92 protein-coding genes, 2 tRNA genes, 1 pseudogene and 1 riboswitch (2 of these 96 cut by a window edge) are annotated in these 115,343 nt (G+C 58.0%); of the genes and pseudogenes, 70 read left to right on the plus strand and 25 right to left on the minus strand.

Translation table 11 applies throughout. The features are described from left to right. The 6 genes from QWJ34_RS03665 to rhaD all read left to right on the plus strand — a co-directional run. Window positions 1–101, plus strand: the end of a protein-coding gene (locus QWJ34_RS03665) for a hypothetical protein (RefSeq protein ID WP_302725683.1). It extends 328 nt beyond the left edge of the window; 101 of the gene's 429 nt are visible here — the last part of the coding sequence; the start codon falls outside the window, past its left edge; the stop codon is at window positions 99–101. 157 nt (window positions 102–258) lie between these two features. Further along, on the plus strand, window positions 259–1,140 hold the full coding sequence (locus tag QWJ34_RS03670) for an SDR family oxidoreductase (protein WP_302725684.1): 882 nt from the start codon (window positions 259–261) through the stop codon (window positions 1,138–1,140). Between the two features lie 272 nt (window positions 1,141–1,412). Further along, window positions 1,413–2,564, plus strand: a complete 1,152-nt coding sequence (locus QWJ34_RS03675; RefSeq protein WP_302725685.1) for an iron-containing alcohol dehydrogenase — start codon at window positions 1,413–1,415, stop codon at window positions 2,562–2,564. Window positions 2,565–2,575: 11 nt separating this feature from the next. Then, on the plus strand, window positions 2,576–4,069 hold the full coding sequence (gene rhaB, locus QWJ34_RS03680; RefSeq protein ID WP_302725686.1) for a rhamnulokinase: 1,494 nt from the start codon (window positions 2,576–2,578) through the stop codon (window positions 4,067–4,069). Between the two features lie 13 nt (window positions 4,070–4,082). After that, window positions 4,083–5,369 (plus strand): L-rhamnose isomerase, encoded by a 1,287-nt coding sequence (gene rhaA / locus QWJ34_RS03685; RefSeq protein ID WP_302725687.1) that lies wholly within the window; start codon window positions 4,083–4,085, stop codon window positions 5,367–5,369. Between the two features lie 36 nt (window positions 5,370–5,405). After that, window positions 5,406–6,251 (plus strand): rhamnulose-1-phosphate aldolase, encoded by an 846-nt coding sequence (gene rhaD, locus QWJ34_RS03690; protein WP_302725688.1) that lies wholly within the window; start codon window positions 5,406–5,408, stop codon window positions 6,249–6,251. Window positions 6,252–6,621: 370 nt separating this feature from the next. Here rhaD and yfbR read toward each other — a convergent pair whose 3' ends face one another. After that, window positions 6,622–7,254, minus strand: a complete 633-nt coding sequence (gene yfbR / locus QWJ34_RS03695; RefSeq protein WP_302725689.1) for a 5'-deoxynucleotidase — start codon at window positions 7,252–7,254, stop codon at window positions 6,622–6,624. A 189-nt stretch (window positions 7,255–7,443) separates the two neighbouring features. Here yfbR and QWJ34_RS03700 point away from each other — a divergent pair, with 189 nt between their 5' ends. The 19 genes from QWJ34_RS03700 to QWJ34_RS03790 all read left to right on the plus strand — a co-directional run bounded on the left by QWJ34_RS03700 (window position 7,444) and on the right by QWJ34_RS03790 (window position 27,407). After that, window positions 7,444–8,418, plus strand: coding sequence for a bile acid:sodium symporter family protein (locus QWJ34_RS03700; protein WP_302725690.1), 975 nt, complete (start codon window positions 7,444–7,446; stop codon window positions 8,416–8,418). Then, the gene (pnpS, locus tag QWJ34_RS03705; protein ID WP_302725691.1) at window positions 8,415–10,214 is read left to right on the plus strand and encodes a two-component system histidine kinase PnpS; all 1,800 of its coding nucleotides are present in this window, start codon (window positions 8,415–8,417) and stop codon (window positions 10,212–10,214) included. The genes QWJ34_RS03700 and pnpS overlap by 4 nt, the downstream gene beginning before the upstream one ends. Window positions 10,215–10,293: 79 nt before the next feature. Next, entirely contained in the window at window positions 10,294–11,028 is a 735-nt protein-coding gene (locus QWJ34_RS03710) for a response regulator transcription factor (protein ID WP_302725692.1), read from the plus strand. Window positions 11,029–11,137: 109 nt separating this feature from the next. Next, entirely contained in the window at window positions 11,138–12,568 is a 1,431-nt protein-coding gene (locus tag QWJ34_RS03715) for a methyl-accepting chemotaxis protein (RefSeq protein WP_302725693.1), read from the plus strand. Window positions 12,569–12,962: 394 nt separating this feature from the next. Continuing rightward, window positions 12,963–13,718 (plus strand): phosphate ABC transporter ATP-binding protein PstB, encoded by a 756-nt coding sequence (gene pstB / locus QWJ34_RS03720; RefSeq protein WP_302725694.1) that lies wholly within the window; start codon window positions 12,963–12,965, stop codon window positions 13,716–13,718. A gap of 29 nt (window positions 13,719–13,747) precedes the next feature. Next, the gene (gene phoU / locus QWJ34_RS03725) at window positions 13,748–14,407 is read left to right on the plus strand and encodes a phosphate signaling complex protein PhoU (protein WP_302725695.1); all 660 of its coding nucleotides are present in this window, start codon (window positions 13,748–13,750) and stop codon (window positions 14,405–14,407) included. 234 nt (window positions 14,408–14,641) lie between these two features. Beyond that, complete coding sequence (locus QWJ34_RS03730) at window positions 14,642–15,691, plus strand: magnesium transporter CorA family protein (RefSeq protein ID WP_302725696.1); 1,050 nt, start codon at window positions 14,642–14,644, stop codon at window positions 15,689–15,691. A 195-nt stretch (window positions 15,692–15,886) separates the two neighbouring features. Then, a complete protein-coding gene (gene polA, locus QWJ34_RS03735) occupies window positions 15,887–18,583 on the plus strand; it encodes a DNA polymerase I (RefSeq protein WP_302725697.1) in 2,697 nt (898 codons plus the stop codon). Between the two features lie 22 nt (window positions 18,584–18,605). Next, window positions 18,606–19,454: a DNA-formamidopyrimidine glycosylase gene (mutM, locus tag QWJ34_RS03740; RefSeq protein WP_302725698.1), complete on the plus strand. Its 849-nt coding sequence runs from the start codon at window positions 18,606–18,608 to the stop codon at window positions 19,452–19,454. Beyond that, window positions 19,451–20,044 carry a dephospho-CoA kinase gene (gene coaE, locus QWJ34_RS03745; RefSeq protein WP_302725699.1) on the plus strand — a complete coding sequence of 198 codons (594 nt, stop codon included), beginning with the start codon at window positions 19,451–19,453 and terminating at the stop codon, window positions 20,042–20,044. Before mutM ends, coaE begins: the two co-directional genes overlap by 4 nt. Then, window positions 20,041–20,610 (plus strand): lytic transglycosylase domain-containing protein, encoded by a 570-nt coding sequence (locus QWJ34_RS03750; protein ID WP_302725700.1) that lies wholly within the window; start codon window positions 20,041–20,043, stop codon window positions 20,608–20,610. Before coaE ends, QWJ34_RS03750 begins: the two co-directional genes overlap by 4 nt. A 52-nt stretch (window positions 20,611–20,662) precedes the next feature. After that, window positions 20,663–21,133: a transcriptional regulator NrdR gene (gene nrdR, locus QWJ34_RS03755; RefSeq protein WP_302725701.1), complete on the plus strand. Its 471-nt coding sequence runs from the start codon at window positions 20,663–20,665 to the stop codon at window positions 21,131–21,133. A 193-nt stretch (window positions 21,134–21,326) separates the two neighbouring features. After that, entirely contained in the window at window positions 21,327–22,274 is a 948-nt protein-coding gene (locus QWJ34_RS03760) for an ABC transporter ATP-binding protein (RefSeq protein WP_302725702.1), read from the plus strand. A 1-nt stretch (window position 22,275) separates the two neighbouring features. Continuing rightward, complete coding sequence (locus QWJ34_RS03765; protein ID WP_302725843.1) at window positions 22,276–23,025, plus strand: ABC transporter permease; 750 nt, start codon at window positions 22,276–22,278, stop codon at window positions 23,023–23,025. 52 nt (window positions 23,026–23,077) lie between these two features. Next, entirely contained in the window at window positions 23,078–23,482 is a 405-nt protein-coding gene (locus QWJ34_RS03770) for a GntR family transcriptional regulator (protein WP_302725703.1), read from the plus strand. Beyond that, the gene (locus QWJ34_RS03775) at window positions 23,466–24,167 is read left to right on the plus strand and encodes an ABC transporter ATP-binding protein (protein WP_302725704.1); all 702 of its coding nucleotides are present in this window, start codon (window positions 23,466–23,468) and stop codon (window positions 24,165–24,167) included. The genes QWJ34_RS03770 and QWJ34_RS03775 overlap by 17 nt, the downstream gene beginning before the upstream one ends. Next, entirely contained in the window at window positions 24,161–24,892 is a 732-nt protein-coding gene (locus QWJ34_RS03780; RefSeq protein WP_302725705.1) for a hypothetical protein, read from the plus strand. The genes QWJ34_RS03775 and QWJ34_RS03780 overlap by 7 nt, the downstream gene beginning before the upstream one ends. Window positions 24,893–25,208: 316 nt before the next feature. Then, a complete protein-coding gene (gene rpoD, locus QWJ34_RS03785; protein WP_302725706.1) occupies window positions 25,209–26,099 on the plus strand; it encodes an RNA polymerase sigma factor RpoD in 891 nt (296 codons plus the stop codon). Between the two features lie 549 nt (window positions 26,100–26,648). Further along, a complete protein-coding gene (locus QWJ34_RS03790) occupies window positions 26,649–27,407 on the plus strand; it encodes a YqjF family protein (RefSeq protein WP_302725707.1) in 759 nt (252 codons plus the stop codon). Window positions 27,408–27,419: 12 nt separating this feature from the next. Here QWJ34_RS03790 and QWJ34_RS03795 read toward each other — a convergent pair whose 3' ends face one another. The 6 genes from QWJ34_RS03795 to ybaK form a co-directional block, all read right to left on the minus strand. Next, the gene (locus QWJ34_RS03795; RefSeq protein ID WP_302725708.1) at window positions 27,420–29,882 is read right to left on the minus strand and encodes an ABC transporter permease; all 2,463 of its coding nucleotides are present in this window, start codon (window positions 29,880–29,882) and stop codon (window positions 27,420–27,422) included. 5 nt (window positions 29,883–29,887) lie between these two features. Continuing rightward, window positions 29,888–30,646, minus strand: a complete 759-nt coding sequence (locus tag QWJ34_RS03800; RefSeq protein ID WP_302725709.1) for an ABC transporter ATP-binding protein — start codon at window positions 30,644–30,646, stop codon at window positions 29,888–29,890. Window positions 30,647–30,839: 193 nt separating this feature from the next. After that, entirely contained in the window at window positions 30,840–32,309 is a 1,470-nt protein-coding gene (locus tag QWJ34_RS03805) for a HAMP domain-containing sensor histidine kinase (RefSeq protein WP_302725710.1), read from the minus strand. Next, window positions 32,306–33,034 (minus strand): response regulator transcription factor, encoded by a 729-nt coding sequence (locus QWJ34_RS03810; protein WP_302725711.1) that lies wholly within the window; start codon window positions 33,032–33,034, stop codon window positions 32,306–32,308. Before QWJ34_RS03810 ends, QWJ34_RS03805 begins: the two co-directional genes overlap by 4 nt. Window positions 33,035–33,151: 117 nt before the next feature. Further along, window positions 33,152–34,990: a sensor domain-containing diguanylate cyclase gene (locus QWJ34_RS03815; RefSeq protein ID WP_302725712.1), complete on the minus strand. Its 1,839-nt coding sequence runs from the start codon at window positions 34,988–34,990 to the stop codon at window positions 33,152–33,154. Window positions 34,991–35,068: 78 nt separating this feature from the next. Next, window positions 35,069–35,557 carry a Cys-tRNA(Pro) deacylase gene (gene ybaK, locus QWJ34_RS03820; protein ID WP_302725713.1) on the minus strand — a complete coding sequence of 163 codons (489 nt, stop codon included), beginning with the start codon at window positions 35,555–35,557 and terminating at the stop codon, window positions 35,069–35,071. A gap of 186 nt (window positions 35,558–35,743) precedes the next feature. On the opposite strand from ybaK, the gene htpG reads away from it, so the two are divergent. From htpG to QWJ34_RS03865, 9 genes are all read left to right on the plus strand, one after another. Further along, the gene (gene htpG / locus QWJ34_RS03825; RefSeq protein ID WP_302725714.1) at window positions 35,744–37,618 is read left to right on the plus strand and encodes a molecular chaperone HtpG; all 1,875 of its coding nucleotides are present in this window, start codon (window positions 35,744–35,746) and stop codon (window positions 37,616–37,618) included. A 287-nt stretch (window positions 37,619–37,905) separates the two neighbouring features. Continuing rightward, complete coding sequence (locus tag QWJ34_RS03830) at window positions 37,906–39,288, plus strand: aminotransferase-like domain-containing protein (protein ID WP_302725715.1); 1,383 nt, start codon at window positions 37,906–37,908, stop codon at window positions 39,286–39,288. Between the two features lie 12 nt (window positions 39,289–39,300). After that, on the plus strand, window positions 39,301–40,095 hold the full coding sequence (locus tag QWJ34_RS03835) for an AzlC family ABC transporter permease (RefSeq protein WP_302725716.1): 795 nt from the start codon (window positions 39,301–39,303) through the stop codon (window positions 40,093–40,095). Then, a complete protein-coding gene (locus tag QWJ34_RS03840; RefSeq protein WP_302725717.1) occupies window positions 40,086–40,421 on the plus strand; it encodes a branched-chain amino acid transporter permease in 336 nt (111 codons plus the stop codon). Before QWJ34_RS03835 ends, QWJ34_RS03840 begins: the two co-directional genes overlap by 10 nt. A 240-nt stretch (window positions 40,422–40,661) precedes the next feature. After that, window positions 40,662–41,228, plus strand: coding sequence for a DUF6097 family protein (locus QWJ34_RS03845; RefSeq protein WP_368046220.1), 567 nt, complete (start codon window positions 40,662–40,664; stop codon window positions 41,226–41,228). Between the two features lie 248 nt (window positions 41,229–41,476). Then, on the plus strand, window positions 41,477–42,319 hold the full coding sequence (licT, locus tag QWJ34_RS03850) for a BglG family transcription antiterminator LicT (protein ID WP_302725719.1): 843 nt from the start codon (window positions 41,477–41,479) through the stop codon (window positions 42,317–42,319). 163 nt (window positions 42,320–42,482) lie between these two features. After that, the gene (locus QWJ34_RS03855; RefSeq protein WP_302725720.1) at window positions 42,483–44,447 is read left to right on the plus strand and encodes a beta-glucoside-specific PTS transporter subunit IIABC; all 1,965 of its coding nucleotides are present in this window, start codon (window positions 42,483–42,485) and stop codon (window positions 44,445–44,447) included. Between the two features lie 131 nt (window positions 44,448–44,578). After that, entirely contained in the window at window positions 44,579–46,030 is a 1,452-nt protein-coding gene (locus tag QWJ34_RS03860; RefSeq protein ID WP_302725844.1) for a glycoside hydrolase family 1 protein, read from the plus strand. A gap of 61 nt (window positions 46,031–46,091) precedes the next feature. Further along, window positions 46,092–47,036, plus strand: coding sequence for a DMT family transporter (locus tag QWJ34_RS03865; RefSeq protein ID WP_302725721.1), 945 nt, complete (start codon window positions 46,092–46,094; stop codon window positions 47,034–47,036). An 84-nt stretch (window positions 47,037–47,120) separates the two neighbouring features. Here QWJ34_RS03865 and QWJ34_RS03870 read toward each other — a convergent pair whose 3' ends face one another. Beyond that, window positions 47,121–48,191, minus strand: coding sequence for a LacI family DNA-binding transcriptional regulator (locus tag QWJ34_RS03870; RefSeq protein WP_302725722.1), 1,071 nt, complete (start codon window positions 48,189–48,191; stop codon window positions 47,121–47,123). 123 nt (window positions 48,192–48,314) lie between these two features. On the opposite strand from QWJ34_RS03870, the gene QWJ34_RS03875 reads away from it, so the two are divergent. Together QWJ34_RS03875 and QWJ34_RS03880 are read left to right on the plus strand one after the other, a co-directional pair. Continuing rightward, window positions 48,315–49,823, plus strand: coding sequence for a glycoside hydrolase family 1 protein (locus QWJ34_RS03875; RefSeq protein WP_302725723.1), 1,509 nt, complete (start codon window positions 48,315–48,317; stop codon window positions 49,821–49,823). Window positions 49,824–49,901: 78 nt separating this feature from the next. Beyond that, on the plus strand, window positions 49,902–53,516 hold the full coding sequence (locus QWJ34_RS03880; protein ID WP_302725724.1) for a DEAD/DEAH box helicase: 3,615 nt from the start codon (window positions 49,902–49,904) through the stop codon (window positions 53,514–53,516). Between the two features lie 395 nt (window positions 53,517–53,911). On the opposite strand, the gene QWJ34_RS03885 is transcribed toward QWJ34_RS03880, so the two are convergent. Next, entirely contained in the window at window positions 53,912–54,922 is a 1,011-nt protein-coding gene (locus tag QWJ34_RS03885) for a Gfo/Idh/MocA family protein (protein ID WP_302725725.1), read from the minus strand. A 138-nt stretch (window positions 54,923–55,060) separates the two neighbouring features. Here QWJ34_RS03885 and QWJ34_RS03890 point away from each other — a divergent pair, with 138 nt between their 5' ends. The 4 genes from QWJ34_RS03890 (at window position 55,061) to QWJ34_RS03905 (ending at window position 59,256) form a co-directional block, all read left to right on the plus strand. Next, entirely contained in the window at window positions 55,061–55,687 is a 627-nt protein-coding gene (locus QWJ34_RS03890; RefSeq protein ID WP_302725726.1) for a hypothetical protein, read from the plus strand. A gap of 278 nt (window positions 55,688–55,965) precedes the next feature. After that, window positions 55,966–56,817, plus strand: coding sequence for a MurR/RpiR family transcriptional regulator (locus tag QWJ34_RS03895; RefSeq protein ID WP_302725727.1), 852 nt, complete (start codon window positions 55,966–55,968; stop codon window positions 56,815–56,817). A gap of 26 nt (window positions 56,818–56,843) precedes the next feature. After that, entirely contained in the window at window positions 56,844–58,088 is a 1,245-nt protein-coding gene (locus QWJ34_RS03900; protein ID WP_302725728.1) for a tetratricopeptide repeat protein, read from the plus strand. Window position 58,089: 1 nt separating this feature from the next. Continuing rightward, window positions 58,090–59,256, plus strand: coding sequence for a DUF4339 domain-containing protein (locus QWJ34_RS03905; protein WP_302725729.1), 1,167 nt, complete (start codon window positions 58,090–58,092; stop codon window positions 59,254–59,256). A 55-nt stretch (window positions 59,257–59,311) separates the two neighbouring features. Here the strand turns inward: QWJ34_RS03905 and QWJ34_RS03910 are convergent, their stop codons facing one another. From QWJ34_RS03910 to QWJ34_RS03925, 4 genes are all read right to left on the minus strand, one after another. Beyond that, entirely contained in the window at window positions 59,312–59,869 is a 558-nt protein-coding gene (locus QWJ34_RS03910; RefSeq protein WP_302725730.1) for a PIN domain-containing protein, read from the minus strand. Continuing rightward, a complete protein-coding gene (locus QWJ34_RS03915) occupies window positions 59,850–60,017 on the minus strand; it encodes a hypothetical protein (RefSeq protein WP_302725731.1) in 168 nt (55 codons plus the stop codon). The genes QWJ34_RS03910 and QWJ34_RS03915 overlap by 20 nt, the downstream gene beginning before the upstream one ends. 168 nt (window positions 60,018–60,185) lie before the next feature. Further along, window positions 60,186–62,363 (minus strand): ATP-dependent Clp protease ATP-binding subunit, encoded by a 2,178-nt coding sequence (locus tag QWJ34_RS03920; RefSeq protein WP_302725732.1) that lies wholly within the window; start codon window positions 62,361–62,363, stop codon window positions 60,186–60,188. Between the two features lie 291 nt (window positions 62,364–62,654). Beyond that, the gene (locus tag QWJ34_RS03925) at window positions 62,655–63,506 is read right to left on the minus strand and encodes a helix-turn-helix transcriptional regulator (RefSeq protein WP_302725733.1); all 852 of its coding nucleotides are present in this window, start codon (window positions 63,504–63,506) and stop codon (window positions 62,655–62,657) included. A 252-nt stretch (window positions 63,507–63,758) separates the two neighbouring features. On the opposite strand from QWJ34_RS03925, the gene fabF reads away from it, so the two are divergent. From fabF to QWJ34_RS03940, 3 genes are all read left to right on the plus strand, one after another. Then, on the plus strand, window positions 63,759–65,000 hold the full coding sequence (fabF, locus tag QWJ34_RS03930; RefSeq protein ID WP_302725734.1) for a beta-ketoacyl-ACP synthase II: 1,242 nt from the start codon (window positions 63,759–63,761) through the stop codon (window positions 64,998–65,000). A 263-nt stretch (window positions 65,001–65,263) separates the two neighbouring features. Beyond that, a complete protein-coding gene (locus tag QWJ34_RS03935) occupies window positions 65,264–65,881 on the plus strand; it encodes a TetR/AcrR family transcriptional regulator (RefSeq protein ID WP_302725735.1) in 618 nt (205 codons plus the stop codon). Between the two features lie 9 nt (window positions 65,882–65,890). Beyond that, window positions 65,891–66,331 carry a DoxX family protein gene (locus QWJ34_RS03940; protein ID WP_302725736.1) on the plus strand — a complete coding sequence of 147 codons (441 nt, stop codon included), beginning with the start codon at window positions 65,891–65,893 and terminating at the stop codon, window positions 66,329–66,331. 80 nt (window positions 66,332–66,411) lie between these two features. On the opposite strand, the gene QWJ34_RS03945 is transcribed toward QWJ34_RS03940, so the two are convergent. After that, entirely contained in the window at window positions 66,412–68,157 is a 1,746-nt protein-coding gene (locus QWJ34_RS03945) for a methyl-accepting chemotaxis protein (protein ID WP_302725737.1), read from the minus strand. Window positions 68,158–68,160: 3 nt separating this feature from the next. After that, window positions 68,161–69,831 (minus strand): pyridoxal phosphate-dependent decarboxylase family protein, encoded by a 1,671-nt coding sequence (locus QWJ34_RS03950; RefSeq protein WP_302725738.1) that lies wholly within the window; start codon window positions 69,829–69,831, stop codon window positions 68,161–68,163. A gap of 74 nt (window positions 69,832–69,905) precedes the next feature. Continuing rightward, a riboswitch (cyclic di-GMP riboswitch) is annotated at window positions 69,906–69,990 on the minus strand. 345 nt (window positions 69,991–70,335) lie between these two features. Between QWJ34_RS03950 and QWJ34_RS03955 the strand changes: the two genes are divergently transcribed. Further along, window positions 70,336–70,408 (plus strand) — tRNA-Ala (locus tag QWJ34_RS03955). Window positions 70,409–70,486: 78 nt separating this feature from the next. Here the strand turns inward: QWJ34_RS03955 and QWJ34_RS03960 are convergent. Beyond that, window positions 70,487–71,179 (minus strand): phospholipase D-like domain-containing protein, encoded by a 693-nt coding sequence (locus tag QWJ34_RS03960; RefSeq protein WP_302725739.1) that lies wholly within the window; start codon window positions 71,177–71,179, stop codon window positions 70,487–70,489. Between the two features lie 172 nt (window positions 71,180–71,351). Between QWJ34_RS03960 and QWJ34_RS03965 the strand changes: the two genes are divergently transcribed. Then, entirely contained in the window at window positions 71,352–72,518 is a 1,167-nt protein-coding gene (locus QWJ34_RS03965; RefSeq protein WP_302725740.1) for a serine hydrolase domain-containing protein, read from the plus strand. A 349-nt stretch (window positions 72,519–72,867) separates the two neighbouring features. Here the strand turns inward: QWJ34_RS03965 and QWJ34_RS03970 are convergent, their stop codons facing one another. After that, the gene (locus tag QWJ34_RS03970) at window positions 72,868–73,956 is read right to left on the minus strand and encodes an AI-2E family transporter (protein ID WP_302725741.1); all 1,089 of its coding nucleotides are present in this window, start codon (window positions 73,954–73,956) and stop codon (window positions 72,868–72,870) included. Window positions 73,957–74,193: 237 nt separating this feature from the next. On the opposite strand from QWJ34_RS03970, the gene QWJ34_RS03975 reads away from it, so the two are divergent. After that, entirely contained in the window at window positions 74,194–74,463 is a 270-nt protein-coding gene (locus QWJ34_RS03975) for a DUF6171 family protein (RefSeq protein WP_302725742.1), read from the plus strand. An 80-nt stretch (window positions 74,464–74,543) separates the two neighbouring features. On the opposite strand, the gene QWJ34_RS03980 is transcribed toward QWJ34_RS03975, so the two are convergent. The 3 genes from QWJ34_RS03980 to nirB all read right to left on the minus strand — a co-directional run bounded on the left by QWJ34_RS03980 (window position 74,544) and on the right by nirB (window position 78,342). Further along, complete coding sequence (locus tag QWJ34_RS03980; RefSeq protein ID WP_302725743.1) at window positions 74,544–75,371, minus strand: formate/nitrite transporter family protein; 828 nt, start codon at window positions 75,369–75,371, stop codon at window positions 74,544–74,546. Window positions 75,372–75,432: 61 nt separating this feature from the next. Beyond that, window positions 75,433–75,777 (minus strand): nitrite reductase small subunit NirD, encoded by a 345-nt coding sequence (nirD, locus tag QWJ34_RS03985; RefSeq protein ID WP_302725744.1) that lies wholly within the window; start codon window positions 75,775–75,777, stop codon window positions 75,433–75,435. Between the two features lie 117 nt (window positions 75,778–75,894). Continuing rightward, window positions 75,895–78,342, minus strand: a complete 2,448-nt coding sequence (gene nirB, locus QWJ34_RS03990) for a nitrite reductase large subunit NirB (RefSeq protein WP_302725745.1) — start codon at window positions 78,340–78,342, stop codon at window positions 75,895–75,897. Window positions 78,343–78,849: 507 nt separating this feature from the next. Here nirB and QWJ34_RS03995 point away from each other — a divergent pair. The 3 genes from QWJ34_RS03995 (at window position 78,850) to QWJ34_RS04005 (ending at window position 80,681) form a co-directional block, all read left to right on the plus strand. Beyond that, window positions 78,850–79,950: a GntR family transcriptional regulator gene (locus tag QWJ34_RS03995; protein WP_302725746.1), complete on the plus strand. Its 1,101-nt coding sequence runs from the start codon at window positions 78,850–78,852 to the stop codon at window positions 79,948–79,950. A 134-nt stretch (window positions 79,951–80,084) separates the two neighbouring features. Beyond that, window positions 80,085–80,168 (plus strand) — tRNA-Leu (locus QWJ34_RS04000). 186 nt (window positions 80,169–80,354) lie between these two features. After that, on the plus strand, window positions 80,355–80,681 hold the full coding sequence (locus tag QWJ34_RS04005; protein WP_302725845.1) for a winged helix-turn-helix transcriptional regulator: 327 nt from the start codon (window positions 80,355–80,357) through the stop codon (window positions 80,679–80,681). A 23-nt stretch (window positions 80,682–80,704) separates the two neighbouring features. On the opposite strand, the gene QWJ34_RS04010 is transcribed toward QWJ34_RS04005, so the two are convergent. Next, the gene (locus tag QWJ34_RS04010; RefSeq protein ID WP_302725747.1) at window positions 80,705–81,703 is read right to left on the minus strand and encodes an aldo/keto reductase; all 999 of its coding nucleotides are present in this window, start codon (window positions 81,701–81,703) and stop codon (window positions 80,705–80,707) included. A gap of 352 nt (window positions 81,704–82,055) precedes the next feature. On the opposite strand from QWJ34_RS04010, the gene QWJ34_RS04015 reads away from it, so the two are divergent. The 9 genes from QWJ34_RS04015 (at window position 82,056) to QWJ34_RS04055 (ending at window position 94,330) form a co-directional block, all read left to right on the plus strand. Beyond that, the gene (locus QWJ34_RS04015; protein ID WP_368046219.1) at window positions 82,056–82,931 is read left to right on the plus strand and encodes a helix-turn-helix domain-containing protein; all 876 of its coding nucleotides are present in this window, start codon (window positions 82,056–82,058) and stop codon (window positions 82,929–82,931) included. Window positions 82,932–83,000: 69 nt separating this feature from the next. Continuing rightward, window positions 83,001–84,809, plus strand: coding sequence for a sensor histidine kinase (locus tag QWJ34_RS04020; protein ID WP_302725748.1), 1,809 nt, complete (start codon window positions 83,001–83,003; stop codon window positions 84,807–84,809). A gap of 2 nt (window positions 84,810–84,811) precedes the next feature. After that, window positions 84,812–86,428, plus strand: coding sequence for a response regulator (locus tag QWJ34_RS04025; protein WP_302725749.1), 1,617 nt, complete (start codon window positions 84,812–84,814; stop codon window positions 86,426–86,428). Between the two features lie 120 nt (window positions 86,429–86,548). Then, window positions 86,549–88,120: an extracellular solute-binding protein gene (locus QWJ34_RS04030; protein ID WP_302725750.1), complete on the plus strand. Its 1,572-nt coding sequence runs from the start codon at window positions 86,549–86,551 to the stop codon at window positions 88,118–88,120. 39 nt (window positions 88,121–88,159) lie between these two features. Beyond that, window positions 88,160–89,119, plus strand: a complete 960-nt coding sequence (locus QWJ34_RS04035; protein WP_302725751.1) for an ABC transporter permease — start codon at window positions 88,160–88,162, stop codon at window positions 89,117–89,119. A 13-nt stretch (window positions 89,120–89,132) separates the two neighbouring features. Next, on the plus strand, window positions 89,133–90,029 hold the full coding sequence (locus tag QWJ34_RS04040; protein ID WP_302725752.1) for a carbohydrate ABC transporter permease: 897 nt from the start codon (window positions 89,133–89,135) through the stop codon (window positions 90,027–90,029). Window positions 90,030–90,076: 47 nt separating this feature from the next. After that, entirely contained in the window at window positions 90,077–92,110 is a 2,034-nt protein-coding gene (locus QWJ34_RS04045; protein WP_302725753.1) for an alpha-L-arabinofuranosidase C-terminal domain-containing protein, read from the plus strand. Then, window positions 92,107–93,873, plus strand: a complete 1,767-nt coding sequence (locus QWJ34_RS04050; protein ID WP_302725754.1) for a glycoside hydrolase family 2 protein — start codon at window positions 92,107–92,109, stop codon at window positions 93,871–93,873. The genes QWJ34_RS04045 and QWJ34_RS04050 overlap by 4 nt, the downstream gene beginning before the upstream one ends. A gap of 175 nt (window positions 93,874–94,048) precedes the next feature. Beyond that, window positions 94,049–94,330 (plus strand): hypothetical protein, encoded by a 282-nt coding sequence (locus QWJ34_RS04055; RefSeq protein ID WP_302725755.1) that lies wholly within the window; start codon window positions 94,049–94,051, stop codon window positions 94,328–94,330. 131 nt (window positions 94,331–94,461) lie between these two features. Here the strand turns inward: QWJ34_RS04055 and QWJ34_RS04060 are convergent, their stop codons facing one another. Next, window positions 94,462–95,679 (minus strand): cytochrome P450, encoded by a 1,218-nt coding sequence (locus tag QWJ34_RS04060; protein WP_302725756.1) that lies wholly within the window; start codon window positions 95,677–95,679, stop codon window positions 94,462–94,464. Between the two features lie 244 nt (window positions 95,680–95,923). Between QWJ34_RS04060 and QWJ34_RS04065 the strand changes: the two genes are divergently transcribed. From QWJ34_RS04065 to QWJ34_RS04075, 3 genes are all read left to right on the plus strand, one after another. Further along, window positions 95,924–96,466 (plus strand): PadR family transcriptional regulator, encoded by a 543-nt coding sequence (locus QWJ34_RS04065; protein ID WP_302725757.1) that lies wholly within the window; start codon window positions 95,924–95,926, stop codon window positions 96,464–96,466. A 332-nt stretch (window positions 96,467–96,798) separates the two neighbouring features. After that, window positions 96,799–98,610: a cache domain-containing sensor histidine kinase gene (locus tag QWJ34_RS04070; RefSeq protein ID WP_302725758.1), complete on the plus strand. Its 1,812-nt coding sequence runs from the start codon at window positions 96,799–96,801 to the stop codon at window positions 98,608–98,610. Next, window positions 98,607–100,190, plus strand: coding sequence for a response regulator (locus tag QWJ34_RS04075; protein ID WP_302725759.1), 1,584 nt, complete (start codon window positions 98,607–98,609; stop codon window positions 100,188–100,190). The genes QWJ34_RS04070 and QWJ34_RS04075 overlap by 4 nt, the downstream gene beginning before the upstream one ends. A 14-nt stretch (window positions 100,191–100,204) precedes the next feature. On the opposite strand, the gene QWJ34_RS04080 is transcribed toward QWJ34_RS04075, so the two are convergent. Both QWJ34_RS04080 and QWJ34_RS04085 read right to left on the minus strand, forming a co-directional pair. Further along, the gene (locus QWJ34_RS04080) at window positions 100,205–100,744 is read right to left on the minus strand and encodes a TetR/AcrR family transcriptional regulator (RefSeq protein WP_302725760.1); all 540 of its coding nucleotides are present in this window, start codon (window positions 100,742–100,744) and stop codon (window positions 100,205–100,207) included. Between the two features lie 112 nt (window positions 100,745–100,856). Continuing rightward, window positions 100,857–101,666 (minus strand): SDR family NAD(P)-dependent oxidoreductase, encoded by an 810-nt coding sequence (locus QWJ34_RS04085; protein ID WP_302725761.1) that lies wholly within the window; start codon window positions 101,664–101,666, stop codon window positions 100,857–100,859. 247 nt (window positions 101,667–101,913) lie between these two features. Here QWJ34_RS04085 and QWJ34_RS04090 point away from each other — a divergent pair, with 247 nt between their 5' ends. From QWJ34_RS04090 to QWJ34_RS04115, 6 genes are all read left to right on the plus strand, one after another. Then, window positions 101,914–102,795 carry an ABC transporter permease gene (locus QWJ34_RS04090; RefSeq protein WP_483314242.1) on the plus strand — a complete coding sequence of 294 codons (882 nt, stop codon included), beginning with the start codon at window positions 101,914–101,916 and terminating at the stop codon, window positions 102,793–102,795. Then, window positions 102,795–103,667, plus strand: coding sequence for a carbohydrate ABC transporter permease (locus QWJ34_RS04095; protein WP_302725763.1), 873 nt, complete (start codon window positions 102,795–102,797; stop codon window positions 103,665–103,667). Before QWJ34_RS04090 ends, QWJ34_RS04095 begins: the two co-directional genes overlap by 1 nt. Before the next feature lie 55 nt (window positions 103,668–103,722). Beyond that, window positions 103,723–105,300 carry a type 2 periplasmic-binding domain-containing protein gene (locus tag QWJ34_RS04100; protein ID WP_302725764.1) on the plus strand — a complete coding sequence of 526 codons (1,578 nt, stop codon included), beginning with the start codon at window positions 103,723–103,725 and terminating at the stop codon, window positions 105,298–105,300. 24 nt (window positions 105,301–105,324) lie between these two features. Continuing rightward, complete coding sequence (locus tag QWJ34_RS04105; RefSeq protein WP_302725765.1) at window positions 105,325–108,030, plus strand: glycosylhydrolase-like jelly roll fold domain-containing protein; 2,706 nt, start codon at window positions 105,325–105,327, stop codon at window positions 108,028–108,030. A 106-nt stretch (window positions 108,031–108,136) separates the two neighbouring features. Next, on the plus strand, window positions 108,137–109,717 hold the full coding sequence (locus QWJ34_RS04110; protein WP_302725766.1) for a type 2 periplasmic-binding domain-containing protein: 1,581 nt from the start codon (window positions 108,137–108,139) through the stop codon (window positions 109,715–109,717). A 57-nt stretch (window positions 109,718–109,774) separates the two neighbouring features. Then, entirely contained in the window at window positions 109,775–111,451 is a 1,677-nt protein-coding gene (locus QWJ34_RS04115; protein WP_302725767.1) for a glycoside hydrolase family 43 protein, read from the plus strand. Window positions 111,452–111,608: 157 nt separating this feature from the next. Here QWJ34_RS04115 and QWJ34_RS04120 read toward each other — a convergent pair whose 3' ends face one another. Further along, entirely contained in the window at window positions 111,609–113,078 is a 1,470-nt protein-coding gene (locus QWJ34_RS04120) for a DHA2 family efflux MFS transporter permease subunit (protein WP_302725768.1), read from the minus strand. A 158-nt stretch (window positions 113,079–113,236) separates the two neighbouring features. Between QWJ34_RS04120 and QWJ34_RS04125 the strand changes: the two genes are divergently transcribed. From QWJ34_RS04125 to QWJ34_RS04135, 3 genes and pseudogenes are all read left to right on the plus strand, one after another. Beyond that, a complete protein-coding gene (locus QWJ34_RS04125) occupies window positions 113,237–114,121 on the plus strand; it encodes a TetR/AcrR family transcriptional regulator (RefSeq protein ID WP_302725769.1) in 885 nt (294 codons plus the stop codon). A gap of 231 nt (window positions 114,122–114,352) precedes the next feature. Next, window positions 114,353–114,610, plus strand: a pseudogene (locus tag QWJ34_RS27080) (LysR family transcriptional regulator); the annotation flags it as partial. Between the two features lie 157 nt (window positions 114,611–114,767). After that, window positions 114,768–115,343, plus strand: the 5' portion of a protein-coding gene (locus QWJ34_RS04135) for a serine hydrolase (protein WP_302725771.1). 858 nt of this gene lie beyond the right edge of the window; the window shows 576 of its 1,434 coding nt (coding positions 1–576); it begins with the start codon at window positions 114,768–114,770; its stop codon lies beyond the right edge, outside the window.

Consider the following 115,343-nt stretch of genomic DNA (forward strand, 5'->3'; position numbering starts at 1 on the left):
TCGCGGCGGAGCTGAGAAAGCTGCGGGTGTTCGGCTCGCTCGTATGCGCTTCGTTCGTCGGGATTTTGTTCGTGATGATGTTCCACCGGCTGCTTGCCTGAACGGGAGCGGATTGACGGAACGACTTGGAGCGACGGCGGGCTGCGCGGATAAAACCCTCTTTTTGGAAAAGGGTGTTTGGCGTTCGTTCGGGGGTGGTAAGTATGCTTCGAAAGCTTGAGCGACAGCCTGAGACCATACTCGAAGGGAGTTTTCACCATGCCGACCAACGAACAAAAAGCCAATGAACAACGACCGAAAAGTCCGGCGGCCCAGCAGCTCGAAGGACATGGCACGGAATCGGAAATGACGCCGAGACCGGAATACATTTCGCCGACTTATAAAGCCGCGGGCAAGCTCGAAGGCATGAGCGCGATCATCACCGGCGGCGACAGCGGGATCGGCCGCGCCGTCGCGGTGCATTACGCCAGAGAAGGCGCCGATGTGGCAATCGTTTATTTCAGCGAGCACGGCGACGCCGAAGAAACGAAGCGCCTGGTCGAAGCCGAAGGCAAGCAGTGTCTGCTGATTGTAGGCGATCTGGGCGAAGAAACGTTCGCGCAGGAAGCGGTGAAGCGTACCGTCGATAAGTTCGGCAAGCTCGATATCGTCGTCAACAATGCGGCCGAGCAGCATCCGCAGGAATCGCTGACCGATATTACGGCGGAGCAGCTGGAGCGGACGTTCCGGACGAATATCTTCGGCATGTTCTTCCTGTCCAAAGCGGCGCTGCCGCATCTCAAGGAAGGCAGTTCGATCATCAATACCACTTCGATCACCGCGTATCGGGGCAGCCCGGAACTGCTCGACTACTCGTCGACCAAAGGCGCCATCGTCAGCTTCACCCGCTCGCTGTCGATGAGCCTTGCGGAACAGAAGATCCGCGTCAACGGCGTAGCGCCGGGACCGATCTGGACCCCGCTGATCCCGTCGACGTTCCCGGAAGAGAAAGTCGAATCGTTCGGCGAGTCGCAGCCGCTCGGCCGTATGGGCCAGCCGTCCGAACTCGGACCGGCTTACGTCTATCTCGCTTCGCCCGACGCTTCGTATGTCAGCGGACAAATCATTCACGTCAACGGCGGCGAAGTGATCAACGGATAAACCCGACTTCGAACACCGACTTGTTAGTTTTCAAAGCCTTTTCTCTGGAATTTTGGGGAGAAGGCTTTTTGCTTTTTCACGCTTTCTTGGATTCAAACACGCAAATGCAAAGATGAAACAACAAAAATAATGCTTTATTTGTTGACAATAAAGATTTATAAGACTAGGATTAGGGGGTAAACGCAATCCGCGCTCTGTGAAACGCAGCTTGGATACGGGCAGGGAGGGCGGATACCCAAGATTCGTCAACTTGATCAGGAGGCTTGCCAATCATGAGCACGCATGTGTATTATGTTCCGCCGGTAAACGTAATGGGCAAAGGCTGTTTGCAGGAAATCGGTCCGTATGTACGGGAATTGAATTTGAAAAAAGCGTTGGTCGTGACCGATAAATTTCTGGTGCAAAGCGGCATCGCCGGCAAAGTTACCACGGTGCTCGACGAGATCGGGCTGGAGTATGCGCTGTACGACGAAGTGAAGCCTAATCCGACCTGCAAAAATGTCCACGACGGTTACGATTTTCTCCAGGCAAACGGCTGCGACGGCCTGATCTCGATCGGCGGAGGTTCTCCGCAGGATACAGCCAAAGCCATCGGCATTATCGCAACCAACGGCGGACATATCTCTCAATATGAAGGCGTTCACAAATCTAAAAATAAAGCGTTACCAATAGTCGCGGTCAACACCACGGCGGGCACTTCGGCCGAAGTGACGATCAATTACGTCATTACCGACGAAGAACGCAAAGTCAAAATGGTGATGGTCGATAAAAACAGCCTGGCTTCCGTGTCCGTCAACGATCCCGAGCTGATGGTCGGCAAGCCCGCGCCTCTGACCGCCGCGACGGGCATGGACGCCCTGACGCACGCGATCGAAGCGCTGGTGACGCCGGGCGCCTATCCGGTGACGGACGCCACGGCGCTGGCCGCGGTCGAGCTGATCTTCGGCAATCTGGCCCGCACGGTGACGGACGGCCGCGATATCGAAGCGAGAGAGCAGATGGTCTACGCGATTTTTCTGGGCGGACTCGCGTTCAACAACGCCGGGCTCGGCTATGTGCATGCGATGGCGCACCAGCTCGGCGGCGTGTACGATCTGCCGCACGGCGTATGCAACGCCATGCTGCTGCCGATCGTGGAGGAAGAGAACGCCAAAGTCGTGCCGGAGAAATTCCGCAGGATCGCCAGAGTCATCGGATTCGACGACGCGGATAAAAGCGACAAAGAATGCGCGGACTACGTGATTCGCCGCATCAAAGAACTGGCGGTGGAAGTCGGCATCCCGACGAAGCTGTCGGAGCTCGGCGTCAGCGATCCGGATCTGGACCTGCTGGCGGAGAATTCGATGAAGGACGCCTGCGCGCCCGGCAATCCGTTTATCCCGACCAAAGAAGAAGTGATCGTGATGTTCGAAAAAATCGTTTAGGGGTTCTGCTTATGAGCAATCATATTGCCGTGGATATCGGCGCTTCCAGCGGACGCCTGGTGCTGGGCTCGTTGAAGAACGGAAAGCTGGAATTAAGCGAAATTCACCGGTTTTCCAACGGATTCGCCGAGCGGGAAGACGGCAGTTTCTGGGATATCGAGTATTTGTTCGGCGAGATCGTCGCCGGTTTGCACAAAGCGAAAGCGCAGGGGATTCACGGCTGCACGCTCGGCATCGACACCTGGGCGGTGGATTACGTCCTGCTGGACGAAGCTGGCGAGCGGATTCGGGACGTGTATGCGTACCGCGACCGCCGCACGGATCGCGCGATCGAGCGCGTTGCCGAGATAGTTCCGCCCGAGACCGTGTACCGCAAAACGGGCATCCAGCAGCTGAGTTTCAATACGCTGTATCAGCTGTTTGTGCACGACCGCGAAGAGCTGTCCCGCGCGCGAAACATCCTGATGGTGCCGGATTATTTGTATTACCGCCTGACCGGACGCAAAGTCAACGAAACGACCAACGCTTCGACCATGCAGCTGCTCAATCTGGACAGCCGGGATTTCGATCCCGAGCTGCTGGAACTGCTCGGCCTGCGCGGCGATCAGTTCCCTGGACTGACCGAACCGGGCGCGGAACTGGGCGGTCTGCGCGCCGAGCTGGCGGAAGAATTCGATCTGCCGGACTGCCGCGTGATCCTTGCCGCCACGCACGATACCGCGTCCGCGGTGCTTGGCGTGCCGGCGGCGGAAGGACGCAGCGCGGCTTACCTCAGCAGCGGCACCTGGTCGCTGCTCGGAGTCGAGCTGGACGAGCCGCTGAATACCGAGCAGGCGATGAGAGCGAATTATACGAACGAATGGGGCGCGTACGGCACCTTCCGTTTTCTCAAAAATATCATGGGACTCTGGCTGATCCAGGAAGTGCGCCGGCTGGACGGGGAGCGCTGCGGCTTCGCGGAACTTGCGGATCTGGCCGCCGAAGCGGAACCTTTTCGCAGCCTGATTCCGTGCAACGACGATCGTTTCCTCAATCCGGAAGATATGATCGGCGAGATTCGTCGGGCCTGCCTGGAACAGGACGAACCGGTTCCGGAGAGCATCGGGCAGATCGCGCGCTGCGTGTTCGACAGTCTGGCCCTGTCTTATCGCACTTATATGGAAGAATTGGAGCGGCTGACCGGCCGCGAACTCGATAGGCTGCAAATTGTGGGCGGCGGGGCGAACAACGATCTGCTGTGCCGCCTGACGGCAAATGTGCTGGGACGCGAAGTATCGGCGGGCCCGGGCGAATCGACGGCGCTGGGCAACCTGGCCGTGCAGATGATCGCGAGCGGCGTTCTGCCCGACATCGCCCGGGCGCGCCGCGTCATCGCGGATTCGTTCGATATCAAGCTCTACGGGCCGGAACCCGTGCCGGAGCTGGAGGCCGTGCTGGAGAGGTGGAACCGGATCAACGGAATCGGCGCGGCACGCGAACCCAAAGCCGAAACGGACATTCGATAAGGAGAGTGCGATTATGGATCAAAGCGTAATCACAAGCTATAACGAAGCGAAAAAGCTGTATGCGGCCCACGGCATCGACGTGGACGCGGTGCTCGACAAACTGGCGGAAGTCAAAGTCTCGCTGCACTGCTGGCAGGGCGACGATGTGCGCGGCTTTCTTTTCCGAGACAAAGAACTGAGCGGCGGCATCGCCGTGACGGGCAGCTATCCGGGCCGGGCCCGCACGCCCCGGGAGCTGAGAGACGATCTGGAAAAAGCGCTGTCGCTGATTCCAGGCAAGCACCGGGTCAACCTACACGCGATCTACGCCGATACCGACGAGAAAGTCGATCTGGACGAGCTGGAGCCGCGCCATTTTCAGAAATGGGTGGACTGGGCGAAAGAGCAGGGATTGGCCCTCGATTTCAACCCGACGTATTTCTCGCATCCCAAAGCGGAAGACGGCTTTACCCTGAGCCATCCGGACGAAGAGATCCGCAGGTTCTGGATTCGCCACGGAAAAGCGTCGCGCAGGATCGCCGAGCACTTCGGGCGCGAACTGGGGCAGACCTGCTATACGAACTTCTGGATGCCGGACGGCTATAAGGACGCGCCGGTGGACCGGCTTGCGCCTAGGCAGCGCCTGGCGGATTCGCTGGACGAAATCTTCGAAGAACAGATCGACGAACGCTACAATATCGACGGCGTGGAAAGCAAACTGTTCGGCATCGGATCGGAAAGTTATGTCGTCGGCTCGCACGAATTCTATCTCGGCTACGGGCTGACGCGCGGCAAAGCGATTACGCTCGACGCGGGACATTTTCATCCGACGGAAGTCATCAGCAACAAGTTGTCTTCGGTTCTGCTGTTCGGCAAGCAGCTCATCCTGCACGTCAGCCGTCCGGTCCGCTGGGACAGCGACCACGTCGTCACGATGGACGACGAGCTGCTGGAGATCGCGCGCGAGCTGGTGCGCGGCGATCTGCTGCCGAGAACGAGCCTGGGCCTCGATTTCTTCGACGGCAGCATCAACCATCTGGCCGCCTGGATCATCGGCACGCGCAACACGATCAAAGCGCTGCTGCGCGCCATGCTGGAGCCGGTGGACAAGCTGCGGCAGATCGAACGGGACGGCGATTTCACTTCCCGTCTGGCGCTGACGGAAGAGTTCAAATCGTATCCGTTCGGCGCGGTCTGGGATTATTACTGCGCCAAGCAGAACGTGCCGGTGCGCGAAGAATGGCTGAGCGAAGTCAAGAATCACGAGCGGGACGTGCTGCTCAAGCGCGAAGGCGGAGCGAAAGAAACCGTCAACAGCTGAGCGCCGCTTGGCGAAACCAAAGGAGAGAACAACCCTATGAGCACATCCGTTATTCGGACGACGGGCTACACCGCAAGCACCGAAGCCCCTTTTATTCAGGAAATGGCCGAGATCACCCATCATATGTGGACGCTCGGCTGGGACGAGCTGAACGGCGGGAACGTCAGCTATCTGCTGGACGAAGAAGAAGTATCGAAGTATATCAATGTCGGGCAAACGCTGCGCTCGCTGGATCTGGCTTTTCCGGTGAAAGAGCTGGCCGGCAAATATTTTATCGTGACGGGCTCGGGCAAATATTTCCGCAACGTGATCAAAGACCCGGAAGGTAATCTGGGCGTCGTTCGCGTCAGCGCAAGCGGGGAACAGGTCGATATCCTGTGGGGACTTCGGGAAGGAGCGCGGCCGACGAGCGAGCTTGCTTCGCATTTCATGAGCCATATCGAGCGCCTCAAAGTCGATCCTACGCACCGGATCGTGCTGCATACGCATGCGACGAATGTGATCGCCATGACGTTTACGCACGACCTGGACGAATTGAAATTCACCAAAACGCTGTGGCAGATGTGCACGGAATGTCTCGTCGTGTTCCCGGACGGCGTCGGCATCCTGCCCTGGATCGTACCGGGAAGCAATGAGATCGGCCGCGAAACGGCGAAGAAGATGCAGGAGCAGCGCGTGGTGATCTGGCCGCATCACGGCATCTTCGGCACCGGTTCCACGATGGACAGCACCTTCGGCTTGATCGAAACGGTGGAAAAAGCGGCGAATGTCTACAACCTGATCGGCGGCAGGGAGATCAAGCAGGTCATTACCGATCACCAGCTGGACGATCTGGCCCGCGCGTTCGGGGTGACGCCGAAAGCGGGTATTCTCGAGCTGTAATCGATTCCGCTGTTTGCGCGGCTTCCTCCCGGGCGGAATGCAGAAATCCATCTTATTCCCGGATAAAAAACTACATTCGAACAATAAAGAACAAAAATCCACTTTATTTCCGCAAAAGCGCCCGAAAAAGCGCGGAATGCGAAAATGAAGTGGATTTTTGCAGTCTATGGAGCCTATAGTGTTCATTTCGGGAAACGAAGTGGATTCTGGCACTTCATTGATTGCTTGATTGACGAACGCTGTGCGGATGGGCGCCGATTCAAGCCGGAACACGGACGAAAGAAACGATGGACGGTTCGTCCAGCGCCGGTTCGCCCAGCCCCGGTTCGCCCGGCCGCGCGGCACGCCTGCTTCCGAGCCGCCCGATCGTTTAACGCACTTCCGGCCGGTGGGCGGAATCTCCGGCTTCCGCCGTCAGCTCGTCGAGCGTCATCTCGAACGCCGGAGCCATATGCTTGAGGAAATATTCCACTTCCGGCATAGCGGATTCGGCCAGTTTCTCTTCGGTCTGCTGCTTGGCGACGGCGAATTCGCGGTTGCCGGCGGCGACTTCCCAGGCGCATTTGAGATAAGCGTCGATCCGGTCGGCCGCTTTGACGTACAGATGCAGTTCGCGGTCTTCGTCGCTGAGCACGCTTGTGCCGATCAGCGGCGCGTAGACCGATTGCAGCGGTTCGGGCGCCATCGCCGTCAAACGCTGCGCGCCCATCTGCTCGATCTGGCGGAAGTTGGCGAGCAGGTCTTCGTTGTGATGCTTGACCGGGGTCGGGATATCGCCCGTGAACACTTCGGGCGCGTCGTGGAACAGGGCGAGCGAAGCGGCGCGTTCGGCGTTCAGCTTTTTGCCGTACAATTCGTTGCCGATGCTGCACAGCAGATGGGACAGCAGCGCGACGTGATACGAATGCTCGGCGACGTTTTCGGTCATCGTGCTGCGCATCAGGCTCCAGCGCTTGATATGTTTAAGACGGTAAAGGTAAGCGGAAAACGGATAAGTGGTCAATGGGCGCACCCTTTCTTTTTGCGGCGTTCGCGATCTTTCGGTCTTCGGACTTTATGGTAAGATGAAGAAGACACGTTACCCATTATAACAGGATGGAAAGGTTGGGACGCAAGTGAAACTTACCGAATATCAAGCTTCCGGACTCGAATTTGCGAAGCTCAAGACACACAAATCCCGCCCGTTCGGGCGATGAGGGAACGCGCGCTGGCATTCAGCCGCTGGGTGGACGGCGGCATGTTCTGGATCACGCCGACGCTGCTGGTGCTCGGCCTGCTAATCTCGAAGCCGCTGCTCCCGTTCGTGCCGGCGATTCCGTATTTGTTCGCCTATATCACCTTCGTTATGGGCGTGGGCTGCGGCCGCGGCCATCTGAAGCAGGTATTCTCCCGTCCGCTGCCGATCGTGCTGACGCTGGTTCTGTGCCACGTCATCGCGCCGCTTGCGGCGTTCGGTCTCGGCAGCGCGGCGTTCGGCGCTTCGTCGCCGTATACGATCGGGCTGGTGCTGTTCACCGTGATTCCGCTCGGCGTCTCATCGGTGCTGTGGATCGAGCTGGCCGGCGGCAGCATGGCGCTGGGACTGGCGATGGTGCTGCTGGATTCGGCGCTCAGCCCGATCGTCGTGCCGGGATTGATCCAGCTGTTCTTCGGCGCGGAGCTGACGTTCGATACCGTGCACATGATGCGCGATCTTCTGCTGATGGTCGTCGCGCCGACGGCGATCGGGGTGATCGTGTACGAGCGCTCGGGCGGCCGGTTCAAAGAAAAAGCCGCGCCGGTGCTGCTGCCGGTCTCGAAGATTTTCTTCATGCTGGTGATCCTGCTCAACGCGGCGGGCATCGCTCCGTACGCCTACGAGCTGCGCGGCGATCTGGGGGCGGTGATTCCGGCCGTGCTGCTGCTTGTGGCGATCGGCTACCTGCTGGGCTACTACAGTCCGTATTTGTTGAAAAAGCGTACGCCGGACCTGCCGATCACGGTCTCGTTCGCGGCCGGCATGCGTAATAACTCGCTGGGGCTCGTGCTCGCGCTGGGTTACTTTTCGCCGCAGACGGCCGTTCCGGTCGTGCTCGCCATTTTGATTCAACAGCCGCTGGCTACGCTGCACCAGTTTATTTTGCAGCGCGTGGGCCCGTATCGGATGAAAGAGAGGTTGCCTCGATGAAGCCGTTTCGTACCCGCCTGACCCTGATTCTGATGCTGCTGATCGGCGTGTCCGTTCTGGCGGCAGGACTGACGATGGCCAAAGTGTTCAAAGACTCGCATATCCGCTCGCTGGAAGAATACATGGGCCGCGAGATCAGCCTGCTCGAAGACCTGCTGGAACTTCCCGCGGCGCCGGCGGCGGGCGAAGCTTTCCCGGCGGTATTCGCGCAGGAAGCGAAGCGGCTGGGGACGCTGACCGATTCCCGCGTGACGTTTATCGCCCGGGACGGGCGCGTCGTCGGCGATTCGCTGAGCGACCCCGCTTTGATGGACAACCACCTGGACCGCCAGGAAATCCGCACTTCTTCTCCCGGCAGTCCGGGCCATGCGGTGCGCTACAGCGACACGCTGGGCCGGGATATGCTGTACGTGGCCGCGCCGATTCAATCGTCCGGCGGCTTCGACGGATATATCCGGCTGTCCATGAGCCTTGCGATCGTCGAAGAAGGGCTGCGGCGCGGCTGGATCATTATGGCGAGCGCGCTGGCCGTGCTGTTCCTGATCGCGGCCGCGGTCAGCTATCGCATCGCGCGCGGGCTGACCAGGCCGATCGAGCACATCATGGATACGGCCAACCGGATCTCGAAGCTCGATTACGATGCGCGGGTCGGCCCGATGCGGCGCGACGAAGTCGGGCAGCTCGGCGCTTCGATCGACAATATGGCCGACAGTTTGCAGGCGCAGATGCATACGATTCGCGACAACGAAAGCCTGCTGCAAAGCGTGCTCGACAATATGACGGGCGGCATTCTGATGATCGACGAAGAAGAGCGGATCGGGCTGGTCAACCGCCAGGCGGAGCGGATGCTCGGCATCCGGTCGGACCGGTTCGTCGGGAAGCCTTACGGCGAGCTGAAACGGTTCTACGAGCTGAGCCGGTTCGTCCAGGAAGGGCTGCGCGGAAAAAGCCGGATGCACGACGAGCTGACGCTGTTCGTACCGGAAGAACGACTGATCTCGCTGGACGGCGTGCCGATGACGGCGGGCGACGAAGCGTATCACGGCATGCTGTTCCTGTTCCAGGACGTCACGGATATCCGCCGGCTGGAGAAAATGCGCAGCGAGTTCGTCGCCAACGTCTCGCACGAGCTCAAGACGCCGGTCGCCGCGGTCCAGGGGTTCGCGGAAACGCTGCTGGCCGGCGGCGTGCAGGACGAAGAAACCGCAAAGTCGTTTCTGAAGATCATCTACGACGAAGGCGACCGGCTGAACCGGCTGATCGGCGATATTCTCGATCTGTCCAAGATCGAGTCGCGCCGCATCCCGCTCGATTACTCCCCGGTGCATGTGCTGAGCTTTTTCCGCTCGGTCTGCGACATGATTCAGGGAACGGCGGATCAAAGACGCATCGAGCTGAGGCTCGACGTGCCGGAAGAACTGTTTATCGAAGCGGACGAGGACCGTCTGCGCCAGATCTTCATCAACCTGGTCGCCAACGCGGTCAATTACACGCTCGAAGGCGGACGCGTGCTGCTGCGGGCGGAAGAGTTTGCCGATGAAGAAGGAGAAGAGCGCATCCGCTTCGCGATCGCCGACAACGGCATCGGAATTCCGAAGAAAGACCTGCCGCGCATCTTCGAACGCTTCTATCGGGTGGACAAAGCGCGTTCGCGCAGTTCCGGCGGCACGGGGCTCGGCCTGTCCATCGTCAAGCATCTGGTCGAGCTGCACCGGGGCGTGATCTTTGTCGAAAGCCGTCCGGGCGAAGGAAGCACGTTTACGATCGAACTTCCCATCCTCCAGGAAAATCCGTAGAAAGTTTTACACAGCGTTAACAATGCCGTGATATGCTGATGAAGGTTAAAGCGAGTTGAAGAAATGGAGGATCGATCCAATGGCTAGGAAACTGCTCGTCATCGAAGACGAGCCGACGCTGTCCCGCCTGATTTCGTACAATCTGTCGCAGGACGGCTACGAAGTGGTGCTGGAAGAACACGGAACGAGCGGATACGAGCGGGCGCGCAGGGAAGCTTTCGATCTGATCCTGCTGGACTTGATGCTGCCCGGCATGAGCGGAATCGAAATTCTGGAGAAGCTGCGGAATTCCGGCGTCAAGACGCCGATTGTGATTCTGACCGCCAAGAACGCGGAAGAAGATATCGTGCAGGGGCTGAAACTCGGCGCGGACGATTATATTACCAAGCCGTTCGGCGTGTCGGAAATGCTGGCGCGCGTCGGAGCGGTGATCCGGCGGACATCGGGCGAAGAAGCGGAATACGCCGTTCCGGCTTCGTCGGAGTCGAAGATCGCGCTCGGCGAACTGACGATCTTCCCGGACAAATACGAAGTGATGCTCGGCCAGCAGCCGATCAATCTGCGGCCCAAAGAATTCGAAGTGCTGCTGTATCTGGCGCGCAAGCCCGGCGTCGTCATGACGCGGGACGATCTGATGAACGCGGTATGGGGCTTCGACTATATCGGCGGACAGCGCACGGTGGACGTGCACGTCAGCTCGCTGCGCAAAAAGCTGGAACTCGATCCCGGCTCGGTGCATATCGATTCCATTCGCGGCGTCGGTTATAAATTGGTAGTGGCTCAGGCCAAAGCGGACTCCAGACCTTCCCTTTGAGGAAGCTGGAGTCTTTTTGCGTCTTTTTACCCGGGCTTTACGTCCCGCTAATCTCCGTCGTACAGGGAAGGATTACAGTATAGAAAAAAGGGGACGAAGGAGAATGGGGATGCCGGGAACGGTTACGATCGAAAAAGAACGGACGGAAAGCGAAGCGCCGGAATCGGACAAGGAAGTCGGCCGACGGGAAATCGAACGGGCGGAGGAGGCGGAACGTATGCGCAGGCCGGAGCCAGCGGCACAAACGGACGGGCAAATCGCACCGCGGGCGGACCGGCGGGCCGGGGAAAAGGGAGTCCCCGGCCTGCCGGAAAGCTCCGCCGGCAAGAAAGCCGCCGCTATAAAAGCGGCCGACGGCGATTCGTCCGCCGCGCTCGAGCGGGCATTGAAGCCGCTGCTGGAACTGACGGAGAGCCGCGAAAGCGGCGAAAGTCCGCAGGCTCCCGAAGCCGCGGCGGCCGGCGTCGAACGGCCGGAGCCGTCGCTCGCCGATTACAGGCGCGAAGCTCCGGTTATCGGGCCGGAGCTGACCTGCTTCGAAGCGCTGCAGGTGTTCAAGCATGCGCCGCAGGCTCCGTGCGTCGTCGTATGCGCGGAAGACGGCCTTCCGCTGCTTCTGCTGATGCGCGACGCGTTCTACCGCAAGCTGACCGGCCGCTTCGCGCCGGAGCTGTTCTACGATCGCCCGGTCGCCGAAGCGGCCGGCGCTTCTTTGCTGACGACCGAAACGGACACCGAACCCGGCGAACTGCTCGATACCGCTCTTGCGCGCGGCGAAGAATCGTTCGGGGACTGCGTGGTCCTCACCGACGCCGGCCGTTTCTCCGGCGTGCTGACCGTGCGCGACCTCATCCGTTTGTCGCGCGATCTCCAGGAGCGGGCGGCCGGGCATCGCCGCGAGCTGATCGCCGGCAGCCGCGGCATGCTCGGCTCCATCGCCGGATCGCTGGCGCAGATCCACGACGCCGCCGGGTCCGGCGCGGAAGAATCGGCGCGCATGAGCGGGCGCACCGAAGAAGGGCGCCTGGCGCTGGCCGACGCCGGCCGGGCGTTCGCCGAAGTCTCCGGCGCGATCGCGCATCAGCACGGCGCGATCCGGGACATGCTGGCCTGCGCCAAAGACATCGCGCAGGCCATCGGCGAAGTGCGCGGCATCGCCGGCACCAGCTCGCTGCTTGCGCTGAACGCCTCGATCGAAGCCGCCCGGGCCGGCGAAGCGGGCCGCGGCTTCGCCGTGGTCGCCGGCGAAGTCCGCGCGCTGGCCGAATCCACCCGCACCCTCTCCGGCGAGATCGAGAGCCTGCTGTCGCGCATGAACGCCCTGAGCCTCGGCGCCGCCCGCGGCATGGAAGAAGCCGAGACGCGCATCCGCAGCGCGTCCGAACGCATGGAAGCCGCCGACGAAGGCTTCCTCGAAGTTTCTTCTTCCGCCCGCCGCTCCGAAGAAAGCGGCCGCCGCACCTTCGGCTTGACCGAAGAAGCCGTCCGCGAAGTCCAAACCGTCCGCGGCGCTTTGGAAGATTCCCTCCGCCCCTTCTAACTAGAATGGGCCGGCTTTTCCCGCCGGCCCATAGCGGCGGGAATTTGATCCTGTAAAAAAGCCGACAAGCGGAGAGGAAAATTCAGTGCAGGTACAAACTTTCGAAGAAAGTTACCTCGGAAGCATATGCTGATAGTGTTCGCCTTTGAAATCGGGAAGATTCCACCTATAATCTAATCCTTCTTCCCGATTTCAACACGCGACCGGAACGAATTTCTCCCGCAGCCCCCGGCTTTTACGAATAGGATTTTCCCGCCGCTAAACGGCCGGCCCGACAAGCCGGCCTGTTCGCCGTCCGCACACATTTTACCCAGCGTTTACATTTCTTCTTATCCGGCTTAACATTCCGAAGCTATACTGCCTGGAGGAGAACCGCGAAGGAGACTCAAAAATAATGGAACCCATTATCCGTACCGAAAACCTGGATCTGTACTACGAGCAGTTTCACGCCCTCAAAAGCGTCAATCTCGATATTCCCGAGAAAGCGGCGACCGCTTTTATCGGACCGTCCGGCTGCGGCAAATCGACGCTGCTCCGCACGCTCAACCGCATGAACGACCAGATCGCGGGCACTCGCATCGAAGGGTTGGTCGCGCTCGGCGGAACCGATATTTACGATAAAAACACTGAAGTGGAGTCGCTGCGCAAACGCGTCGGCATGGTGTTTCAGCAGCCGAATCCTTTTCCGAAGTCCATTTACGAGAACGTGGCTTACGGGCCGCGACTCAAAGGCATCGGCAAAAAAGAAGAACTCGACGCCATCGTCGAAGAAAGCTTGAAGCAGGCGGCGCTGTGGGAAGAAGTCAAAGACCTGCTGAAGCGCTCCGCGCTCGGGCTGTCCGGCGGCCAGCAGCAGCGTTTGTGCATCGCGCGGGCGCTGGCGGTCAAGCCGGACGTGCTGCTGATGGACGAATCCACGTCGGCGCTCGACCCGATCTCGACGGCGAAGATCGAAGAGCTGGTTCGCGAAATCAAACACCGCTACACGATCGTCATGGTGACGCACAATATGCACCAGGCGGCGCGGGTATCGGACAAAACCGTGTTTTTCCTCAATGGAGAAGTCATCGAAGCGGCGGAGACGAAAACTTTATTTTCCACGCCGGAAGATTCGCGCACCGAAGATTACATTTCCGGCCGGTTCGGCTAATAACGGAAAATAAAGGAGAGTCGTTTCGCATGGTTCGCAGACACGATTTCGATCAAGGATTAAACCAGCTCCGCGAGCTGCTGATCAAGATGGGGACCCGCATGGACGAGGCGCTCAGAGAAGCGGTCGAGTCGCTCAAGACGGCCGATATGATCAAAGCCGAAGAAGTCATCCGCCGCGACGGCGAGCTGAACGTGCTGGAAGAGCAGATTCTCGAACTGGGCTCGCAGCTCATTATCACGCAGCAGCCGGTTGCCAAAGACCTGCGCCGCATTATCGTCGCGTTCAAGATCTCCAGCGATCTGGAGCGGATGGGCGACCTGGCCCGCGATATCGCCAAAGTCACCGTGCGCCTGGACGGACAGAATCCGGTCAAGCCGCTGGTCGATATTCCGCAGATGGCCGAACTGGCTTCCACCATGATCTCGGAATCGATTCGTTCGTACATGGACGAGAATACCGATCTGGCTTACAAAATGGCCAAAGACGACGACGAGATCGACGGCCTGTACGGTTCCATGCTGCGCGAGCTGTATTCGCTGCTGCTGGAGAACCCGGAAGACGCGCCGCAGATGATGCTGCTGCAAATGGTCGGCCGCTATATCGAACGGATCGGCGACCACGCGACCAACATCGGCGAGAACGTCGTCTTCCTCGTAACCGGCCGCCGTCCCGATCTGAATTCCTGAGCCCGGCAAACAGCCGATACGCGCCGGAGCCGCTTCGCCGTCCGCTCCGATTGTAAGCTTTACCGGCTCGACCCGCTTCGCTTTCGGCCTTTTCCGGCCGGACGGCAGCGGGTTTTCGTCGTTTAAAGAAGCGGAGCCCGGCGAGCGTTTGCGCACGCCTCCTAAATGGGTAAATAGAAAACATGACCGACAGGGGCGCGAAGTCCCTATTCCCGTAAGGAAGGAACGGATCGCATGACCAAGCAGCCGATGATTCATGCCAGGCAGGACCGGGAGGGAGAAGAAACCGAGGATCGCCGGTGGGCGTGGTACGACTTTGCGAATTACGCCGAAGCGAAAGAACAGCCGGACTTCGACGGGGACGGCGATATCGCCAAATGGCTGGGAGACATTACGGCCCGCACCCGCAACCGGACGCTGGCGATTGCCCGGCATAACGCCGAAAGCGTGCTGAACGGCACGCTGGCGCTCGATATGGCTCCGGACAAGCGCGACAACACGCTGCTGCTGCATTATTTCGTTTCGCGGGACAAGCTGATCCTGATCGGCGGAACCGATATCGTGCTGACGCGCACCGACCGGGGCGGGCTGCAGGGCGCGATGCTGGACTGCCGCTCGCCGATCGACGCCCTGCTGGTGCTGCTGAGCGAGATTCTTGAATTTTTCTTCGTCCAGTCCGATTCGTTCGAGCAGAATCTGCACGCGCTGGAAGAAGAGATGCGCACGCGCAACGACCGTTTCGTATTGAAGAAAACGATCGACCTGCGCAACGACCTGACGTACTGGAACGCGCAGATCATTCCGATCAAAGAAATGCACTTCTCCGCCGAAGAAACGTTCCGCGAGGACGTGGAAGACTCGGAGTGCATGCATATTCTCGAACTTCGGCTCAAACGGATCGACATGCTGCAAAAAGAATACGACGACGAGATCGATTCGCTGCTGCGGGTGGACGAGAATATTACGAATTACCGCTCGAACGATATCATGAAGGCGCTGACCGTGTATACCGTGCTGCTGACGCCGACGACCGCGCTCGGCGCGATCTGGGGCATGAACTTCAAGTATATGCCCGAACTCGACTGGCCGCTCGGTTACGTGTTTTCGCTGGCCCTGATTCTGGCTACGACGGGCGCGACCTACTGGTGGCTGAAGCGGCGGGGGCTGACCAGCGATATCCTCAACATGAATATGCGGTCCGGCGGCCGGCCTGAGCCGAACAAGCAGCAGGGGCGCGATAAAGCGGAAAGCACCGGCGCGGCGCAGGACAATTTTAAAGGGTAGAGGCGGCGGCCGCCGAAGCGGCAAAGCCGTTTGAACGGGCATGACGGTCCCGGTACGGACCGGGGGCTTTTCGGGCCGGATTCCGCTCAAGCGGGGTTCGGCTTTTTCGGCGTTTGATGGTATCATAGAGAAACGAAGAAGTTCGAAGAGCGAGCTGTTTGGAGAAGCAAGATTTCACCCACGCGGAGGTTGTTTATGGATAAATTGATGATGCTCGACGGCAATAACCTGATTTACCGGGCTTTTTACGGGATTACAAGTCCCCTGCAAACGACGGACGGACGGCCGACCAACGCGGTATACGGATTTATGCTGATGCTGCTGCGCCTGCTGCAGGACGAGAAGCCGACGCATGTGCTGGTCGCGTTCGACGCGGGCAAGGTCACGTTCCGCCACGAAACGTACGGCGAATACAAAGCGGGCCGGCAGAAGACGCCGCCGGAGCTGACGACGCAGTTTCCGCTGCTCAAAGAACTGATCGAAGCGCTCGGCATCAAGCAGTTCGAACTGGCGAATTACGAAGCGGACGATATTCTCGGCACGCTGGCGAAGCAGGCGGACGAGGCGAAGAGAAACGCCGTGATCGTCAGCGGCGACCAGGACGTGCTCCAGCTTGCTTCCGAGCATGTGACGATCAATCTGATCAAAGGCAAAGGCGTGGGCGATGTGCTGCCGCACGGGCCGGAGCAGATTATGGAACGTTACGGGCTGACCCCGGCGCAGATTATCGACCTCAAAGGACTGATGGGCGATTCGTCCGACAATATTCCGGGCGTGCCGGGCGTCGGCGAGAAAACGGCGCTCAAGCTGCTGCACGAATACGGCAGCGTCGAGAACCTGCTGGACAATACGGATCAGCTCAAAGGCAAACTCAAAGAGCGCGTGGAAGAAAACAAAGACAGCGCCGAATTGAGCAAAAAATTGGCGACTATATTCCGCGACGTGCCGCTGCCGCTGGAATGGGACGACCTGGCTTACGCAGGAGCGGACCGGAATGCGGCGCTGCCGGTGCTGCGCGAGCTGCAGTTCACTTCGCTGATCGAGAAGATTCCCTACGCGAGCGGCGGAGAAGGCGGAGCGGACGAAGACGAAGATCCGTTTGCGCCGTTCGAGCCCGAAGAAGACGATCGTCCGGCGCTCGATGTGCGCATCGCGGACGAAGACGCGCTGGGCGGCGTGGCCGACGCGCTGGCCGGCGTGACCGTGCTCCAGGTGGAGAGCCGCGGCGACAATCCGCATCACGCGGAAGTGGCCGGGCTGATGCTCTGCGGCGGCGGGCGCTACGACTTTATCCCGTTCGAACTGCTCAAGTCGCCCAAAGCCGGCCCGATTCTCGACTGGCTGGAAAACCCTGCCGCGCCCAAGAACGGCTACGACCTGCACCGCGCCGATCTGGCGCTGCACTGGCACGGCATTTCGTTCGCGGGAGCGGCGTTCGACGTCCAGCTAGCGGCTTACCTGATCGATCCGACGGAAACGGCGACCACCGTCAGCGGTCTCGCGGCCAAATACGAGCTGCCGGCATTGGCCGAGGACGAAGAAGTATTCGGGCGCGGCGCGAAGTTCTCCTGGCCGGACGCGGAAACGCTGGGCGCCCACGCGGCGCGCAAAGCCGAAGCGATCGAAGCCATTATTCCGAAGCAGCGGGAACTGCTGGACAGCTTCGAGATGAATCCGCTGTTCTTCGAGCTGGAGATGCCGCTGTCGCGCATCCTGGCCGATATGGAGAAGCGGGGCATCGCCGTCAATCCGGAAGATCTGCAATCGCTGGGCCGGGAATTCGAAGTCGAAATCGACCGGCTGCAGTCGGAGATCTACGCTCACGCCGGGACGGAATTCAATATCAATTCCACCCGCCAGCTCGGCGAGATCCTGTTCGACAAGCTGGGACTTCCGGCCAAAAAGAAAACCAAAACCGGGTACTCCACCGACGCCAAAGTGCTGGAAGAGCTTGCGCCGCGGCACGAAATCGTACGCATTATTTTGCAGTACCGCCAGCTGGCGAAGCTGCAATCGACTTATATCGAAGGACTGCTCAAGGAAATCCGCCCGGAAACGGGCAAAGTGCATACGTATTACCGCCAGGCGCTGACCGCCACCGGGCGGCTGAGCAGCCAGTACCCGAATTTGCAGAATATCCCGATCCGGCTGGAAGAAGGGCGCAAGATCCGCAAAGCGTTCGTGCCGTCGCAGCCGGGCTGGACGATCCTGGCCGCCGACTATTCGCAGATCGAGCTGCGGGTGCTGGCGCATATTTCCGACGACGCGGGACTCAAAGATGCGTTCCTGCACGATATGGATATTCATACGAAAACGGCGATGGACGTATTCGGCGTAAGCAAAGAGCAGGTGGACAGCAATATGCGCCGCTCGGCGAAAGCCGTCAATTTCGGAATCGTATACGGGATCAGCGACTACGGACTGTCGCAGAATCTCGGGATTCCCAGAGCGCAGGCGGCCGATTTTATCGAACAGTATTTTGCCGTATTCAAAGGCGTGCAGCAGTATATGCACGATATCGTCGAGCAGGCGCAAAAAGACGGTTACGTCAAAACGATGCTGGAACGCCGGCGCTATCTGCCGGAGATTCACGCCAAAAACTTCGCGCAGCGTTCGTTCGCCGAGCGCACGGCGATGAATACGCCGATCCAGGGCACGGCCGCCGATATTATCAAGCTGGCCATGGTCCATGTGGAAACCGCGCTCGCCGAGCGCAAGCTCCGGAGCCGCATGCTGCTCCAGGTACATGACGAACTGGTCTTCGAAGTGCCGGAAGACGAGCTGGAACTGATGAAGAAGCTCGTCCCGGAAACGATGGAAAGCGCGCTGAAGCTGTCTGTGCCGCTCAAAGCGGACGTGAGCTTCGGCGCCAACTGGTACGAAGCGAAGTAAACCAAGAAAGGTTGATTCAAGCATGCCGGAATTACCCGAAGTCGAAACCGTCAAACGCACATTGAATAAACTGGTCGCCGGCAAAACGATCGAGCGCGTCACCGTATCGCTGCCGCGGATTGTCCGGCGTCCGGACGATCCGGCGCTGTTCGCGGCGCTGCTCGAAGGCCATACGATATCCTCGATCGAGCGCAGCGGCAAGTTTCTGCGCTTCAACCTGGACGGCTGGGTGATCGTGTCCCATCTGCGCATGGAAGGGCGCTACGGCGTATACGACTCGGACGATCCGGTCGAGAAGCATACGCATGTCATTTTCCACTTTACCGACGGCACGGAGCTGCGCTACCGCGACGTGCGGCAGTTCGGGACGATGGACCTGCTGCCGTCCGGCGAAGAATTCGCGGGCGCGCCGCTGCACAAGCTGGGCCTGGAGCCGCTGGCCGAGAGCTTTACGCCGGAAGCGCTCGGCGGGAAGCTGGCGGGCAAGAAGACCCGCCTCAAGACCGTGCTGCTCAACCAGGAAGTCGTGGCCGGCATCGGCAATATCTATGTCGACGAAACGCTGTTTCGCGCCGGGCTGCATCCCGAACGGGCGGCGGGCGGCCTGACGGAAGACGAGCTGCGGCGGCTGCACCGCTGCATCGTCGATATTCTGACCGAAGCGGTCGCCGCCGGCGGCTCGTCGGTCAAGTCCTACGTCAACGGACAGGGCGAGTCCGGCTCGTTCCAGGACCAGCACCGCATCTACGGGCGCAAAGGGCAGCCGTGCCACAACTGCGGCATGCCGATCGAGCGCATCGTGGTCGGCGGACGCGGCACGCATTACTGTCCGCAGTGCCAGAAGCCCGGCGAAGGAGGGACGCAGGCATGAGAATCGGACTGACCGGCGGCATCGCGACCGGCAAAAGCACGGTGTCGCGGCTGCTGGCCGCGAAAGGCGTGCGGATCGTCGACGCCGACGTGATCGCGCGCGATGTGATGAATCCCGGACAGCCGCTGCTCGCCGCCGTCGCCAGGCGCTTCGGACCGGAGTTCCTGCTGCCCGAAGGCGGATTGGACCGCCGCCGGATGGCGGAGCATATCTTCGGGCGGCCGGAAGAGCGCGAAGCGCTGAACGCGATCGTGCATCCGGCGATCCGCGCCGAGATCCGCCGCCAGGTCGAGGCGCATGAAGCCGCCGATCCGCAAGGGATCGTGGCCGCCGATATCCCGCTGCTGTACGAATCGGGGCTTGAAGGGCTGTACGAGAAAGTGGTCGTCGTCTATGTGCCGCGCGAACTCCAGCTCACCCGTTTGATCCTGCGCGACAAGCTTGCGCCGGAGCAGGCGGAAAGCCGGCTGCATTCGCAGCTCGATATCGAGGAGAAGAAGCGTCGGGCGGACTTCGTGATCGATAACTCCGGCACGCCCGAAGACACGGAGCGCCAGGTGGACCGGCTGCTGGAGAGCCTGCGAAGATGAAGATAAGAAACGGACCGAAAAAGCGCTTTGCGCTGCCTTTGTTCGTGCTGGTGCTGATCGTTCTTTTTTTCAACAGCGGCTGGATGGTCTGGGTATATCCGATCCATTACAAGGAAGAGATTCGCGTGCAGTCGAAATCGTACGATATCGATCCTTTTCTGATCGCTTCCATTATTCGCGTGGAGACGAACTTCAAACCGAGCAAAGAATCCCGCGTGGGGGCGCTCGGCGTGATGCAGCTGATGCCGGATACGGCGAGCTGGGCGATCGATACGGGCAAGCTGCCGCAGGCGACGCCCGAGAATATCAAGCACGAGCCGGACACGAATATCCGCATCGGGACCTGGTATCTGCGCAATTTGTCCGACCAGTTCGGCGGCAACCGGATCGCGGTCGTCGCCGCTTACAACGCCGGTCCCGGCAATGTGAGCCGCTGGCTGGCGGACGGAACGTGGGACGGAACGCTGGAAAATGTGCGAAATATTCCGATCGGCGAGACCCGGCACTATGTACAGCGCGTGGTTTATTATTATAATCAATATACGAAGGTTTACGAAACGTTCTGAACCGCCGGTCCGCCCGACAAAGCGGAGCCGCGGTGGAAAGGAAGTGAAGGAATTGAAATGCCCTTATTGCGATTACAGCGGAACGAGGGTGCTCGATTCGAGGCCGGCCAACGAGAACAAGTCGATTCGCAGAAGGCGCGAGTGCGAAAGCTGCGGGCGCAGATTCACAACGTTCGAGATGGTGGAGGAAACGCCTCTGATCGTCATCAAAAAGGACGGCAGCCGCGAGGAATTCAGCCGCGACAAGATTCTGCGCGGCCTGATCCGCGCCTGCGAGAAGCGCCCGGTATCGGTCGAGCAGCTGGAGACGATCGTGTCGCGCGTCGAGCGTTCGCTGCGCAATACCGCCGTGGCGGAAGTCGAAAGCCGCGGAATCGGCGAGCAGGTCATGCAGGAGCTGTATCCGGTGGACGAAGTCGCGTACGTGCGCTTCGCTTCCGTGTACAGGCAGTTCAAAGACATCAATATGTTTATGAAAGAGCTCAAGACCCTGCTGTCCAAAGACGGCGAGCTGGGAAACTGAGCCCGGCCGCGATCTTGCGCGCGCCCGCTTCTCTTAACGGAGAAGCGGGCGTTTTTCGTTTGCGGGCCGATAAACGGACAAACGGAAAAAACTTGACCTTTTTGCGGGATGCGATTTTTTGAAAAAGAGGTTTACAGTATTATTGTATTGGTGTACTATTTAAGTATAACACTAGTACATGGAGGGAACAGCAATGACTTTGAAGCAAACGAATCCGCCCGTGCTGAAGCTGAGCGGCGTGACCAAGCGGATCGGGAAGAAAACGATCGTGGACGGCCTGTCGTTCGAAGTGCGCGGCGGCGAGATCGTCGGGCTGCTCGGCCCCAACGGAGCCGGCAAAACGACGGCGATGCGCATGATGACCGGACTGATCCGCATGAGCGAAGGCGACGTGACCGTCGCCGGCAGCAGTATCCGCGACCGGTTCAAAGAAGCGATCGCACAAGTCGGCGGCATTATCGAGAACCCGGAATTCTATCCGTATATGAGCGGCTTCGACAATCTCAAGCAGGCGGCGCGCATGACTGACTCGGTGACGGATCAGCGGATCGCGGAAGTGATCGGACTGCTGGGGCTGGAGGAAGCGCAGGGAAAGAAAGTCAAAACGTATTCGCTCGGCATGCGGCAGCGGCTGGGCATCGCGCAGGCGCTGCTGGACCGGCCCAAGCTGCTGATTCTGGACGAGCCGAACAACGGTCTCGATCCGGCGGGAATCCGCGAAATGCGGGATTACCTCAAGCAGATCGCGCATTCCGAAGGAATCGCGATTCTCGTTTCCAGCCATCTGCTGTCCGAGATCGAGCAGATGTGCAGCCGGGTCGTCGTGATCCAGAACGGCCGGCTGGTTACCGAACGCAAGCTCGGCGGCCGGGAAGCGGGCGCGGCGGATCTGCCCGAGCTGCGGATTCGCGTGGACAAGCCGGAAGAAGCGCGGCGGGCAATCGAAGCGTTGGAGCGGGTGAAACTCGAGCGGGTAAGCGAAGCGGAATCCGAAGTGACGTGTCTGGCGGCCGACGCCGACATGGCCGCGCTGATCGACGCGCTGCGGCTCGCCGGCGTAACCGTGTACCGGATCGCCGAGACCAGAAAGTCGCTGGAAGACGAATTCCTGCAGTGGACGGGAGGCAACCAAATTGCTTAATATGACCAAATTGATTCAAAACGAATGGCTGAAACAGACCAAAAAGAAAAGTTTCTGGGTCTCCGCGATCCTGATGGCGCTGATCGGCGTGGGCGCAACCGTCATCACGAGTATGTTCTCGGATGCCTCTGCCGGCATCGGCGTCGATTCGGCGGTTTCCTATCTGTCGGGGATGATGACGGCTTCGGGCATGGGGCAGTTTGCCACCATTCTGTCGGTCGTCGGCACGGCGGGGATCGTCGCCCAGGAATACGCGCACGGCACGATCAAATTCCTGCTGATCCGTTCGCGCGGCCGCGGCGAGATTCTGACGTCGAAGTATATCGCGGCTCTGCTGTATACGCTGGCGATGACGCTGGTCGCGGCGCTTTCGATGTATATCGCCGGCGGCTTCGCGTTCGGCTTCGGCGGAACCGGCGCCCAGTGGCTGGATGCGCTGCAGGCCGGGGCATACGGTTTTGTTTATTCGCTGGTGTACGTCACGCTGACTTTTGCGATCGGTACGCTGACGCGTTCGACCGGCGTGGCGATCGGCGGGGGACTGACGGGAACGATGTTCGGCGGCATTATCATTTTCAAAGATTTCTACAAATACGTGCTGTTCCCGAACGCCGACCTGGCGGTGTACAACCAAATCGGTCCGCCTCTGCCGGGGATGACGATCGGGTTCTCGCTGATCGTGCTGGCGGTATACATGGCGCTGTTCCTGGTCGCGGGGTATACTGTGTTCAGACGCCGGGACGTGGCTTGACGATGGCCGCGCCTCGCACGGACCGGCATGCGGAAAGGTGTGAACGTCAGACGTGACTATCGAATTCGACAATAATCTGCCCATTTATTTGCAGATCATGAATTACATCAAGCTGCAGATCGTGACGGGCAGTCTGGGACCGGGCGACAAGATTCCTTCGGTGCGCGAACTGGCTTCCGAGCTGAAGATCAATCCCAATACGATTCAGCGGACGTTTCAGGAACTCGAGCGCGAAGGCGTGGCGGAAAGCCGGCGGGGACTGGGACGATTCGTGACAAGCGAGGATGAGAAGATCATGAGCATCAAAAAGGAAATGGCGTCCGAACTGCTGGAGCGCTTTATCGGCGGCATGCGCGAGCTGGGCTTCGACAGCGAGAATATCGTAAAAATCGTGGCGGAGTCGGTCGACGGCGGCGGACGCGAAGCGGGAGGTACGAAGCGTGGAACAACTGCTTGAGTTTCAATCGGTGAGCAAGTCGTACGGCAAACGCACCGCGCTGCGGGATGTGACGCTGTCGATCGGTCCGGGCCGGATCGTCGGTCTGCTGGGCAGCAACGGCAGCGGCAAAACGACGCTCATGCGCATCGCCTCGGGATTGACCCGGCCGGATTCCGGCACGGTGCGCGCGTCCGGACACGAGCCCGGGCCGGTCTCCAAAGCATCCGTATCGTTTATGCCGGACAAGCCGGTATTCGAATCCTGGATGACGGTCGGCGATACGCTGGATTTTCAGCGGGACTTCTTCGCCGATTACGATCCCGGCAAAGCGTCGCGGATGCTGGACTTTATGAAGCTTTCGCGCAAAGACAAAGCGTCCTCTCTGTCCAAAGGCATGCAGGAACGGCTCCAGATCACGCTTGCGCTGTCCCGGCGGGCGTCGCTGTATCTGCTGGACGAGCCGATCGGCGGCGTCGATCCGGTCAGCCGCGAACATATTTTGAACGCGCTTATGGACTTCTACGAAGAAGACAGCACCATCGTGGTGTCGACTCATCTGGTCGCGGATATGGAAAGAATTTTCGATACGGTCGTTATGCTCAAAGGCGGAGGCGTCGTGCTGCACGAAGAAGTGGAGCAGATCCGGATCGACTCGGGCAAAAGTATCGACCAGCTGTTCAAAGAGGTGTATGCGGAATGCTGAAACTGCTGAAATACGATTTGAAAAGAGACGGGTACCTGATATTGGGCGTCGCGGCCGCGCTTGCGCTGCTGCAGCTGTTTGTCGAGATCGGCGGACGGTACCGGGGAGCGGAAGACGAGATGCGGATTGTGTTCAGTATCTTTTCCTACGTCATGGCGGCTCTTCTTGTTGTTATCAAAGTCTGCCAGAGCTTTCTGGGCAGCGTTCGTTCGGCGGGGCGCAGACTGCTTCCGCTGCGGACGTTTCATTTTATCGGGGCCGGGCTGCTGTACGGGGTTCTGCTTATGGCCGCTTTGGGCGTGCTGGGCATGCTTCAACTCGCTTACTATATGCATACCGGAATGCTGGGCGTACAAAATATTTCGGCGTCGGGCATGCTTGCGCTGCTGCTGTCCGGCGGCTGGACCACGATATTCCTGCTGCTCAGCTTCTTTTTGATCATGACGGTCTCGGAAAGTCTGCGGTTCAAAGGACGTTATCTGGCCGCGGTGCTTATTTATTTTATACTGGGGAGCACGATCTCGTGGGTGGAAAACGGGTTTCTCGGCGGGCAGGTCGCGGGCATGATGATGTTCGGGGCCCGGATACAGAATCCGTATTCCATAATCGTTCAATCGTCCGGCTTCGTCGGCTCGTGGCCGGCATTGGTGTTCGAGCTGCTGCTGGCGGCGGTATTCTGCGGAATCATCGTCAAGCTGATCGAACGCCGGATCGAAGCGGCGTAAAGTACGGCGGGGATATCTTCGAGCGATTTAAAAAAGCCAAAAAGACCGCGCGGTTCCGGGAACCGCGCGGTCTTTTTGGCCTGGTTTACGTTAATCGTAAACCGATCAAATAAAAAACATCTTTCCCGGTTGATTTCCAACCGAAAAGATGTTATACTAATAGCTGTCCGTAATTTAGTTGTTATAAACAAATATATTAAAATCATAGCACAGATTCATTTAATTGTCAAATGATTTTTCTTGAGAATATTAGGGAGTTCCGGCGTGTTTGTACCAGGCGCCGCAGCTCAAATTATACTGGAAGGGGAAACGATATATGGATCGAAACCTGGAAACCGAATCCGCTCAGATTCCGGAAGAGGCTGTTCTATCCGGAGCGGGAAGCGACGACTCCGTACGCATGTACCTGAAGGAGATCGGGCGCACGCCCCTTCTGTCCGCCAATGAAGAGATTTCCCTCGCGGAACGCATCGTAGAAGGAGACGAAGAAGCCAAGCGCAGACTGGCCGAGGCGAACCTGCGTCTCGTCGTCAGTATTGCCAGACGCTACGTCGGCCGCGGCATGATGCTGCTCGACCTGATCCAAGAAGGCAATATGGGCCTGATCAAAGCCGTCGAGAAGTTCGATCATACCAAAGGCTTCAAGTTCAGTACGTATGCAACGTGGTGGATTCGTCAGGCGATCACGCGCGCCCTGGCCGACCAGGCGAGAACGATCCGGATTCCGGTGCACATGGTTGAAACGATGAACAAATTCATGAGAGTTTCCCGCCAGATGCTTCAGGAACTCGGCCGCGAGCCTTCGGTCGAAGAACTGGCCAAAGCGATGGAAATGACCGAAGAGAAAATTCGCGACATCATGAAGATCGCCCAGGACCCGGTCTCGATCGAGACGCCGATCGGCGACGAACAAGATTCGAAGCTCGGCGACTTTATCGAAGATAAAGAAGCGATCGCGCCGTCCAAGTTCGCGGAAGCGGGCCTGCTGCGCGAACAGCTCGAAGAAGTGCTCGATACGCTGACCGAGCGCGAAGAAAACGTGCTGCGTCTGCGCTTCGGCCTTGAAGACGGCCGCGCCCGCACGCTCGAAGAAGTCGGCAAAGAGTTCGGCGTTACGCGCGAACGGATTCGCCAGATCGAAGCCAAAGCGCTGCGCAAGCTGAGACATCCGAGCCGCAGCAAGATCCTCAAAGGATATTTGGAATAGCAGGGTCCAATCGGAGCCCGAACGGCGTTCAATAGAAAGGGGCTGTCCCATAAGCCGTAAAACAGGCGGGACAGCCTCTTTTTTGCATGTCTTTTCTTTTTTTTGGATGATTGAGACAGGCCGCGATTGCATTGACCGCGTTCAATATGAGGTTTACGTTCGAATCGTAACTTTCACGCTTTAGGAAAGATTCGCCGAGTCAACTCGTCCTATTTAAAACGGTCAACGCCCTGGGGGGAACGAAACGGACGAAATGAATATTGCGAGAGTGCATCATTTTGATCGAAAAAGAGACAAATTAGCCGATTTGTTGCGAATACGCATTATTTTGAACGTTTTTAGACGCCCAGGACGGAAAAAGTCGGGAAATGATGCGCTTTTGCAAAATTCTTTATTATCGGTCAGCTTTGCCGGGAAAATGGTGCGCATACGCAGCATTCGGTATGAACGCCGCGTATGGATCGCTGTATTTTCCGCCGGGACAAAGGGTAAAGCATAGCTAACAAGTGCCGTTAAAAGAGAAAGCCGGAAGAAAGAAGGCCGAGACGAATGAAGCCGAAAAAAATATTGGACAGCAGGGAACATCGTCCTTTTCCGCTGCCGAATCGCCCGTGGATCATGAAGCAGGTCTGGAACGACCTGCTGTTTGCGCACTGGCCGGTAGCGGCGGAAGACGTGCTGCCTTATATCCCCGAAGGCATACAGCTGGATCTGTGGGAAGGCGAGCCCTGGCTCAGCCTGTCGCCTTTTACCGTGACCGGACTTCGGCTGCGCGGCGTTCCGCCGCTGTGGCCGGTCAGCCGTTTCCCGGAGCTGAACGCCCGCACGTATGTCGTGCAGGACGGCAAACCGGGCATCTTGTTCTTCAGTCTGGACGCGAACAAGCGTCCGGCGGTCGAAGCGGCCCGGACGCTGGGCCTGCCGTACCTGAACGCCCGCATGTCGGCGACAAGCAGCGGGGAATGGATTCGTTACCGGAGCGCGCGCGCCGACGCCAGGGCCGGCGAAGCGGAGTTCTCCGCTTCGTACCGGCCGCTGTCGGAGCGCGTTTTTCACGCCGAGCCGGGCACGCTGCTGCACTGGCTGACGGAACGCTACTGCCTGTATACGAGCGAGCGACGCGGCGAAGTCTCCCGCTGCGTCATCCATCACCTGCCCTGGCCGCTCCAGGAAGCCGAACTCCAGCTCAATGCCAACACGATTGCGGAATCGCACGGCATCCAGCTGCCCGGCCGCAAGCCGCTGCTGACGTATACGAAGCGGCTGGACGTGCTGTTCTGGGGAATGGAGTCTGTCGTTCGCGTTTAGGATAGGCCGCTTTTACTCCACCGTCAGAATCCGCGGCGAAGTGCGGGCCACGATGCGCGAAGAAATCCAGCAGCCGGCCGCGGCGGCGGCTATGCTGAGCAGCGCGGCCGCGACCGTGCCGGGCGCGCTGATCTCCAGCGGCAGCGAAACCAGACCGTAGCCGGACAGCACGCGGCCGAGCAGCAGCGGGAGCAGATACAGGCCGGCCAGCGTGCCGGCCGCGACTCCGGCGCAGGCGACGACGGCGGTGCCGAGCGTAACCGCGCGGCGAAGACGGCCCGCGGTCAGGCCGACGGAGCGGTAGATGCCGAAGGTCCGGCTGTCTTTGCGGATCTGGATGCGGCAGACGCTGTAGATAATCAGGGCGGTGACGCCCAGGAACAGCGCGCCCATCAGTCCGAGCGGCAGCAGGGAGCGGACGACTTCGCGGAATACGGAATCGATCAGGCTCTGCTGGGTGGCGGCGGACAGCGCGCCCGCGTAGACCGCGTTCCATTCCCCGGCGACGGCTGCCGCTTCGGCGCTGTCGTTCAGCGTAACGAAAACGGCCGAAGCTTCCGGAGACTCGGGCGAATAAGCGCCCGGCAGAGCGTCCGCCGTCAAGCGTACGGAATTGGACATATTGGCGATCGACTGATAAATTCCCGTGACGGTAAAGTCGTATTTCTCGCCGCGGGCGTACAATTCGATCCGGTCGCCCACAGTTGTCCCGGCATAACGCGCGGCGTTGACGCCGAGCGCGATCTCGTCCGCGTTCAGCGGATTGCGCCCATCCAGCACTTCGTAGCCCAACTCGTCGTAGCCGCCGTCCAGCATGCCGGCGTACAGATTGAGCGGAAGCGTGCCGGGCGACGCGGAAGCACCCGGCCGCAGCGAAGCGGGCATATCGCCGTAAGTGCCGTAAGCGGCAATCCGCGAGTCGGAACGCAGCGCTTCGGAGAACCCGCTGCGCTCGAAAGCGGTCCGGTCGACCACTCTGACCGCCAGGTCCGAAGCGTCGTAGCCCCACTGTCCCGACGTTTGTCCGATCGCGGAGATGCTGGTGAGCAGCAGCAGACCGAACGACAGCACGGCGGCGGACACCAGCGCAATAATCGCGATAAAGACCGATCCCCTGCGATTGCCGGCGACGCCGCGCATCGCGATAACCGCGCCGACTGGCAGGCGGCCGAAACCGACGCGCCCGCCGTCCGGCCGTCGTGTCCGGCCGCCGCTGTCGCGTTCGGACATGCCGTACCGAATTGCCTGCGCGGGCAAAATGGAGCGGGTCCTGCCGGCGTAAAGCGCGGTATACAGCAGGACGAACAGAAGCAGCAGCAGTCCGGCCAGCGCCAGCCAGCCCTGTCCGTGCAGCGGGAACGAGGCCGAATCGGTCTTGAGCACCGACATCGTATTGCCGAGGATAACGGAGGCGGGAATCCGGCTGAGCAGCAGGCCGATCAGCAGGGCGGGCAGGGCGAGAATGCCGTATTGAAGCAGATAGGCGATCATAATGTCCGCCGAAGTCATGCCCATCGACTTCAATACCCCGATTGTCCGGTAGCGGGTCAGCAGGGCGTCGGAGACGGTAAAGCCGATCGTAATCAGAGCAATCGCCATCATGACGCAGCCGAGGAAGACCATCACGAAGCCGATCACCCGGCCCAGAATCAGGTAGAACGCGGAGATTTCGCCGAAATCCATCCGCGATTCCAGATAAGGCGAGCCGAGCGCCTGCTCGAACGATTCCCAGTATTCCGCCTGCCGCGAGTAATCGTCGAAGCGCAGTCCCATCATGTAACGGTCGCCGCCTTCGATCCCCGCCAGCTCGCGCGCATAATCGCCGTCGTTCATCCAGATGCGCGCGCTCGTCGTAAACGGCGCTCCGTACGGCACGTCGACGACGATCGCGGCAACTTCGAGCTCGAACGAACGGCCTTCGGCGCGGAATCCGAGTCGGTCGCCCGTTTGTATTCCGTTGGCATAAGCGAGGGAAGTCGGAATCCAGACAGTTCCGGGCCGGGGAGCCGAGCGCGCCGGAACGGCCGATTCCGCTTCGGCCGATTGGATGTCGGAGCCGGTATCTACCGGCGAAGACGCATCCGAAGCCCCGCTTGCGAAGAGCAGCTCGTCGACGCCGAAGGGCGGAGACGGCGTGTCCATCATGTAGAGGTAGACATTGGACAGATCCTGTCCTTCGTGAGTCAGCCCCGCCAGCGATTTGTAGGGCAGCAGCTTGGAGGCTTGTACGCCCTGCCGGCCGCTCCACCAATCGTGCACGAATTCGGGATCGTGCAGCCCGTTCTCCAGCGTCAGGATCTGCTGGGAGCCGCGGCTTTCCCGATGCGCGTTCTCGAACAGGCTGCCGGTATTCAGCAGAACGGTCAGCGCCGTGCCGAGCAGCAGCGCCGACAGCAGCAGGAGCAGGGCGGTAAAAGCGTTTTGCAGCTTCCGGTGCCGCAGCATGGAGCGGGTGAGCGTAAGAACGGCCTGCATGGCGCTCACTCCTTTCCCGTGACGAACGCGAAGATCATTTCTTCGCGCTGCGTCGTATCGGCATCCGGGAATTCGGCGAAGTCCAGCTCGCCGCCGATCCGGCCGTCGCGGATCAGAATCAGCCGGTCGGCTCGTGCGGCGGCGCGGATATCGTGCGTGACCATCACGATGGACTGCCCCAGCAGATTGAACCGGGTCAGGATATCGAGCACCGCCGCGCCGTGCGCGTGATTGAGGCTGCCGGTCGGCTCGTCGGCAAACAGCAGCGCCGGCGAGTGCAGCAGCGAGCGGGCGATCGCCGCGCGCTGCTGCTGGCCGCCCGACACCTGGGAGGGCAGCCGGCTCTTCAGGTCGGCGATATCCATGCCGGCCATCAGTTCTTCCGCGCGGCGCTCGGTAGCCGCGCGGCTCATGCCCGAAATATAACCGGGCAGCGCGATATTCTCGAACAGGGTCAGGTCGGGCACAAGATTGATGCTCTGGTAAACGTAGCCGATCTGCCGCGAGCGGAACGCGGCCGCTTTGCGTTCGTTGTAACGGTCGATCCGGTCGCCGCCGAAATGGATTTCGCCCGATGTCAGCTCGTCCATGCCGCTGAGCAGATACAGCAGTGTGGACTTGCCGGAGCCGGAGTCGCCCATGATTACGGTAAAATCGCCTTCGTAAATATCGAGCGAGACGTTGCGGATCGCGTGGAACTGCTCGCCGCCCGTCGAATAGGTTTTACATAGATTGACGGCTTTCAGAATAACCGGTTTGTTCAACTTGGGTTCTCTCCTTTGTTCGAATCGTGGACTCGATCGAATCGTTTAAGGTGAGTATAAAAAAGAATTCTTGCAGGGCGATGATCGAAATCTGAATAAAGTCTTACAGGATGCGGCGGGACCTGCCGGCGGCAAAAAGCGCGGGAATCCGCTGCGGCGAACGAAAGCCCGGCGTCCGCATCCGGCAAAAAAGTTACGCCAGCGGAACGGTGAAACGGAATTCGGTGCCCTGCCCGTGCAGGCTGCGAAAAGAGATGGCGCCGCCGTGGTCTTCGACGATCTGCTTGCAGATCGACAATCCCAGCCCGCTCCCTTCCACCGGGCCGCCCGAAGCGTTGGCTCCGTCTTCGCCGCGAAAATAGCGCTCGAATACGAACGGCATATCCTCGGGCCGGATCCCGCTGCCGCTGTCGGTCAGCGAGATGCGCAGCGCGCCGGGAATCTCCTCGACGGACAGGCCGATCCGGTCGCCCGTCCGGGTATGCTTGAGCGCGTTGGACAGCAGGTTGGACACCACCTGCTCCAGCCGGACGGCGTCCGCCGTAATCAACGGATTGGGAATTTCCGCCGGGCCTTCGAAGATTCGCCCGCTCGATTCGACCCGGTGGGCGGCCGAGCGCAGGATCGGATTCAGCACGTCCCGGCTGTAACATTCCCTGGGCTCGACGGAGATTCGGCCCAGCCCGTTCAGCGCGTGCAGCAGCAGATCGTCGATCAGCTGCCGCATCTTGTCCGTGTGCAGGCGTGCGATTTCCATATACTCTTTCACCCGGTCCATATCGGGGCAGATGCCGGAATGCACGGCTTCGATATAAGCTTTGACCGTAGCGAGCGGGGTCTTGAGATCGTGCGAAATATTGGAGATCAGTTCTTTTCTGGCTTGTTCCTGGCGCTCCTGGCCCAGCCGGAGTTCGCGGATCTCCAGTCTGAGCTGGTCGAATACCGCGTACAGCGAGCCGACTTCGTCGGCGCGCCCGTACTCCGCGCGGCGGGAATAATCGCCGCGCAGCAGCAGTTCCGCGCGGCTGCGCAGATGCTCCAGCGGCTCTGCCACGCGGAGTCTGGAAGTCCGCAGATTCGAGATAAGCAGCGCCGCGGCGGCGAACAGGCAGGCGATCAGCAGGGCCAGCAGCAGCGGCGGCAGCCGGCTTGCGGCGGGGAAGAGGGCGGACGTTTGCAGCGTGAACAGCGCGATGCCCGACTGCGCGCCCGAATCCGAGGCAACCGGAAATGCGATCGTATAAGTCTGCGGCGAAGTTCTGGCGTCGTAAAGGTCGTAATGCAGCTCGCGCTTGAGATCGAGGCGCTGCTCGCGCCGGTCCGGCGACGTATCGAATACGACCGTCCCGTCGGTCCGGGCGTAGAGCAGCTCGATCCCGGCTTCGCGGCACAGCCGGAGCAGCCCGGCCGGAATATCCGCTCCGAATTTGGGCTGCGCGTCCGCTTCGGCGTCCGTCCGGCCTGGAGCGCCCGTTTGCTCCAGCCGCTCCAGTTCATATAGCGCCGGCCCGGTCAGCAGCCGGGCGCGGTTGATGACCGGCCGCTCGGCGGCGTCGGCCGGAGCCGGAATCCGCAGGGCCAGCAGCAGGCCCAGCAGGGCGGCGGCGGACAGCAGCGCCAGAATCGCCAGCGTTCGGCGGCGCAGGGAAGAGTGCAGGCTCATACGGCCCGCTCCCGGCCGCCGTCGAATTTGTAGCCGACGCCCCAGACCGTTTTTAAGTAAAGCGGCCGGGAAGGATCGGTTTCGATCTTTTCGCGAATGCGTCTTATGTATACCGTGATCGTGCCTTCGTCGCCGGGACTGTCGATTCCCCAGACGGCGTCGAGCAGCCTGGACTTGGTGAACACCTGGCCGGCATGCAGAGCGAGGAAGTGCAGCAGCTCGAATTCTTTGGCGGACAGCTGCACCTCGCGCACGCCCAGCGAGACCCGGTAAGCCCGCCGGTCGATCTCCAGCTCGCCGAAAGACAGCATCCCCGTTTCCCGCCCGTCGTCCGCCGCGGACGACGGCGCCTGCATTTCGCTTCGTCGCAGATGCGCGCCGATCCTTGCGGTCAGTTCGCCGAGCGAGAACGGCTTGGTCATATAATCGTCGGCCCCGAAGCCGAGCCCGAGAATCTTGTCCGTCTCGCCGCCCCGCGCACTCAAAATAAGAATCGGCACGACCGATTCGGCGCGAATGCGCCGGCAAAGCTCGATCCCGTCGATATCCGGCAGCGTCAGGTCCAGCACGAGCAGCTTCGGCGACCAGCTGCGCAGCAGCTCCAGCCCGTCCGCGCCGCGGCCGGCGACGCGGACTTCGTAGCCGGACACCGTCAGAAAGTCCCGCATGATATTCGCCATATCGGCTTCGTCCTCGATGATCAGGATGCGTTTGGCTTCCGCCATCGTTTCAACTCCTCCGTACATAAATTCGGCCGGCGCTGCCGCCGGCCTTCGTTCAGAATTTCGGATATCGCTTGTTTTTTTCACGCCCTAGTTATTGCGTTTCCGCGATATCCCGCTTCAATTCCACAGCATGCCGTTTTCGGACTGTCCGCTGTCCGTCGAAGCCGGCTCGACCCGGTTGCGTCCGGATTGCTTCGCCCGGTACAGCGCGCGGTCCACCTGCTGGATCAGTTCTTCTTTGCCGTTGCGGGCATGTAAGCCTCCCGCAAATTCGGCGACGCCGAAGCTGGCGGTGATATGGTAATTGGAGGAGCAGGAATCGTGCTCGATCAGCTTGCGCAGCCGTTCGGCCGCCGCGCGGGCTTCCGCAAGCGGCGTCGCCGGCAGCAGAACGGCGAATTCCTCGCCGCCGAAGCGCGCGACCAGATCGGCGGGACGGCTGAACGTTTGCAGCGTGCCGACCACGTGCTTGAGCACCTGGTCGCCTTCCATATGGCCCCATGTGTCGTTAAAGCGCTTGAAGTGGTCCACATCGAGCAGGATCAGGCAGAACGGAGCCGATTCGGCCCCGCCCGACCGGTATTCCGCGATCAGCTTGTCGAGTTCGATATCGAAGAACCGTCGGTTCCACGCGCCGGTCAATCCGTCTTTCATCGCCACAAGCTGCATATCCTGCGAATCCGCGGCGTTCTTGAGCGAGCCGGAGATCATCCGGGTGATCTTCTCCATGCGCTGAATCATAATCGGCGTGAAATGACCGGCTTCCGCGGAAGCGATATGCAGATAGCCGATATTGTGGCCTTCCTGGCGCAGCGGCACGTGCAGCGACGAGCGGACGCCTTCTTCGTACCATTTTTCGATCGTGACATACTTGGGCTTTTCTTTGGACCAGTCGTCGAAGATCAGCGAATACGGATGATGAAAAGCGGCGTAAGCCATCTCCGGCGGCAGGGCCGGGTGCGGCGGATTCATTTCGACCACGCCGCCGGCGATCTGCGCTTTGGCCGAGAAGCTGCGGTCCCGATTGGACGTGACCAGCATGACCCGGCTCGCTCCGAGCAGCTTTCCGGTACCCGTAACGCTTTCCCGGTAGACCTCCTGCGGGGTGGAAGCCCGGTTGAGCCGGTCGACGAAGTCGAACATCTCCTCGATCAGCCGTCCGTCCCGGTTCTGCGCGTCCTGCATCATGCGAACGTGCTCGATCAGGCTGCCGATCTCGTCTTTCCGCTCGTAATCCGGAATCAGCGCCGACGTGCTGCCCGACGTATAATCGGCGACGAACTGTTCGAGCTTGGTAATCGGCCGGGTGATCGCTTTGAGCCCGCGCTGGGTGAAGTAGATAAACAGCGTTTGCAGCAGCGCGAACACCAGCCCGATCCCGATCAGCGCGCCGGCCAGATGGCTCAGCAGGATGTTGCGCTGCTTGACCCGCAGATCGTTGAAGATTTTCGACAGCGCTTCTTCTTTGGAGCGAAACGTGTCGAAATCTTGTTTGTCCGCGCTTAATTCGGCGGACATTTCACCGTCTTGAAGCGCTTTGATCAGCAGTTTGTCGCTGTGCTCCGAGCGCCAGCGGTTGCCGAGTTCGATCAATTCGTCGGCCTGGGCGGAGTACTGCGGATAATCTTTGAGCAGAGCGAGCAGTTCCGACGACAGCAGATGGAACCGGACGCCGTGCTCTTCGAAATCTTTCAGAAAGTCGGTGTTGCGCGTCAGCAGGAAGCTGCGCTGGTTGATCTGCTGATCGATCAGCGAGTCGGCCATTTCCCCGATTTTGAAACGGATATCGGCCGCGCCTTTGACTTTGGAGTAGTCGCTTTTGATCGAATGGTTCAGATACAGCAGACTGCCCAGCATAAAAAGCGTAAATACAATAATGGAAATAAAGCTGACTTTGATCACGGAAGAGCCTACATAATCTTTACGGCTCCCGAACGGTCTCGGTATGTGGTTCAACAAGATACACTCCCCGCGCAATATGCGATGATGTCTATTATTTCGGCCCGTGCAGGAGATTTGTTGAGCAAAAAAAGCCTATTCGTCTTTGGTCAGCTCCGCAAATTCCGCGCGCGCCGCCGAAACCAGGCCGGACGGGGGGAGCTTGACCTGCAATCCGACTTTGCCTGCGCTGACCACGATCTGTTCCAACCCTTCGCCGGAGACGTCCGCGAACGTCGGAAAATGTTTTTTCATGCCGATGGGCGAACAGCCGCCGCGCACGTAACCGGTCCACTTTTGCAGATCTTTCAGCGGCAGCATTTCGATCTTTTTTTCGCCCGCCGCCCGCGCCGCTTTTTTGAGGTCCAGCTCGCCTGCGACGGGAATCACGAATACATAGCCGTTTGCCCCCGCGTGGGCGACCAGCGTTTTGAATACCGTTTCCGCCGCCTGACCTGTTTTTTCCGCGACCGCCGTTCCGTGAATCTGTCCGTCTTCGTTATCGTAACTCAGAATGTCGTAGCCGATACCCAGCTCGTCGAGCATGCGCATGGCGTTGGTTTTGGAGATTTTGGCAGCTGCCATTTCGATCGTTCCTTTCCTCGCAGTCTTTCTCCATTGTAGCCAAACCTCCCGCTTCCCGCAAAAGGTTCTTGGCTTCCGCTTCGCCTTGACACCGGCCGGCGAACAATGCTATAACAGAAATTGGATTAGCACTCCGGAAGCTTGAGTGCTAACAATACGCCGAATCAATCGGAGGGAGACTCACGCATGGAAAAGAAGCAGTTCCAGGCCGAATCCAAACGCCTGCTCGAAATGATGATCAACTCCATCTATACGCAGAAAGAAATCTTTTTGCGGGAACTGATCTCCAACTCGAGCGACGCCATCGACAAAATCTATTACCGGGCGCTGACCGACGACTCGCTCACGTTCGACCCGGAAAATTACTACATTAAATTGTCCGTCGACAAAGGCGCCCGCACGCTGACCCTGACGGATACCGGTATCGGCATGACGCGCGAAGAGCTGGAGAACAACCTGGGCGTGATCGCCAAGAGCGGCTCGCTCGCGTTCAAGAAAGACAACGAAGCCAAAGACGGCCACGATATTATCGGGCAGTTCGGCGTCGGGTTCTATTCGGCGTTCATGGTCGCGGACCATGTGTCCGTAACCAGCCGCGCGCTGGGCGAAGAGCAGGCGTACAAATGGGAATCCGACGGCGCCGACGGCTACACGATCGCACCGGCGGAGAAAGCCCAAGTCGGCACCGAGATCGTCCTGACGATCAAAGGCAACACGGAAGACGACAGCTACGACGAGTTCCTGGAAGAGTACCGCCTGCGTTCGATCGTGAAGAAGTACTCCGACTTTATCCGCTACCCGATCAAGATGGACGCCAAAGTCCAGGTACCCAAAGAAGGCGCGGAGAACGAGTTTGAAGAAAAGATCGAAGAAGAACAGGTCAACAGCATGGTGCCGATCTGGCGCAAAAACAAAAGCGAGCTGACGGAAGCGGACTACGAGAATTTTTACACCGAGAAGCACTACGGGTTCGACAAGCCGCTGTCCCATCTGCACGTCAACGCCGACGGCGCGGTGGTGTACCGCTCGATCCTGTTTATTCCGGAAACGCCTCCGTTCGATTTCTATTCCCGCGAGTATGAAAAAGGGCTGGAACTGTACGCAAACGGCGTGCTGATCATGAACAAATGCGCCGATCTGCTGCCGGACTATTTCAGCTTCGTCAAAGGCATGGTCGATTCCGAAAGCCTGTCGCTGAACATCTCGCGCGAGATGCTCCAGCACGACCGCCAGCTCAAGCTGATCGCGAAGAATATCGAAAGCAAGATCAAAAGCCAGCTCAAATCGCTGCAAAAAGACGACCGCGAGAAGTACGACAAGTTCTTCGAATCGTTCGGCCGCCAGCTGAAATACGGGGTGTACAGCGATTACGGCACGCATAAAGACGCGCTGCAGGATCTGCTGATGTTCTACTCCTCGACGGAGAAAAAGCTGGTTACGCTGGACGAATACGTATCGCGCATGCCGGAAGAGCAGAAGTATATCTACTACGCCGCCGGAGCGTCGCACGCGCGGATCGAGAAGCTGCCGCAGACCGAGATGGTGGCGGACAAAGGCTACGAGATCCTGTACTTTACCGACGATATCGACGAGTTTGCCGTGAAGATGCTGCTGAGCTACAAGGAAAAAGAATTCCGCTCCGTATCGGCCGGCGATCTGGGCATCGAAGACGGCGAGCCGGACAAGCAGGACGAAGCGGCTGGCGACAAAGAGCTGTTCGATTATATGACAGAACGCCTCGCCGGCAAAGTATCGAACGTGCGCGCTTCCAAGCGTCTGCGCTCGCATCCGGTCTGCCTGAGCAGCGACGGCGAAGTTTCGATCGAGATGGAGAAGATCCTCAGCATGATGCCGGACAACCCGAACGTCAAAGCGGAGAAAGTGCTGGAAGTGAACGTGAATCACGAGGTGTTTGCTTCGCTGAAAGGTTCGCTTGAAGGCGACAAATCGAAGCTCGATCTGTACACGGACCTGCTGTACAACCAGGCGCTGCTGATCGAAGGGCTGCCGATCGAAGATCCGGTGGAATTTACGAATCAGATGTGCAAGATTATGGTGTGAGGTTGGAAAAGATCGATCCGCTCCGGAAAAGTTCTGTTACGGTCGCTTGTTGAAACCAGGAAGACTGATTAGATTTTGAGTAGTATCTTCCCGGTTTCAAAGGCGAACGCTATCGCTCCTACACAGATCTTTCCCTCCGCTTCTCTATCTTTTCCTTGAGGGGAAGAGGAGAGAAGAGGATAAAAAAAGAAGCAGACTATCGATCTGCTTCTTTTTGGTATGTACGATTATACATTTGGATAATCCGGCCATACAATCTTATAATTGTGTGGAGAGGGGGGAGACAGATGCCGGTAAACTCGTTTGAAGATTACCCGATGACCTGGAAGCCGGTCTTGAATCGGGCGGACAAGCCGATCTATCGGGCATTGGCGGGGCAGCTGGAACGCGATATTCGGGAAGGACGGCTGCTGCCGGGGACGAAGCTGCCTCCGCAAAGAGAATTGGCGGATTTTCTCGACGTGAATCTGAGCACGATCTCAAAAGCGTTCAAAGTCGCCGAACTGAAAGGCCTGCTCAGCGCGACGGTGGGCAGCGGGACCTACGTTTCGTTCGACGCGATCTCGAACGCTTATCTGCTCGAAGAACAAAAGCCCGAATCGCTGATCGAGATGGGCGCGATCCTGCCCGATTCCGTCTCGTATCGTCCGCTGCGCGATCTGATGCAATCCATGCTGCAGGAAGACGATTACGCCAAATGGTTCGGATACAGCCGGCCCGGCGATTCGCTCTGGCAAAAAGACGCCGCCGTCCGGCTGATGAAGCGTGCGGGCGTGCGGACGAGCCGTGAACATATTCTGTTCTCGGCCGGCGCGCAGAATGCGATTGCTTCGGCGCTTGCGAGCCTTTGCCGCCACGGAGACCGGATCGGCGTGGACCACCACACGTATCCGGGGCTCAAAACGGCCGCCGCCATGCTGGGCATTCAGCTTGTGCCGATTCGCTCGGAAACGGACGAGATGAGCCCGGAAGCCGTGCTGTACGCGTGCAAAAACGAAAATATCAAAGGATTGTATCTGATCCCGGACTGCCAGAATCCGATGACATACACAATGAGCCTTGAATCCCGCCGGGCTATCGCCCGGATTGTGCAGGCCCACGATTTGTTTATGATCGAAGACGGCACCTATCATTTGATCGGGGAAACGCGGCTGCCGGCGATAGCGGCTTATGCGCCCGAGCACACGATTTATATAGCCGGCTTGTCGAAAGTGATCGCGCCCGGTCTCCGCCTGGCTTATCTGTCGGTTCCTTTGAAGTTCCTCGACCTGATCCGCAAAGCTCTTTACAATATCAATATTTCCGTATCGCCGCTGCTCGCGGAACTGACGGCGCGAATCATCGTATCGAATCAATTCGAACAGGTCCTGGCTCTTCATCGGGAAGAAGCCAAAGCCCGCAATCGACTGATCGACCGTTACCTCGGACGGGAGAACTGCCTGGGCGAACCGGAAGGGATTTTTCGCTGGCTGCGCTTGCCGGAGCGGTATACGGGGGATCGATTCGAACAAATCGCCGCCGCACAAGGCGTACAGGTTTACGGCGGCGGGCGCTTTGTAGTCGGCAGCACCGCGCCCGCCAACGCGGTTCGCCTGGCCGTGTGTTCGCCGGAATCGAGAGAAAGCCTCGAACAGGGATTGATCGTATTAAAAAAGATGCTGGACGAATAATTTTTATATTGTTTGCCATACAATAATTATATTGTGTGGCTTTTTTGTGTCGTGATACGATGGGTCAAACGAATTTGGAGGATAGCCGATATGGATCGAACAGCCGAAACGAGAACCGGCGCTTCTTTATGGAAAGAATCTTTTTATGCGGCGTTTCCCCGCACGCTGCCTATCCTGCCCAGCCTGATCGCGCTTGCCGTTACCTACGGTGTGTTGATGACCGCAAGCGGGTTTGGATGGATCTGGACGGTCTTGATGAGCGCAGTCGCGTTTTGCGGTACGGCGCAGTTCGCCGCAATCCCGCTTATGCTCGGCGGCTTTGCTCCCGTACAAGGATTCATATTGAGTTTTCTGATTAATTCCAGACATCTTTTTTACGGGATTCCTTTGCTCGACACGTTCAAAAAAGCGGGCAAACTGCGGCCGTTTATGATTTTTGCTTTAAACGACGAAGCTTTCGCCATTTCCTGTTCCACCGAGCCCGATCCGCGTATTTCGCGCGTTCATTACCATTTCTGGGTGACCATGTTGACGTATACCGGCTGGGTCGGCGGGACGATGCTTGGGGCGGCGGCGGGACGGTTGATCACGGGAAACGTAGCGGGACTGGATTTTGCCATGACCGCTTTGTTTATCGTGATGTTCCTGGAGCAAATTCGCAAAAAAGAAAAAATCAAATTTGCCGGGATTGGTCTGTGCTGCTCGATTGTCGCTCTGCTGATCGTCGGCAGCGCGGCCTATATGATCCCGGCAATGGCAATAATGGTCGTATGTTTATTGGGAGGGAGGGGACGGAAATGGATTTGACGCCGGTTGAGCTGCTTATTTTCGTGCTGGCGATTGCGGCGGGCGCTTTTTTGAGCAGGGTGCTGCCGTTTGTTTTGTTCCGCGGCGATAAACCTCTGCCGAGCGGCATTCTTTATCTGGGCGGCGCGCTTCCTCCGGCGATGATGGCTTTGCTCGTCGTGGACGGCTTCAAGTCGGTTTCGTTATTGCAGTATCCGTATGCGCTGCCCGAAATGCTCTCTGCCGGCGTTGTTATAGCGCTGCATCTGTACAAAAAGAACGCGCTGCTCAGCATTTTCGGCGGAACGGCCGTGTATATGATCGCCCTGAGATTTATTTTCGTTTAAAAAATCTTCTCCGGCACGGTTTTGTCTGCTCCGACTTGAGACGAAAGGTCCGTTTCGGGACGGCGCGGAGGTCTCGAGAAGCAGCCGGGCGGCATGGAGCGGGACCAAAGCCTTTCCTTCGCGAGAGGCTTTTTTTGCGCTTGCAAACCTTCTATACTGAAAGCAATCAAGAAACCGGACGAACCGGTCGGAAAGCGCGCATTCATTTTACAGATTGAAGGAGGAGTCCGTTTGAGTCTGGTGAGACAGGCGGTGCTGGGGCGGCGCGAATCGAGGATAAGCGGCTCGCATCTCGAAGCGGCGCAGGGGCTGATCGATTATTATCTGCTGCCGGTGGAAAAGGAAAGATGGAGCTTCAGAAAACAGATGGTGCGTCTGGAGCGTTATGCGGGGGCGGTGGGTTTCGAACGGGCGGCGGCCCGGCTGCGCGCCGCGGATTACGCGCTGTACGGATTGTCGCTGACGATTCTGCTTGGCGTGTGCGGAACGGCCGCTCTGGATCTGATGTGGCGCGGGCTGGGCCTGAGAGAATCGGTGATCGGGGGAGTGGCCTCCAATCTTGAAGCGGCGGCGCTGGCCGTTGCGGCGATGCTGCTGCTGATGGCCGCCCTGATGGGACTGCGGCATTCGCTGAATCTGGAACTCGAAGAACGGCTGGTTCCGCTGTGGCGCCGGGTGCTTGAAGTGGTCAATCCCGCGCTGGATATGCCGGCTGCTTCTTCGTACGAGCTGTCGGAAGCGCTGAACGAATGGATGGGCCGGCAGACGACGCGCGACGAAGAAGCCAGTCCGGACACGGCGGCTTGAGACGGTTTGCGTTCGAAACATCAAGAAGGAGTTGACAAACCCTGTTAGACGCTTCTATAATGAAGCAAGCGGTTACATAAGAATAAACGGTTCGGGGTGTCACTAGACTTGCTTGATATGGACTAGGCATAACCCGGATGGGAACGAATTCCGATAGGCGTATGCCCGGGATGGTTTTCCGTCCGGGTTTTTTGGTTTAACCAAAACTTCCCCCGCGGATGTGACCGCAGCACAAGCGAGGTGGTTCGATGATTTTGAAAAGAGCGCTTAACAACAACGTGGTGCTGGCCGAGGACGAGCGGGGCGAAGAAGTGATTGCGACCGGAAGAGGCATCGCGTTCAATCTGAAGCCCGGCGATTCCATCGCCGCGGAGAAGATCGCGAAGCTGTTCGTGGTCAAAACGGGCGATGTCGTCAGCAAACTGACCGAGCTGCTCCAGCACGTCCGCGTGGAATGCGTGGAAGCCGCCGACGAGACGATCCGCTACGCGAAAACCCGGTTGTCCGGCAGCATGAGCGAGTATATTTATCCCGCGCTGATCGACCATATTTCCTTCGCTGTTCAGCGGGACAAGCAGGGACAGCAGATCGAGAACCGGATGCTGTGGGAGATCAAACGATTTTATCGCGAAGAGTTTGCCGTCGGCCTGCACGCGCTGAAGATCGTCGAAGAGAAAACGGGCATCGCGTTCGACGAGAACGAAGCCGGCTTTATCGCGATGCACTTCGTCAATGCGCGCATGGATCAGAAAGGCGTCAATCTCAGCCAGAAAACGACCCGCGCGATCAAAGACGTGCTCGATCTCGTCAAGTATCATTTTCGCGTCGAGATCGACGAAGAATCATGGAATTACAACCGCTTTATCACGCATTTGAAATTCTTTTTCCAGCGGTTGTTCGCGGGAGAGCCGACAAGTCGGGATTATATCGATCTGTTCGAAGAACTGACCGGCAAATTCCCGCAGGAATACGCCTGCGTGCAGAAAATTGCGGTCTATGTGCGCAAAAGATTCGGGCAGGAGCTCGGACGCGACGAAATGATTTATCTGATGCTGCATATTTCGAGATTGGTCAACCGAACAGAAGAGTAGCAGGGTGTAACCTTAAGTGGGCATAACCTGGGCATTCCCCGACGCATACCGGTAGCGCTGCCGGCCGCGTCCCGGGGAACGTCCGGGTTTTTTTATATACTTTTATGCCGTAAGACAAACTTGTTCAACCCCTTTTTACAACCATCTAACTGGAGGAATTCCAATGGGCAAATACGATTCGCTGGGCCGTTTTATTGTCGAAAACGTCGGCGGAGAGCAGAATATCGGCGATCTGTACCACTGCATGACCCGTCTGCGCTTTACGCTGAAAGATAAAAGCAAAGCCGACCGCAAAGCACTCGAAAGCTCGGACGAGATTATCTCGGTCATCGAAAGCGGCGGCCAGTATCAGGTGGTCGTCGGCAATCACGTCGAAGAAGTGTTCGAAGCGATCACCCGCACGCATCAACTGAACCTCAAAACGGAAAAAGCCGAACAAGTCCAAACGAAAAAAGAAGGCAATCCGGTCGCTCGGCTGTTTACCGTAATGAGTTCGATTTTCCAGCCGATCGTGCCTGCGCTGGCGGGGGCCGGCATGCTCAAAGCGGTGCTCGTCATCCTCACGCAGCTGCACTGGCTGAGCAATGAATCGAGTACGTACTCCATCTTGTCGGCGGCCGGCAACAGCGTGTTCTACTTCCTGCCGATCATGCTGGCTTTCTCGTCGGCGAGAACGTTCAAGACGCAGCCGTTCGTCTCGGCGGCGATCGTGGCCGCGCTGCTGGAGCCGAACTTTACGAAGCTGATGGAGAATACCGGCGATATCTCGTCGTTTGCCGGAATCCCCGTTGTGCTGATGAGTTATACGACCTCGATTATCCCGGCGATCCTGTCGATCTGGCTGTATTCGTACCTGGAGAAATGGCTGAAAAAAATCACGCCGAAAAGTATCGAGCTGTTTATGGTTCCGCTCATCTCGCTGCTGATTATGGTTCCGCTGGCCGCCATCGTGATCGGTCCGATCGGCGTGTACGCCGGCAGCGGCATCGCTTCGGGCATCGACTTCCTGAGCACGCGCAGCGGACTCTTGACCGGCGCTTTGCTGGGCGGCGGCTGGACGTTCCTCGTCATGTTCGGCCTGCACTGGGGCATCGCTCCGGCGATGATCAACAACCTGTCCATCAAAGGCTACGATACGATCCGTCCGATGATGGCGTCCGCCACCTTTGCCCAGTCCGGCGTCGCGCTCGGCGTATTCCTTAAAGCCAAAGACAAAAAGCTCAAGTCCTACGCCATCTCGTCGCTGCTGCCGTCGCTGTTCGCCGGCATCACCGAACCGATCGTGTACGGATTGTCGGTCAAGCTCAAACGCCCGATGATCGCGGCCGTGATCGGCGGCGCGGTGGGCGGCGCGATCGCCGGACAATTCCATGCCACCGTGCTGGCCTACGTATTCCCGGCGGTCACGACCATCCCGGCATTTATGACGAACACCATCGCGTATTACCTGATCAGTATCGCCGTTTCGTTCACATTGACGACCGTGCTGACCTATATCCTCGGCTTCGAAGAAGACGCGCAGCCGGCCGCCGTCCCGAGCGCCGGCGGAAATACGGCCGCGGGCGCTAACGTTCCGCAGGCTTCGGCCGCCGTTCGGGCATCGAATGCGCAGGGAACAAGCGCCCTGCCGGCGGAAACGGCGAACGTCAACGCGGCCGCGGCCGACACGATAGGGTTCCATACGGTATACGCTCCGATTCCGGGCGAACTTGTGCCGCTCGGCGAGGTGGACGATCCGGCATTTTCGACCGAAGCGATGGGTAAAGGCGTGGCGATTCTACCGAGCGAAGGCAAAGTCTTTTCTCCCGTGGACGGCGTGGTATCGCTGATGTTCCGCACCAGCCACGCGGTGGCGGTCACATCCGACGACAAAGTGGAGCTGCTGATCCATGTGGGCGTCGATACCGTCAAGCTCAAAGGAGAAGCGTTCACCGCCCATGTGCGGCAGGGACAGAAAGTCAAACGCGGCGATCTGCTGCTGGAATTCGATATTCCCAAGATCCGGGCGGCGGGCTACGATACGACGACGCCGATTATCGTGACCAACTCCGCCGAGTACGAGCAGATCGATCCGACGCACGCCGGCGGCCGGGTGGAAGCGGGAGAAAGCCTGCTGGCGGTCCGCTGAAACCGGAGCCTTTTGACTGACGTTCGTCCGGATTCGACGCGGCGATGCAAACGACTATGAAGAGATACGCAGGACGAAAGGAGACTTTTACAATGAATACCCAACCTACGCAATCGGAACAAAATAAACAGATGCAGGCGAATGCCGCAAACAGCGGTTCGCAGCGGCGGACGGAAGGGCTGCGCTTCCCCGAGAATTTCCTCTGGGGCGGGGCCGTCGCCGCCAACCAGGCGGAAGGCGGATGGAAGGAAGGCGGCAAAGGGCCGTCGATCGTGGACGCGATGCAGGGCGGGATCGTCGGCGGAAACTTCCGGCCGGAGATCGAACCGGGCGAGTACTACGCCAGCCACGACGCGATCGATTTCTATCACCGCTACAAAGAAGACATCGCGTATTTCGCGGAAATGGGCATGAAATGTTTCCGGACTTCGATCGCCTGGAGCCGCATTTTCCCAAGCGGCGACGAAGAAGAACCGAACGAAGAAGGACTGCGTTTCTACGACGAATTGTTCGACGAACTGCTCAAGCACGGCATCGAGCCGGTGATTACGCTGTCGCATTTCGAGATTCCGCTGAACCTGATCGTGAAGTACGAAGGCTGGAAGAACCGCAAGCTGATCGCTTTCTTCGAACGCTATGCCAAGACCGTCCTGTCGCGCTACGGCGGCAAGGTCAAATACTGGATGCATTTTAACGAAATCAATCATTTCCATACGATCCCGCTTGCGGCCGGAGGCATTGTGGTCGGCGAAGACGAACACAAACTGCCGACGATCTACCAGGCGAGCCATCACGTATTCGTCGCCGCCGCGCTGGCCGTCAAATGGTGCCATGAGCTGGTGCCGGGCGGCATGATGGGCGCGATGCTGTCGCTCAGCCCGATCTATCCGCATACCTGCCACCCCGACGACGTATTCGAATCCTACGAGCTGCGCCGCCGTTCGCTGTTCTATTCCGACGTTATGCTGCGCGGCAGCTACCCGGCGTATGCGCGGCGCATCTGGGACGAACACGGCATCACCGTCGAAATGCAGCCGGGCGACCTGGAGTTGATCGCGGCGCATACGTCCGATTACCTGGGCTTCAGCTACTACCGCAGCTCCACGCACCGCGCCGGCATGAAGATTCTCGGCAATACCGGCGGCATCCTGGGCGCGGACAATCCGTATCTGGAGAAGACCCCGTGGGGCTGGCCGATCGACCCCAAAGGCTTCCGCTACGTCTGTAACGAATTGTCGGACCGCTACCAAAAGCCGCTGTTCGTCGTCGAAAACGGCTACGGCGCCGCCGACGAGATCCGCGAAGACGGCACTATCGCCGATCCCGAGCGCGTCGATTACCTGAACAAGCACCTGATCCAGCTGGCCGAAGCGATCAAAGACGGCTGCGAAGTGCTCGGGTATACGTGGTGGGGCCCGATCGATATCGTCAGCGCCGGTACCGGCGAGATGAAGAAACGCTACGGCTTCGTCTATGTCGATAAGCACAACGACGGCTCCGGCACTCTGGAACGGCGCAGGAAAAACAGCTTCTATGCGTATCAAGAGATTATTGGAACCAACGGACAGGTGTTGTTCGAGTAAGCCGGCCTCCAAGCCGGCTTTTTTTACGCCGCCTCTTGACCCGGAATGCGCTGCGGCTGTTATGATAGGAAGAATTTACGAATACGCGCCTTACACGACGTCGTATGCGAGAGGAGAGAACGTCATGCAGGTGCTCGGCTTTTTGCTGTGCGTCATCTGGGGATTTAACTTTGTGGTGATGAAATGGGGGAACGGCGCTTTTGCGCCCGTGGAATTCGCGTCGCTGCGCTTTCTGGTCGGCACGGCCGTGCTGCTGGTCATCCTGCTGTGGCGGCGCACGCCGCTGCCGCGCCGCGGCGATATCAAATGGTTCGTGCTCTGCGGCCTGCTTCAGACTACTTATTTCAACATCGCGATCCAGATTTCGCTCAACCATATCAGCGCGGGGCTGACATCCGTGCTGACCTACAGCATGCCGCTGTTCCTGTCGCTGATGGCCCACTTCTGGATTCCCGGCGAGCGCCTCGGGCTGCGCCGGGGATCGGGGATCGTGATCGGGCTGTGCGGACTGTTCCTGGCGATGGGCATCGGCGGCTCGGGCGGCTCGATCTGGGCCGTGCTGCTCGGCCTCAGTTCGGCCGTCGCCTGGGCGCTGTCTAACCTGATTATCAAGAACAAGCTGGCGAACTGCGACAAAACGCAGTTCACCGCCTGGCAGATGGGCATCGGCACGCTGGGCCTGGGAGCGTATTCCGCGCTGCTGGAGCCGCATCATCCGCACTGGAGCGGCGCTTCGATCCTGTATCTGCTGTTCGCCGGCATCGTCGCTTCGGCGCTCGCATTCCTGCTGTGGACGAATATCCTGGCCCGGACCGAAGCGAGCAAAGCGTCCGTGATGCTGCTGCTGGTGCCGATCTTCGGCGTCCTGTCCGGTTGGGTGTTCCTGCACGAACAGCTGCACGTCAATACGCTGGCGGGCATCCTGCTGGTGCTGGCCGGTATCTTTATCGTCAACCGGCCGCTGCCGTTTGCCCGGCGGATCGCGGCGGCGGGCGGCGAGAAGTAAACACGCTCCGCCGCGCCGCCGGGAACGGGTGAAGCGCTCCGACGCCGGCCTGCGAGTCCGGCCGGCGCGGCATCGGCGGTTTCGTTACGTCGAGCTTCTGACCCGCAGCTCGAAATGCAGCGCCGGCGAAGCGCCGGACTTCTCATCGGTTTCCGCGCTCCCGCCGTCGACGGCTTTAACGCTGTCGGCGGCGGGAGTTTTGCTTTTTCCGCCGCTTGGTTTACCGGCTTCGTGCCCCGATTCTTTCAGCCGGGCATACAGCGTATCGAACATTTTCCGCCCGACCGCGTCGAGCGGATTCGTGACGTTCGTGAGCCCGACGATGTCGGCGATGCCGCTTTCGTCGCTTTCGAAGCCGACGACGGCCAGATCCTCCGGCGCGCGCAGTCCGCGTTCGCGGATCTCGGCCAGCAGGCCGGCGGCAACCAGATCGTTCGCCGTCATCACGGCGTCGGGCCGCTCCGGCAGCGCCAGCAGCCGGTCCGCGGCGCGTCTGCCGTCCGCGGCCGTATACACGTCCCGGAAGATCCATTCTTCCCGCGCCGGCAGGCCGCGGTTCTCCAGCACTTCGCGGTACGCGTCCAGCCGGCGCTTGCTGTTGCGGCTGCCGCCGCGCCCGACGACGCACGCGATCTTGCAGCGGCCGCGCCGGATCAGATGCTCGAGCCCCAGCCGGAATCCTTCGTAATGATCGAGGAACACGGCGGGAACGTGGCCGTTTTGCATCGGCTCGCACGTGACGATCGGACCGTATTTCAAATAGCCCGCGATATCGGCCCAGGGCGTCGCCCGGCGCAGAATCATCAGCGCGTCCACCTTTTTGCGCCGCAGCAGTTCCAGCGCCTGCATTTCCTGCTCAGGCTGTTCTTCCGTCTGGTGGATCAGCACCTGGTAACCGTATCCTTTGCCCCGGTTGGCCGCGCCTTTGATCAGCTGCAAATAGTAGTGGTTCAGCGTGGGCGTCACGATCCCGATCACCCGCGTGCGCCCGACCTTGAGCTGGACCGCGTTCAGATTCGGGCTGTAATCCGTTTCTTCGATAATTTGCAGCACGCGGCTGCGCGCCGATTCGCTGACGTGCGGATGACGGTTGAGCACGCGCGATACGGTGCTGACCGACACGCCCGCCAGCTCGGCGATTTTGCGGATATTCATAAGCGCGCTGCGCCTCCTTTTTGTATAACCGAAATCATGTCGATCGCGGGGCTTGACCTGGAATGCATTCCAGGGGTTAGGCTGAATACGAACCGATAAAGAGCGCAAACGGAGGAGTCCAACATGACTGAGAAAACGAAGTTTCCCGAACATTTCCTGTGGGGCGGAGCGGCCGCCGCGATGCAGATCGAAGGCGCGCACGACGCGGACGGCAGAGGACTGTCGGTCGCCGATGTGTACACGTTCGATCCCGAACTCGACAAGAAGCACTGGCTCGACCAGTGGCATATGATGACGCACGCGCAGGTGGAAGAAGCGCTGGACCCGTCCGGCACACGCAATTATCCGAAGCGCCGCGGCAACGACTTTTACCACCGTTACCAAGAAGATATCGACCTGATGGCCGAAATGGGCTTCAAAGCGTACCGGACGTCGATTTCCTGGTCGCGCATCTTCCCGAACGGAGACGAGAGCGAGCCGAACGAGCAGGGACTTGTTTTTTATGATAAAGTATTCGACGCTCTGCTGGCAAAAGGAATCGAACCCGTGATCTCGCTCTGCCACTACGATATGCCGCTGAATTTGCTCAAGAGCCACGGCGACTGGACGAACCGCGGGCTGATCGACCTGTTCGTGCATTACGCCGAGACGGTGTTCAACCGCTACAAAGACAAGATCAAATACTGGATCACCTTCAACGAAATGAACTGCCTCAAGCATCATCCGTACGCCAGCGCGGGCATTATCGAGGAGAACCATCCGCATCTGGAACAGGCGAAATACCAGGCGGCCCATCATCAGTTCGTCGCGAGCGCGCTGGCCGTCAAAGCCTGTCACGAGATTATCCCGGATTCGAAGATCGGCTGCATGATCAGCTATCTGCTGCTGTACCCGAACACCTGCCATCCCGAAGACGTGCTTGAGTGCCAGAAAGAAGAGCGGGTTTCGTTCTTTTTCAGCGATGTGCAGACCCGGGGAGCTTATCCGGCTTACGCCAAGCGCATGCTGGAAGAGAAAAACGTGACGCTGGATATCCAGCCGGGCGACGAAGAAATTCTGCTGGAAAATACGGCCGACTTCGTCGCGCTCAGCTACTATATGTCCAACAATGCGAGCGCGCAGGCGGGAGAGCACGAGAAAGCGAGCGGCAATCTGGTCGGCGGGATCAAAAATCCTTACCTGCTGCAAAACCAGTGGGGCTGGCAGATCGATCCGACCGGCATGCGCTATGCGCTGAACGTGCTGCACGACCGCTACGAAAAGCCGCTGTTCGTGGTGGAAAACGGCATGGGCGCGGTCGATACGGTCGAAGACGACGGTTCGGTCAACGACGATTACCGCATCGACTACCTCAAGCGGCATATCGAGCAGATGGCCGAAGCGATCGAGGACGGCGTGGAGCTGATGGGCTATACCGCCTGGGGCCCGATCGACATGATCAGCGCTTCGACGTCTCAGGCGTCCAAACGCTACGGCTTCGTCTACGTCGATCAGGACGATCTGGGGCGCGGCACGCTGGACCGTTCGCGGAAGAAAAGTTTCGACTGGTACAAAAAAGTAATCGAAAGCAACGGCCGCGAGCTGGAACAGCCGGCGGAAACGTTAGAGCAGTCGCACACGGTCGAAAAATAACGAAAATACGAACGCCATGCAAACACACGCGCCATCTGGTACACTGGTACTCAGACCGAAAGGGATGGGGGAAGCGCGTTGAAAGAACGATCTGCGGGAAACCATTGGAATGAACGGACGATCAAAATGCTGTGCGGAGCAAGCGCCTACCGGAAAGGGGAGGCGCTGTTTCGCGCGGGCAAAGTCGAGCTGCGGCGGCCGGAAGGCGCGGAGTCCGGCGATTACGAAGCGTTTGTGCGCGACGGCGATACGCTGCGGGTGAAGCTGCGCCTGGGCGGCTCGGACGACGCGATGGCGGCCGAGTGCGACTGCTCGGCCGGCTTCGCGTTCGAGCAGTCGTGCAAACATGCCGCCGCGGCGCTCTTGCAGCTGCTTGCGCTGCGGCGCGAAGGCTCGCTGCACGGCACGGGACCGAGCGCGGCCGCGGAAGAAGCGGCCGGAGGAGAATCGGCGCCCGAAGTTCGGGCGGACGAGGCGCCTGCGCGGAGGGACGGCTACGGCCGGGAACTGCCGCCGCTGCCGAGGCAGGGCGGCGGAGAAAGAGACCGCCGGACAGAATCGGCGGAACGGATGGGCCTTTCGAGCGAAGCATCGGAAGCCGACGGAAGCGAAGCTTCCGGCACGGAAGGGCCGGCGGAAGAAGCCGGCGATTCCGGCGCTTCTGCGCGGCCGGCTGCGGGCGGCGGACGCCGATTCGCCGCGGCTTCCCGTCCGGAAGACCGGCTGGTCGGCCGGGTGATGGACCTGTTCCGCCAGCAGCCGCGGGCGCTGGGCGGCTCGCGCTCGATTTTCGAATCGCGCCGCGAGCTGACGGCCGAATTCCTGATCGCGCCGTATCCGCACGGGCCTCGCCGCGGGCTGCTCGGCATCGAGCTGCGCGTCGGACCGGACCGCACCTACGCCGTGCCGGATATTCGCGAATTCCTGTCCCGCTTCGAGCGCGGGGAATCCTATTCGTTCTCGCGGCATTTTGCCTACGATCCCGCCGGGGACTGCTTTACGGCGCAGGACGACGCCGTGCTGCTGCGGCTGGACGAGATCCGGCGCAGCGAGAAGATGCAGCGCGCTTCGGCCGGCGCGCTGTACACGGGCGAGATCGGCGACCCGCCTTCGCTGCCGCTGCCGCCGCACGCCTGGGAAAGCCTGGCGCCGCTGCTGGCCGCGGCCCCGATCGCCGCGATCCGCAGCGGCGGCAGGGCGACGCCCGGCGTCGGCGTCTCGCACGAACCGCTGCCGCTGCGGTTCGAATTCCGCCGCTCCGCTTCGGGCGGACTGCGCATGAGCGCCAGAGGCATGGCCGGCACCGTCGCGCTGGAAGCTTACGGATTGGCGCTGCATAGGGGACGCCTGTACAGCCTCCGCCCGGCCGAAGCGCGGCGGCTGGCCGATCTTCAGCGGATCATGCGCGGCGGCGAAGCGAACGGACGCGGAGCGGAGGAACCCGATCCGGAAGAATTGGAGATCCCCAAAGCGCAGATGGATGCTTTTATGGAGCAGGTGGCGCCGGGGCTGATGAAGCTGGGCGATGTGTTTATCGCAAGCGACGTATCGGAGCGCGTGCTGCGGATTCCGCTGGAAGCGCGGGTGTATCTGGATCGGGTCAACGACCGGCTGCTGGCCGGGCTGGAATTCCAGTACGGCGATATCGTCATCAATCCGCTGGAACGCGGCGGCGCGCGCAGAGGGGAAAGCCGGATTCTCGTCCGCGAAGGCGAGAAAGAACTGCGCATCCTGGAACTGATGGAGAACGCCGGCTTCACCCGGACGGAAAGCGGCTATTATATGCAAGGCGAAGAGCGGGAGTTCGGATTCCTGCACGGCGTTGTACCGCATCTGGAGAAAATGGCCCGGATTTACGCGACGACGTCCGTCAAAGAGCGGATCATCGCGGTCAATCCGCCGCCTCGGATCTCGGCGGGCTTCAACGAGCGCTCGAACTGGCTGGAATTCCGGTTCGAGCTCGGCGGCATACCGGAAGCGGAGATCCGCGAGGTGCTCGCCGCCCTGCGGGAGAAGCGCAAATACTACCGGCTGCGCAGCGGTTCGCTGCTGCCGCTGGACACGGCGGCGTTCCGTTCGCTGCTCGATTTCCTGAACGGCATCCGGCCGCTGCTGCCGGAAGAAGGGCCGGACGCCGACGGCTCGTTCCGCCTGCCCGCCGCGGCCGGGCTGCACCTGCTGGACGGCCGGGGCGAAGAAAGCGGCAGCGGGCTGATCCGGCCGGAGCGTGAGCTGCGCCGTCTGCTGGACAGCCTGCGCAGCCCGGACCTGCTGGACTTTCCGGTGCCGGAGCCGCTTGAGTCCGTGCTGCGCGATTACCAGCAGACCGGCTACCGCTGGCTCAAGACGCTGGCGCATTACCGGCTGGGCGGCGTGCTGGCCGACGATATGGGACTGGGCAAGACGGTGCAGAGCATCGCCTATCTGCTGTCGGCGCTGCCGGAGATTCGGCAAAGCGGCCGGCCGGCGCTGATCGTGGCGCCCGCTTCGCTGATGTACAACTGGCGCAGCGAGCTTGCGCGGTTCGCTCCCGGCATACGCGCCGCCGTGATCGACGGAAGCAGGCGGGAGCGCGAAGCGGCGCTGATCGCCGCGCAAAGCCCGGAGCAGGCGAGCGACGTATGGATCGTGTCGTACCCGCTGCTGCGCCGCGACTCGGCGCTGTACGAGCGAATAGAGCTGCACACTTTGATTCTGGACGAAGCCCAGGCGATCAAGAATCCCGAAACCCAGACGGCCAAGTCCGTCAAAGCGCTCCGGGCCGGCTTCCGCTTCGCGCTGACCGGCACGCCGATCGAGAACTCGCTCGAAGAGCTGCGCTCGATCTTCGAAGCGGTGCTGCCGGGATTGTATCCGGGCCGCCGCGCGTTCGCGGAACTGACGCGCGAAACCGTGGCGAGGCGCGCGCGGCCGTTCCTGCTGCGCCGGCTCAAAAGCGACGTGCTGCGGGAGCTGCCGGAGAAGATCGAATCGCTGCGCGTCTCGGAACTGCTGCCGGAGCAGAAGAAGCTGTACGCCGCGCATCTCGCCAAGCTGCGCTTCGAAACGCTCAAGCATCTGGACATAAGCGAAGAACTCGGCCAGAGCCGCATCCTGTTTCTGGCCGGCCTGACGCGGCTGCGCCAGATCTGCTGCCACCCGGCGCTGTTCGCCGAAGGTTACGAAGGCCGCTCGGCCAAATTCGAGCAGCTGATGGAGACGCTGGAAGAATGCCGCCGGGCGGGCCGCCGCGTGCTGGTGTTCTCGCAGTTTACGCAGATGCTGCAGCTGATCGGCCGCGAGCTCGGCGTTCTCGGCGTGCCGTTTTTTTACCTCGACGGAAGCACCCCGGCGCGGGAGCGCCCGGAGATGTGCGAACGGTTCAACGACGGCGAGCGCGATCTGTTCCTGATTTCGCTCAAAGCCGGCGGCACCGGTCTTAATCTGACCGGAGCGGATACCGTGATTCTGTACGACCTGTGGTGGAATCCGGCGGTCGAGCGGCAGGCGGAAGACCGGGCTTACCGGATGGGCCAGCGCCGCGACGTGCAGGTAATCCGTCTTGTCGCCGCCGGCACGATCGAAGAAAAGATGATCGCACTCCAGCGCAAGAAAACGCAGCTGATCGACGAAGTGATCGAATCCGGCAGCGGAGATGTCGACCTGTCGCTGACCGCGGCCGATATCCGGGAACTGCTGGGACCGGAATCGTAAACGGGAAAAAGGACGGCGCATTGGGCGCGCCGTCCTCAAGTTGTCGAGAAAGCCGGCTAGGGTTCCAAACGGAAAATAGCGACGCATGTGCACTTATTTGGAGCGAAACGCTTCGGTTTCTTCAAATAGCGACGCGGGTGCAATTATTCGGGCGCCACAGGCCGAATCGAAGCAAAAAAACTCGAAATAAGTGTATCAGCGCAGTTATTTCCTCGAAAATGTAAGATTAAGCCGGAATAAGGGCATATATGCAGTTATTTCGATTGTTCTTGCCCTTTGCTTTATTTCTCCGGCCCGTTCTCCGGCCCGTTCTCCAACTTTTCACTCCAATCGTTTCTCGACGATCCGGGGAAGGACGGCGCAGCCGCGCGCCGTCCTTTTTTCACCGCATCCGATCAGCGCGTGCGCGCCGCGTTTCCCGCCGTGTCCGCCGGGAAGACGATTCCCGCGTCCCGGCGCGCCCGGGCCGCCAGCTCCATGACCAGCGCCGAATGGCGCAGGGTGTCCATGCTTTTCTCCCATTGTCCGGTCCGGTAAATTTCTTCGAACGCGCGGAACTCGTTGACCATATGGTTATCCGGCGCGCCGAATTCGATATGCTCGACGACGCCTCCGACGGTTACCGTCAAAGAAGAACACAGATTAGGCGGGCCGTCTAAGCGGATGCTGCCGTTCTCGCCCTGGATCAGCGCAAAGTTGTCCCCGTCGGAATCTTTGGCCGCGCAGCAGAGAGCGACAAAGCCGGGATAAGCCAGCGCGGCGGCGCCCGACGTATCGATTCCGTTCGGGCCGATGTTGGCCAGGTAGCGGATCTCCCGCGGCGCGCCGAACAATCCGGCAACCAGGTGCAGATTATAGATGTTCAGGTCGTACAGCGCCCCGCCGGAGAAAGCAGGATCGAACGCGGGCAGCACCCGGCCGTCCAGATAATCGCCGTAACGGCTCGAACGCTTGGAGAAATTCGCCTGCACCAGCCGGACCGGGCCGATGCTGCCCAGCAGCTCCCGTGCGCGCAGATAGTCCGGCGAATACAGCGTGGTTACGGCTTCCAGCAGATACAGGCGCCTGCGTTCCGCCAGCGCCAGCAGTTCCCGCGCTTCTTCCGCCGTCGAGGTGAACGGTTTTTCCGCGATGACGTGTTTGCCCGCTTCCAGCGCGCGGCGCGCGTAATCGTAGTGCAGGCTGTTGACGATCCCGATATAAATAAAATCGAGCGCCGGATCGGCCAGCATTTTATCGTAATCCGTATATACGCTGCCGATTCCGAAGCGCTCCGCCAGTTCGCGGCCCAGCGCAAGCTTGGGCTCGCGCACGCAGATGGCGGCGGCCTCCGCGCCTTCCGCCTGCCGCAAAGCTTCCAGGGCGACGCGGACGATTCCGCCGCTGCCCGCTATTCCGATCTTCATGCCGAACCCTTCTTTCTTTTATCGAATTTTGCCGAAAGTGTAATACCTGAGGAAACACCCTCGTCTAATGAAATATAAGGAGCGGAAAACAAACTGTTCATTCCGTTTCAATCCATCATCTTAGAGGAGTGTTTTCTTATGAAATTGAACCGTAAAATGATCGCTTTGACGACCGCCTTGTCGCTTGCCGTACCGCTTGCCGCCGCTTCTCCCGGCCTTTCGCCGAATACGGCTGCCGCAGCCGACAGCCATATCGGAGCTTTCGCCAAAGCGGGCGCGGCCGCGAAAAGCGGCAGCGTTCGTCCGGCGACGAAATATTTTCAGCTTACGATCAAAGGCAAAAACGCCACGCGCAAAGCCCAGCTGAAAACAGGCGACACCTATTCGCTTTACGCGGCTTCCGGGTATACGTTCAGCTCCGCGAAAAATAAGCTTTACCTCACGAGTTATCCGAAGTACAGCGCGCAGATCCAGCCTTTGCCGTCCAATTACGACTTGAACGCGCTGCGCAAGAAAGGCACGGCGGAGCTGAAACAATACGGCAAGGTCAACAGCTACAGCGGCGATCAGCTGTTTGAAAGCCCGATGTCAGGCGCGCTGCTGTATCTGCAAACGAGCGATGAGAAAGGCATCCGCGATTATGTGGTCTGGAAAGCCGAAGACGGCAAGTCGTATCTGTTCCGCGTGAGCATTCCGGAAAGTGACTTTGCCGGCACGTTCCGCCAGATCGTTTACACGTCGCTGTCGACGATCGCGTCGAAATAACTTTGCCGCGCACCCGCGCGAGAAGTCCAATTCCAACTATCCCGGACCGGCCGCTTCCGCGGCCTGTCCGGTTTTTTGGCGTTCGAATCCGTAATCTTATCCGCAGTCCGGGTGTTCTTTATTATAGAACGCCGCCGGCGTTTGTAGACCGCAGCGCTCCACATTATAATTGAAGTACAAGAAAAAGCGGTTGTCCGGCTCCCGGGGCGTACCCCGGGTACGCGGGAAGACCGGTTTTTGTTAGCGGATTTCAATCGCACCGGGAAAAGAGGGATGTCATGCTGTTGGAGAAGCTCGAACGCGCGGACGGTTTTTCGGACGCCGAACGGAAGATTGCCGCCTATATCTTGAAGCGCCGCGAGAACGTGCTCGGCTTGACGATCCGCGAGCTTGCCGCCGACACGTATTCGTCGAATCCGACGATCGTCCGGCTGTGCCGCAAGATCGGGGTCGGCGGCTTTCGCGAATTCAAGATCGTGCTGTCTTCGGAACTCGAACGCGCGGCCGGAGTAGAGAAGGTCGATGCCAATATTCCGTTCGACGGCCGCGAAGAAGCGCGCGCGATCGCGGAGCGGATCGCCGGATTGACCCGCTCGACGGTGCGCGATGCGTATTCGCTGCTCGACGGTGCCGCGCTGGATGCCGCCGCGTCCGCGATCGGCGAAGCGCGCCAGGTCTATTTGTTCGCCGTCGGCGATTCGATGATTCGCGCGATGAGCTTCCAGGGCAAGCTGCTCAAGATCGGCCGGCCGGTGCAGATTTCGAACTTTTTGCAGGAACAGGGATATCACGCCAGCAACGCCGCCGAAGGCGACTGCGCACTGTTTATCACCTACCACGCCCGGCAGCCCGAATATCTGCGCTATGCGGAAACGATGCGGGAGCGCGGCGTGCGGCTGATCGCGGTGACGGCCGATGCCCGCGGCGAACTGGCGCAGCGGTGCGGGATCGTTCTGCCGCTGCCGCTGGACGAAGAACCCGCCGGCAAGATCGCTACTTTTTCTTCGCAGATCGCGATTGATTATGTCTTGAATGTGCTGTACTCCTGCGTATTCAATCTGCGCTACGAGCATCATTTTCGGATCAAACAGGATAACCAGGACTATGTGGAGCGCATAACGCGTTCGTAAAAAACGGGAGCAGGAAAGGAGCAAGGATGAATATAAGCGAAAACAGCGAATGGAATTCGGAAGATCCGCTGCGGCAGATGCGGGACCGCCTCTACACGCTGCGGGAAAGCGGGCGTTATGAAGAAGCGCTGGAGATGGTCGCGGAAATCCTGCATGCGGCGCCGGAAGATCACGACGCGCGCTTCACGGCGGCCCAGTGCCTGTGGATGCTGCACCGGCGCGACGAAGCGCTCGAACTAACGCGGACGCTGATCGGAGAACGCCCGGATGCCGGACGGCTCTACGGGCTGGCCGCGGATATTTGCGCGGACCGGCAGGGCTGGACGGAGGCGGCCGGTTATTTCGAACGCGCGCTGGAGCTGGAACCGGAATCTTATTATTACCATCTGCGGTTGTCCCAGGTGCTGTACGAAGTGCTGCTGGAAGACCCGTATCCGCTGCAATCGCGCTTTTTTCGCTATACGTTCAAGCCCGAGTATGCGCGGCTGGGAGAGCGCGTGCTGGCCGAAGCCGAAACCGCGATCGGACTTGAACCCGAACGGGCGGCGGGCTACGCGCAAAAAGCGGCCGTGCTGGACCTGATGCTGCGGCCCGAGGAATCCGAGGCGGCGATCCGCGAGGCGATTGCCTGCGAGCCGCAGGGCCACTATGTGCGGGCGCTCCATGCGCATTTCCTGCTCAAAAAGGGCGAGCTCAAAGCCGCGCGCGAAGAAGTGGATTATGCGCTGTCGCTGAATCCGGACAACGTCGACGCGCGGCAGATCCGCGAACGGATCGAAGAAGGCGCGCGCAATCCCGCGCTGCTGCAAAAGTACTGGCTGGAACGGGCCAGCTACGGAACAAGCGAATATTTCGATCGCCTCGAAGTGCGCCGCCGCCGGATTCTGCTGATTCTCCGGGCGGGCCGCAGGCCGCTGTGGCAGATGAGCCGCTACTTGAAACGGGCGCCGGACGATGTGGATATTCAGCTTGCTTACGGCAAAGCCCTGTCGGAAGACAAACAGCCGGACCGCGCGCTGCGGCATTTTCGCAGGCTGCAGCGCCGCTGGCCGGACAATACGGACATTCCGGCCTGGATCGGCCAACTGAAGAAGCTCGGCGTATGGGCCGGATCGATCAAACCGATGCTGCGGCGGATTCTTTACTGGGGCATTGCGGTGCCGATCGTGCTGATTGTATATATTCCCAAAATGCTGGTCTGGTTCGTTCAGCGCATGACCGGAATAGGCGGCGCCAAAAAAAGCGCCCGAACGGAAAAGAGGGTTGGATAATATGCCGACTGAAGACCTGCCGATCGATAACGGGCCCGCCGATCCCGCCGGAGAAGCGGGGGAGATAGCGCGCGCAATCGCCGCCCGGCATCCCGCCGCGCAGCGCGAGGAGTCGCTCGACCGGCGCAAAGCGGACAAAGTCCGCGGTAATCTGAAGATTGACGGCGGAGATGCGGCATTCGTATTTTTCGACGCGACGGTATTGGGCAAATATCGCGTCGGCGCGGCTTTTACGGATTCCGGCCTTTACTGGAACACCAATATCAAAAGGCGCTTTTTCTCCTGGGAAGAATTCCGGGAAGCGCCGCTGCCCGCGGAAGGCTACTTGAGCGGGGATATCCGGATCGGGGGAGAGCTGCTCCCGTGCACGGGACTTCGCCCGACGCGGGGCGAAATGCTCGATCTGCTGTGCGAGATCCGGTTCGCAATCGGCGGCGGAGCGCCGCAGAGTGGTCCGGTCTCGACCCGCGAGCGCTTTATGCTGGAAAACGAGCCGCGGCCCGGAGCCGACGAAGCGTTCATCCTGCATCTGGCCTACCGGGCGGGTTTGTTCAAGCCGGAGCACTGGCTGCGCGCGGAGCCGGACGGCGATCCGGGCGGGGTCCCGCTGCAGCGCCGGGCCTTCGGGATTCCGGAGCGGGAGCGGGTGCTGGCTTTTCGGGATCAGGCGCGCGCGGTGCGCCGCAGCGGCGACCGCGGCGTCGTGCTGACCGAAGCGGGCGTATATATCCGCGGCACGAACGATTTGAAAGAAGGGCTGCCGTCCGCGTTTATTTCTTACGGACGCCTGGGCCGGTTGGATAAGCCGGCCGAAGCGGGAGACGGAGTGCGGCTGAACGGGCAGCTGGTATACAAAGGTTCGGAAAGTCGGGGCCTGGCGCGGATGCTGTCCGACCTGCGGCTGTACGTGTCCTCGCTTGATGAGCCCGGCGCGGAAGCGTGCACGGAATTTCCATACGATTCGTCGTATGCCGAACCCTGGGAACTATTCGCGGCCGAAAGCGGAACGCGCTGGATCGCCGCCGAAGACGGGATGCCGCGAGGCGTATATACCGAGTCGGAGCTGCGCGCCGCGGCCGAAGCCGGCCTGATCGACCGCAACCTGACGCGCTTCTGGGCGGAAGGACAGCCCCGCTGGAAAAGCGCGGAGGAAGCGGGTTTCATTTGAATAGAAAAAGACATCAAAAAGCCGCTTGTTATAGAAGCGGCTTTTTTAAATATGTTTATTTGTAATCCATGTGTCGCGGATTTGTATAATAGATAGTCGAAATATTCGGCAATAATGAGAGATTAGACATCATATTGTTAACCAGCCTGTTGTCTACAGTTAGAAAATTGATTCCATATAAGTTTGCAATGCTGGCGTTCAACGCATCTGCTGCACCAAGCGTATCGGATAGTTCAATTTGTTTAAGCGCTGAATTTTTGTCGCCATCGAGTACTTTAAAAACTTCTTGATCGATAAGTGTAGTTAACGTATTTTTAGTAAAAGTTCTAAAAGCTTGTATAGCAGATTGATCGAAAGTTAAATCGAAACGCAAATAATAATTCTCGAGCGCTCTTCCGTTTAGATGCATAACTTCGTTTATAATCACAGGATTTACATACAAAAGAATAGCATTCTCTTCCGGAAAAAGATGCTCTTCAAAGAGTTGATTTATGGTTGAATGCCATGGATCTGCAGTTGAGAATAAAGCATTTAAAATACAGGTATCAATTAGGATATCGGCTCCATATGGAAAACCGGAAAAGTCAGAAGAATTAAAGTCTTGTTTCCTCACCGTGTTTATCCCACTCTCTAACTGTATTAATCTCAACAGGCAGCTTTGGCGCTTTACCGATTACCGATTTTAATATTTCTTTTTGTGTTGTATTCATGCCAATTTGATTTTTTGGAATTGGTTTAATGGTTGAATTTGTCGTAAGCATAAAATCTCCTCCTTATGCCTTATTTGCATAGATGTATTCATTTCGAAATCGTATACTTTTAAGCAGAATAATATTAAAGATAGATTACCACAACACTGAACAATTTTATACAAATTAAGACAGCATCCGGTTGTATTTTTCTATAACCGGATGCTGTCATCTGAAATCTTATGAATTTAAATTCGAATTTCGGGCCTGCGCGACGCGAATCGCGTCTTCCCGCACGTCGACTAGGATATCGTTCACGTCTTCGTCGTCCAGCAGCAGATCCGTAATGCCGTCTTCCACATGCTGCTGAATCATGCGGCGGAGAGGACGGGCGCCGAAGGACGGATCGTAGCCCAGTTCGGCCAGTTTACGTTTGGCTTCGTCGTCGATCGCAAGCGAGATGCCGCGTTCCGACAGCGTGTTTTCGATCTCGGCCAGCATATTGTCGACGATGGCGACCAGGTCTTCTTCCTTGAGCGAAGCGAACGGCACGATGCCGTCGAAGCGGTTCAGGAATTCGGGCCGGAAGTAATTGCCGAGCGAGTTCAGGATCGAACGGGTTTCTTCCGTTTTCGCCGTGAAGCCCATCGTGATCTTCTTCTCGGCGGCGGTGCCGGCGTTCGACGTCATGATGATGACCGTATCTTTGAAGCTGACCGTACGGCCCTGGCTGTCGGTCAGGCGGCCGTCGTCGAGTACCTGGAGGAACATATGCTGCACGTCCGGGTGCGCTTTCTCGATCTCGTCCAGCAGGATAATGCTGTACGGATTGCGGCGCACTTTCTCCGTCAATTGGCCGGCTTCTTCATGGCCCACGTAGCCCGGAGGCGAGCCGATCAGCTTGGACACGGAGTGCTTCTCCATATATTCGCTCATATCGAGCCGGATCATCGAGTCCGCGCTGCCGAACAGTTCTTCGGCGAGCGCTTTGGACAGCTCGGTCTTGCCGACGCCGGTCGGGCCGACGAACAGGAACGAAGCGATCGGCTTCGTATTGCTGCGCAGTCCGGCGCGTCCGCGGCGGACCGCTTTGGATACTTTGTCCACGGCTTCGCTCTGGCCGATTACGCGGTGTTCCAGGCGTTCGGCCAGATTTTTCATGCGTCCGCGTTCGTCCGCTTGCAGTTTGCCGACCGGAATGCCCGTTTTGCGCTCGATCAGGTTCTGGATATCTTCGACCGAGACGGCGAGAACTTCCTGTCCGGACGGTTCGCTGTCCAGACGTTGGAGCAGCACGGCTTCTTCGTCGCGCAGCCCGGCCGCGCGTTCGTAATCTTCCTGGCGGGCCGCTTCGTCTTTCTCGGCTTTGATCTGTTCCAGACGGCCGCGGACTTCATCGCCGCCGCCGACCGATGCGCGCAGGTTCAGCTTGGCGCCGGCTTCGTCGAGCAGGTCGATCGCTTTGTCCGGCAGGAAGCGGTCCTGGATATAGCGGCCCGACAGCCGCACGCACGCTTCGAGCGTGTCGTCGGAGTAAGTCACGCCGTGGAACTCTTCGTACTTCGGACGCAGTCCTTTCAGGATCTCGATCGCTTCCGCCGCCGTCGGCTCGTCGACCGTGACCGGCTGGAAACGGCGTTCGAGCGCGGCGTCTTTTTCGATCTGCCGGTATTCTTTGAGCGTGGTCGCGCCGATCACCTGCAGTTCGCCGCGCGCCAGCACCGGCTTCAGGATATTGCCGGCGTCCATCGAGCCTTCGGCCGAACCCGCGCCGACCAGCAGGTGGATCTCGTCGATAAACAGCAAAGCGTTCTTGCGCTGCTGGAGTTCGACGATCAGCTGTTTGACTTTTTCTTCAAACTGCCCGCGGATGCCGGTTCCGGCAACCAGCGAAGCAACGTCGAGCGAGTACACTTCTTTGCCCAGCAGCTTCGCCGGCACATTGCCTTCGACGATGCGCAGCGCCAGCCCTTCGGCGATCGCCGTTTTGCCGACGCCCGGTTCGCCGATCAGCACCGGATTGTTCTTATTGCGGCGGTTCAGGATTTCGATGACGCGTTCGATCTCGTCTTCGCGTCCGATCACCTGGTCGATGCGTCCGCCGCGCGCTTCGTCGTTCAGGTTGCGGGCGAGCTGGTCCAGCATCCCGCCTCCGCGGCGTCGGCCGCCCTGGGCGGCTTGTTCCGGGGAACGGCCCGCGCCGGAGTTCGGCTGCTGACCGGAGGACTGCATGAAGCTTTTGAACATTTCTTCGAACGACGATTGGCCGCCGGAAGGTCCGAAGCCCGCCGTGAACGGCACGCCGCTGCTGAGCTTGGCGTAGCAGTCTTCGCACAAAAATACTTTTTCGGATTTATTGTTAAAGGTGAGGCTCAGACCTACGGTTGCTTGATTGTGGTTGCAATGTTGACAGCGCATGAAGGCATGCCCCTTTCATGGGTGGAATTTGATTTTCGTTTTATCCTAACGTGTCGTTCAGGAAACGGCCGCCCCTCTCCGAGAGAGAGGACCGCCGGGATTAGGGGGAACGAAAGGCAAAGTCGAATATTCATTTGACTATTTCATCTGACTTTGACTTTCTTTGACCTTATTATACCGCAATAAAAACAAGAGTCAATAGTTTTCGGTTATTTTTAGTAAGTTTGTTGGGAAAAGTGGAGTTTGGTGCGCATCGAAAAGGCAGCCGCGGCGGCCGGATGGTCTTGATCGTTAAACTTCTTTACGATTCTCTTCCAGCAAACGCCGCAGTTTGGCTTCGGTCGTCGTATCGGGGGAAGGGGTATATACGCTGCAGCGCAGATCGTCCTGTCCGTACACGCTGAGCGAGGTCAGTTCGTACACCATTTTGCCCGCTTTCGCATGGCGGAATTCCAGGTGGACGTCGGGCGCGTAGCTGACCTGGCCGTTTTCCCACATCGTTTTGAAGTCGGGATGGGCATTCGTCATTTCCTCCAGAAAGCGGTCGTACCATCCGTCGCCGACGTAGCGGCCGTAGTAGGAGCGGAACATCGACAGAAAGCCGCTCGCAAACTGCTCCCAGTTGACCGCCAGCCGGCGGAACTCCCGGCGCGTAAACAGCAGGCGGATCATATTGCGCTCGTCGGCGGATATCCGTTCGAAATCCAGAAACACGCAGCGGGCCGCTTCGTTCCATCCGACGATATTGCACATCCGGTCCGAAACGATCACGGGGCAGCAGGTCAGCTCGGTAATGATTTTTTGCAAAGAAGGGCCGATCCGCAGCGGTTCGGACTCCGGCGTATAAGCGGCGGAACCGCCTTCGAGCGTCAGCGAGTACAGATATTTGCGCTCGTCGGCGTTCATGCGCAGCGCGCTTGCAACGCAGTCCAGCACGGAAGGCGAAGCCTGGATACTGCGGCCCTGTTCGAGCCAGGTATACCAGGTGGTGCTGACGCCTGCGAGCTGCGCGACTTCTTCCCGGCGCAGACCGGGGGTTCGACGCCGCGTTCCGGCGGGGAATCCGACCGATTCCGGAGAGATTTTGGCACGCTGGGTTTTGAGAAACGCGGATAACGCCTGAAGTCTGGGATTGGCATTCATCGGCTGCACGCCTCCAATCGTAGGATTTTCAATCGTTGACTATAGATGATTATAGAAGACAAAGCGAAGACAGGCAGTAATTATACCCGTATAAACGGTAACTTGTAATAGGATAATTTCCATGTCATTATAGCGGTGAATCCGGCGGGCGGCAAGGGACCGAGAACGAAGCGGCGGCGCGCGGCGGAAGCACGGAAGCGAAGATTTGCAGCGGGAACAAAGATCGAACCGCATATAAAGGAGCTGGAGAAATTGGAAAGAGTCGTGATTACCGGGATGGGGATCGTCTCGCCGCTCGGCAATGAAGTAGAGGAGTTCTGGTCGCGGCTGGTCCGGGGAGAATCGGGCATTGCGAAGATCGAATCGTTCGATGCGTCGAAGCACAAAGTCAAAATAGCGGGCGAGGTGCGCGATTTCGATCCCGGTTCTTTGCTTGATGCAAGAGAGCTGCGCCGGCTGGACCGGTTCTGCCAATTCGCGCTTGCCGCGGCGGATCAGGCGGTCCGGCAGGCGGGCATCGACTGGACGGCGGCGGACCGGGAACGAACGGGCGTGTATGTCGGCTCGGGCATCGGCGGCATCCGGACGCTGATGGATCAGGCCGGCGTGCTGGCAAAGCGCGGACCGGAGCGCGTCAGCCCGACGCTGGTGCCGGCGATGATCGCCAATATGGCGGCCGCGCTGATCAGCATCCGTTACGGCACGCTGGGTCCGACGCTCGCGCCCGTTACCGCGTGTTCGATCGGCAATACCGCGATCGGCGAAGCTTTTTACAATATCCAGGCAGGGCGAACCGATCTGATTCTCGCCGGCGGCAGCGAAGCGTCGCTGACCGGTGTGGCGCTGGCGAGCTTCTCGAACGCGACCGCTTTGTCCGCGCGAAACGACGAGCCGCAGAGAGCCAGCCGTCCGTTCGACCGGGAACGCGACGGTTTCGTGATGGCGGAAGGCGCGGGTATTCTCGTGCTGGAGTCGCTGACGCACGCGCTGAACCGGGGAGCGAAGATTCTGGGCGAAGTGATCGGCTACGGGGCGAGCTCGGACGCTTATCATATGGTCGCGACGCCGGAAGACGGCAATGGGGCGGCCCGGGCGATGAGCGCGGCGCTGCGAGAAGCGAATATTGCGCCTGCGGAGATCGACGTGATCAGCGCGCACGCAACCGGTACCGTGATCGGCGATCGTTCGGAAACGGCCGCGATCAAAACGACTTTCGGCGAGGACGCGGCGCGCATCCCCATTACCGCCAACAAGTCCATGACCGGGCATATGCTGGGCGCGTCCGGGGCGGCGGAAGCGATCGCGCTGGTCAAAAGTCTGCAAACGGGCATTGTGCCGCCGACGATCAATCTGGAGCACGCCGACCTCAGGTGCGATCTGGATTACACCCCCAACAAGGCGAGAAAGTTGAATTTGAACATCGGCATCTCGAACTCGTTCGGCTTCGGCGGGCATAACTCGGCGATCGTGCTGCAAAGATATGAACAAAAATGATCCAGACATTAGGGCGTGTCTTCAAACCTGCCAATGTGCACCTTTTGCCGCCTTTTCGTCCTCCGCTGCGTCACTTTCCCTTGACGTGCCCCGGCACGACTGCGAAAAAGTTCCTTGCTGAAAACGAAAATTCGGCCAAATCTGCTTCCATCGAGGTTTGAAAACACGCCCTAAGGCATTCCCATTTTACAAACCGACGGTCTGTTTTTATAATAGATATCGAATAGACTGAAGTTTACATTCGGTGAAGCGGAGGGATGCTTATGAAGCAGGAAGAACGCAGGCAGCACAGTACGGCGTTGCTATTGGACACGGTTAAGCAGCTTGTGCGGGAAAAAGGCTGCGCCGCCGTGACGATGAAAGATATTATGGAGCAATCGGGTTTGTCGAAAGGCGCGATTTTTCATTATGTCAAAAGCAAAGACGAATTATTTGTACAGGTGCTGCAGGAGCGGCTTGAAGACACCAACGTCCGTTTTCGAAACGAAGTGCAGCAAAGCGGGACGTCTTTTGCCGAACCGATGCGGCGGATTTCGGACAGTATCGCTTCGTATGCGGATGCGGAAGACGTGACCAACCGCATTTTGCTGTATTTGCTAGGCAGGGAAGACCAACCGGTCGCGGCTCAAGCGTTAAAAGAATACTATGAGCGCACGTTGGAGTTATCGGCGGAATGGATACGAATCGGCCAACGGCACGGCGCCATCGCCGAGACCGTCGACGCGGCCCGCACGGCGGATATGTTCGTGCTGCTGACGATGGGCCTTCGCGTACGATCTTCGATTCCGGGGACGACTGAACGTTTCTCGGCTTCGCATTTTTCCGAGTGGATCGCTCAGATGCTTCAGCCTCAGGGACGGAACGACTCAGTGAAGGAGTGAGTGAACGCAATGGTTCCTTTTTACGCGTTGATCGGCTCGTTTTTGCTGTTTGCCGGTCTCGGCTTTCTCGGTATCGACTATTTTCAAAGCTGGCGGACTTCGCTTCAAGCTGCGGTTGCAATCATGCTGCTGTTGGGAGCGTCCGCGCATTGGGGGAGCAAAAAAGAGGATCTGATCCGTATGGTGCCGCCTGCTTTTCCGAAACCGGCAACGATCGTGACTGTCACGGGCGTGCTTGAACTTCTTGGCGCAATCGGGATTCTGGTTCCGGCCACGTCCAAAGCTGCTTCGATCGGCCTGGCGCTGCTGTTGTCGGCGATGTTTCCGGCGAACGTGTTCGCGGCCCGAAACCGATTGACGATCGGAGGCAAAGCCGTACCCGGTTTGTTTGCGCGAACGGCGATCCAGCTTGTTTTTATCGCGGCGGTGCTGCTGGCAGGATGGGGTTGAACGCGTGTTTCGCAGCAGGCACAAAAAAGAAGGAGATCGACAGGCGTCGATCTCCTTCTGCATATGGACTTACCGAACAATCAGGATACTTTGAAATATTGAACGGAAGCTTGAAGCTCGTCCGCCATTTGGGACAAGCTGCGGATCGCGCCCGCGATTTCCTGTATCGTAGCGCTTTGTTCTTCGATCGCCGCGCCCACTTCTTGATAGCCGGCCGATTGTTCTTCGGTAATGCCGGATATTTTTTGCATGGAATCCGTGATCAATTCGAACGAACGGTCCGTTTTATCGAGCGAGCTTTTCAGATGGCCGATTTGGGAAGAGAAAGACGAAACGCCGTCGAAAATGGTTTTGAAATTATCGGACATTTTGTTGATCCATTCCTGGCCCTGCTCGACGGCTTGGCTGCCTTGCTCGATGCTGGTCAGCACCGATTGGCTGTCCTGCTGCGTGCTGTTGATCAATCCGGTAATGGATTTGGCCGCGTTGGACGATTGTTCGGCGAGCTTTTTCACTTCTCCGGCGACGACCGCGAAGCCTTTGCCGTGTTCGCCCACATGGGCGGCTTCGATCGAAGCGTTCAGCGCAAGCAGATTGGTTTGCGTCGCAATATGCGTGATGACCGTAATAAAATTGCTGATTTCTTTGGAGCGCGAATCCAGTTGGACAGCGGCTTCCTGCGATTGCTTCATTTCCTGTTGGATCACGTTCATTTGGTTGAGCGTTTTTTCGACCAATAGCTGGCCGTCCTGCGAATAAGAGCTGACTTCAAGCGCCATTTGCTGCATGCCGGTCACTTCGTTGGTGACATTGGCCAGCTCTTCGTTCACTTCGACGATCGAAGAGGTGCTGTCCGTGATCGAAACGACCACTTCCGATACGCCTTCGTTGACGCTGTTCATGGACAGCGCAACCTGATGCGAGCTGGCTCCCATTTCGTTGGAAGCTTGATGGATATTGCCGGCAGTCGTCGAAAAAACAGTCGAAGAATTCGAGATTTGATGAATCAGGCTTTCCAGGTTGCCGCGCATCGCGTTGAACGAATTGGCCAGCGTGCCAAGCTCGTCTTCGCGCTTCAGCACGAATTCTTCGGTCAGATCGCCTTCGGCGACTTTTTTCGTAGCGCGTACGAGCTTGTTGATCGGACGGGTCAGGCTGCGGCTGAGCAGGAAAGCGACGGTAACGCCGATCACGATGACCGCGCCCACGATGACGACCGTGAACCAGAAGATAAACGTCTGCGTGGCCGGAATCACGCTGGCGTCGATATCGATGCCGGCGATGCCGAACGGATTGCCGCTGCTGTCCTTCAAAGGAAGGAACACCGATTTGTGGATGCCGTATTCGTCTTTGTAGATCGAGCTGTACGTCATCTTCTGAGAAGAGATCGCTTCTTTCATTTCATCCGAAAACGCATACTCCGTGCCGTAATCGTCATCCACGCCGGTCAGGATCACGAGTTGTTCTTTGCCGGTGCTGTTGCTGAGGATATAGACATTTTCCAGCGTATCGGTGACGAGCACGTCTTCGAGTTCCGCTTTGATTTTTTTGTACGCTTCATTGTTCAGACCGTCGATATCCGCCGGGTTTTCCGGAATGGAAGTCAGATACGTATCGATGGATTGAATGCTGCTTGCCAGTCTGAGATCGAACTGACCTTCCAGTTCGCTCGTCAACCGATTGCTGATCCGGGACTCCGTGATCGAAAAAGCGGTACAGGTGAAAACGATCAACAACACGATCGAAGAGATCATTTTTGCGGAGATATGGTTTTTGTACCAACCCCATACTGATTTTTTGGTTTGCTCAGGCGTATTCTTGGACACGTGTTACCCTCCGATTGGCTGCAAAGCATCTGCATAGGAATAAAATACGCTATCGATGTTTTGCTTGAGATAAGCGACGATTTCCGGGATGTGCGAGACTTGGGTATACGGCGAAATCACAAACAGTTTTGCGGCGTACAGCGTTGTATCCCGGTTGTCGGTTGTCGGCACGACCAGATGTTTTTTCGTATCGCCGAAGAACATGCGGTCGCGATTTTGACCCAGCACTTCGAACAACTGCGCGTTCAACTCGTTGGCGCGTTCGATCTCGGCATGCGAGCACAGACCGGACAATTCGGCTTCGAAAAGGTTTTGCTTGTCCGGGTAGAGGCGGAACAGGGTCATGATCGCCGGATTTTGGTCGTTGACGATGACCGCTTCAGGCACTTCGCGGCGCAGCGTCTCGCGGAATTCCAAATTGACTTCCACGAATTGCGCCAGCAGACGTTGGTAACCGGTGACGCCGAAAGCGAGCAGCGCGCTGTAGATGCTGATCGAGCTTGCCATGCGCGAGCATTCGAGCGTATAGCCGGTATGGTAATCGCCGTAGCCGCGGTGTCCGACGTAAGGCGTTTCTTCTTCCGCCAGATCGACAAGCTGAAGATCGGCCGCGTTTTTCACCAGGAACAGACTGGTCGAATACGGCGTCTGCCCCAGCTTTTGAAAATCGAAGCAAAGCGTGTCGGCCAACGACAGATGCTGCATCCGATTGTTGATTTGCCGCAATGCGTCCAGCACCGGAGCCGAGAATTCAAGCGGGTTGCCGGCGAAATCGTACTGGCGGAAAAAGGCGAAGAAGCCGCCGAGTGCGGAGTCGGCATGGATATGCGGCCGCCGCATACCGTGCCCAGCCGCGACTTCCTCCGCCGTTTGTTTGATGAGTTGAACATTGTCGATGCCCATTGCATCCGTGGTTCCCGTAGTCGCAACGATATATACCGGGATGCCGCCGTCCGAAATGACCTGCTCCATTTTGAGGCGCAAATCTTCGGTATCCATAGAACTATCTGTAAGGGTGCGCACTTTGATAAGATGGTCGCTGCCTAACCCTGTCGCTTCCATCGATTTGAACAGGCTGTAGTGAGCCGATTCCGAGCAGAACGTGTACAGATTCCGCGGAACGCCTTTGCGCGGAGCATCGGGCGCGAATTTGGCGATCGCCAATCTCAGTCCCGTGAAAATCGCGCCCTGGCCGCCCCAGGTCGTGTAACCGCCGCTCAACTGCGGATCGTATCCGACCAGCCTGGACATCATGCTGATGACTCTGACTTCCGCTTCGGCGCCCGCAGGACCGTAGACGTCCCAAAGGTTGTTGCCGTTCACCAGAAACGCCGTAATCATGCCCAAAATGCCCGGCGTGCTCGCCATCGGCAAAATATTGGTCAAAAAATATTTGGAATGGTAAGGGTGGTTGTGCAGCAATTTTAGCAGCTGCTCGTTGACTTCTTTTTGATCGGTGCTGTTGTTGGGAATGACGCTTTTTTGGATCAGATCCGTATAAAAGGATTTCGAACGTTCTTTTTCGCCAAGCAGATTGACACCGTCGGGATTTTTCAAATCGTCGACGCCGGTAATCAATTGCTCGATCAGCTGCATGAATTGCTGACGTTCTTTTGTGTTGCCGTCTTCGCTTGGAAAAAAGTCTTGTACGGAATTTTCTTTGTAAGTAGACACGGATGTGTTCTCCCCAATCCTGTAATATAAAAAAGGCGATAATAGGTACAAATACCCATATTTCGCCGATTGTCGAATGCAACTGGCTGACCTATCCGAACGGATTTAGTCCCTATAGCTTTGCGTCCTTATTTTTCAATAAGTTTGCTAAAATATGAAATTTTTATTGCAATATTTATTTGACTAAAGTGAACAAATTCGATTGTACAGCCAAATAGCATTATAGTACACCGATATGAAAGTGGCAATGAAAATTTACATGCTATGTCAATTCATTATCGGTAAGTCCTATCTCAAAAAAAGTTATTAGGTCTTTTTATCTAGTTTTATAGTCATAGCACTAAGAAAAATAAATTTTTTCGACATATATTGTCGAATGCGCTAAAAGCATACCCTTTTTTGTCGTAATTTTTGGCTTATTTATTTAGCTTTTTCTCTAAAAAAATAATATTGACCTGATAAATTGCTTGTGGTATATTATTTCTTGTGAGAAAAACATGATATGGGGCCTTAGCTCAGCTGGGAGAGCGCATCGCTGGCAGCGATGAGGTCAGGGGTTCGATCCCCCTAGGCTCCATTTGAGAAGTACGACAAAAACTCCGGTGAGGAATTTTCCTCCCGGAGTTTTTTTGTGTTTGATTTTTTTTCTGAAAGTTCAAGACTCCGCTTCCCACTCCGCAAAGTTCTCCGTATCGTTCCACATCCCGTCGAACACGTCCGTCCAGTCTTTCGCCACGGAAGCATCGTGGATTGCGACCAGTACTTCGTCGTTTTCTTCGCTCGAAGCGTCGGTATAGTTGAACGAGCCGACGGTGACGGTGGAGGTGTCCGCGATGCTGATCTTTTCGTGCATTTTGCCGTCGTGCGTGTTGATCTTGATCTGCGCGCCGGCGTCCTTGAGGGTTTGCAGCAGCTTGCCCTGCGAGCCTTTTTCGGCTTTGCTTTTCTCGGTCAGAATCCGCACCTCGACGCCGCGGTCCAGCGCCCGGACCATCTTGTCGGCAAGCGTCTGGCTGTCGAGATTGTAGATCGCGATATCCAGCGTCCGCTGCGCGCCGTCGATCACGCTCGAAGCCAGCTGCGCCGGATCTTCGCTGCGTTCGGTGAACGCGTATTCGATCTTCGTGCTTCCGTCCGCTGCGTTCCCGCCCGCCGCTTCGGATACCGCCGCCGGCGCCGAAGCCGCCGGAACGGCGGTATCGCTGCATCCCGCAAGCAGAAGCGCGAGCGCCAGGCCCGCGGCCGGCAGCAGCGCAGCCGTTCCGGCTCGTTTATGAGGGCGCTGCGAAAAGTTATCGCGTTTGACAAGATTGTCGTTAGGGAAGCCGCGTATTTCTTTTTCGCTCATACTTATTCATCTCCGTTTCGATTCTTATTGTAGAAACTCCGTTTGAATTTTCCGTGAACGACCCGGCATATGCAGCATGTGCGCGAAGGAAAGCTGGCGAAACCGTTTTAATTCTGGCAAAATGAAGAGCGAAGAGCGCATGCGAGTATAAAGAAAAGAAGAGGCGATAACCATGGCAAGATTCGACGATTTATCCGCGCTGCTGGAGTCCTTTACCGAACAGGGTCCCGCCGGCTGCGCCTGCATGATCGCCAGGGACGGCGAGATCGTATACGAGGGTTATTTCGGCCGGGCCAATCGGGAAAAAGGGATTGCGGTCGGACCCGATACCGTGTTCCGGCTGTACTCGATGACGAAAGTAATCGTCTGTACGGCGGCCATGATCTTGTTCGAGCGCGGCAAATTCCTGCTGAACGAACCGCTGCATCGTTATCTGCCGGAATTCAAAGAAACGAAGAAGCTCATGATCGAGCCTAGCGGCTACGTTCATGTGGTGCCGACCGAGAATCCGGTCCTGATCCGTCACGCATTCGGCATGACGACCGGGCATCCGTATCCGTTCGGCGAATCGCTGTCGGCGCGCGAGATCCGGCGGCTGCGCGGAGAATTGGACGACAAGACCGGCGGCCGCTACAGTCTGCGCGACGAGATCCGCGCGACGGCGCAGGCTCCGGTGCTGTTCGAGCCGGGCACGCGCTGGCTGTACGGGTACGGCCACGATCTGGTCGCGGGACTGGTCGAAGAAATCTCCGGCAAAAGTATCGGGCAGTTTCTCCACGACGAAATCTTCGGTCCGCTGGGCATGAAGGATACGGGCTACCGCTACAAAGGCGATATCGAGCAGCGCATGGCGGTCATGTACGAGCGGGCCGAAGACGGAACGCTGAGCCCGGCTCCGGAAGTCATGGACCGGTTCCATAAAGCGGATGCGCTGCTGGAATCGGGCGGACAGGGGCTTTACGGCACAACGAGCGATTATTTGAAATTCGCGAGTATGCTGGCGGCCGGCGGAACGTTGGACGGTACGCGCATTCTGGGCCGCAGCACGATCGACCTGATGCGGACCGATCATCTGGGCGCGGAGCAGCTGTCCGACTTCACCAATTCGTATTCCGCCGGCTACGGCTACGGCCTCGGCGTACGGACGCTGATCGACCGCGCGGCGGGCGGCAGCAACAGCCCGCTGGGCGAGTTCGGCTGGACCGGCATGGCCGGCACCTGGACGTCGATCTCCCCGGAAACGAACACGGCGATCGTGTACATGCACCAGATGCTGCCGAATATGGAGGAGCACTATCATCTGCGCGTGCGGGCGGCCGCTTACGGCGCGCTGGACTGAATCCTTTTTCGGGTATCTCCATCTAAAAAAAGGAACGGCCGGCCGCGCAATTCGCGATTCTTTTAGCTGATGTTCATCGGCGTTTCAGGCTCGTTTCAGGTTCGGGGATTAAGATACAGTCATCCCCTCTTAATCATAGAGTTTGACCCCGGCGGAGCCAACCCGCCGGGGTCCTTTTTTGCGCAAACTTCGAAATTTAAGCGGATCTTTAAGCGGCAATCAGGTTGGTTTAAGCTTTCTCCATTATGATACACACATACCCCTCTTGAACATACAGTTAAACCCCGGCGGAGCCAACCCGCCGGGGTCTTTTTTTGCTTGCTGTCGAATATTCGCGATCGAGGAGCCGTTACTGCACCGAAGGAGGCATGATCGGCGGTTCGTCTTTTTTCGTTTTGGCGGTTTTGCCGCCCGGAGCGACCGGCACTTCCAGAATATCGAGCAGGAAGATGAAGATCGGCACGCCGACAATCAATCCCCAGACACCGAAGAAGTGCTCGCCGAGCATCAGGATCAGGAAAGTGAAAAAGATCGGCAGATGCGTTTTGTTCGACATGAATTTCGGATTGAGAATGTACGATTCGATCGCGTGCAGCACGACGATCATGATCAGGATATAGATAATCATTTTAGCGCCGCCGATATTGAACGCAATCGCGCACAGCGGGACGAGCGATACCACGACGCCCATCACCGGCACCAGGCCGAGCAGGAAGATCATCAGCCACAGCGCGAACAAATTCGGGAAGCCGAGAATCCACAAGAAAATCACGGACAGCAGCGAGTTGGTGAGCGAGATCATAAACTGCACTTCGATCACTTTGCCGAACGACAGTACGAATTTGCGGCCGAAGTATTCCAGTTCCGTGAAGAAGTAAGCGGCTTTGCTGTAGCGGAACTTGGACATGAACGACGAGACTCTTTCTTTTTCCAGATTGAAGAATAAACTCAGGACAAAAGCGATCAGCAGGTTGAGACTCCATTTGCCGATATCGCTCAGCGTATGCAGCAGGAAATCGAATCCGCCTTCGACGTAGCTGGCGATATCGAAGTCTTTGAGCGATTCGGTCAGGTACTGGGTAAAAGCGTTGTCCGGCAGCGCGATGCTGTTCGGATTGTTGTAGAACGACACGACCTGGTTGACGAGCTGCTGGATCTCCACGATAAAGATCGGCAGATAGCGGTAAATGCCAAAGCCGAGCCCGATCACCAGCAGAGCGTAAATAAGGACGACGACGAATTTGGAATTCAGTTTGACAAAGCGCTTGGTGCCTTTGATGATCGAGTTATGCAGCCGGTTCATGAGATAGGTCAGGATGAACGTGATAAGCAGCATGTCCAGAATACTCCGGAGGGAAAACAGCAGGATAACGGCGAGGATCAGCGCCAGCGCTCTGCGAATTCCGGGCATTTGGAAAAAGTCTCTGAGGGCATTCATGAAATTGCGGTTCTCTCCTTTGGATCGAATTTGTTCCCGCGGACGGGGAATTCTTATACTCTTAGTTTAGGGGCAGAAGCCGTTCAAAAGCAAGCAGCGAAAAGGGAAGAAACAGCAGCGCCGGCAGAAAAAAAGAAACCTGTTGACGATCGGGGTTCGCTTGTCTTTATAATGAATAAGAAAGAAGTTAATGATTCGTAAATAAACGACTTTAAAAACCGTAAAGGAGGAAAGGGTTTGAATAATCCGATGTGCCGAAGCTGCGGAGACGAGTTTGCGGTCAATGAGCGGCAGATGGAACGGCTGCTGGCTTCGCCGGCGTTCGCGCCCGAGCTTAGAGTGCCGGAGGAGCACTACGAAGAAAGACTCGAAGCGTGCCGCGAATGTCCCAAGTTCCAGGGCGGCACGACCTGTATGCTCTGCGGCTGCCTCGTTCCGGTTATCGCCCATTTGAAAAGTAAAAACTGTCCGTACCCCGGCGGCAGCCGGTGGGCGGTCGAAGCGTAAAAGCGGGAGGCGGCAAAAAGCAAGCAAAAAAGGATCGCCGGCGTTATGCGGCGATCCTTTTCTATGGAAGAAGATAACACTTACGAAGCGGAGCGTGTTTCCTGCGGCGTCTGAGGCTGTGCTTCTTCCGACGACTTGCGCACCGGGGAAACGAAGAAGTACGCCGCGGCCACGAACAATCCGCCGCCGACGATATTGCCGAGCGTAACCGGAATCATATTGTGCAGCCAGCCGGCCAGCGTGATCGTCGCCGGGTGGCCCGGCAGCAGCAGCGCCGTGCTGAGCAGCGTCATATTGGCGACGCTGTGCTCGTAACCGCTGGCGATAAAGGCGAACAAACACCACCAGATCAGCATGATTTTCGCGGCGTCGTTGGTTGTGCGGCTGGACATCCAGATCGCCAGGCACACCAGCCAGTTACACAGGATGCCGCGGAAGAACAGTTCCATAACCGGCAGGCTCATCTTTTTGGCGGCTGCGGCGAAGATCAGATGTTCCGGCGCGATACCTTTGAACAGCCCCGTGCCGAGTACGAGCAGGCTGAGCACGACGGCTCCAGCCAGATTGCCCAGGAAGACCAGCGTCCAGTTCCGGCCGAGGTCGCCTATGGAAGTGCGGCGGGCCAGAGTAGAAGCGGTGAAGAACATATTGTTGCCGGTAAACAGTTCCGAACCGGCAAAGATGACCAGCGTGAGGGCGATGCCGAACGACGCGCCCATCACCAGCGGCTGGAACGGAGACTTGATCGCGGCGAGCGGAGCGCCGAGCGTGAAGATCAGGATAATCCCGAGTCCGACAAAGGCCCCGGCCAGCATCGCGCTGACGAAGTAACGAAGCGGATGTTGGTTCATGAAGTCTCTTTTTTTGACTGCCGATTCTACAATGGACTGCACACTTTCAGTGAACATAGGGTTGGCCTCCTGGCGAGCGGATAGGTGAAGCGGATGAGATCTGCTTTGAAAAAAGTTGCTACTTCGTGAACAGAATCACTTGATTGTCCGCGACTTCTACCCGGAACGTGCGAACCTCGCCGGTATCCGGTTCCTGTACCAGGCCGGTCTTGAGGTCGATTTTCCAATCGTACAGCGGATCGTAAATATAATGCCCGGATACGATCGCTTCGGCCAGCGGGCCGCCTTTCGGATGCGGGTTCAGGTTTTCCACGGCATAGAATTCATCGTCCGATGTGCGGAATACGGCGATTTCGGCTGCTTCGATCAAGAACACGCGTCCGATGCGGCTCGGGAAGCTGTCTGTGCTGTCGAGCGCGATGCGTTCGGCGGCGGCAATAGGGTTGGTTTGTTGGGTGGTCATGTCAGAACTCCTCTCGTAGATCGGGAATGCGGTCCGGCCCCGGCTTCCGGAAGAAGCCGGCGCCCGAACCGGATATTGGGTATCTTACCGGCCGAAACCGTTTGTTCTTGTTTGCGATTAAGCCTGCGGCACAGCCGGCTGGGCCGTTTCGAACAATTCACTGCGCGTTTTCTTGTCGTTCAGCACTTGTTTCCAAGGATCTTCGACGAAAGTCAGGGCGTGTTCGATGCTTGCCACCAGCGCGCGGCGCGATTCTTCGTTCTCGACCGTTCTGCTGCGGATCTCGTCCAGGCCGATGCGTTCCACCCATTCCGAAGTGCGTTCCAGGTAGTTGCCGGTCTCGCGGTAGTACTGCATCACGGCGGCGATCGTATCGGTCAGTTCCTGATCGGTTTTCACTTTGCAGAGCGAATCGGCCAGTCTGGCTTTGATCCCGCCGTTGCCGCCGACGAAGATTTCCCAGCCGCCGTCGTTGCCGACGATACCGATATCTTTCGTGCACGATTCCGCGCAGTTCCGCGGGCAGCCGTTGACCGCCATTTTGAACTTGGCCGGGAAGTCGAGGCGTTCGAACTTGCGTTCCAGCATCGCGCCGACGCCCATCGAATCCTGGGTGCCGAAGCGGCAGTACTGGTTGCCGACGCAGGTCTTGACGGTGCGCAGCGATTTGGCGTACGCATAACCCGAAGGCATATCGAGCTCTTCCCAGACTTTCGGCAGGTCTTCCTTCTGCACGCCGATCAGGTCGAGACGCTGCCCGCCGGTGACTTTAACGGCTTTGACATTGTATTTGACCGAGACGTCGGCGATTTTCTTCAGATCTTCCGGAGTCGTTACGCCGCCGTACATTCTCGGCACGACCGTGTAACTTCCGTCTTTTTGAATATTGGCGTTCATGCGTTCGTTGACGAATCGCGATTCTTTCTCGTCTTTGTGTTCGCCCGGATAGATCACGCCCAGGTAATAGTTGACGGCCGGGCGGCATTTCGAGCAGCCTTCCGGATTGTGCCATTCCAGCACGTTCATGACTTCTTTGGTCGTCCGCAGCCCTTTTTCCTTGATGCCGGCCACGATCTCCTGACGGCTGAGCGGGGTGCAGGCGCAGATGCCGGTTTTGACCGTTTTCTTGAAGCCGTCGCCGAGTACAAAGCTCAGGATTTGTTCGACGACCGGTTTGCAGCCGCCGCACGAGCCGGTCGCTCCGGTGCACGCTTTGATTTCGTCGACCGTCGTGAGTCCTTTTTCGGTGATGACGTCGACGATGACTTTTTTGGTAACGCCTTTGCAGCCGCAGACGATTTCGTCGTCGGCCATTTTTTCCACGGCCGCCGTTTTCGATTTGCCGCCTCCGCAGCAGCCCGAACCCGTGCCCATCAGGTCGCCGTAGATTTCGTCGTTCATTTCCGTGCCTTCGCGAACGTATTTTTGCAGCGAAGCCGATTCGGTGACGTCGCCGAACAGGACGGCGCCCACGATCCTGCCGTTATCCAGCAGCACTTTCTTGTAGGTGCGTTTCCATTCGTCTTTGGCCGAGATGACCGTATGCTGCGGTCCTTCGATGAATTCGCCGGCCGAGAATACGTCCACGCCGGAGATTTTCAGCTTGGTCGAAGTAATCGATCCGGCGTAGCCGGCCGTTTCCGCGCCGCTGATATGTTTGGCCAGGATATTGCCCTGTTCGAACAGCGGAGCGACCAGACCGTAGCAGATCCCGCGGTGTTCGGCGCATTCGCCGACCGAGTACACGTCCGGCGCCGAAGTGCGCATGAAGTCGTCGACCAGGATGCCCCGGTTGGTCTGTATGCCGCTGACTTCGCCGAGCTGTTTGTTCGGACGGATACCGACCGCCATCACCACGAATTCGGCGTCCAGTTCTTCGCCGTCGGTAAAGACGAGCTTGCGCACGCGGTGGTCGCCCTGCATTTCGGCGGTCGATTTGCCCATGGCGAATTTGATGCCCTGGCGTTCCAGTTCGGTCTTGAGCATCGCCGAAGCCTGGCGGTCGAGCTGGCGCTCCATCAGGTCTTCCATCAAGTGCACGACCGTGACGTCCATGCCCAGTCCGACCAGGCCTTTGGCCGCTTCGAGGCCGAGCAGCCCGCCGCCGATCACGGCCGCCGTTTTGTATTCTTTTGCCGCGTCCAGCATTTGGTTGCAGTCCGCGATATCGCGGAAGCCGACAACGCCTTCGCGGTCGCTGCCCGGGATCGGGAGCATCAGCGAGTTCGAACCGGTGGCGATCAGCAGTTTATCGTAGCTTTGCGTATGTCCGCCGTCGGTGATTACCGCTTTATTTTCCGTATCGATCCGGGTCACTGTCACGCCGGTGTGCAGCGTAATGCCGTTTTCTTCGTACCAGCTCCAGTCGTTGATGACGATATCGTCGATCGTCTTGCTGCCTTCGAGCACGTAGGAGAGCATGATGCGGTTGTAGTTGGGATGCGGCTCGCTGCCGAAAACGGTAATTTCGAACCGGTCGGTGAGCTTGAGGATTTGTTCCAATGTATTGATGCCGGCCATGCCGTTGCCGATGACGACGAGTTTTTCTTTGGCTGGAGTGTTCATAAAAGTGCGCCTCCTTGGCGGTTAAGTGCGAATGGTGGGAAAAGAATGTGCGTTTCTTCACAAGTTAACATTCAGGAAAGGACGGGCCGGAGAAAGCCGGTAAGCCGCCGCAATTTCAAATTTGATCTAACTGATATCCTCATTATATTTAATTAAAATTCAAAGGGTTGGTGACCGTGGTCACATCAATTGTGAATTTATTCACTTAAAGTTGTCACAATTAAAAACAACAGATTTTACAGGATATATTGCGTTTTTCAGATCCTATTAATGAATGGAAACTGCAAGACCCTTTTCGAGTGGATCATCGTTAATGAATAAAGAAAAACGATGATTTTAAAAAGGAAGCGCTAATGAATATGCCGCACAAGCCGCCTCGACGGTAGGCGCTCTGTGATACACTGGGAAAGTCAGATACGCAGCCTGTTTCGCCGCGGCTTTGCCGCAACCGGATCGTTCCGGCCCCGCGGCGGTTCGCGACCCATCCCTATACCGAGGTGAAACCCAATGAGCAAGCGGCTTCCCAAATATGTCGTACTGAAAAACGAACTGCTGCACCGGATGGAAAGCGGCCGGCTGTCGCCCGGCAGCCAGGTGCCGTCGGAGAACGAAATCGCCGAGCAGTTCTCGCTCAGCCGCCAGACCGTGCGCCAGGCCTTCTCCGAACTGGAGCGGCTGGGTCTGCTCGAACGCGTGCAGGGCAAAGGCACATTCGTGCGCAGCGCGCCGAGCCGCGGGGAGACGCCCCAGCCGCGCACGATCGGAATCGTGACCACCTATATCTCCGATTATATTTTCCCGCATATCGTGCGCGGGGCGGAAGCCGAGCTGCGCAGCCGGGGTTATCGGCTGCTGCTCGCCAGCACCGACAACGACAAAGAGAAAGAAATGGAGAGCTTGAAGCTCATGCTGAGCGAGCCGCTCAGCGGACTGATTATCGAGCCGACCAAAAGCGCGGAGGGCAATCCGAATCTGCCGTTCTACCTGTCGATGCAGTCGCGCAGCCTGCCGTTCCTGATGATTAACGAGCGCTACCGCGAACTGGAAGTGCCGTGCCTCAAAGTCGACGACGAGCTGGGCGGAATGACCGCCGCGCGGCATCTGATCGGGCGCGGACACCGCCGGATCGCCGGCTTCTTCAAGACGGACGACCTGCAGGGCGTCAACCGGCTCAAGGGCTTTATGCACGCGCACCGGGAAGCGGGCATTCCGCTCGCCCCCGAGCACGTCGTGACGTATACCACGGCGCAGAAGCGCGAGCTGCCGATCGCGAAAGCCCGCGAACTGCTGCAAGCGGCGGACCGCCCGACGGCGTTTGTCGCCTACAACGACGAACTGGCGGTGCCGCTGATGAACGCGGCGCGCGAATTGGGCTTGAATCTGCCCGGCGATCTGTCGGTCGTGGGCTTCGACGATTCGTCGCTTGCGCTGGCGTCCGGCGTGCCGCTGACGACGCTGAGCCATCCGAAGGAAGAGATGGGCCGGGAAGCGGCCCGCAAACTCATGGACATGATCGAGAGCGGCGACGGCGGCGCGGCGCCGGCGGACGATGTGCGGTACGCACCGGAGCTGATCGAACGCGGCTCGGTGGCGGAGCGGAACCGCTGACCGGGGCTGCTTTTACGCGCTTTGCCTACTGCGCCGGCAGCCCGAGGAGATCTTTTTTTGCCAAATGGCTTGCGCTTTGCCTGGTGGCTGTGCTATATTATTCGGGCAGGGCAAAACGCTCGGCATACTGATATGCGGTCGTGGCGGAATTGGCAGACGCGCACGGTTCAGGTCCGTGTGGGCTAACCCCCGTGGAGGTTCGAGTCCTCTCGACCGCATTACAGCTATAATCAAACTCTTCCTCGGAAGAGTTTTTTTATGTTCGATTTGAAATGAATTTCAGATTCCAGGTATACTGTGAAGAAGCCAATCCACAAAAGGGAGCCTGGAGCATGCCGCACAAAAAGCTGATCGCGAAAACCGAAGAACAGCTGCCAGTGTCCGACCCGGATGAAGAATGCGATATGAATATCGGGGAGACCCTGCTGGTACTCAGCGGAAAGTGGAAACTTTCCTTATTATATGAATTGGGCGGGCAAACGCTGCGATTCAACGATTTGCAGCGCGCCCTGCCGGGAATATCGAAAAAAATGTTAACCAAGCAGCTTCGCGATTTGGAAGAAGAAGGTTTGGTCGTGCGAAATGTCATTCCCGATAATCCGCCCAAAGTAGAGTACTCATTGTCTTCCTATGGAGAAACGCTCGGGCCTCTGTTTGACGTCATGTTCGACTGGGGCGCCAATCACCGTAAACGCAAAAGCGAGCGCCTGTTCAAAAAGCTCTCAGAATAATTATTCTGAGAGCTTTTTTTGTATTATTTCTCGCTGTCCAGCAAAGCCAATTGATGTTTGTCGTAGCGTCCGCCGGCCACATCTTCCGGATTAAACAATTCGCCGATCGTTTTCAAATCTTCGGCGGTAAACTCGATCTCCGCCGCTCCCAGCATATCGCGCAGCTGCGTCTGCTTGCGGGCGCCGATCACCGGAATCACATCTTCGCCTTGTCCAAGCACCCAGGCGATCGCCAATTGGGCCACGCTGGTGCCGTAGCGTTCAGCCAGCGATCGCAATTTTTCCACCAGCTGCAGATTATGCTCCAGGTTCTCTCCCTGGAAGCGCGGCCCGAAATTGCGTCCATCGAACTTGTTTTCAGAACGTTCCTTCGTCCATGCGCCGCTCAGAAGTCCCCGGGACAAAGCGCCGTAGGCGCTTAGCGAAATCCCCAGTTCGCGCAGCGCGGGAAGGATTTCTTTTTCGATCCCCCGGCTGAACAGCGAATATTCAATTTGCAGCCAGGAGATGGGATGCGCCGCATGCGCGCGGCGAATCGTATTTACACCCACCTCGGACAGCCCGATGTGACGCACATATCCCGCCTGCACCATTTCGCCGATTGCGCCGACCGTTTCTTCAATCGGGACATCGGGGTCCAGGCGCGCAGGCTGATACAAATCGATATAATCCATATCCAGGCGTTTCAAAGTCATGGCCAGAAAATTTTTTAAAGACGCCGGCCGGCCGTCGAATCCGCCCCAACCGCTGCCGGGATCGAGCAGCACGCCGAATTTTACAGCGATAAAAGCCTGTTCTCGATTTTTTCCGCGCAGCGCTTCCCTGATCAGGAGCTCGTTGTGGCCGGAACCGTAAAAGTCTCCCGTATCCAGCAGGGTAACGCCCTGTTCCATTGCGGCATGGAGCGTTGCGATACTTTCCTGTCGATCCGCTTTTCCGTATACGCCCGGCGACATCCCCATACAGCCGAGCCCGACGGCCGATACTTCTCTATTGCTATTGCCAAGTTTCCGTTTTTGCATATCTTGGTCCTCCGTATTATTGATTCTAATCGCGATTAGGAAGCCCCGGGTAGAGCCTAGTATATAACCTGCCCGGATACCCGACAAGGAGGCACTATTTTTTTACCAGGAAACCTTTGGGAGACTTACTTTCAAATGAGAAGCATCGTTTCGGTGTGCGGCTTATTGCCGATCGCCTGCCGCGGCCGGCTTTTGGGTAGGCGCGGAAGTTGTTTTTTATGAATGGATAAAATGTTAGGTCCAATAGGGAATTCCAATCGCTCGAATTTGTGTTAATATAGCTTTTAAGCGATTTAAGAACGAATCCATGTCAAAACGAAGATTGTCATTTTGTTAGCTGAGGAGGGAAGGCATGCTTGACTTTTTCGGCGGTTTGCAGGAATACGAGCACGAATATGCCCGGTTTATTTATTACACGCCCGGCGAACTGGACCGGGAAGCGCAGCTGTGGCCGATCCGCGGAGGCCGGACGATCGCCAAGCCGAATTACCGGGTAGGGCCGAAGCGGATCGAATGCTACAGTCTCCATTTTGTGCTCGGCGGGGAGCTGGCGTTCGAATACGACGACCGGCGGATCGAGCTGCGCCGGGGCGATGTGTTTTGTTTGTTCCCGGAGCAGACGTACCACTACTATATCGTTCCGTCGGATTCGGATCTGCGGATGAGCTGGCTGGCTCTCGACGGAAGCCGGACCGCGCCGCTGCTGGAGCTGGCCGGGGTGACGGAGGAGCAGCCGTATGCGCGGGAGAGGATCACGCCGCGGGTTACGGGAGCGGCCGAGCGCATACTCGGCGCCATGGCCGGGGTGGAGCGCTGGAGTCCCGCCGCTTCGCTGGAGCTGCAGGGGCTGATCTGGGAACTGCTGGCCGGGCTGATGCCGGAGATGTCTTCGGTTCGCGTTCCCCAGCCTTCGGGCTGGATTCGCGAATGTATGCAGTTTATGGATCTGCATGCGACCGAAGGGATAACGGTTCGGCAGGTCGCGGAATTCGCGGGCATGCACCGTTCTTATTTCTCCAACGCTTTTGCCAGCCAGGTCGGGATTCCGCCGCAGAAATATATCCAGAATATCCGGATGAAGAAGGCCAGGCGGCTGCTCCTGGAGACCGACGCGACCGTGACGGAGATTGCGCTGTCGCTCGGTTATCCGAATCTGTACACGTTTACCCGCGCGTTCAAATCGTATTACCGCGCCGCGCCTCTGCATGTGCGCACGGCGGGCGGCTGACGATCCCCCCGTTTCTTTTTTGATAACGCTTTCCCGACAAACATCCTATCGGTAAAGGAGCGTGGCAGCATGGCTCTGCGGTTTGCTTCCGCCTACAAGAGACTTTCGCCGAGGCCGGGGATTCAGGGGAAAATCTTTCTGACTTTCGGGCTGCTCAGCCTGGCGTCGATCGTGGCGATCACGCTGATTGTGTATATGAGCATGCGCGAGACGATCAAGCACAACGCCGTGACTTCGGTCGCGGACAGCATCCGTCAAACGGACGAGTCGCTCAATCTGATGCTGGACGAGATCGATCGCCTGAACACCATCGTGGTCACGAACAAAAATTCGGTCATCGACATCATCATGAGCCCCAACGAGGAGATCAGCTACGAATGGTTTCAGGAGCAGAAGCGGATCAACGAATTTCTGACGGGGCTGACCGGCTATAAGCCATATATTTCGCGCATCGCCGTAATCGGCTTGAACGGCAAAGTGTTTTTTACCGGCAGCCCGTGGATCGACCGCAATTTTCTGGATACGGACACCATGGCTTACATGCTGAACAACGGGGAGCGCCATGCCTACTTCAAGCGCGACGGCCAGGCGGACGCCATCTCCGTGGGACGCGTCATCCGCTATAACCGGGAAAATATAGGCGTGGTCATGGTCGATCTCAACTACGATTTTATCCGCAACACTTACGGGGTAAAGCCCACCGCGGACAGCGTACTTTACGTGCTGGACGAACGGATGGAGCTGGTGTACCAGTCCGACTCCGCTCCCGCCGAAGTCTCGCCTCGAATGCGGCAGGCGATCTACGCGGACTCCCGGTCTTCCGATGCGCTCGGAGAAGCGGACGAACGGCGGATCGACGGCAAATCGTATATCGTCGTCAGCCGGCGCTCGCAGCATACGGGCTGGATCACCCGGGCGCTCGTGCCGCTGGATTCGCTGCTGAACGAGTCGGTGCGGGTGCGCAATCTGCTGGTGGAAGTCGCGGTCGTCGTATTTGCGGCGGTTCTGCTGGTGGCGCTGCAAATCTCTTCCCGCACTACGCTTCAGATCAGACGGCTGAAAACGATGATGATGCAGGTCAAAACGGGCAATCTGTCTTTTCCGAGAACGGAGATCAAGACCCGGGACGAAATCGGCGAGCTGTACAGCGTGTTTATCGGCATGGTCGACGAGCTGGAACGGCTGATGCAGGATATCCGGATCAGCGAGCAGGCCAAGCACGAAGCCGAGTTGACCGCGCTCCAGGCGCAGATTCGTCCGCACTTTCTGTACAACTCGCTCAATACGATCAAATACCTGGCCAGCGTCAACGGCGTGCCGAATATCGAAGAGGTGTCGACTTCGCTGATCGAGCTGATGCGCGGCGTGCTGGGCAATTCCCGCGAATTCCTTACGGTCCGGGAAGAGCTGGATTATGTCGAATGCTACGTGGCGATCGTGAAGTACAAATACATGGTGCCGATCCCGGTCCATATGCAGATCGAAGACGAGGCTTTGCTGGACTGCCGGATGCTGAAGCTCATGCTCCAGCCGATTGTGGAAAATGCGATCCAGCACGGAATCGGCGCGCGCGCCGGAGACGGGTTGATCGTGATCCGCGTGTACGAAGACGGCGGCGATCTGCTGATCGAAGTGGTGGACAACGGCCCGGGGATGCCCCAGGACCGGCTGGACGCCCTGCTGAGCGAAACCGGCGCGGAAGAAGGACCGTCACGCTTTAGCGGCATGGGCGTGAAGAACGTGCACGAGCGAATCCGCCGCATGTACGGGGAGCCTTACGGAATCCGGCTGTTCAGCGAACCGGGATTGTATACCAAAGTCGAGATCCGTTTTCCCCGGCTGACGCCGGACGAAACCAACGACAGAGAGGCGGGATAACGATGTATCGAGTTCTGTTAGTGGACGACGAGCCGCTGGTGCACCATTATCAGTGGACCCGGACCGATTGGAGCAGCCACGGCTTCGAAGTATGCGGCGAAGCGTACAGCGGACCGATGGCGCTGGAGCTGATCGAACGCTGCCGCCCCCATATCGCGATCGTCGACGTCAATATGCCCGGCATGAACGGCGTGGAGCTTCAGCGCACGATTCACGAGCGGTACCCCGCGGTCAAAACGATTATGCTCAGCAGCTACGACGATTACGATTATGTGCGCGAATGCCTGCAAAACGGAGCCGTGGACTATCTGCTCAAACATCGTCTGACTTCGGAGTCGCTGATCGCCATCTTGAACAAAGCGGCCGGGCAGATCCGGCGGGAATCCGGCAGCGCGGACGCCGGTCCGGCCGCCGCGGGCGGGGCTGGGGAGCCGAACGCCGAACCGCTGCGCGAGCATCTGGTCGGCGCGCTGCTCGGCAGGCCGGGCGCCCTGCGTAATCTGGAAGACGGGGTCCGGCAGCGCGGGGTCTTTGCCGATGCGGTCTGCTACGCGGCGGCGGCGGTGCAGATCGTGCCGTTCCGGCTGCTGACGGAATCTCGCAGCGATATGCAGATGAACAGCCTGGTCCGCCAGGCGGCGGAACTGACGCAGCAGAGTCTGGGCGATGCGTCCGGGCGGCTTGCGGCGTATGTGGAGAACGGCCGGCTTGCGGTCGTCTTCTCGTTCCGGGAGCGGAGCGAGCGCGACGCCGCGGGCGAAGCGAGCCGACTGATGAGCAATATCGGCCATTCGCTCGAATTGTTCCTGAATTTAAAATGCGCGTTTGCCGTAGGCGGAATTTGCGGCGGACTGTCCGGGCTCGAAGCCAGCTACCGCGCGGCCGAGCGGGCGATCGACGTGCCGTCCGCTTCGACGCAAAGCGGCGCGCCGCTCTCCGGTCCCGACCGTTTCTCGCTGACGATCGAGGAGCAGAAGCAGCTGCTGCTGTCGGTGGAGCGGCTGGACAAACAGGAAGTCCGGCGCTTGATCGACGGAATCTTCGCTTCGATCTCCAAGCATCCGGTCCATTCCCGGACCGTGCAGATGATCGCCAGCGAACTGGCGGCGATCGGGGAGAAGGCGCTGCCGCCGGAAGCTTCGCCGCCGGACGAACCGCCGCTGCCGCTGCGCGAAGAGCTGAGCCGGATCGGCGGCATGGCGGCGCTGGAGCAGTGGATCCAGAACTACTTCGACCGCCTGCTGGAGCGGCTGCGGAGCCGCCGGGCGTCGGGACCGTATTCCCGGCATGTGTCCCAGACGATCCTGCTGATCCTGGAACGCTATCCCGGTTATATCACGCTGGAACTGGCGGCGGACGCGATCGGGCTCAACCCTTCTTACCTGAGCCGCATTTTCAAAGAAGAGACCGGCGCGACTTTTTCGGAATATCTCAACCGGGTCCGGATCGAAGCCGGCTGCAAGCTGCTCGAAAGCGGCCGGTATACGGTCAAGGAGGTCAGCGGGCAGGTGGGCTTCTCGACGTACAATTACTTTTTCAAAGTATTCAAGGAATGGACCGGCACGACGCCGCATGCTTATACCCATCGTCCGGGCGGCGCGGGGCAAAGCGTAAAATAAGTGTAGTAAACAGTCAAATATGTGGAACTCTCCGCCTCCGGGACTGCCTTATAATGAACAAACACCTCAGAAAACGCTTACATAAAGACGGTTACATCTACAGAGGAGGTCGGATTCAACATGCGGAGAAATTGGAAAAAAGCGGCGATGAGCCTGACGGTTATTGCCGCCATGACGCTCGGAGGATGCGCATCGGGCGGCGACAAAGACGAGGCTTCGTCCAAAGGCGAAACGTCGGGCCAGACGGTAAGCAAAGAAGGGTTCCCGATTGTGGAGCAGCCGATCAAACTGCAAATGTTCACCCGGATCGCTCCCGTCAACGGACCGTTCAAAGACATGCCCGTATTCCAGGATTACGAGAAAACGAGCAATATCCAGACCGAATTTATCGAATCGCCGACCGACGGTTTTCAAGAGAAAAAGAATCTGCTGTTCGCTTCCAACGAGCTGCCCGACGTGATGTACCGCTCGGGGATCTCCGCGCTGGAAGCCGTGCGTTACGGGTCCGGCGGACAGCTGATCCCGCTCGAAGACATGCTGGCGGACTACGCGCCGAACTTCTCCAAGCTGATGGACGAGTACCCGGAGATTCGCGCGGCGATTACGACTCCGGAAGGCCATATCTACACGCTGCCGGGCATCGTAACGCTGGACGCGGCAAGAACGGACAAGAAGTGGATCAATAAATCCTGGCTCGACAAGCTCGGCCTGGAAGAACCGCAGACGATCGACGAGCTGTACGATGTGCTGGTCGCTTTCCGCGACGGGGACCCGAACGGCAACGGCAAGAAAGACGAGCTTCCGATGACCGCGCGCAGCGGGCTGTCCATCGTGCCGCTGATGAGCGGATCGTACGGGCTGGACCAGCAGTTCGGCTACAACATCAATATCGCGGACGACAAAGTCGAAATCTGGATGGGCAGCGAGCGCAACAAAGAGCTGCTGATGTTCCTGAACAAGCTGTACGCGGAGAATCTGCTGGACCGCGATCTGTTCGCCCATACGGAAGCGCAGTTCCTCGCCAAGCAGGGAACGGGCAATACCGGCATGTTCTTCGACCAGACCAACAACAACTTCCTGCCGATCGCCGACCAGTACGTCGGGATTGCGCCGCCGGAAGGTCCGCACGGCGACCGCCTGCAGGCGCAGGGAGCGCCGGTGCCGCGCGACGCGGGCGCGTTCGCGATCACGTCGGTCAACAAATACCCGGAAGCTTCGCTGCGCTGGGTCGACTATTTCTACACAGACGAAGGTTCGACGCTGCTGCGCTTCGGCCGGGAAGGCGAGCATTACGAGATCGTCGACGGCATTCCGCAGTACAAACCCGAGTATTCGACGGCCGATACGCAGCCCAAGCTTACGCCGTATGCCGGCGGCGGAGCGCCGCACCTGATCAGCGAGTACGTGGCGTCGTACATCAACCCGCCGCAGGTGCAGGAAGCGCAGAAGAAGCTCGATCCGTATATGCCGGAGATCCGCTACGCGGCTCCGATGTTCGACGAAGCGACGGCGCAGAAAGTCAACATGCTCCGCAACGATATCGACAAATATTACGAAGAGCAGAGCACGAAGTTTATCGCCGGCGCGCTGAGCTTCGACAAATGGGACGAATTCCAGTCGACGCTCAAAAAGATGAACATCGAAGAACTGCAGCAGATCTATCAGGACGCTTACGACAAGATGGAGAAATAACGAACAGGCGGATTCTCTTGCGGATAGGAGCGGATATTCATGAAAAACGCAGACGTCCATGAGACCGCCGCGGCGCCCCGGTCCAAACCGGAACGGGGCGGCCGTCTGGTCCGGCAGATTGCCAAAAGATACGACTTGTATCTGATGCTGCTGCTGCCGATCGCATGGTATTTGTTGTTTCACTACGGCCCGCTGTACGGGCTGCAAATCGCATTCAAGAACTATAATCCCGGCAAAGGCATCCTGGGCAGCGACTGGGTCGGATTCGACAACTTCCGGCGCTTCTTCGATTCGTATTATTTCTGGAGACTGCTCTGGAATACGCTGTCGATCAATTTGTTCTCGCTGCTGCTCGCTTTCCCGGTCCCGATTATGCTGGCGCTGCTGATCAACGAGATCCGCAGCAAGACTTACAGCAAGCTGCTGCAAAATATTACGTATATCCCGCACTTCATTTCGGTCGTGGTCATCGTGGGCATTCTGTCCGTGATGCTCTCGACCAACGGCCCGATCAACATGCTGATCCAGGGGCTCGGCGGCACGCCGACCCGCTTCATGGAATCGGCCGGCTGGTTCAAAACGATCTTTATCGGTTCGAACGTCTGGCAGAACATGGGCTGGCAGTCGATCATCTATATCGCGGCGCTCAGCGGCATCAATCCGCAGCTGTACGAAGCGGCCAAGATGGACGGCGCGTCCCGTCTGCGGCGCATCTGGCACGTGTCCCTGCCGGGAATCGTGCCGGTTATCGTCATCCTGCTCATTCTGGATATCGGCCAATTTATGAATATCGGGTTCGAGAAGATCCTGCTGATGCAGAACAACCTGAACCTGGAAGCGAGCGACGTGATCTCCACCTTCGTGTATACGACCGGGATCTTGAAGGGCGAGTACAGCTATACCGCCGCGATCGGGCTGTTCAACTCCGTCATCAACCTGACGCTTCTGCTGCTCGTCAACCGCTTTGCGCGCAAAACGTCGGAGACCAGCCTGTGGTAAGGAGGAAACCAACATGTCAAAAGTAGCGGCGTCGAAAGGTCCTTCGGACCAGCGCTGGTTCGATATTGTCGTCTATGCGATCGCGGCGATCCTTATGGTCGTCGTGCTGTATCCCCTGCTTTTTGTCGTCACGGCTTCGTTCAGCGATCCCGCCAGGGTGCTGAACGGCGAAGTGTGGCTGCTTCCCAAAGGATTCACGCTCGAAGCCTACGCCAATATTTTGCACAACAACAAGATCTGGACCGGCTACGGCAATTCGATCGTCTACATGGTTGTCGGTACGCTGATCAATATCGTGATGACGCTGCTGGCAGCTTATCCGCTGTCGAGACCGGATCTGCCTGGCCGCAAAGGGCTGATGATGATCGTGACGCTGACTATGTTCTTCAGCGGCGGTCTGATTCCGAACTACCTGCTCGTCAAAGAGCTGGGCATGGTCGATACGATGTGGGCGCTGATTATTCCGGGAGCGATCTCGACCTACAATCTGATCGTTATGCGGACGTATTTCCAGAACAGCATTCCCTGGGAACTCCAGGAAGCGGCGCATATCGACGGCTGTTCCAACTGGCGGCTGCTGATCAGCATCATTCTGCCGCTGTCCAAGCCGATCCTGGCCGTTATGGTGCTGTTCTACGCGGTCGCGCACTGGAACTCTTTCTTCAACGCGCTGATCTATATTCGCAGCGAGGACAAATATCCGCTCCAGCTGGTGCTGCGCGAAATTCTGCTGATCAGCCAGTCGGCGACGGAAGAAGGCGGCAACGTGGGGCTGGAGAAACAGATCCTGCTGTCCGAAAGCATCAAATACGCGGTCATCATCGTATCGAGTCTGCCGGTGCTGATTATGTATCCGTTCGTGCAGCGTCATTTTGTCAAAGGCGTCATGATCGGTTCGGTCAAAGGATAACGCGATAGATACAAATACAAGGCATAACAGGCAACGGAGGGTTCCCATTGAAAACTACAGCAGCAATTTCGGTCGACTGCGCTCGGCCGAGCGTGCATAAGATCAATCCTTATTTGTTCGGCCACTTTGTGGAAGATATCCGGGATCATATGGAAGCGATGCTGGCTTTTCCGCTGAAAGATATGGATTTCGAGAGCGAAGCGGAACTTTCGTCCGGCGTGTCGGGCGCCTGGTACGCTTATACGAACGGACGCAATACGCGTTACGCGCTCGAAGCGCCCGCGCCCAAGCACTCCGGCCGCGCCCAGCGCATCACCGTGCTGAGCGACGACGAAGCGTATGCGGGCATCGCCCAGCGCGCCGCGTTGAAAGGGCCAATGAATTACACCGTCAAACTGGCAGCCCGGGCTTCGGTCGAACTGAGTACGCTGGTGGCGGAAGTCGCGGACCGGCAGAGCGGCGAAGTGCTGGGCCGCGCGGACATCGCGCTGGACAGCCATAATTGGCGGGAATACCAAGCGGAGCTTGCGGTCGGCCGGGAATGCGCCGACGCGGAAGTGCGCGTTTATATCGCCGAAGACCATCCCAGATGGAACGACAGCGTCTCCACGGGGATGCTGTGGATCGATCACGTTTCGCTGCTGCCGGAAGACCATGTCGGCCTGGTCAAGCGCGAGGTCGTCGAGATGAGCCGGGATCTGAACGCGGGCATGATGCGCCTGGCGGGCAATTATATCAGCGCTTACCATTTCGAGCACGGCATCGGTCCGGAGCTGGAGCGCCCGGTCATGTACAACGAAGCATGGGGCGGCTGGACAAGCAAATACTTCGGCACGGACGAGTTCGTGCGCTTCTGCCGGGAGCTGGACGTGGAGCCCTTGATCTGCGTGAACGACGGTTCCGGCACGCCGGAAGAAGCGGCGCAGTGGATCGAATACTGCAACGGCGCCGCCGATACGCCGATGGGCGCGCAGCGCGCCGCGAACGGCAGTCCGGAGCCGTACGGCGTGAAATACTGGGAGATCGGCAACGAAGTCTGGGGAGCCTGGCAGGTCGGAACCTGCACGGGCGAGCAGTTCGCCCGGCGGACGGCGGACTTTATCCGGGCGATGAAAGCCGCCGATCCTTCGATCGCGATCCTGGCCTGCGGACACACCGACCCGGAATGGAACCGCGCGGTGCTGGACCTGGTCGGCGAGCAGATCGATTATCTGACGCTGCATCTGTACCACGGTTATAACCGCTTCGCGATGGACCGTCATACACCGGCCGAAGAACGCTACAAAGCGATCGCCGCTTTTCCCGAATATACGCGCCTCAATCTGGCCGAGACCCGGGAAGCGATCGAAGCGGACGAGCGGCACCGTCATGTAAAGCTGGCGATTACCGAATACAATACGATGTATTATCCGAATACGATCCGCAAAGGGCTGCCCGACGAGCATACGCTCGGCGCGGCGGTCGCCAACGCCGCCAACCTGAACGAAATGCTGAGAGCCGGCGACCTCGTGCAGATCGGCAGCTTCTCCGATCTGGTGAACGGCTGGCTCGGCGGCTGCATCCGGGTAGGCGATTATTACGCCGACCAGTACTGCGGGAAGGAAGCCGGCTGGAGCGGCCGTCCGCTGACCGTATACGGCACGCCGACTTACGAAGTGCTGAAGCTGTACGCGGGAAGAGACATCGCGCACGCGCTCGAAGTCGATACGCAGTGCGGCACTTTCTCGGTCGAGGCGAATAAGCCGACCCCCATTCCGCTGGACGCGCTGCCGGATCTGGATACGGCCGCTTTCGTCAACGAAGAAGGCGATGTGTTGACCGTCTTTATCGTCAACCGGAGCCTGGAGCAAGTGAACGCTTCGCTCGCGCTTGCGGGCGGCGAAGCTTCCGGGGAAGCGGTGCTGCACGAGATTACGGGCGACTCCGCCTGGGACATCAATTCCGTATTCGAACCGGACCGGATCGCCTGCCGGACCCGCGGCATCGCGGCCGAAGATTGGAAGGCGGGGCTCGCGCTGCGCCCGGCTTCGGTCTACGCGCTTGAGATCGATATCGAGCGGCGGGAAGGAGAAGCGCAATGACCACAAAAGGATATATCAAAGATTATCCGAGACCGCAGTTCGTGCGCGATAACTGGACGAACCTGAACGGCGAATGGGACTTCCGCTTCGACGACGACAACACCGGCGAAAGCGGGAAATGGAACGAGCGGCTGGACGGTACTCACCGGATCAAGGTGCCGTTCACATACGAGACGCAGGCGAGCGGAATCGGCATCGAAGCCTTCCATCCCCGCGTCTGGTACGGCAGATCGGTTCGGATTCCGCAGGAAGCCCAAGGCAAGCGGGCGATCCTGCACTTCCAGGCGGTCGACCATACGGCCAAAGTCTGGGTGAACGGCGTGCTGGCCGGCGGCCACCGGGGAGGCTACGCAGCATTCTCCGTGGACATTACCCCGCACCTGAAGTTCGGGACGGACAATCTAATTGTCGTCAAAGCGGAAGACAGCGACGACTGCACCCAGCCCCGGGGCAAGCAGCGCTGGACCGCGGACAACTTCGAATGCTTCTATGTGCAGACGACCGGCATCTGGCAGACCGTCTGGCTGGAGTATGTGGAGGAGCAGCGCATCGATTCGGTGAAGATCACGCCGAATCTCGACCGCGCTTCGGTTTCTTTCGATTACCGGGTGCACGGTCTGGAGACCGCGGCGGATGGTCTGAGACTGGAAGCGATCGTGACGTTCCAGGGCCGCCCGGTCAAGACGGTGAGCCTGGTTGCCGACCGGCCGCGGCTGAGCGTGGAAGTCGACCTGATCCACGAAGCGGCCGGACCGTGGAAAAGATCGTTCTGGTCGCCGCGCCAGCCGAATCTGTTCGATGTGGAGTTCGTGCTGTATCAAGGAGAGGCCGTCGTCGATCGCGTCATGTCTTACTTCGGCATGCGCAAGATCTCGATCGAGAAAGGGCAGGTGCTGCTGAACAACGCGCCGCTCTACCAGCGCTTGATTCTGGATCAGGGATATTGGACGGAAAGCCATCTGACGCCTCCGAGCGAAGAAGCGCTGATCGCCGATATCGACGCCATGCTGGAGATGGGTTATAACGGCGTGCGCAAGCATATGAAGATCGAAGACGCCCGTTTCCTGTACTGGTGCGACGTCAAAGGCCTGCTGGTCTGGTCCGAAATGGCGGCGGCGTACGAGTATCACGACCAGGCGGTAGAGCAGTTCACGCAGGAATGGCTGGAGATCGTCCGGCAGCAGTACAACCATCCGAGCATTATCACCTGGGTGCCGTTCAACGAATCGTGGGGCATCCACTATATCCGGCACGACCGGAGGCAGCAGCAGTTCACGGAAAGTATTTACCATCTGACCAAAAGTATCGATCCTTATCGGCCGGTTATTACCAACGACGGCTGGGAGCATACCGTATCCGACATTATTACGCTGCACGATTACGTGGAGACCGGAGAAGGTTTCCTCAAGCGGTACGAAGGCAATAAGGAAGGTATCATGAACAAGGAGATCGCCTGCAACCACTGGAAATATGCGTTTGCCGAAGGCTACGGGTACAGGGGACAGCCGATTATGATTACCGAGTTCGGCGGCATCGCGTTCCAATCGGACAAAGGCTGGGGTTACGGCCACCAGGTGCTGACGGACGAAGAGTTCCTGACCCGCTTCGACGGACTGACCCAGGCGATCAAAAGCGTGGATTATATTTGCGGTTACTGCTACACGCAGCTGGCCGATGTGCAGCAGGAGATCAACGGGCTGCTGACGGAAGACCGCCGGCCCAAATTCCCGCTGGAGCGGATCAAGGCGATCAATTTGAAATAACCGTTTGGAAAAAAAGCAAAGTCCCGACTCCGTTTCGCGGCGGAATCCGGGGCTTTTTGCTTTTTTTTGGACATTTGCACGAAGAACAGGAAAGCCGGATTCGCCGGCGTCGCTGCGAGAAGGGCTTGACGTTCGGTACAGCCTCCGGCCGGCCGAGCGGATGGAACTCTCGTATTTGTTTCGACTCCTGCTGCTGAACGGCCATGCTTACCAGACGCTGATTACGCGCGAGATGAAAGAGAAGACGCTGAGCGCGGCGGAAGCCGTCGAAGATACGGTCCGCTGGCTGAACATGTCCGGCCTGCCCGAAGGCGAGCATGTGCGGGGCGTCGTATCGCGGTATGTGCAAGAGCGCGCCTCCGAAGGAAATATAGCGATCCGGCAGGGCGGCCGCTTCGGGAAAGTGCTGGTGCGCTTGAACGATCAGCGGATGTTCGGCAGGGAAGATCGCGTTTAGGCATCCAGTCGATATTGGTCGTCATCCGCAAAAAGGCCGTTTTTCCGTATGCGATATACGGAGAAACGGCCTTTTGTTTGCGCTGCTTGAAAGATTCGTTCAACGCTTCGTTCACTCAAAGATTCGTCCACTCAACGCTTCACTTCGATCGGGAAGCTCTTCAGCGACTGCCCCGTAATCGAGACGGTCAGATGTTCGGATACGTTGAAGCCGCCCGGCAGCTTGATATCCGAGAAACGCTTGACGAACGCGCCCAGCGCCATATTCGCTTCCAGCCGCGCGAGCGGGGCTCCCAGGCAGAAGTGGGGACCCGCGCCGAACGTCAGATGCTGGAGCTTGCCGGGACGATGGATATCGAACCGTTCCGCATGGTCGAACTGGGACTCGTCGCGGTTCGCGGCGCCGATCCAGGCGACGACGACCTGCCCTTTTTTCATCGGCGGGCCGAAAATGTCCGTATCCTGCGCCACCTGCCGGTCGATCGTCGCGCCGAAGCGGAAGCGCAGCACTTCTTCGACCAGCTTGGGCACCAGCGACTCGTCGGCTCTCAATTCTTGATACACGCCCGGCTGGTCGATCAGCATGCAGTAGAACAGATTGGACAGCAGCGTGGTCGTCGTTTCGTTGCCCGCGCCGAGCAGCCCGATCGCCGACATGACGACTTCCTGGTCCGTCAGCGTTTCACCTTCGAGTTCCGCTTTGGTCAGGTCGGAGATGATATCGTCGCCCGGATTGGCGCGTTTCTCCATCACGATCGGGTACAGGTATGCGCCGAATTCCTGCATCGCTTTGCCTTTTTGCTGCTCGATATCTTCATAGGCGTCCATATTGTACGGCAGAAACAGAATATCCGACCAGGCTTTGATCAGATGCCGGTCGCGCGACGGGACGCCGAGCAGGTCGGCGATGACGGTTACGGGCAGCGGAATCGCCAGCTTGTCCACGATATCGACGATATCGTCGCCTTCGATCTCCGCGATCAGCTCGTCGATGATCTCCTGGATTCTCGGCTCCCAGTCTTTGAGGCTGCGCGGCGTGAACGCCTGCGCCAGCAGGGCGCGCCGCTTGCGGTGTTCCGGAGGATCGACCATATTGACGTTGCTGCGGGTGTCGATCGTGCGCGGAATCGGGATCAGGCTGCGCGTTTTCTTGTTGGTGAACAGTTCGTGGTCGAACAGCACTTTCTTCACGGCATCGTACGAAAAAACGCTCCAGGCGTCCTGGCCGGCGTCGTACTCGACAGGCCGGTTTTCCCGCATCTCTCTGAACCACGGGTACGGCTCCCACTGCTCTTCCTTGGTTCTCAGATTCGAAATCTCCTGCAGAATAACCTGATTGCTGTCTTTCATCCAAGTTCCCTCCCAGGCGGAATAGTACTGCTGCTCGTTTTTTTGCGATTGCGTCGTTGTACAGAACCGTTTTACGTTAACCTATGTTATTTTAACCTATAAGATACACCTGTATTTTAGCATAGCGCATAGACAAAAAGGAAATTCGCTGGTCTTTGCCGCCCGGCGGCGGTACAATCAAGCGAACAATCAAGCGCGAAGAACGGAACGAAACGAACAAACAAACGAGGCGAAGGGGATTGCCATGTATGCGGATATTCTGATTCTGGGCCAGCTGCTGACCGGACCCAAGCACGGCTACGAGATCAAAAAGAACGTTCAGGAAGCGCTCGGCGATACGTTCGAACTCAACAACAATGCGCTGTATCCCGCGCTGCGGCGCTTTCTGGCGATGGGCGCGATGACCAAAGAAATAGAGAAAGGCGACGGCAAGCCCGATCGCCACGTTTATCTGCTGACGGAGACGGGCGAAGAAACTTTTAACGAGCTGGTACGCGATTTTCCGGAAAAAGCGGCGGTCAATCAGATCGAGTTTCTCGTCCGCGTCGCCCTGTTCGAACGGCTGAATCCCGAGGTTCAGTTCGATATCCTGCGCAAACGGCTGGCCGTGCTGGACGAACAGATGAAGCGCAATCTTCAATACGAGCGGCTGCCGGCGCAGGACCGCTTCATGGCGGAAGTGATCTCGTTCAAAAAAGACCAGACGGAGCAGGAACGGGAGTGGGTGCGGCGGCTGATCGGGGAAATTCAGGCAGAGGAAGAGTCGACGCAGAAAAGCGGACGGTAAGGCGCCTGCCGCCGTTTCGAGGTCCCGAATACACGGCCGGCAGAACATGTTGAATCCGGAAAAAGAAAAGCGCCGCGCAGACTTTTGGCCGCGAACGCTTTTCTTCTTTTTTTGATTTTTCTAGAAAATGCCCCGGTAACTTCTTAAAAGAGGCCCTCTTTATATATGAGTGAGGACGCTATAATTTTATGAAAGCGGATACAAAAAATTAAGACTGCCGGTTTACTCGTTCCTGTCCTATGATAGAACAAGGTCGGAATGCGAGATTGGGGAAGGTTTGGGGGATGAATAATAAACGTTGGATTTCGGAAGCGGTGCTAAAGGTGAGAAGCATGAAATTTCAAAACAAGCTTATGCTGGGTTACCTGTTGATCTGCATCATTCCGCTCGTGAGTGTAAGCGTCGTCATCTTTCGCCAATCGGCTGTGGAACTGGAGAGTTCTTCCCAGGAGTTTGCGGCCCTGTATACGTCTCAGATTCGGACCTCGCTCGAGAATCTGATGCAGGAGTACGACAAGTTGACCAAGTCGGTGCTGATCGACAACCAACTGATCTATAAGCTCGGAGACGAGCGGAACCGTTCCATCGACGAAGTGATCGTGCAGCGCGTGGCCGTGCAGCGGCTGCTGATGCGGGTCGCGCTGCTCAAACCGGAGATCGGCACGGTCATGCTGATCGACCGGGACGAGCGGGTGTACCAGTATTCCACGAACACGGGTACAGTCGGCGAGGCTGCGCTGCTGTCGCAGCCATGGTATAAACGGGTGCGCGAAGCGGACGATACTTTTTTTATTACCGGCCTGCACGACCGCTCTTACTACAACGACAGCGAAGAAGGAGCGATCGTCACCGTCGGCCGCGTCCTGCTCAGTTCCGAGGGAGCGTACGCCGGCATCCTGCTGATCGATCTAGACCCTTTTGCCCTATTGCAGCTGGATGAAGATTTCGTTTCGGCACGGGACAAGTACGGGATGAGCGTCACGATCCGCAACCGGCGGGAAGAAATCTTGTACCAGTCCGACGCCGCCAGCGGGCGCGTCCGCTGGCAGGAAGTGTTGGAGCGCGGCAGCGCCTATTCGCAGGACCCGGGCGACCGCGGCAGAATCGTGCTGTCGGGCCGGACCGAGTTGGGCAATCTGCTGATTCAGACGGAAATTCCCCGCGAGAAACTTCTGTCGAACATCAACAAGATCAAAGGCGTTACCGTGATCGTAATTCTGGCGAGCTGTTTGATTCTGACGCTGATGTCGCTTGCCCTGAGCTATACGGTTACCCGGCCGATCAAAGAATTGAGGCGCAGCATGAAGGAAGCCGAAGCGGGGCGTTACCTGCCGATCGAGAAGAAGCAGGCGGGCGACGAGATCGGAAGCCTGGTCGGCAGCTACAACAAGATGATCGTCACCATCCGCACGCTGATCGAAGACGTTTATATCGGGGAGATCAAGCACCGCAGAGCCAAGCTGGTCGCGCTCCAGAACCAGATCAATCCGCATATGCTCTACAATACGCTGGAGTCGATCCGGATGAAGGCGCTGGTGAACGACGACGAAGAAGCCGCCGACATGATCAAGATTCTGGCGCGTATGTTCCGGCTGGTGCTGGGCAAGGAAGGCAAATGGCATTCGATCAAGCACGAGCTGGAGTATACGGAGAATTATGTGCGGCTGCAAAATCTGCGGTTCGACAACAAATTCCTGCTGGATATCCGCGTGCCGGAAGAAATCCAGCGGTGCAGCATTATCCCGCTGGTCTTCCAGCCGATCGTCGAGAACAGCATCAATCACGGATTCGAAGGCTACGGCCGCACGATGAATATCCGCATCGAAGGAAGCGTCGCGGACGGCGGCGAGATTCGAATCCGGATTTCCGACGACGGCGTCGGCATGACGGAGGAAACGCGGCGCAAACTGACTATTCTGCTGGAAGAAGCGGGACTCGACAAATACAAGCTGGAACCGACGGACGAGCCGGGCGGCAAAGGGCTGGGACTGAAAAATATCGCCGAGCGACTCAAGCTTCATTACGGAGACCGCTACGGTCTGTCGCTCGATCCCGCGTCCGCCAGAGGCGTAGCCGTCGAGTTCCTGATTCCGAGATCGGAAGGGCCGACCTCGATAACAGAAGCAAGGAGGGGTCCGGGATGAAGCTGGTTCTGGTGGACGACGAGAAAGGCATTGTGGAAGGACTCAAAAAAATGATCGGCCGCTACCTCCCGGACTGCCGTATTGTCGGCACCGCTTATAACGGCGAAGACGGGTTCAAGCTGGTACAGAAAAAGCGGCCGGATATCGTGATTACCGATATCCGCATGCCGCAGTCCGACGGTCTGGATATGATCAAAAGACTGAAAGAAGCGGGCAGCCAGGCGAAATTTATTCTGCTGAGCGGATACGCCGATTTCGAATATGCCCGGACGGGCATTCAGCTCGGCGTCAAATTCTATATCAACAAGCCGGTGGAAGAAGAAGAGCTGCGCGACAGCGTAAACCAGGTTGCCAGAGATATCCTGACCGAGCGGTCGAAGCTGCGGGAAATAGACGATCTGAAAGAGGAAGCCCTCAGCCGGATGCAGGAAAATCTGCTTAGCGATATTCTGGACAACGGTCTCGACGACGAAGCGCATCTGGCAGAAGTGCTGCAAAGCGCGAATATTCAAACGGAAGGCATCCGGTTCGTATGCGCGCTGATTGAGTTCGGCGAGATACCGGGATCTTCGAAAGACTTTGGCTTCAAGCCGGCGCTGGACGAAATTTCTGAGGCTTTGAAGCGCTATGGGGCGGTTTACCGGATACGCCGCTCAATGTCGCAGATCGCCGTCGTTATTGCTCATGAGGGAACGGCGGGATACGCGGATATCGTCCTGGCGATTCGGGGGCTGAAAAAGACGCTGAACGCACAGGCCGGACGTCCGGTTACAATCGGGATCGGAACGTTCCGCGAAGGCGCGGCGGGGATCGGACAGTCTTTCGAAGAAGCCCGCTATGCGCTCAGCCACAAAGTCGTCAGAGGGGAAGGAACCGTGATCCCTTACCCGGAAACGGCGCACGCGGCCGAGGAGATTTACTCAGTGCCGCAGGAACCGATCGGCCGCCTGGAAGCCGGGCTCGACAATTTGAACGAAGCGGAATGCGTGAGCGCCGTCCGGGAGATTTTTCGCAATATGCAGAAGCAGAGCGGCATGAGCCCGCGCGAACTCCAGCTTCAATGCCTGAATATTCTGCTGCTGAGCGTGCGCAAGATGTCGTTCCAGCAGCTTCAGCAGAACGATATCCTGGGACGCCGCATTTTATCGCTGGAAGGAATTTCGAGCTTTAGCACCTTGGAGAGTCTGGAGACGTGGATGATCGAGGTGATCGGAAGCATTCTCGCTTTCAAGACGAAGCACCGCATTCCGCGCAAAAAAGATATTATCGCCGAGGTCAAGGAGTACGTCTTGCTGCATTACGGCGAAGCAATCACGCTGGCCGACCTGGCATCGCGCTTTTTTATCAGTCCCTATTATTTGAGCCAGCTGTTCAAGCAGAAGACGGGGGAAACGTATATCAATTTTCTGGGGCGGGTGAGGGTCGAGCGGGCGAAGGAACTGCTGGAGAAAACGGATCTGAAAGTGTACGAGATCTGCGCGGAAGTCGGGTATTCGGACACGCAGCATTTTGCACGGCTGTTCGAGAAACTGACCGGCCTCAAACCGAGCGAATATCGCAGAAGCCGACTGCGCATTTGAGGAAACCGAGAACCTTACCGGTATATCGTGTCGAACGCCGATTCGATCCGCTGCTGGATATCGAACGCTCCGCGCTCGAATTTCCAGCGGACGATAATGCCGATCATGGCGGCGGCGAAAGCGTCGATCAGTTCCCGGCCGGATTGATCGGAGCGGATCTCTCCTTCGGCGATCGCCCGGTCGATCAGCGCGATCGAAGGCGATTCCTCGTCGAAATACGTATGGAAGTGCCTGCCTTCAAGCTCGAACTCCGCCGTCAGGACATGATACATCAGGTCGTGGCCGATCTCCGCCAGCATACGGGCGTAATCCAGCGCGTGCTTGCGCAGAGTTTGCTTGCCGGAGTCCAGGCTTCCGTCCAGCGAGATGCTCGCTTTGACGCGGGAAGCGAACCAGTACAGCAGCAGCGCATTCTTGCTGTCGAAATGATGATAGAACGAGCCGCGCGTTACGCCCAGCCTGCCGCAGATCATGTTGATGCTGATATTCTCGTAGCCGGATTCCCGGAACATGCCGATCGCTTCTTCGCACATTTTATCTTTCGTCGTTATCATTTTTCTTCGCCCTCCAGCCGAGATTCTCCAACAGAAATTATAGCATACACAAAAATAACTTCCGGCGCCGGAAGTTATTTTTATTTGCCTTATTCGGTTGGCTTCGGCGCTTTTATTCCAGGATTCCGGTGTCCGCCCATTGGGTCGGCGTGATCTTGCCCGCGCTCGAACCGGCGTCGACCGGGATAGCGGCGCCGCTGACATAACGGGCCAGATCGGAAGCCAGGAACAAGGAGAGATAACCGATTTCCCGCGGATCGCCGAGTCTTCCGTTCGGGGAGAAGACTTTGGCAAATTCGTTTATGGCTTCCTCGGGCGCCTGGCCCCAGATGGACGTCCGGAACGTTCCGGGGCAGATCGCGTTGACCGTAATGTTGTGGGCGGCATAATCGAGCGCCGCGCTCTTGGTCAGGCCGACCACGCCGTGCTTGGCCGAAGCGTACAGCGCCATGGAGCTGTTGCCCATGATTCCCGCCTGCGACGCGATATTGACGATGAACCCGCCTGCGGATTTAGACTTGAGGATCGCCTGCACGGCGAATTTGATACCCAGAAATACGCCTTTCAGATCGACGGCGAGCACCCGGTCGAGCTCGGCGACGGAATATTCGTGCGCGGGCCTTGCGTCGGCGGCGATCCCGGCGTTGTTCACCAGTCCGTCCAGCCGTCCGTAGGTTTGCACGGCGTAATCGACCAACTGCTCAACCTCGGTTTCGCTGCTGACATCCGCTTTGAAGAAAGAAGCTTCTTTGCCGTCCGCCTTGAGTTCTTCGACAAAAGCCCGCCCTTTGCCGGTATCGATATCGGACACGACCACCTTCATGCCATTGTCCGCGTAGCACTGCGCAATCGCTTTGCCCAGCCCGTCCGCCGCGCCCGTTACGATCGCGACTTTGCCCTGCACGCTTGTGAAATCCGTCATCCAAATCCCTCCTGTTCAAATAAAACATACATGTGTATGTTTAGGATTGTAGAACGCCGCCGCCGAGGTTGTCAAGGCCGCTTTAATCGGAGCGCACAGCCGCCGCATTCCCTCAAAAATGACCGGGTAGGAACTTAAAAACGACCGATTGAGAGGGATTCTTCCGGATCGTATAGTGTTATTGAAAGCGGATTCAATACAGGGATTTCAAGGGGGGAACGATTTGCAGTCACATTCGCTGCATCGGATGAAGGTATACTGGCCGCTGTACGTCATGGCGGTTCCGGGCATGCTATTTCTGATCGTATTCAAATTTATTCCGTTGGCCGGTTCCGTAATCGCATTCAAAGACTACTCGGTCTTTCGGGGATTTATCGACAGTCCCTGGGTAGGTTTCAAACATTTCGGCACATTGATTCATCATCCGGATTTCCTGCGGGTGTTCACAAACACGCTGCTGCTGGGCGGGTTCAAGCTGTTCCTGGTTTTCCCGGTGCCCGTGCTGCTGGCGCTGATGATCAACGAAATTCGGAAAGCGGCGCTCAAAAAGGGGATTCAGACCGCGCTGTATATCCCGCATTTTCTGTCCTGGGTTATTATCGGCGGAATTCTGTTCGACTTCTTCTCGCTAAGCGGGCTGTTCAATATCATTCTCGGATGGTTTGGACACGATCCGGTACTGGGCATGCAGGAGAGTTCGTATTTCCGGCCCGTGTTCATTCTGGCATCCATCTGGAAAGACGCCGGCTGGGGAACGGTGGTCTATATGGCCGCAATTAGCGCCATCGATCCCCAACTGTACGAATCGGCCATGATTGACGGAGCGTCGAAATTCCGGCAGATTCGCCATATTACTTTTCCGATTCTGCTGCCTACGGTCCTGATCCTGTTCCTGCTCGAAATCGGGAATTTCCTCGACCTGGGCTTCGATCCGGTGTACAACCTACTCACTCCGATGACCTACAACGTGGGCGATATCCTGGATACGTACGTGTTCCGCACAGGCATTCAGCAGGGACAGTACAGCTTCGCTACCGCAGTCGGGTTGTTCCAATCCGTGATCGGATTCGCCATGGTCTATACCTTCAACAGGATTTCGAGAAAAGTTTCGGACGGGGGGCTCTGGTAATGATTGCCGAATCGAGAAATGAAAAAATATTTTCCGCGACGATTACGATCCTGCTTATTCTCTTTTCCGTGATTGCGCTGGTTCCGCTGCTGTCCGTCGTTGCCACTTCGTTCAGTTCCAAATCGGCCGTGGATATGAATACGGTGACGCTGTGGCCCAGACAGTTTACGCTGGACTCCTGGAAATACATGATCGACCGTCCCGATCTGTGGCGATCGTTCTTCCTAACACTGGTCACGACGCTGGTCGGGACGGTACTCGCGCTGCTCATGACCGCTCTGTTCGCTTACCCGCTGTCGAAGAAGGAATTCCGTTGGGGATCGGTCGTTATGGTAGCCGTCGTCATCGCGATGATCTTCAAAGCGCCGATCGTGCCGTACTTTCTGACGGTGCGCGGCATCGGTCTGTACGACAATCCGCTGGTGCTGGTGCTTCCGCATATCTTGAATCCGTTCAACCTGATTATTATGCGTACCTTCTTCAAGCAGTTCTCCAAAGAGCTGGAGGAAGCTGCGATGCTGGAGGGCTGCGGATATTTCCGGATGCTGTTCCAGTTCGTGCTGCCGCTGTCCAAAGCCGTGCTGGCAACGCTTGCCCTGTTCTACGGCGTCGTGCTGTGGAATCAGTTCCAACATCCGCTGTTCTTCCTGCAGAATCCGGACTGGTTCCCGCTGCAAATCAAGATCCGCCAATTTATCACCGACGACAGCGTGATTATGTCGGGCGCCGCTTCCACGGCCGCATTGAATTACAACGAGCGGACGCTGCGGGCGACCACGGTTATTTTCGCCATTATCCCGATTATCGCGGTGTACCCGTTCCTGCAAAAGTATTTTGTCAAAGGCGCCATGATCGGTTCCGTCAAAGGCTGAGGGTTAGCGGTCTCCAGAACGTTTGCACGCAAATGAATAGGAGGGGGAAAAGAAAATGAAACTCAAAAAGATGGGAATGCTGCTGGCATCAGGCATGCTGGCGTCGGGGCTGCTCGCAGGCTGCGGCGGCAAAGATGCGTCGGATACAGCCGCGCCCGCCGGCCAGGATCGGAGCGCAAGCGGCGACCAGGTCGTCGACGTGGAGGTCTGGGGCACGAATATCGGCTACAAGCCGGTTGAGAAAAGCAGCAAGCTGTATGAATTTTATAAAGAAAAGCTCGGCGTGGGCGTGATTAATCCTTATGTGGAATGGAACGGCGGCACCAATTACCTCAATCAGCTCAATCTGAAGATTGCCGCCAACGAAATGCCGGATCTGTTTGTGCCGCAGCAGGGGATCGAAGACAATCTGGCCAAGAACGGCGCGATCGCCGACCTGACCGACCTGCTCCCCGAATACGCGCCGAACGTCTGGTCCGCGATTCCGGAAGACATCTGGAAAGTCGTCAAAGCGAACGATCCGACCGGCCAGGGCCGCATTTACTATATCCCTAACGTTGTGGAATACGGCCGATACGCCAGCATGATTCGCCAGGACTGGCTCGATAAGCTGGGCTTGAAGATGCCGACCACGCAGGACGAATACGTCAAAGTGCTGGAAGCGTTCCGCGACCGGGACCCCAACGGCAACGGGCAAAAAGACGAAATTCCGACCGGCGGCCGCGAAGAAGCGCGCTGGATGGATCATCTGTTCGCGATGTACGGCGTCGCCATGTTTGAAGGCTATCCGGACTGGGACCTCTACAACGGCGAACTGACTTATTCGGCGACCACGCCGAATATGAAAGCGGCGCTGGAATTCATCGCCAAGCTGTACAAGGAAGGTCTGATCGACAAAGAATCGCTGCTCAACACCAAAGACAAATGGGACGGCAAGATCCAATCCGACAAAGTTGGAAACTACTTCCACTGGGTGGAGCAGGGAAACCTGATCTTCGAGAACCTGGAGAAAAGCACAGGCGTCAAAGCCGAATTCGCCGTGATGCCCGTACCGAAAGTCGAAGGGTACGACGGCTTCTACACGATGAAGAAATTCGCTTCCCCGCTGTGGGTCGTGAAAAACAACAAAGACCAGGAGAAGCTCCAGGCTACGCTGAAACTGCTCAACAACGTGTACGACAAAAAGAACTGGAAAGACCTGTACCTCGGCGTGGAAGGCATGCACTACACGATGAAAGACGGCAAAGCGGTCAAGCTGCCGGACGACAAAAGCACGCAGGAAAACCAGATCCTTAACCCGGCGACCAGCGTATCCACGCTGGATATGAGCGTCGAATTGTTCAACGAAACGGCGTCGGCGGACAACAAATGGGCGATCGACCAGGTGACGCGGAACATGGAAGAAGCGCAGAAATACGCCAAAGCGATCGCCGGCGACGGCCTGCCCGCCAGCATTTACGAAGGCTACCCGGATATCAACAACCGGACCCTGTACGCAGAATACGCGACCAAGATTATTCTCGGCCAGTATCCGATCGACAAGTTCGACGAGTTCGTGGAGAAGTGGAACAAATCCGGCGGCGAAGAAGTGACGAAGCGGGCCAGAGAGTGGTACGCGAAAGTGCAGCAGTAAAGTCCGGCGGGAAAAGGAGCGGTTATGACGACAGAACGATTGAAGCAGGTGCTGGGCGGAGAAGAAGACAACTATATTCTGCCTTTCCTGTGGCAGCACGGCGAGGAAGAAGCGGCGATTCGCGAAGAAATGGCCCGCGTGCACGAAGCGGGAATCGGCGCGGTCTGCGTGGAGTCGAGACCGCATCCGGACTTCCTCGGCCCCAAATGGTGGGCGGATATGGACGTCATTATGGACGAAGCGCGCAGCCGGGGAATGAAGGTCTGGATTCTCGACGACGATCATTTCCCGACGGGGCGCGCCGGAGGCAAAGTGAAAGAAGCGCCCGAGGAGCTGCACCGGCTGTTCCTAGGCGAACGTTATATCGATACGCTCGGCCCGGCCCGGGGGACGTCGCTGCTGCTGGAGCCGCTGCTGCTGCGCGGGCTTAGGCCGACGATCTCGGAACGCGAACGCGCAAGCGGCGCGAACAATCTGGTTTCTGCCGTCGCGGTGCACCGCGATCCGAAGGACGGAAGGCTGCTCGGCGAAGCGCGGGACCTGACCGGTCTGGTGCGAGGCGGCGTCCTGTACTGGGATATTCCGGAAGGGTACTGGCGGATCTTTATCGTCTCGGAGAACCTGGGCGGCGGCAGCCGGGCGCAGGACGATTATCTGAATCCGCTGGACCGCGATTCGGTGAGGCTGCTTATCGATACGGTGTACGAAGCTTTCCACGAGCGCTATCGAAGCGACTTCGGGGAGACGCTTGCCGGATTCTTCTCGGACGAACCGGGGTTCTATAACGATCCCGCGACGTTCGACTTCGAATCGCGGCCGGGCAAGCCCGGCGTGCCGCTTCCGTGGAGCCGGGACGTGCCGCCCCTGCTCGAACGGGAACTGGGCGCAGGCTTCGAGCAGTCGCTGTATCTGCTGTGGGAAGACGCCGGCGAGCGATCGGACCGGGTCCGCTACGCTTATATGAATACGGTCAGCCGGCTGTACGCGGACAGCTTCTGCGACCAGATCGGGGACTGGTGCCGCGAGCGCGGCGTCGAGTATATCGGACATGTGCTCGAAGACAACAATGTGCACGCCCGGCTCGGCTCGGGCGCGGGGCATTTCTTCCGCTCGATGCGCGGTCAGGATATGGCCGGCCTCGACGTCGTGCTGTGGCAGATTGTGCCGGGCTTCGACGAAGTGTCGTTCCGCCAGCCCACGGGAGAAACGGACAGCGAGTTTTTCCATTACGGACTGGGCAAACTCGGGGCGTCCCTGGGGCATCTCGATGCCAGAAAGCGCGGGCGCACCATGTGCGAAGTGTACGGCGCATACGGCTGGGCCGAAGGGCTCAAGCTGATGAAATGGCTTACCGACCATATGCTGGTGCGTGGCGTGAACCATTTCGTGCCGCATGCTTTTACGCAGAAGCCTTATCCCGATCCGGACTGTCCGCCTCATCTGTACGCGAACGGCCGAAATCCGCAGTACCGGCATTACCGCTATCTGAACCGGTATATCAACCGGGTCGGCCACCTGATCTCCGGCGGGCGGCATGTCGCCCCGGCGGCCGTGCTGTACCACGCCGAAGCGGAGTGGTCCGGCGAAGCGATGTATGTCCAGCGGCCGGTCAAGATGCTGATGCAGAGACAGATCGACTGCGACATCGTTCCCGCCGACCTGCTGCTGGAAGCGGCCGAAGTCCGGTCCGGCAGACTGCATCTGCATCCCGAAGACTTCGGATGCCTGGTTGTGCCGTATGCCGAAGCGCTGCCGGCGCTGCTGCTCCGGCGGCTGGTCGAATTCGCGGATTGGGGACTGGATATCCGCTTTGTGGACGGACTGCCGCTGCGCTCAAGCGAGGGAGCGGATGTGTCGGCCGAGCTGTCGGGTCTGGCCGCGCATCCGAGGGTCAAGCGGACAGGGCTGGACGAGCTGGCCGACGGACTGATTGCCGACGGGCACCGCGACCTGAGCGTCGGCGGAGACGAACCGTATTTGAGGAATTACCGCTACCGGCACGACGGACTCGAAGTCCTGATGCTGTTCAATGAAAGTCCGCAGCGGAAGATCGGGACGGAACTTACGCTGCCGGCAGACCTGCCGGGCGAGTGGTACGCTTACGACGCTTTCCTGAACCGGCTGACTTCGCCGGAATCGGCGGAGCGGGAAGGGCGGCGGACGCTGCGGCTTGTGCTGAGCCCGTACGAATCCCTTATTCTGCTGCAAGGGCCGGCGGTCGAGCAGGCGGCCGCAGAAGCGGGCCTCGGCGCGCCGCCGCCTGACGAAGTTTACGGCCGGGAAGCCGCGCCGGAGACAGCCCGGCTTGAAGGTGAATGGGCGGTCTCGATCGCCGAATCGGAGCGATATCCGCAGTTTCGCCCGTGGGGCAGTCTGACGGAACCGGTGAATATGAACGGGCCGGAGCGCCTGCCGCATTTCTCGGGCACGTTCCGCTACGAGACGGAATTCGAATGGAACGCTCCGGCGGGCGGCGGGGCGGCGCTGGACCTGGGCGAAGTCTACGAGACGGCCGAGGTCTGGCTGAACGGCGAATACGCAGGTGTGCGCATCTGCCCGCCTTACCGGTTGGAGATCGGGAATCTGCTGCGGCCGGGCTCCAATACGCTGGCCGTGGAAGTCACGAATACCCTGGTCAAGGAACGGCGCGATCTCCTGTCGGCTTTTGCGCAGCAGGAGCCGGGCGGACTGCTCGGTCCGGTCGCGATAAGCGCCCACGCGGCGCAATAAATCCAGACAGCGCGGTTGAAGCCGCTTCTGCGCGTTCATGCAAGAAGCGGCTTCGTTTTTTGTTTGAACCGACGATGTGTTTTTCCATCAAAAAGGAGGAAAAAAGATGAAGTTTCACAAAGCGGGTTCATGGCTGACGGCGGGATTGGCGGCATTGTCGATTGTAAGCGGTTGCAGTGAAAGTGCCGAGACTCCGGCAAATTCCACGGGTAACGATTCCGGTGCGGCGTCCGGCGCGGAAGAAACAGTCGATATCAAGGTCTGGGGCACGAACATCGGTTACAAGCCGATCGAGAAAGGCAGCAAGCTGTACGAATTTTACAAAGAAAAGCTCGGCGTGGGCGTGATCCATCCGTATGTGGAATGGAACGGCGGCACCAATTACCTCAATCAGCTCAATCTGAAGATTGCGGCCAACGAAATGCCGGATCTTTTTCTGCCGCAGCAGGGAATTGAAGACAGTCTGGCCAAAAACGGCGCGATCGCCGACCTGACCGACCTGCTGCCCGAATACGCGCCGAATCTGTGGAACGCGATTCCGCAGGACATGTGGAATATCGTCAAAGCCAACGATCCCACCGGCCAGGGCCGTATTTATTATATTCCCGGGATGGTCGATTACGGCCGGTATGCCGGCCTGATCCGCCAGGACTGGCTCGATAAACTGGGCTTGAAGATGCCGACCACGCAGGACGAATACGTCAAAGTGCTGGAAGCGTTCCGCGACCGGGACCCCAACGGCAACGGGCAAAAAGACGAAATTCCGACCGGCGGCCGCGAAGAAGCGCGCTGGATGGACCATCTGTTCGCGATGTACGGCGTCGCCATGTTCGAAGGTTACCCGGATTGGGATCTCTATAACGGTGAACTGACCTACTCGGCGACCACGCCCAATATGAAAGCGGCGCTGGAATTCATCGCCAAGCTGTACAAGGAAGGTCTGATTGACAAGGAATCGCTGCTTAACACCAAAGACAAATGGGACGGCAAGATCCAATCCGACAAAGTCGGCAACTACTTCCACTGGGTGGAGACCGGCTATCTGCCGCTGGAAAATCTGTATAAAAACACAGGAGTCAAAGCCGAGTTTTCCGTACTTCCCGTGCCGAAAGTGGATGGCTTCGAAGGCTTCTACACCTGGAAGAAATTCACGCCTCCGGCCTGGGTGGTCAAGAACAACAAAGACGAGAAAAAGCTGATGGCTACGCTGAAACTGCTCAACAATATGTACGACGAGAAAAACTGGAACGATCTGTATCTCGGCGTGGAAGGCATGCACCATGTCGTGAAAGACGGCAAAGCCACCCGGCTGCCGGACGACAAAAGCACGCAGGAAAACCTGATTCTCGATCCGTATTCCAAAATTTCGACGCTGGATTTCATGACGGAACTGAACAAGAATACGGCCTCCGAAGACCGGATGTGGGCGATCGAACAGGTCAACCGCAATATGCAGGAAGCGCAGCAGTACGCCAAGGTAATCGCGGGCGACGGCATGCCGGCCAGCGTATACGAAGGCTACCCGGATATCAACAACCGCACCCTGTATGTGGAGTACGCGTCCAAGATCATTCTGGGCCAATATCCGATCGACAAATTCGACGAGTTCGTGGAGAAATGGAACAAGTCCGGCGGCGAAGAAGTGACGAAGCGCGCCGGAGAATGGTATGCCAAAGTCCAGAAATAAACGCAAACCGGAAGATAAAAATACAAGCAAGCTTGACGGTCAGGAGGAGCAAACGGCATGAATACGATCATCAATCCCGTCCTGCGCGGGTTTAATCCCGATCCTTCGATTCTGCGCGTCGGGGAAGACTACTATATTGCCACTTCGACGTTCGAATGGTATCCCGGCGTGCAGATCCATCATTCCCGCGACCTGGTCCACTGGAGAGTGGCGGCTCGTCCGCTGGACCGTCCGTCGCAGCTGGATCTGATCGGCAATCCCGATTCGGGCGGAGTGTGGGCGCCCGCCCTGAGCTATGCGGACGGAGTGTTTTATTTGATCTACACGGACGTCAAGTCGCGGACAGGCGCGTTCAAGGATACGCCCAATTATCTGGCGACCGCAAGCTCGGTCGAAGGCCCGTGGTCCGATCCCGTGCATCTGAACAGCAGCGGCTTCGACCCGTCGCTGTTCCACGACGAAGACGGCCGCAAATGGCTGCTGAATATGATCTGGGATTTCCGCAAAGGACGCAATCCGTTCGGCGGGATCGTGATTCAGGAATATTCGGCGCCGAAAAACCGGTTGGTCGGTCCGGCGGTCCGGATCTTCGCGGGAACCGAACTCGGTTATACGGAAGGCCCGCATCTGTATAAGCGCGGCGGTTATTATTATCTGCTGACCGCCGAAGGCGGCACCAAATACGAACATGCCGCGACGCTCGCCCGGTCGAAATTCCTGTTCGGTCCCTACGAAGTCCATCCGGACAACCCGATCCTGACCAGCCTCGGCAGACCCGAACTTCCGCTGCAAAAAGCCGGTCACGCTTCGCTGGCGGAGACGCCGGCCGGCGAATGGTATATGGCGCATCTCTGCGCGAGACCGGCGGCGGGCCGCTTCTGCACGCTGGGCCGGGAGACGGCGCTCCAGCGCTGCCGCTGGGACGAAGACGGCTGGCTGCGCCTGGAGCGCGGGGACGCCGGGCAAGGGCGGGAGCGGGAAGAGGGCGAAGAGGCGGGAGGGAGCGGGGCAAGCGGACCTGCCGTTCCGCGCGAGCTTGTGCGGGCGCCCGATCTGCCCGCCTATCCATTCGACCCCGACCCGCAGCGGGACGACTTCGACGAACCGCGGTTGGGCGTCCAGTGGAATACGCTGCGCATTCCGCCGTCCACGGACTGGCTGTCGCTCGACGAAAGACCCGGCTATCTGCGCCTGAAAGGCATGGAATCATTAAGCTCGAAGCACCGGCAGAGCCTGATCGCCCGGCGGCAGCAGGCGTTCCGCTGCGAAGCCGAGACGGAAGTAGAATTCGAACCGGCACACTTTCAACAGATGGCGGGGCTGATTCTGTATTACGATACGGAAGATTACGTTTACCTGCGGATCACGCATCTGGAAGGCGCGGGAAGAGTGCTGGGCATAATCCGGACGAAGCGGGGCGAGTACGACGAGCTGCTGGAAGCCGAGATCCCGCTGCCCGATACGGGACCGATTCGGCTGAAAGCCGCGGTCGAGCGGGTAAGCGTACGGTTCTTCTACACGGATCCGGAATCGGATTGGAAGCCGGTCGGGCAGCCGGTCGATATCCTGCATCTGTCGGACGAATGCGCGGTTCCCCTCCGGTTTACCGGAACGTTTATCGGGCTGTGCGCGCAGGACCTGGACGGAACCCGGAAAGCGGCGGACTTCGATTATTTTGAGTACAGGGAGCTGCAAGGGGAAACGGACGAATCGTCCCGTTCAGCGATGCGATGAACGAAAAGCAAGGAGTCCCGGCCGATGCTGGAATAGTTTGAATATACATGGAAAGACCCGCGTCTCTTCACCGAGAGAACAGCGGGTCTTTTGCTTCTTTATCAAACCGTCGTCGAGCTGTCCGGATAAAAGGCGGACAGCCAACTACCAAAGCTTCTCAATGAAGGACCGTTGCATCCGAAGAACCTGGATCTTCTGCGAGACTTGCGTATATCCGGGGTTTGCGAAGAATTAGGCTTAGAATTGCACCGCCTGCCGCGATACAGGCTATTACAAAGAAAGTATCTCCGAACGCGAGAGCGGAAACTTTTAAGATCTCGGCTTGTTCGCCAACCGCCGCCATGCGTTCTCCTATTTTTGAGGTCAAGTATCCCATTATCGCAGCTATGGCAAACGAGGCTACGACCTGCTGGGAAGCGGAGGTTAACGGGGTAACGCGGTTTATAAGTTCAGGCGGGGCGGAATTTAAAACATGCGTATTCAAAGGCATCATGGAGAGTCCCATGCCGCATCCGAGCATGAACAATGGAACTATTAACGTAAGGATTCCAGTATTGATATTCAATCCTGACAGCAAGAATAGTCCGACGGATATTAAACTCAGGCCGATAAATACCGGTGTTCTGGAACCTAATTTATCGGATAACTTCCCGCCGAACGGCGTAAGCAGCATAGCCCCGATAGAGATAGGCAGCGCAATTGCCGCGCTTACGACCGGCGTTCGGCCCAATATATTTTGTTGATATAAAGGAAGCAAGAGAATAGAGACGAATGTAGAAATCTGCAGCGCCCAGGATATAATCACACCGCGAGTAAAATCGGATGATTTAAATACTCGCAGCTCCAGCAAAGGCTGCTTCTGGCGAAGCTCTACAATGATAAACACGAGAAGTGCCGCGCCTCCAACAATTATTCCGGTTAACGCGCTTGTGGAATTCCAATCCTTCCCGCCCTCGCTGACCCCGTAAGTCAACATGGAGAATGCAATGGGGGCGAGAATGATTCCCCAAATATCCAGCGAGGGTACAAAGCGCCGCTCCAAATCGGGTAAAAATTTCAGACCTACAATCACCGCCGCAATTCCAATAGGCAAATTAATTAAAAAGATCCAGTGCCAAGAAGCGACTCCAATCAGCCAGCCGGAAAGCAGGGGGCCCGTAGCAGGAGCAAGCAGCATAGGAATTCCCAGCATCCCCATAACGGTGCCTTTCTTTTCGGGGGGAGCGAGCTTAAAAGCGATTGCCATACCGATAGGAGATACCATTCCGCCGCCAAGGCCTTGGATAACGCGGAAGAGCACGAGCTGCTGAGAGCTCTGGGCCAAGGCGCAAAGTACGGATCCCAGTGTAAACAAGGAAATGGTCATGAGGAATATTCGTTTGGCTCCAAACTTATCCATCATCCATCCGGCCAAAGGAATGATCGTGGCCAGTGCCAGTGTGTACCCGGTGATTGTCCATTGAATTGATTCTAATGGACTGTTAAAGTATTTTTGTAAACTGGGGACGGCAACATTCATAATCGTAGTATCCAGCAGCACCATAATCATCCCCAGCATAATAGCGAGAAGCGGGGCAATAATTGTCTTAACCGAAAACTCTGCTTGCATATTGGGCTGGGTAGACATTTTTCTCGTTCCTCCTTTTAAAAAATATTTTCATCTGTAATTTGACTATATAGTTTTTTAAAAAACTTTATAGTCATCACGTGCTTATTGTATCCTGTTTTTTAATAATGTCAATAAAATGATTGGATATATTAATCATGAAGAGAAGAGGAAGTACATTGAGTATAATCAAACAAAATATTATGGACTCCGCTATTCGATTTTTTACGGAAAAAGGGTATCTTGCTACTTCCATTCAGGATATTGCCGATGATTGCGGAATCGCTAAAGGGTCGTTTTACAAATTTTTTTCTTCCAAGGAAGATCTGTTTTTGGAAGTCCATCGAGCCAAGCAGGAGAGCTTCTTTGAAAGTATGGAAGACATTCATTTGGAACCCGGACTTACTGCAAAAGAAATCTTTATTCGTGAAACTAAACATCAGTTTGATTTCTTTCTCGAGAATAGATTTGTAGTGGTAAGTACGCTGGAGATGCAGACGAGCGAAGGAGAAATTGCAGCTAATTTCGCGCGACTGCGCGCAAACTTTCTCAATATGAACAAAACGCTCTTAATCCGCAGATTTAAAAGCGAAATCGAAAGCGGTGTATGGGATCTTGTGTTGATGTATCACGGAATTATTCAGGAGTACCTTTTCTTGTTAACCGTGGATAAAAGACATTTAAATATAAGGGACTTGTCCGTATTTATTGTGGAGCGCATGGAAGACATGGTTAGCGGGGTTCTGACTAAAAAGCCGCAATCTATTATACAAAAACCGATGATGGACGATTACGTAGAAGCAGCCTCTCAAGGGAAGTCTGCATCTTTGGCAGAGATCAGGCATGAGCTGTTTGCAACTCTTTTCTCCATACTTAAAGAGCTGGTTATCACAAATCATCACAGAACCGAGCTGCAAGAAGCGCTTACTTTACTTAAAGAAGAATTAGAGAAAGATGAGCCTAAAGTGGTGCTCATTCGTGCAATGCTTCAATTTCTGATGAAGGAACATGAGCTGCGGGATATCATTGAAAAGCTTAACAAAATAGGCTGCTACCAGGATTAAACGGAACTGCGGATTTTCTTTAAACGCAGTAAATGTTTATTTTATTCAACAGACCTCGAATTTCGCTGCTAAGCGGAAGTCGAGGTTTTTTTTATGGTATGGGTATAAATTTATTTCGATGTAATCCAAAAAATAATTATAGTAAATTATATATTGACAATTAATTACGGACTTTTATAATGACACATATACAAACCGGTTCCTGCCCGGGAAAGGAGGCGAACCCGCCGCATGGATATCCGCCAGCTGACGTATTTCGTCGAAGTCGCCAGGCATCGCAGCTTTACCAGAGCATCGCAGGCGCTGTACGTGTCGCAGCCGTCGATCAGCCGCGCAATCAAAAGTCTGGAAGACGAGCTCGGCGCGACGCTGCTGGACCGGTCGGAGCGCGACGTGCAGCTGACCGATATCGGCGAGCTGGTCAACGAACGTGCGCTGGAGATCCTGTGTTCGGTCCGGGAGCTGGAGCAGTTCGTCGAAGAAGCGGTCGCCGGCGTACCGAGCAAACCGGCGTCTCCCGCACGTCTGCCGGACGGTCGCGCCGCATCTGTGGCAGCAGTCCCGGCCCGGCGGGTCCGCGCTTCCGCTCCGCTGAGATCGGTATCCGCATCATCCCCTAACCAAAAAGAGGCAGGAGGAACGAACCATGAGCCATCCGATACTTGACGGTCTGGACGAGACCATTCGCAAAGCGATGGAAGACATGAATGTGCCCGGCGCCCAGGTGGCGATTATCCGCAACGGGGACGTGATTTATTCGGAAGCGTTCGGCTATGCGAATGTGGACGAACACGTTCCGCTGACCAAAGAGCATTACCTGCCGATCGGCTCCTCCAGCAAATCGTTTACCGCGGCGGCGGCGCTTATTCTGGCCCAGCAGGGCAAGTTGGATCTGGACAAGCCGATTCGGCACTACATGCCGGAGTTCGAACTGGCCGACCCCGTCGCGACCGCCCAGGCGACCGCGCGTGATCTGCTGTGTCACCGCACCGGCGTGCCGCGTCACGATATGATGTGGCTCAATTGGGACGATCTGGACCGCCGCGATCTTGCGCTGAACCGCGTCAAGCACTTGCAGGGCAATCTGCCTTTTCGCAGCGGTTGGCAGTACCAGAACCAGATGTACGCGGTCATCGGCCAACTGATCGAGGCGATCGACGGCCGGACGTGGGAAACGTTTGTCGAAGAAGAAATTCTGGGTCCGCTCGGCATCCGCGATTAC

Source organism: Saccharibacillus sp. CPCC 101409 (assembly GCF_030518235.1).
GTDB lineage: Bacteria > Bacillota > Bacilli > Paenibacillales > Paenibacillaceae > Saccharibacillus.

Bases quoted from the DNA above. Each gene is read 5' to 3' on its own strand.
- rhaB (WP_302725686.1), top strand. From the start codon at position 2,576: ATGAGCAATCATATTGCCGTGGATATCGGCGCTTCCAGCGGACGCCTG.
- nirD (WP_302725744.1), bottom strand. From the start codon at position 75,777: ATGACCACCCAACAAACCAACCCTATTGCCGCCGCCGAACGCATCGCG.
- QWJ34_RS03805 (WP_302725710.1), bottom strand. From the start codon at position 32,309: ATGAGCCTGCACTCTTCCCTGCGCCGCCGAACGCTGGCGATTCTGGCG.
- QWJ34_RS03920 (WP_302725732.1), bottom strand. From the start codon at position 62,363: ATGCGCTGTCAACATTGCAACCACAATCAAGCAACCGTAGGTCTGAGC.
- QWJ34_RS04100 (WP_302725764.1), top strand. From the start codon at position 103,723: ATGAAACTCAAAAAGATGGGAATGCTGCTGGCATCAGGCATGCTGGCG.
- QWJ34_RS04070 (WP_302725758.1), top strand. From the start codon at position 96,799: ATGAAATTTCAAAACAAGCTTATGCTGGGTTACCTGTTGATCTGCATC.
- QWJ34_RS04005 (WP_302725845.1), top strand. From the start codon at position 80,355: ATGAATATCGGGGAGACCCTGCTGGTACTCAGCGGAAAGTGGAAACTT.
- QWJ34_RS03750 (WP_302725700.1), top strand. From the start codon at position 20,041: ATGAAGATAAGAAACGGACCGAAAAAGCGCTTTGCGCTGCCTTTGTTC.
- QWJ34_RS03810 (WP_302725711.1), bottom strand. From the start codon at position 33,034: ATGGCGGAAGCCAAACGCATCCTGATCATCGAGGACGAAGCCGATATG.
- QWJ34_RS03760 (WP_302725702.1), top strand. From the start codon at position 21,327: ATGACTTTGAAGCAAACGAATCCGCCCGTGCTGAAGCTGAGCGGCGTG.
- QWJ34_RS03900 (WP_302725728.1), top strand. From the start codon at position 56,844: ATGAATATAAGCGAAAACAGCGAATGGAATTCGGAAGATCCGCTGCGG.
- mutM (WP_302725698.1), top strand. From the start codon at position 18,606: ATGCCGGAATTACCCGAAGTCGAAACCGTCAAACGCACATTGAATAAA.
- QWJ34_RS04060 (WP_302725756.1), bottom strand. From the start codon at position 95,679: ATGAAAGACAGCAATCAGGTTATTCTGCAGGAGATTTCGAATCTGAGA.
- QWJ34_RS03875 (WP_302725723.1), top strand. From the start codon at position 48,315: ATGACTGAGAAAACGAAGTTTCCCGAACATTTCCTGTGGGGCGGAGCG.
- QWJ34_RS04050 (WP_302725754.1), top strand. From the start codon at position 92,107: ATGACCACAAAAGGATATATCAAAGATTATCCGAGACCGCAGTTCGTG.
- QWJ34_RS04065 (WP_302725757.1), top strand. From the start codon at position 95,924: ATGTATGCGGATATTCTGATTCTGGGCCAGCTGCTGACCGGACCCAAG.
- pstB (WP_302725694.1), top strand. From the start codon at position 12,963: ATGGAACCCATTATCCGTACCGAAAACCTGGATCTGTACTACGAGCAG.
- QWJ34_RS03895 (WP_302725727.1), top strand. From the start codon at position 55,966: ATGCTGTTGGAGAAGCTCGAACGCGCGGACGGTTTTTCGGACGCCGAA.
- QWJ34_RS03830 (WP_302725715.1), top strand. From the start codon at position 37,906: ATGCCGGTAAACTCGTTTGAAGATTACCCGATGACCTGGAAGCCGGTC.
- QWJ34_RS03890 (WP_302725726.1), top strand. From the start codon at position 55,061: ATGAAATTGAACCGTAAAATGATCGCTTTGACGACCGCCTTGTCGCTT.
- QWJ34_RS03730 (WP_302725696.1), top strand. From the start codon at position 14,642: ATGACCAAGCAGCCGATGATTCATGCCAGGCAGGACCGGGAGGGAGAA.
- QWJ34_RS03940 (WP_302725736.1), top strand. From the start codon at position 65,891: ATGGTTCCTTTTTACGCGTTGATCGGCTCGTTTTTGCTGTTTGCCGGT.
- QWJ34_RS03795 (WP_302725708.1), bottom strand. From the start codon at position 29,882: ATGCAGGCCGTTCTTACGCTCACCCGCTCCATGCTGCGGCACCGGAAG.
- ybaK (WP_302725713.1), bottom strand. From the start codon at position 35,557: ATGGCAGCTGCCAAAATCTCCAAAACCAACGCCATGCGCATGCTCGAC.
- QWJ34_RS03715 (WP_302725693.1), top strand. From the start codon at position 11,138: ATGCCGGGAACGGTTACGATCGAAAAAGAACGGACGGAAAGCGAAGCG.
- QWJ34_RS03860 (WP_302725844.1), top strand. From the start codon at position 44,579: ATGCAGGCGAATGCCGCAAACAGCGGTTCGCAGCGGCGGACGGAAGGG.
- QWJ34_RS04120 (WP_302725768.1), bottom strand. From the start codon at position 113,078: ATGTCTACCCAGCCCAATATGCAAGCAGAGTTTTCGGTTAAGACAATT.
- QWJ34_RS04075 (WP_302725759.1), top strand. From the start codon at position 98,607: ATGAAGCTGGTTCTGGTGGACGACGAGAAAGGCATTGTGGAAGGACTC.
- QWJ34_RS03790 (WP_302725707.1), top strand. From the start codon at position 26,649: ATGAAGCCGAAAAAAATATTGGACAGCAGGGAACATCGTCCTTTTCCG.
- QWJ34_RS04095 (WP_302725763.1), top strand. From the start codon at position 102,795: ATGATTGCCGAATCGAGAAATGAAAAAATATTTTCCGCGACGATTACG.
- QWJ34_RS03915 (WP_302725731.1), bottom strand. From the start codon at position 60,017: ATGCTTACGACAAATTCAACCATTAAACCAATTCCAAAAAATCAAATT.
- QWJ34_RS04015 (WP_368046219.1), top strand. From the start codon at position 82,056: ATGCTTGACTTTTTCGGCGGTTTGCAGGAATACGAGCACGAATATGCC.
- QWJ34_RS03905 (WP_302725729.1), top strand. From the start codon at position 58,090: ATGCCGACTGAAGACCTGCCGATCGATAACGGGCCCGCCGATCCCGCC.
- QWJ34_RS03925 (WP_302725733.1), bottom strand. From the start codon at position 63,506: ATGAATGCCAATCCCAGACTTCAGGCGTTATCCGCGTTTCTCAAAACC.
- QWJ34_RS03840 (WP_302725717.1), top strand. From the start codon at position 40,086: ATGGATTTGACGCCGGTTGAGCTGCTTATTTTCGTGCTGGCGATTGCG.
- QWJ34_RS03765 (WP_302725843.1), top strand. From the start codon at position 22,276: ATGACCAAATTGATTCAAAACGAATGGCTGAAACAGACCAAAAAGAAA.
- QWJ34_RS03710 (WP_302725692.1), top strand. From the start codon at position 10,294: ATGGCTAGGAAACTGCTCGTCATCGAAGACGAGCCGACGCTGTCCCGC.
- pnpS (WP_302725691.1), top strand. From the start codon at position 8,415: ATGAAGCCGTTTCGTACCCGCCTGACCCTGATTCTGATGCTGCTGATC.
- nirB (WP_302725745.1), bottom strand. From the start codon at position 78,342: ATGAACACTCCAGCCAAAGAAAAACTCGTCGTCATCGGCAACGGCATG.
- QWJ34_RS04110 (WP_302725766.1), top strand. From the start codon at position 108,137: ATGAAGTTTCACAAAGCGGGTTCATGGCTGACGGCGGGATTGGCGGCA.
- QWJ34_RS03885 (WP_302725725.1), bottom strand. From the start codon at position 54,922: ATGAAGATCGGAATAGCGGGCAGCGGCGGAATCGTCCGCGTCGCCCTG.
- QWJ34_RS03995 (WP_302725746.1), top strand. From the start codon at position 78,850: ATGAGCAAGCGGCTTCCCAAATATGTCGTACTGAAAAACGAACTGCTG.
- QWJ34_RS03675 (WP_302725685.1), top strand. From the start codon at position 1,413: ATGAGCACGCATGTGTATTATGTTCCGCCGGTAAACGTAATGGGCAAA.
- QWJ34_RS03965 (WP_302725740.1), top strand. From the start codon at position 71,352: ATGGCAAGATTCGACGATTTATCCGCGCTGCTGGAGTCCTTTACCGAA.
- QWJ34_RS03700 (WP_302725690.1), top strand. From the start codon at position 7,444: ATGAGGGAACGCGCGCTGGCATTCAGCCGCTGGGTGGACGGCGGCATG.
- QWJ34_RS04115 (WP_302725767.1), top strand. From the start codon at position 109,775: ATGAATACGATCATCAATCCCGTCCTGCGCGGGTTTAATCCCGATCCT.
- QWJ34_RS04020 (WP_302725748.1), top strand. From the start codon at position 83,001: ATGGCTCTGCGGTTTGCTTCCGCCTACAAGAGACTTTCGCCGAGGCCG.
- QWJ34_RS04010 (WP_302725747.1), bottom strand. From the start codon at position 81,703: ATGCAAAAACGGAAACTTGGCAATAGCAATAGAGAAGTATCGGCCGTC.
- polA (WP_302725697.1), top strand. From the start codon at position 15,887: ATGGATAAATTGATGATGCTCGACGGCAATAACCTGATTTACCGGGCT.
- QWJ34_RS04080 (WP_302725760.1), bottom strand. From the start codon at position 100,744: ATGATAACGACGAAAGATAAAATGTGCGAAGAAGCGATCGGCATGTTC.
- QWJ34_RS03855 (WP_302725720.1), top strand. From the start codon at position 42,483: ATGGGCAAATACGATTCGCTGGGCCGTTTTATTGTCGAAAACGTCGGC.
- phoU (WP_302725695.1), top strand. From the start codon at position 13,748: ATGGTTCGCAGACACGATTTCGATCAAGGATTAAACCAGCTCCGCGAG.
- QWJ34_RS03670 (WP_302725684.1), top strand. From the start codon at position 259: ATGCCGACCAACGAACAAAAAGCCAATGAACAACGACCGAAAAGTCCG.
- QWJ34_RS03970 (WP_302725741.1), bottom strand. From the start codon at position 73,956: ATGAATGCCCTCAGAGACTTTTTCCAAATGCCCGGAATTCGCAGAGCG.
- rpoD (WP_302725706.1), top strand. From the start codon at position 25,209: ATGGATCGAAACCTGGAAACCGAATCCGCTCAGATTCCGGAAGAGGCT.
- QWJ34_RS03980 (WP_302725743.1), bottom strand. From the start codon at position 75,371: ATGTTCACTGAAAGTGTGCAGTCCATTGTAGAATCGGCAGTCAAAAAA.
- QWJ34_RS04025 (WP_302725749.1), top strand. From the start codon at position 84,812: ATGTATCGAGTTCTGTTAGTGGACGACGAGCCGCTGGTGCACCATTAT.
- QWJ34_RS03960 (WP_302725739.1), bottom strand. From the start codon at position 71,179: ATGAGCGAAAAAGAAATACGCGGCTTCCCTAACGACAATCTTGTCAAA.
- QWJ34_RS04030 (WP_302725750.1), top strand. From the start codon at position 86,549: ATGCGGAGAAATTGGAAAAAAGCGGCGATGAGCCTGACGGTTATTGCC.
- QWJ34_RS04105 (WP_302725765.1), top strand. From the start codon at position 105,325: ATGACGACAGAACGATTGAAGCAGGTGCTGGGCGGAGAAGAAGACAAC.
- QWJ34_RS04090 (WP_483314242.1), top strand. From the start codon at position 101,914: ATGAAGGTATACTGGCCGCTGTACGTCATGGCGGTTCCGGGCATGCTA.
- QWJ34_RS04035 (WP_302725751.1), top strand. From the start codon at position 88,160: ATGAAAAACGCAGACGTCCATGAGACCGCCGCGGCGCCCCGGTCCAAA.
- QWJ34_RS04040 (WP_302725752.1), top strand. From the start codon at position 89,133: ATGTCAAAAGTAGCGGCGTCGAAAGGTCCTTCGGACCAGCGCTGGTTC.
- QWJ34_RS04085 (WP_302725761.1), bottom strand. From the start codon at position 101,666: ATGACGGATTTCACAAGCGTGCAGGGCAAAGTCGCGATCGTAACGGGC.
- rhaA (WP_302725687.1), top strand. From the start codon at position 4,083: ATGGATCAAAGCGTAATCACAAGCTATAACGAAGCGAAAAAGCTGTAT.
- QWJ34_RS03865 (WP_302725721.1), top strand. From the start codon at position 46,092: ATGATAGGAAGAATTTACGAATACGCGCCTTACACGACGTCGTATGCG.
- QWJ34_RS03935 (WP_302725735.1), top strand. From the start codon at position 65,264: ATGAAGCAGGAAGAACGCAGGCAGCACAGTACGGCGTTGCTATTGGAC.
- htpG (WP_302725714.1), top strand. From the start codon at position 35,744: ATGGAAAAGAAGCAGTTCCAGGCCGAATCCAAACGCCTGCTCGAAATG.
- licT (WP_302725719.1), top strand. From the start codon at position 41,477: ATGATTTTGAAAAGAGCGCTTAACAACAACGTGGTGCTGGCCGAGGAC.
- rhaD (WP_302725688.1), top strand. From the start codon at position 5,406: ATGAGCACATCCGTTATTCGGACGACGGGCTACACCGCAAGCACCGAA.
- QWJ34_RS03870 (WP_302725722.1), bottom strand. From the start codon at position 48,191: ATGAATATCCGCAAAATCGCCGAGCTGGCGGGCGTGTCGGTCAGCACC.
- coaE (WP_302725699.1), top strand. From the start codon at position 19,451: ATGAGAATCGGACTGACCGGCGGCATCGCGACCGGCAAAAGCACGGTG.
- QWJ34_RS03780 (WP_302725705.1), top strand. From the start codon at position 24,161: ATGCTGAAACTGCTGAAATACGATTTGAAAAGAGACGGGTACCTGATA.